Genomic DNA, 113127 nt, shown 5'->3' on the forward strand with positions numbered 1-113127 from the left:
TATATCGCAGCACTCAAGCAGTTCAGCCAGCTTGTCGAGCGCTGCACCGATGGCGCCGGCGTCAACGGCACATCCTATGCCTCGGCTCTCCAGGCCTTCACCAACGCGCAGTCGGCCATGTACTACCAGGAGATCATCGAGTTCGATCAGGCCGCCACGCCGGAGTCGGCGTTAAAGCCCGCCGATTTCGGATTCTTCCGGCTGCCGGTGCCCGCCGGCGCCAAGGGTGACGCCAAGTCGATCGAGGGCGCGCCGGAGGGCTACATGATCAATGCGGCATCGAAGAACATCCCGCTGGCGATCGATTTCATGAAGTTCGTGACTTCGAAGGAAAATGCGCAGGTGCTGTCTGCGCCACCCTATGGCCAGCCGAGCGCCACCATCGGCGGCGCCTCGGAATCGAACATGAGCGCGGCTGTGGTCGATGGCCTCAAGGATATCAACGCCGCCTCATACCTCATGCCCTGGCTGGATACGGCCAACCCACCGCGCGTCGCCGCCGTCTGGCTGTCCAGCCTGCAGGCGCTGGCGGGCGGCTCGATGACGCCCGAGCAAGTGATGGACGAGGTGCGCAAAGCCGCATCCGCGGCCAAATAAAGCAGGCGAGCATGGCAAGGGCCTCGGACACAGTGGACAGCGGCGCCGACATCGGCGTCGCCAGGCCGCAACGGCCAAAGAGCCGGCGGGCCTGCTTCGCCAACCTGTTGTCGTTGCGATGGGCGGCGATCGCGCTCATCCTCATCGGCTGGTTCGTCTATTATCCGATCGTCGACAATTTCATCGTCAGCACCACCGACCAGGACATCTACACCGGCGAGGTCACCAATGTCGGCCTCGCCAACTACGACCGGCTGCTGCATGACCCGGTCGTGCTGCTGGCGCTGTGGAACAACTGCCTCTACGCTCTCATCTCCGTCATCTTCCAGGTCTTCGGCGCGTTCCTGCTGGCGGCCATTATCGAGGACCTGAAAAGCGAAAGCTGGCGCCGGCTGTGGCGCGCCGTCTATTTCGTGCCGTCGGCAATCTCGATCACGGTGACCGGCCTGCTGTTTTATTTCATCTACCAGCCGCAGATCGGCTTGCTGGATGCCGCGCTCAGCCGTGTTGGACTGAGCCAGCTCGTCATGCCTTGGCTCGGCAATGAGCACACCGCCATCTATGCCATCATCGCCATGAGCCAATGGCAGGGTTTTGGCTATTCGACGCTGCTGTTCGCCATTGCCATCCAGAAGATCCCGCGCGACCTCTACGATGCCGCAACGATCGACGGCGCGGGTCCGCTTCGCCGCCTGTGGAGCATCACCTTTCCGCTCACCCGGGAAATGACGGGGTTGATGATCATCGTCACCATCACGGGCGCGTTCCAGGTGTTCAACGAGGTTATGGTGATGACCGCAGGCGGGCCTAACAACAGCAGCCAGGTGCTGGGCACGTGGCTCTACCAGAAGGCCTTCATCGAGGACAATTTCGGCTATGGCGCGGCGATCGCCGCCGTCATCTTCATGTTGACCATGCTCACAGGTGCGGCACAGCTCTGGTACACCAAGCGCCGCCGGGTGCAGCTATGAGTGCGATGGTCGCAGCCGGTCGCAGCCGGAACGTGAATGTGTGGTCGGTCATCGCCAGGACATTGCTCTATTCGTTCCTGGTCTGCCTTGGTGTCGTCGTCATCTATCCGCTGATCTGGATGGCGCTGAGCGGCTTCAAGGACAATGCGCAGATCTTCGGCGATCCCTTCGCCCTGCCCACCCATTGGTCGTGGAACAATTACATGCAGGCATGGAACCAGGGCGTGCGTGGCTACGTGACAGTCTCGGTGCTGGTGACCGTCGCTTCGGCCATATGCACCGTCCTGATCAGCGCCTGGACGGCCTTCGGCCTGACCCGCACCAAGATGTCGGCAAAGCCGCTGGTTATTGCCATCGTTCTGGGCGGCTTGATGCTGAGCCCCACCGTGGCGATCATTCCACTGGTGAAGATGTTGCAGGCGCTCGGTCTCTACAACACCTACTGGGCGCTGATCATTCTCTACACGGCGTTCCGTGTGCCGTTCACCACCTTCCTCATCCGCGCCTACATGCTGGATCTGCCTGAAGACATCGACGAGGCGGCGACGATGGATGGCGCCAGCGAGGGTCAGATCTTCTGGCGCATCACCTTGCCGCTGTGCCGGCCGATCATCATTTCCTGCGTCATCCTGCACGTCCTGTTCGCCTGGAACGAATATCTCTTCGCCATGATCTTCACGAGCGGCTCGGATGTGCAGACGCTGCCGGTCGGACTGACGTCGATCATGGCAACCCACGGGACCAACTATGCCGTGGTGTTCGCGGCCATGACGATCTCGGCGCTGCCTATCGTGATCGTGTTCTTTGGCGCGCAACGCTACTTCATCCGTGGCTTGGCCGAAGGCATCGGCAAATAACAATTCCCGAAAGGAGCCTTCATGCCGCAGCTCGCTGCTCATCAGCTGATCGGAGCCAATTTCAGCTTCCAGCACTTCCCCTTCGATGAGGTCGCCAGGAAGATCCGAGGCTTTGGCCTGCGCGAGATCGAGCTGTGGGGGATTGCCCAGCATCTGGACCTGTTCCACGCCACGGACGCACGTGTCGAATCCGTTCGCCGGGTACTCGCCGACAACGAGCTGTCGGCCTGGTGCTTTACGCCTGAGCAGGTGTTGTATCCAATCAACATTGCCTCCGGCGACGCCGCACTGCGCCAGGACAGCATCGAGCGGTTTTGGCGTGCAGCCGACATCTGCGCGGCGCTTGGCGCCCGCTATCTCTTCCTGACGCCCGGCCGGGGCTACGAGAGCGAACCCCGGCAACCGGCATGGGACCGCGCGGTCGGTTCGATCGGCGAGATCGCCCGGCGCGCCGCCGCAAACGGGGTGCGCTGCCTGCTCGAGCCGTTGCAGCGGTTCGAGAGCAACCTCGTCAATGATGCGGCAGGCCTGCGCCAAATGCTGGATGAGGTGGGCGCCGGCAACGTCGATGTCGTGCTCGACACTGTCGCCATGGCCACGGCCGGCGACACCGTGGCCGGCTATGTCGACCTGTTCGGCTCGCGGCTGGCGCATGTCCATCTGGTCGACGGCACACCAGGCGGGCATCTGGTGTGGGGGGATGGTACGCTGCCGCTCGGCCACTATGTCAGCGAGCTCGCGCGCCTGGGCTATGCCGGAAAGTTCACCTTCGAGCCGTTCGGCAACGGCTCCTACGCGCTCGATCCGGTAAAAGCCTGGACACGCTGCCTTGGCGCCATCGCGCCATACCTCAATTGCGCAACGGTGCCGGCATGACGTCGAAGAAGCTTATCGCGGTCGGGGACAATTGCCTTGATGCCTATTTGACCAACAACTTGATGACGGTGGGCGGCAACGCCTTGAATGTCGCGGCGCAATGGCGGCGCAACGGCTGGTCCGCGCGCTATTTCGGCGCCGTCGGGAACGATCCCGAAGGCGACGTGGTGCTTGCTGAGCTGGCAGGTGCCGGCCTATCCCCCGACGACGTCGAACGGCGTCCCGGCGATACGGCCGTCACCTTGCTGCGCGATGAATCCGGCGACCGGAAGTTTCTGCACGAATCCTTCGGTGTGGGCGAAAACTACATGCCGGCGCCCGCGCATTATGCGGTCATCGCCGCGGCCGACTGGGTGCATCTCGGCACCAACGCCAACAAGCACCTTGTTCAACGATTGGTGGCGGACCATGTGCCGTTCAGCATTGATCTATCGACCGCCCATATGGCGCTGCCGCTCGACGGTGTCTCGCTTGTGTTTGCGTCCGGACCGGACGATGTCGATGTTCCCATCGAGCCATCGCTGGGCGCGCTCAGGGCGGCCGGCGCAAGGCAGGTAGTTTTGACCTGTGGTCGACGCGGCTCCTACTTCAACGATGGCACGAATGTCGTGCATGCGCCGGCGACGCTTGTCGATGTCGTGGATACGTGTGGCGCCGGCGACAGTTTCATTGCCACTTTCCTCGCCGGCTTCCATTTCGGCGGCCTCGGCGCCCTGGAGGCATTGCACAGGGCGTCGATCGCGGCGGCGCAGACCTGCACCCATCTTGGCGGGTTTCCCCAGAGACCGCGTCCGATACCCGATTGGCTGCCAGCCAAATATGCCAGCTTCATTGTCGATGCGCAGGGAGCCCAAGCGTGAGTACAATTCGTTTGCGGCAGCCTGCGGTCGCGCTTGCATCTGACCGGTCGTTTTGGCTGCAGGACATTGCCGCCGCCCCTGCGACCGAGCCATTGCGAGGCGACGAGCGCGCCGACGTGGTGATCGTCGGTGGCGGCTATACCGGTCTGTGGACGGCGCTGCGGATCCTTGAACTGGCGCCGCAAACGCGGGTGGTGATCCTTGAAGCCGATCTGTGCGGATCGGGGGCCTCGGGGCGCAACGGCGGTCAGGTCCATTCATGGTTCGCCGAAATCGACCAGATCAGTGCGGTCGTCGGTCTCGAGGAAGCGCGCCTGCTGTGCGCCGACACGGTGGCATCGATAGCGGAGCTGAAGGCGCTGCAGCAAAACGGCACCATAGACATGGACCTGAGGCTGGACGGATGGCTGTGGACAGCAAGCTCCATTGCGCAGGAAGGCGCCTGGGAGACCGCCGTGGCCTTGACGGCGGCTGTTGGAGAAAACCGTTTCAGCCCGCTGACAGCCGAGAACATTCAACGCCGCACCGGTTCATCGGCCTCCTATGTCGGCGTGGTCGAGACCACTGCCGGCACGGTCCATCCCGCCAAACTTGCCATCGGATTGCGCAAGCTGGCACTGGCTCGCGGCGTCATCATCCATGAGCGCAGCCCGGTCCTCGCCATCGAACCCGGCATGACATGCACGGTGCGCACGGCGCATGGCGCGGTACGGGCTGACAAAATCGTGCTTGCCGCCAACGCCTGGCTTTCGGCGCTGCCGGAACTGCGACGGCATCTTTATGTCGTCGGCAGCGAGGTGATTGCCACTGCCGCCGTCCCCGAACTGCTCGACAGCATCGGCTGGCGCGACGGTGCCTCGATCTGCGATTCCCAGGCCCAGGTGCTCTACTACCAGCGCACCATCGGGGGCAGGGTGGTCTTCGGTCGTGGCAGCGGCAACGTCGCCTTCAGTGGAAATTTCGGCGCCAGCTTCAACCGCAGCCCGGAGCACGGCCGCGACAATATGCGAGAGCTGCATCGGGTCTACCCCTCGCTGCGCGGTGTGGCGATCGAATATGACTGGTCGGGGCCGATCGACTGCGTGCCTGAACACGTTCCTGTCTTCGACCACCTGCGCGATCATCCCAATATCTTCTACGGCATGGGATTTAACGGCACCGGCATCGCGCAGACGCCGATAGCCGGACGCATTCTGGCGAGCCTGGTGCTCGAGCGAAAGGATCGCTGGAGCGAAAGCGGTCTGGTCGGCATCGAGCGGCGCATGTCGCTGCCGCCCGAGCCGTTGCGTTATCTCGGCGCCAGGCTTGTCCGCGCCGCGGTGCGCCGCAAGAACGAGGCCGAGATCCGCAACCGAAACGCCGGCAGGATCACCAGTCTTCTGGCGGCCCTGAAGCCAGGCAGGCGCAAGAAGTAGCCGGGCATCTCGCTCATCGTCACGCTCTTCAAACCATGAGCCGGCACGTGCCGTCCCGATGACGGTGGACGCGGCATTGCGATCAGGGTGCTTGCTGGGTTGATCGACGTACATTCTTAAAGCGGAGTGCGTCGACCTTGTTCTAACGTATTCATGTGGGCCGTACCGCCGCCAGGCCTATGCTTGGCGCACTTGCGGCTTTCCATCCGAGGGCGGGCCAACGGATCCGCGTGCAATGATGGCGGTCGGCAAAACGAGCCTTTCCGCCGGGCGGGAATCTCCCTTCAATCGCCGGATGAGCAATTCCGCGACGCTCTTGCCAAGCGCGTAGACGGGCTGGTCGATAACGGTGATGGGCGGCGTGGTGACGCTCGTCCAGTCCGCATCATGGAAAGTGATGAGCGAAATGTCGTCGGGAACCCGCAGGCCGCGCTCGCGGGTCACCTTGAAGATCTCCAGCGCAATGACGCTGTCGGAGGCGAGGATCGCCGTCGGCCGATCCGCCGCCGACAGCATCTCGCCGGCAACCCTGCGCGTTTCGGTGGGGCTTGTCGCGCCAAGGCGAACATAGCGTTCTGGCCGATCAAGTCCGGCCTCTCGGCACACGGTGAGGAAACCGTCGATGCGCTCACGGACCGACGAGGTGTAGATCTGCCCGAGATCGCGGTACTCGTGCCCTTCGGCGTCGACCGCGGTCACATAGGCGATGTTGCGGTGGCCGGCATCGGCTAGAAAGCGGGTCGCCAGCATGGCGATGCCGCGATCGTCGGTCGTGACCGTATCGACATCCAGATCTGCCAGCGCCCTATCCAGCAGGGCAAGCGGTCGGCCCGAGCGGTGGATATCGCGCAGGTGCGCGATGTCGCGCGATTCCGACGGCGTGACGATCAGCCCGTCGACGCGCTTGCCGATGAGCAGTTTCACGGCCGCCTTTTCCGCCTCGATCTTCTCGCCGGAATTGGCCAGGATGACGTTGAACCCGGCTGCCTTTGCCGCGTCGCTGATGCCGCGTACCGCGAGGCTGAAGAACGGGTTCTCGATGTCGCCGACAACCACGCCGATGATGCCGGAGCGGCCGGTCGTCATGCTGCGGGCGAGCTCGTTCGCACGATAGTCCAAGGCCTTGGCCGCGGCCATGACTTCCGCGCGGATCATGTCGCTGACGACGCCGTATCCGCCGAGCACGCGCGCGGCTGTCGCTTTCGAAACATTGGCCGCGCGGGCGACGTCGCTGACCGTTATCGACGGGGTCTTGGGGGCGGTTCTTTTCATCGGATGACGACTACAAGAGTTGTTGACGGGAGGTCAACGTGGCGATAACGATTAACAAAGAGACCGGTCTCACGCAATATGAGACCGGTCTCTTTAAAAGGAGTGGAGCCGAGAGGCGTGACGGACCGTGATTTCGGCAAGGGCATGGCGGCGCGCCAGATGGCGGCTCGACGGAAATACCAAGAAGAACAGACCTTCAGAGTGGAGAAAGACATGAGCAGGAAAGAAATTCTCAAGTCGTTGATGTGCCCGGTCAGAACCGGCGCAATGGCTCTTATGGCGATGTGCGTCGGCGCCGGGCTGGTTTCAGGAGCGGCCGCCGCGGATGACAATCCCTATGGCCTCATTGATGCGAAGGTCATCAGCGTCGGAACCATGGGCGATGCCAAACCCTACGCTTTCACCCAGGCCGATGGGTCGTTCACCGGCTTCGACATCGAATTGTTCCGCAACGTCGCGAGCCGCCTTGGCTTCAAGCCCGACCAGGTGATCTTCACCGGCCAGGAATTCTCGGCGCTGATGCCTTCGGTTGCAAACGAGCGTTTCGATGTCGCGGTCGCGGCAATCGGCACGACGGAAGCACGCAAGAAGACCGTCGACTTTTCCGACGGGTATATCGCAGGCTATCTGTCCGTGCTTACTGCCGACAAGGCGATCACGTCGGCGGACGGGCTCAAGGGCAAACGTCTCGGCGTCGTGCAAGGCACGCTCCAGGAAATCTACGCGGCGAAGAATTTTGTCGGAACCGATCTCGTCAAATTCCCCGACAACAACTCCGCCGTTTCGGCGCTTAACAACGGAACCGTGGATGCCCACTTCCTCGATTACGAGGCTGCCAAGGACTATGGCGTTCGCTATCCGAACCTGAAGATCGCGGTCAATATTCCTTCCTTCGACGCGCCGGCCGGCTTCGTCCTGCGCAAGGGCAACGACAAGCTCCGCAATGCGCTGAACACCGCCCTTCACGCGGCCATGCAGGACGGCACCTGGAAAACGCTTTATGAAAAGTGGTTCCCCGGCTCGCCGATGCCCGACCAGTATCTTCCCAAGAAGTAGACCGTACCCGGCCGCTGGCTCTCATGCCGGCGGCCGGATTACGCCGCCGTCCTTGATGCGGACGATGTGAATAGCGCAACCGAAAGGGGGGCGAATGAACTGGCTCGAAAACCTGCGGCGCAGTTTCCTCGACTGGCAGGCCATGGCGGACGTGCTGCCCAGCATGATCACCATCGGATTGAAGAACACCTTGATCCTCGCCGCCGCGTCGACGGTGCTGGGTGTCATTCTCGGCATGATCCTGGCGGTCATGGGCATCTCGCAATCGCGCTGGCTGCGCATTCCGGCGCGGGTCTACACGGATATATTCCGTGGGCTGCCGGCGATCGTCACCATCCTGCTGATAGGCCAGGGCTTTGCCCGCATCGGCCGTGAAATCTTCGGCCCTTCGCCCTTTCCGCTCGGCATTCTTGCGCTGAGCCTGATCGCCGGCGCCTATATCGGCGAAATATTCCGCTCGGGCATCCAGAGCGTCGAGCGCGGGCAGATGGAGGCCTGCAGGGCGCTCAGCATGAGCTACGGCCAAGGCATGCGCCTGATCGTGATCCCGCAAGGCATCCGCCGCGTCTTGCCGGCCCTCGTCAACCAGTTCATCGGCAACGTCAAGGATTCAAGCCTTGTCTACTTCCTCGGTCTGCTCGCCTCGGAGCGCGAGATCTTCCGTGTCGGTCAGGACCAGGCAGTGGTCACCGGAAACCTCTCGCCATTGCTTCTGGCCGGCGTGTTCTATCTCGTCATCACCGTGCCGTTGACCCATGTGGTCAACTACATCGACAACTCGCTGCGGGTCGGAAAGCAAAAGGCCGGCCTCGTCATCAGCGGCCTGGCCGAAGTGAGCGAACTGGAGGGCGCCACCGGCAGTGCACCTTCGGAGGCCGGCTCTGATGCCCGCTCAGCGCTGCCCCGCTTCAAGGGCGGCAGTCTCGCCATCACCGATCTCGACATGGCCTATGGCGACCTCGATGTTCTCAAAGGCGTCAGCCTGGCAGTCAAGCCTGGCACGGTCACATGCGTGATCGGCCCATCAGGTTCGGGCAAGTCGACCCTGCTGCGCTGCCTCAACCGCCTGGTCGAGCCCAAGGGCGGTGAGGTGTTGCTCGATGGTGCGAGCATCCTGGCGATGAAGCCTGAAAAACTGCGCCGGCGTGTCGGGATGGTTTTCCAGCAGTTCAATCTGTTTCCCGACCACACCGCGCTCGAAAACGTCATGCTGTCGCTGACCAAGGTAAAGGGGCTCCCTGTACAGGAAGCTGAGCGCATCGCCGAGGCGCGCCTTGCCGACGTCGGGCTTGCGACCCGCAAACACCATCGTCCAGGGAGCCTTTCCGGTGGCCAGCAGCAGCGTGTGGCAATCGCTCGTGCATTGGCGATGGACCCGGAGGTCATCTTGTTCGATGAGGTAACAAGCGCACTCGATCCCGAACTGGTGAAGGGCGTGCTCAACCTCATGGCGGATCTCGGCCGGCGCGGCATGACAATGGTCGTGGTGACACATGAAATGGGCTTCGCCCGCAAGGTCGCCGATCAGGTCGTCTTCATGGATGAAGGCCGCATCATCGAGGCCGGCACGCCTGCAGCGATTTTCGACACGCCGAAAAGCCCACGTCTGAAGCACTTCCTTGCCGAAGTGCTTTGATCACGCATGAGCCCTTCAAGACGGCCGCCCAAACCAACCTCCACCAGTGAAAGATATCTCATGGCTGCATCACATCAGGTTTCCAAGGTCGTTGTCGTCGGCGGCGGCATTTTTGGCGTCTCCTCGGCCGTTCATCTTGCAAGGCTCGGCATCGAGACCGTGCTGGTCAATGATGGACCGCTCGCCAAGGGAGCTTCCGGCCGCTCGCTCGCCTGGATCAATTCGGCGCGCAGGCGCTCGGCTGAATATCATCGCCTGCGCATGATCGGTATCGACCGCTACCGCAGTTTGTCGGCGCGATGCCCGGATGCCGCCTGGCTGCGTTTCGACGGTGGCCTGACGTGGGATGCGGACGATGCCTCAAACGAGATCGCCGATGTCTTCGCTCACGAAAAACGTCTCGGCTATGATGCGCAGCATCTGTCCGCGGACGCCATAAGGTTGGTCACGCCGGGTGTCTGCGCAAGCGCTGTCACGCCTCAAGGCGCGATCTTCAACGCGGGTGAGGGCTGGGTCGACCTGCCGTCGCTGATCGAAATATTGATCGCGGAATTCGTGGAGCGGGGCGGCCAGGTGGTCACCGAGGCCGGAAGCGCTACCGTCACCGTCGCCAACGGCCGCGCCACCGGCGTCACCACCACCAGCGGGGTCAGCTTCGCCGCCAACGCGGTGCTTCTGGCGACCGGTGCGGATGTGCCGCGAATGGTTGCCGTGGCCGGTCAGCGTATTGCCGATGGGACACCAATCGCGCTGCTGGTCAGGACCAAGCCAGTCGACTTGCCGCTACGCGCCGTGCTCAACACGCCGCGTGTCGCCATCCGGCCGACGCCTGATGGCGCCCTCGCGCTCGATTCTGCCTGGTCGGAAGAACAGGTGGTAGTCAATCCGGACGGGACTTATCGCGTAAAAGCATCGACCATCCAGGGGCTTCTCGACGAAGCGTCGAATGTTCTCGACGGTCATCCGAAATTGGAATTGGAGAGCTACGGTGTCGGGCCCAAGCCAATCCCCGGAGACGGCGAGCCGGTCTTCGGCCAGTTGCGGGAGATCGAGGGGTATTACGTCGCCTTCAGCCACAGCGGCGCAACACTTGGCTTGATTGCCGGCGAACTGCTTGCAACCGAGATCGCCACCGGAACAGAGCACCCACTCCTTGCAAGCTTTCGACCGTCTCGATTTTCACTTTAGCCCGCCAATTCGCCTCGGAATGGGATGTAATGTGGCATGCTTGGAGTTTCGCTAGCCGAGACGGCGGCCGCCTGGCCGCTTACGCGCACCGAACCTGACACAGCGAATATGTTCCGGAACATTTTCTCCACGTTGAAGTTGGACAGCGCCAGGACCGTCTTTCGTCCAAGCTCAACCAGCGCTGAGAAATTCCATGACCAACCAACACCCCAAGACTAAACAGCCCACGGACAAGGATCTGCGAGACAACCCGGGAATCGGCACCTCGAAGGGCGCGGTCAAGGGCGGCGATATGCTCGACGAGAACGATGCTCTCGATGGGGACAATACGTTCGAAGGCGATGTCGAGAACGACGTCACGCCTCAGGGCGGCATCAACCCTGACCAGACCGGACGCACGAACAAGTAGGAGGCACCTTGCCATGGCCGGCCGGAAGACCCACGAGCAGCAGCTGCGCATCATCGAAAAGCGCGAGAACACCAGCAATGCCGGCGACGATTTCAATGCCGAGGATGAGCTGAAGAGATCCAAGCAGGAGCGTGAGGCGCGGCAAGACGGCGCCAATCTACGCGACGAGGGCGTGGAATTGACCGACAAGGACGATCGCCAGATGATCCGCGGCGAAAACCAGGAGAGCGAGCACCACAAGCGCAGGCAGGACGACTAAGCCTGCCGTCTTTTTAAAGCTATCGAGGAGCCATGCCAGACTACCGGCACGCCAGGCACCGCATGGTCGAGGCGCACATCGCCCGCCGCGGTGTGCGCGACGAACGAGTCCTTTCGTCACTGAGGCGGAATCCCGCGCGGGAAATTCGTCGACGAGGGGTGCGAGGAGTTCGCCTATGGGGACGGTCCGGGCGGCGTTGCGCTCTGGCTATAGGGACCTGCGAAGACGCGACCTGAACATCGGCCAGCTCTGCCGCGAGCGCTTTTGGCGATCAGGCAGCCTCGGCCACTACGTGCAATCCTCGGCCTCGCAGCAGTTCGATGTCTTCGTCTGTTCGATCGCACCTCGCCTGTTCAGCCGCTGACTGCCGAACAGCGCCTCATCGGGTGGTACTGACACGTTTGCCTTCGGCACCTGACTAGGCGGCCTTGCCTTCGGGCACGGAACATCTCACCGACTTTCTGGTTAGGCAGGCCGGATGAAGGGAGCTTTGCGCATGGCCAATAATTTGGAAGACGGCAAGACCGCTCAAACTTCCGACGAGTTGCATGGCGGCAATCGCGGCGGCAACAAGGACCAGCGTAAGACTGACAAGACCGCGAACAAGAGCAGCCAGGCGGCGGGATCCGCATCGCGGTAGGACCGAGACATGCCGACCGCCGCGGACATCCTCATCGAGACGCTGATCGACTGGAACGTCGATATCATCTTTGGCCTGCCGGGCGACGGCATCAATGGCATCATGGAGGCGCTGCGCAGGCGGCAGGACCGCATCCGCTTCATTCAGGTGCGACACGAGGAATCCGCGGCGTTCATGGCGTGCGCCTACTCAAAATGGACAGGCAAGCTCGGTGTCTGCCTCGCAACTTCCGGCCCTGGCGGCACACACCTCCTGACTGGACTCTACGATGCCAAGCTCGACCAAGCGCCGGTGCTCGCCATTACCGGCATGCAGTTCCACGACCTCATCGAGACCTTCACCCAGCAGGATGTCGACTTGACGCGCGTCTTCAGCGATGTCGCCGTCTTCAACGCGCAGGTCTCCGACGCGGCGCATATGGAAAGCCTGGCCGGTCTCGCCTGCAGGTCGGCGCTGGCACGTCGCGGCGTTGCGCATCTGTCGATCGCCAGCGATGTGCAGGAGCACACGCTCGACCAAGCCAAGCGCTCGAAGCGCAACAAACCGTCGCATACGCCGGATCGTTGGTTCGAAGGAAGCAGGCTTCCCGACGAAGAACAACTTGCGAAAGCCGCCGAGATCCTGAACGGCGCGACGAAGGTCGCGATCCTCGCCGGTCGGGGCGCGCTTGGTGCCAGGCACGAGTTGGAAGAGACGGCGGAGCTGCTTGGTGCCCCCGTCGCAAAGGCCTTGCTCGGTAAGGCTGCCTTGCCCGACGATCACCCGCTGACGACTGGCGGCATCGGAATTCTCGGCACGCTGCCGTCGCAGGAAATCATGGAGGAATGTGACGCGCTGCTCGTCGTCGGCTCGACCTTTCCCTACATCGAATACTACCCGAAGCCGGGACAGGCGCGCGGGGTGCAGATCGAGCGCGACCCGCAGCGCATCGGCCTGCGCTATCCCGTTGAGGCCGGCCTTGCCGGCGATGCCGCCGTGACGCTGCGACTGCTGAACAAGCGCCTGAAGCGCAAGGATGATCGCAGCTTCCTCGAGAAGGCGCAGGCGGGCATGCGACGCTGGCGCGAGATGATGGCGCAGTCGGAGCAAAAGGCCGCCACTTCGCTCAAGCCCCAGGTGGTTACACGCGCATTTGGGAAACGATTGCCCGATGATGCGATCCTGGTTGCCGATTCCGGCCAGAACACCGAGATGGCGGCCCGCCATATCGAGCTGCGTGACGGGCAGGCCTTCGGCGTCTCGGGCGCGCTGGCCTCGATGGCATGCGGACTGCCCTATGCGATCGCCGCGGGCCTGGCCTTTCCCGGCCGGCCGGTCTTCGCGGTCGTCGGCGACGGCGGTCTCGCGATGCAGCTCGGAGAGTTCTCGACGGCAGTTCGGCACCGGATCCCACTCAAGGTGCTCGTGCTCAAGAACGGCATGCTCAATCAGATCGCCTGGGAGCAGATGATGTTTCTCGGCAACCCGCAATTCGCCTGCGAACTCCAGCCCATCGACTTCGCCATGGCCGCCGAAGCCATGGGCGGCATCGGCTACAGCGTCTCTCGCGCCGAGGAGGTGGAATGTGTTCTCGACGCTGCCCTGGCTGCTGAGGGTCCGGTGGTCATCGAGGCCGTGGTCGACCCGTACGAACCGATGATGCCACCGAAGATGCCACCGGATTATGCGAGAAATTTCCGCAAGGCGCTACCGGATACCCCCGGACGCGCGGAAATCGAGGCGAATGTGGCGCAAGAGCCGCTGAGGTCGATGATTACCGCCGGCGAGAAAGACTGACCACACGCAAGAAGGAGCACGAGTTGAACAAGACCGACAGCGGCACCGCAAATCGCGGTTCGCCGGACCTCATGGGCGGCGACCAAGCGTGCAAGGCCGAGGAATGGGGCGGTGGCTCGAAAGCCGCCAAGGGACCGATCACGGAACCGGATCGACACAACCGCAACTCCAACCAAAAAAGGACCTGACATGCAGGATGCCCAGCAGAAATATCCTCAGCCGCCGCTTCCCGAGCAGCAGCAGGACATGCCCGGCTACACCGACGAGATGGATCCACGGCCCGACCACGGGGAGGAGAGCTATCGCGGCAGCGGTAAGCTGACGGACCGCGTCGCGCTGATCACCGGCGCGGACTCGGGCATCGGCCGGGCGGTGGCTATCGCATTTGCACGCGAAGGCGCCGACGTCATCATCTCCTACCTTGAAGAGGACGAAGATGCGCAGGAGACGGCGCGCTTGGTCGAGGAAGCGGGGCGCAAGGCGGTGCTCGCACGCGGCGACATCTCGGACGAAATCTTCGCGCGGTCGCTTGTGCAGCGAGCTATCGATGAATGCGGGCGCCTGGACATCCTCGTCAACAATGCAGCCCACCAAGCGTCGTTCGAGAAGCTTGAGGACATCAGCGCGGAGGAATGGGATCTCACCTTTCGCACCAATGTCTATGCGATGTTCTATCTGTCCCAGGAAGCAGTGAAGCACATGGAACCCGGCTCGACCATCATCAACACATCCTCGATCAACGCGACCAGTCCATCGCCGGCACTGCTTGCCTACGCCACTACCAAAGGAGCGATCGCCAACTTCACCGCCGGACTTGCAGGACTGGTAGCTGAACGCGGCATTCGGGTAAACGCGGTCGCTCCCGGGCCGATTTGGACGCCGCTGATCCCGTCGACGATGCCCTCTGAGAAGGTCAAGGAGTTCGGCAAGAACACGCCGCTCAAGCGTCCCGGGCAACCGGCAGAGCTTGCAGCGACCTATGTGCTGCTTGCCTCGGAAGGATCGAGCTACACCACCGGCGCACTCTACGAGGTCACCGGCGGACGGCCGATGCTTTGAGCGAGCGTACCTGCCAGCTCCACGGCGCCCACTCCCCGTAGCACACCGACATGTGGCGAGGCTCATGCCGATCAGGATCGCGGACAACCGCCACGTCCGCAAACTCGTCGAGGCGCATGCCGAAGCCTCCCACCAGGCCCTGAGCCGGAGGTTGGTAGACGGGAAGCTGACTTCATTCCGGGTTCACCGGAGCGTCAGGTTTCGGGGGGGCAAACGCTGGGTGAATGTCCCTGATAGGCGCATTGCAGCCATGCCGCCGTCGCGTTGTGAGACTGATTTGGCGGCCAGCAAAACAGCAGCCTCTACGACTCGTCCCTCTCATCGCGCAAATTAGACACAACGCGGCGGTTCTGCGACCTGCAGGCGGAGTCGGGGCAGTCGCGGACGAGCCTGTCCTTGCCGTAGCCCTTGGCCCACATGCGGTTGCGGTCTATGCCGCCGGCGGCGAGGTAGTCCATCACCGCATCGGCGCGCTGCTGCGACAGCGCCGTTTCACTTGCGCCGGGATCGTCGGCGAAACCCTGCAGCTTGAGCAGCCAGCGCGGATGCTTTGTCAACCAGGCGATCTGGGTGTCGAGGGTGGCCTTGGCGACAGAATCGAGCGCGGCCGAACCTTTCGTGAAGTAGGTGCGGCGGCCGACATTGAGGATAAAATCCTCCTCGCTGCCCGGCTGCACGTTCTGGAAGCCGGCAATCTCGGCGTTGGTGACGTCGGGCGTCGACGGGGCCAGCGTGTTGCTGGTCGAGCAGGATGTGGCCACAACCAGCAGGCCGGCGGCGAGCAGCCGGCGCGTGTTTTCAATCATGCGGTTCATGATGCGCCAATCATTCGACAGTGGTGGAAGCGGGCGCCTGGTCGGCGATGTGCGGCAGGACCTCCACCGCGGTGCCGATCGGGCACCGCTGGTAGAGGTCGATGATATCTTCGGGGAACATGCGGATGCAGCCGCTGGAAGCGTCGGTGCCGATGCTCCATGGCTCCAGCGTGCCATGCAGGCGGTAGCCGATGTCGGCGCCGTCGCGGTACAGATAGAGCGCTCGCGGCCCGAGCGGATTGTTGGACGCGCCGCCCGCGATCATGGGCGGCAGGTCCGGCTTGCGCTTGCGCATTTCTGGCGGCGGGACCCATTGCGGCCACAGCGCGCGGCGATCGATCGTCGCGCGGCCGTACCATTTGAAGCCTTCCTTGCCGACGCCGACGCCGTAGCGGATGGCAGTCTTGTTTTCCATGATGAGGTAGAGGAAGTGGTGGCGGGTATCGACCACGACGGTGCCGACCGGCTCGCTGCTGAAATACTTGACGATCTGGCGATGCCATCTCTTGTCGATCTTGGCGAAGTTGGTCTTGCGATAGACGAAATCGTTATCGCTGGCGGTACCGGCGAAAAAGGATTTTGCCCCCGCGGCTTGAACAATATTGCTGGTTCCACCGACCGCGACCAGCGCCAGACCGCCGAGCACGACACCCCTGCGTGATAAAACCATCGGCAATCCCCCATGCCTTAAGCATGGCGAACCATAGTTGAGAATGATTTCGGCTCAAAGTGGAAAAATGGTGCAGTGGGTGGGCCGCAAGCGGTCTGTCCGCTTGACGGCAAAATAGCGACTGCCCGCCGGCGAGCTTTTTTGTGCGGACGGGAACATCCTCGCTCCAAGGGTGTTCTGTCACACCCGGCTCGTTCTTCATCGGTCGTGCCGGTGACCAAGATGTCCCCTCATTCATCATGGTCGGCCCGCGCAGCCTTGACCGCACGCGCGGGCCATCCCATCACAAGGCCCGCTGGCTCACGCTGGCGGGTTTTTCCGCGTCCATGCGCCGACACTCATCTTCGCATGCCTGTCACAACGAGCCAGGCGGATTCCAGTATCCGCACGCGGCGAGGAGGACTTGCGACATGCCTCGCTGCGGGATTTTCGCGATGAGTCTACCTGGCTCCCGCTGAACGCCATGGCCTGACCACCGGGCGCGTTGGACGACCTTCAAGTCGAAAAAGCCCGCGGCAATCGCACCTTAGGCGAAGAGGCTTTGCTTTGTTGATGCAGTTGTCATCGCATCAATCGTGGGTAGCAACGCGGTTGTTGCGTGTTGTTGGAGAGATGGGGTTTCCCGAAAAGAATGAACATGCGCAGACAAAAGAAGCGAGCAGGATGGCCGTGAGTACATCTGCCAAATATCTATTACCTCATATGCGCTCGCTCCTCGGAAGGCGATCCCGCCACCCTCTCGACAGTGAAGATGGCGGGATCTCAACCGGCGACAAGGGACTTCGATCGACGGTGGGTTTCCAATTCGGCGTCCGGCTGCGTGTTCCGCCGTTCGGGCTTCTTCCAACCGCAATCAGACGCAAGTCCTATCCCATAAGACTGATGGCCAAATTCGGAACATCCGCTGAAGCATTGCGTTCGGCAGCGTGAAACCCCAAGGCAAAGGATGACTAATCATGTCGAATTGCGAGACTGCAAAATCACATTCGTTAGGAAATCGCGTGGCTGATCTCACAGCCAAGATGCGTGAAGCGCAGATTGACGCGGGTGAAATGATGGCCTTCCACAAGGTTGCAACTATGTTGGAGGACAGCCAAGGACGTATCAATGGCGACGACTTGATCGCCGCATCCTTCGTTCTGCTGGAAGACCGAGCGCCCGAGTGACCTTGCGTTGGTCGGCTTCGATCGTTCCTCGATCAGCAATGCGAAGCCTTTTTTGTCACGGCTGGCGTCTCGCGGGACTGCGGGAATAGCTCAAGCCTAAAGGGTGCTGGCCGGGCGCCTAACAGCCAAGAGACACCGCTTCGGGATCGGCCGCCACGCGCCCGCTTTATCCGAGGGAGGGCATTCCCTTTGAAGACAGCTACGGCGTGTCCTCGCTATCAGTGCCATGCATGCTGGAGCCATGCATGAAGGACTGGATCTCGTTCACATCGATCTTGCCATCACCATTCTCGTCAACGCTACTGAACATCCTGCCCACCGCGCGTTGAACCTCGTCCTCGGACACCGATCCGTCGCCATCGGTGTCCAACAGCCCGAACATCAGTCGCATGCCGGCACCGCGCATCATCTGATGATGCCAGCGTCCAGCCATTCTGTGTCCACGATCGCGGTCACCGTGGTTCTGCCAACGGTCGCCATCTTCATCGTGGCGGTCAGCATCCTCGTTGCGATCGCCTTGATAGTTGCGACTATCTTCCTCGCGGAAACCCTCTTCGGAACCGCGATCCTGCTGCAGTCGGTCACGGACAGCTTGCTCAACCATCTGGCGGATCATTTCGCGTGTTGGTCCATCCGCTTGTCCGGTCGCATCCGGCAACTGTCCGGCGGCCGGCGGTTCGGTTGCCGGAGCGGGTGCAGGTGTCGAGGGTGATGGTGTTCCGCTTGTCTGGGCGAGCGCGGGGGAGGTCAGGGCAATGAAAACGGCGGCCGCGGCCGTCGTGCTGTGTGGAAATCTCATGGCATGCTCCATCAGTGCCTTCGCTTGGAAGGCCAAACTGGAACTCGATCTGATTGTTCCCCGAAGGGGATCAGGTCACGGCGAAGTTACAGGGCATGCCCCCCGTCTGAGGTAGATCAGGGTCTTCGTCAGGGAATAATTTCGGCTCTTCTTCCCTAGGCACAAGAGGAAGCCGGCGCCCATTTTTGCGGGCAATGAACGTTGGACATTCGGCCTCGCCAATTTTCTGCCAGTCGATCATACCGACGCACCAATTCCCTCTGCGTCCTCTCCTTTCGTGGGACGGAAGCCGTTTCGACCGCACGCCGTCAATCGCGAATCCCGCGTCCATATGCTGCGCGGCCATGATGCCTATTTTTTATGTCACGGACCTCTGTCCGTCTGGACACCATGTTAGCCAGCGCTAAATCAGAGCAATGCGACGCCTCCTGCTGGGACTTACAGTTTTTCTCTTTTGGACCACGTTGCTTCAGGCCGAGGCGTGGCAGCCCTTCGGCGTCCGACAGCTTGGCTTTAGTTTCGATATTCCTCCGAATTTCGTCCTGACCCAGAATTCGGAGCAGGGCGCGGCTTTTCAGGGCCCAAGAGACGCGTTTCTGGTCGTTTGGGGCGCGCGACTGGGCAAAGCAAGTTTTCGCGCCGAGATTGAACATCGCATGATCGAGGACGAAAAGGCCGGTTGGCGACTGACCTATCGGCGTCTAGCCCCGAAATGGGCCAGCTACTCCGGGGTCAAGAATGGCGAGATTCGCTACGTCCGTGCAATTATGGTCTGCAACCAGCGTGCCGCGCTTTTCACAATGAATTATCGGAAATCCGAAAAGAAACCGTATGACCCTGTTGTTGTGCGCATGGTCCGGTCCCTGAGAGCGGAAGGATGTTAGCCAGCAAAGAGCGAGGTTGCCGTACTGTGCTTCCCTCGGCTAAGGGCCAGTGGTCAACCCGGCTCCCCAATAGCCTCGCCCAGTCACATGAAAGCAGGCACCGGCAGATATGCGGCCGAACGTTCTCACGCTGGCTCAGCCGCTCAAAGCCCATCACCGAAAAGCTGCTTAGTGCGGTCGCCAGCTAGAGCTACCACTGAGCCATTCCCGCTGCGGCTGGGTAGCGCCTCAGTTCCGTACGCGTTCATACCAAGAACGGGCGGGGCGAACGTCCTGATAGAGCTACGGCTGTAGAAGCGCGCCGCCAAACTGCGCCCACAAGCGCTCGCACTCTCTCGCCCTTAGGCTCGGGGTACCGGGCGCGCCATAGAAGACCATGGCGCCGCGAATGTCGTATCCAAGCACCGAGGCGTTGGCCACGAACTGGATGGCTCTTCCCAAGCTGGTGATGCCGATGTCGACCTCAGCTTTGTTGGTGAGGTCGACCACGCCTACTATTTCCGCATTGGCGCTCCTGCCCGCCAAAACGGCCGTCGACATCGCATCATGCACGGCAAGAAGCACTTCGGTGAGTTGCCCGGTGGAAGGGCTCTACAAACGCTTAAACGTCAGGTTTGTTCCCAACTGGCCTTGGCGGCTTTCCGACGACCAAGAATGCGACTGCGATTACGCTTAATAGAATCACTGCGAACAGGATTGCCATGATTTCCGCGCACTGTATCGGATCACTCCGCGGCGAAGAAAACCCCGCAACATATCTCAGATAGCGGCGGGTGTTCGGCTGTAAGAACCAAACTGGGTCCCGCGGCCTCTCATGTGCGCGTAGTTGACATCGTTTGCTGGACCGAACGGTCAAGCCGAAGAGCCCAGTTCCTCTCAGCATCGAGCAGTTCATTCTGCTCAATCAAGCCATTCATAAACAGCCTGAGTATATGGGCAGCTATGCGCTCTCCGTTCTGCGAAGCAAGAGGTAGGGCGCGCTCTTTGCAGACCGTGTGACAAACCTGGGCGAGCATCTCAATCTCGCTTGGCCCCAAAAACCGACCCGGATACAACATACCGTTTTCCTGTTGGAGAGTTGGAATGGCTATCCATTACGCAGGGTCACCGGCAGCCACAATCAACTATGATAGTGAGATGTCGAGTCCCGGTGGAAAAAACAGTGAGGTCCCAAAAGTGGTCGCGCTTGTCTCCGATTGACAGATGCCTCGACGCTACACCGACCAGCGCTACCGCACCCGCTTCATCGACGCGGCTTTGCAAAGGCCTATGACCAGTTCGCTACCAGCTGCCGGACCGCCCAGGCGAGCATGCCGCCGGCCATTACCGAAAGCGCGATGTCGTGGATGAGGCAGCCTTTTCCGTATACATCCAGTTGTTACGCTGCGCATCTGCTTCGGTTCGAAAACTCGCCGCGAGCCTGGCGTGCTCGCGTGTCCGGGCCGAAAACGCCTTCACAGCCCATATGTTGATAACGACATTGATGAGGCTGCCGCCGACCTCGTTGGCATAGGATGCTTCCCGGCAAGGGCATCGACCAATGCCCCGGGGCCGACCAGCACGAACCTGCGGGGGCTTTCCCGGAACAAAGCGTCGACGATCCGGTTCGGCAGGGAAGCGGCCAAAATTCATGCCATCGGAGATGCCGAGGCAGATGACAGATGAAAGGGAAGCTGAAGATGACGAAGTCTCGCGACCGCACCGTTCCCGGCGACGGCAAGATCGAAACCGGCCCGAACACATCTCCGCAACAGGATCCGGCAGAGGGGTCGCGCGAGACAATCGATCGCGAACTCGAGCGGACAGACGACGATAATAATTCCGACGAAGCGGAACGCTTGCGCCGAGACCTGCGGAAAGGGGTGGCGGAAGAGACCGAGCTTCCCGAACGCGGCTCGGCCTGAGGATCGCCGGAACCTGGCCAAGGTAAGAGACATGGAAGGCTAGACGCCTGGTCGCATCGCTGCTTGCTTCCTGCCTTTAACGCACCGGCCACACAACCATGCGCGGCGGTGATCCAGGGGACGGCGAGAACGGCCACTCGACGGTCCACTCTGTTCCAGCAAAGTCGGCTCGCCGAGAGCAACCACCTCTGGCGTTAGGGCCCGACGAGATGCCACCTGTCCAGGTCGCATGGCGCCAGGGTTCGGAAATCTCTATCAGGCTGCGCCGACCTCCTGGCTGCGCTGCGAGCGGGCGCGGTCGCGGGCTGCGGCAGTGCCTCCGGGAAAGCCGCTTCGATCGCTGTAGTCGCGTGGCTTGGTCCTGCTCCGAGAGTGGCGCGCGGTCACGCTTTTCGCACCGATGATGTCGAGCAATGTGATGCCGGCGACCATGGCAAGCGCAAGGCCTACATTATCGCGCTTTGGGTTGCCATGCCGATATGCTGTCAGCAATGTCGCGATATCCAGGCCGTCGCCGGCCACCCGGCTCCAAAGCCCGGCCTGCTTGTCCACTGAAAGCGAGAGTATGCCGCTGCTTATTTCCCGCGCCCCATAAGCGCGGATCAGATCTTCCTTGCCGCGCATGCCGAGCGCGCCGGCAATCCGTTCGGCGCCAACCAGCTCGGCGACGCCAAGCGCGATGCTGAACCAGCCGAGCTTGCGGGCAAGGCCATCGGAGGCCGCGACCGCACTCTGCCCAGTCTTCAGCACTTTGGGATCGCCAGGCGATCGGGTGATGTTGGTAAGTTTGGCAATCACGTTCATGACGATTTCCCTACGGTTTCAGTACAACCTTGATGCAACTGTCCTGCTTGTCGCGAAACACCTTGTACATCTCGGGTCCCTGCTCGAGCCCCACGGTATGGGTGATGACGAAGGATGGGTCGATCTGGCCATCTTCGATGCGGCGCAACAGATCCTCGGTCCAACGGTTGACATGGGTCTGCCCCATTCGGAAGGTGAGCCCCTTGTTCATTGCCTGTCCCATCGGAATCTTGTCGACCAGCCCGCTGTAGACGCCGGGGATCGAGATCACGCCGGCCGGCCGGCAGACATAGATCATCTCACGCAGAACGTGCGGTCGATCATTTTCCATCAGCATCAACTGCTTTGCGCGATCGTAGACGGTATCGGGCTGGGCCAGCGAGACGTGGCTTTCCATGCCGACGCAATCGATGCACTTCTCCGGGCCCTTTCCGCCGGTGAGTTCCCGCAGTCGTTCGACGACACTTTCCTCGGCGAAATTGATGGCGATGGCGCCGCCGGCCGCGGCCATGGAAAGCCGTTCCGGCAGGCAATCGATCGCCACCACCTGTTTGGCGCCGAGCAGCAGGGCGCTGCGTATGGCCATCTGCCCGACTGGGCCGCAGCCCCACACCGCAACCGTATCGGTGGGCTCAATGTCGCACTGTGCCGCCGCCTGCCATCCGGTAGGAAAAATATCGCCGAGGAAGAGAACCTGCTCGTCGGTAAGGCTGTCAGGCACCTTTACGTGCGTGGCATCGGCGAACGGCACACGCATGTATTCCGCCTGTCCCCCGGGATAGCCGCCGGTCAAATGAGTGTAGCCGAACAGACCCGCGGTGGTGTGCCCGAACACCTTGTCACCGAGATTCTTCTTGCGGTTTGTGCGTTCGCAAACCGAAAAGTTCTGTCGCTTGCACTGGTCGCACTCACCGCAGATTATGGTGAACGGCACGACGATGCGGTCTCCCTCCTTCAGAGCGCCGTTGACGCCCTTGCCGACCTCGACGACCTCTCCCATCATCTCGTGGCCCATGATGTCGCCGGGCAGCATGGCTGGCACATAGTTGTGGTAGAGGTGAAGGTCGGAGCCGCATATGGCACAACTCGTCACCTTGATGATCGCGTCACGTTCATCCTCAATTTCCGGGTCCGAAACCTGATCGCAGCGTATGTCTTCCTTGCCGTGCCAGACCAACGCTCGCATAGCTTGCTCCTATTTTCGCAAGATCTGTGGGTAGGGACCTCGCGCCTGTCCTAAGCGGGCCGATGCCTGGTTGGATCGACTGTGCCGCTGCTTGTCGAACCACAGGGGCGGACCGATGTTCCGGGAGCTCGAGAGAATTTTTGGGCCATTCCAGAGCCGCACCTTGGAAGGATCTGTCGCGGGCACCAGCGGCCTTCCCCGGGGCGCGTCGGGCACGAGCCGCTGGAGCCCGACCCACGAATGGACGTACTCAAGTGTACCAAAAACGTTCCGTCCGCAGGTGTCCTTCGCGGCGGCTGACACGTCATCTGCTCGATTCTGGCGTCCGTAACCGGCATTCTCTTCCTCGCCCGCACAGGGTCGGCCGAAGCAGCGCTGTGACCGGAGCAGGTAGGAGATGCCGCTCACCGGCGGGCGCGCAGCCCGACCGACGCGATCGACATGAGGTGGATGGGCGCCATCGCGACGGCGGCTCTAGCGGAGTATTTCGCAGAAATACAATGATTAGCGGGCAGGGCGGACTGCTAGCCGTGCGCAGCGATGAACATGGCGACGGCCGACCGGCAATAGGATTCGATTTCGTTGTCGTCCGCTGCTCTCGCGTCATCGAAGCGTGCGATAATCAGGAGATCGGATCCTTTGAAAAGCGCGGCAAACAAGCGGGCGGACCGGAGAGGATCGGGCACGTTCAGAACCGCCTTCGCGTGCAACTGACGCAACAGGGCCTCGATTTGGGCGATGACATTGGCGGGGCCGGCTTCGTAATGGAGCTTGCTTAACGACTTTGGATTCGTCTGGTCGGCCATGACCATGGCTTCGACACTGCGGACATCTGATCTCAACAGCGTGCGAAGTAGGGATGATCCCACCGCCATGAGCTGATCCTCGACCGAACCGCCGACGCCTTCAAGAAGGGCCTGTGGTGCAAGCAACTGATGGCAGCCGGACGCGATGGCCGCGCTGAACAGCGCCTCCTTGTTCTCGAAGTGCCGATAGATGCTGAGTTTGGATATCTTCGCCCGCTGGGCGACCTTGTCCAATGTGGTCGCTTGAAAACCCAATTCCACAAAGAGTTCGGACGCAGCGTCGAGTATCGTTTGGCCAAGCGCCTCGTTGGCGGGCCGGCCGCGCCGGCCCTGGCTATTTTCGGTCACGACAATTCCAGTCCTTGACAGTATCCTAATTCTTGGATTACGATACCATGTAGTTTCTGAAATGCGCAAGCCGATGGGTAGGTTTCAACCAGGTCCAACCAGCCCCTCATCCACAACACGGAGCCCATTATGGATGACGTCATCATCATCGGCGGCAGCTTTGCCGGTCTCGCCGGTGCCCTGCAACTCGGCCGTGCTCGCCGCAAGGTCACCGTTCTCGATACCGGCTTGCCACGCAACCGCTTCGCCGGCCACTCGCATGGCCTGCTCGGCCACGATCACAAGCCACCGCTGGAGATCCTGGCCGAGGCGCGGCGGCAGCTGGCGCGCTATCCCACGATCAGGCTGGTCAATGCCCGGGCCGACAGCCTCTCCGGGGCCATCGACGATTTCTCCGTCCTCACTGGCGATGGCGGAAGCCTCGGCGCGCGCCGGCTGATCCTGAGCTATGGCGTCGCCGACCAGATGCCTGATGTTCCGGGCTTTGCCGAAGGTTGGGGCACGTCCATCGTGCCCTGCCCCTATTGCGACGGCTTTGAAGTCGCCGGCCAGCATTGGGGCCTCGTCTGGTCCGGCCCACAGTCGATGAATCAGGTCAGGCTGTTCCACGATTGGACCGACAGGTTGACGGTCTTCGCTGATGGTCACGACATTCCGCCCGATATCCGGGCCGGTCTGGCGCGCCGCAACATACCTGTCGTCGACGGCCGGATCAGCGAGATCGCCCATCACGGGGGGCATAACGCCACCGTCAAGCTCGATACCGGCCCCAAGGTCGCGGTCGACATCCTGTTCGCGCATCCGCGCAACAAGCCGTCCGCAAGCCTGCACGAATCACTGGGCCTCGCCACGGTCGATACGCCCCTCGGCGTAATCCTCAAGGTCGACGAGCGCCGCGAAACCAGCATGCCCGGCATCTACGCCGCGGGCGACCTCGCCAACCCCCTCACGCCGCCATCGGTCACCCTGGCAATATCGCACGGCGCGACGGCTGGGATCTCCGCCCAGCAGTCGATGCTGGTTTGAGAGCGCAGATTCCCTTCTCCGGTTGCCGCAGGCTATCATATTCTGAAGGCGAGGTTACGGAACGCCGGCCCGCTCTCCCCTGAGGGGCATCTTTGGCCGGTTGGCTTTGAGAACTCAACTGGGCTGCCTGCATGACGGCGATCGCCGACATCGGTTATCAAGCTCAATCACGCTGGAAAGCATGAACCACGTCGACGTCGACATCGCCGGCGGGCTTACGGTATGGCGACCGGTGGCGGAAGATTTGCCACCGCTGTCGGCACCTCGATGCTGCGACGCTACTTTGAAGAACGGTCGCGCCCAGCAGCGCTTCTGGCGGAAGTCTCAGGCGGCCACGACGCGGGCCAGCAGTGACGCGGCCTCGGTACCAGCCAAGCCAAGGTCACGGACGCTGCTCATGTGATTGGCCCCACCAAGGGTGGTGCGCGAAACAGTCAGTCCCTGTGTGTCAAGGTGGTCCGTGAAGAGTGCGGCCTGGCTGTGGAACGGCGGCGTTTCATCGGCGCCGACCGAGATATCTACGCCCACGGATGGATCGAAACTGTGGTCGATCGGCGAGAATCGGCCGGCCTCCTCGTCGGTGATCGCGATCTCCGCGGCAAGGAACGACATCTGCAATGGCTTCAGGTCGTAAAGGCCGCCAAGCAGCAGCGCAGCTTTGATGCCGGAAGGCCGCTCGTCACCGTCGAAAAGCATTGTTGCCAGATGCGCACCGGCGGAATGACCGCTAACGGTCAGCAGGCCGGGATTGCCGCCATGGTGTGCGACATTGTCAAATACCCATCGCTTGGCGCGGCGCACCTGGTCGACGATCCTGGCCATCCTGACGGTCGGCATCAGCGCGTAGTCGACAATGACCGCGATCGCACCTGCGTTCGTAACGGTCTCGGCGACGTAGGAATAGTCGCGCTTGGAGAACATGCGCCAATAGCCCCCGTGGATGAACATGTGCACCGGCAGGCGGTCCCGTTTGCCCTCGGGAAAGAACAGATCCATGGTTTCGGTGGCGTCAGCCCCGTAGGCGACATCGGCGACCACGGGAACGTTCGCCCTGGTCTCCTCGCTTCTGCGAACGATCTCGGCGACGATGTCATCGAACTCGACCACATGATCGCGAATGCGAAACGGATCTTTGGCGTGATGTCCGCTCACAGGGTCACGGCGATGTACTTGGCCTCCATGAACTCGGCAACGCCGTGCTTCTGACCGCCTTCGCGGCCCAGCCCGCTCTGCTTGACACCGCCGAAAGGCGCCGCCGGATCCGACATCAGGCCGCGGTTGAGCGCGATCATGCCGGACTCGATCTTCGATGCCACGCGCATCCCCCGGCCCAGGTCGCGCGTATAGATGTAGGCAGCGAGACCGTATTCGGTGTCATTGGCTTTGGAGATGACATCCGCCTCGCTTTCGAAGCGACTGATCGGCGCCACGGGACCGAAGATCTCCTCGTGAGCCATGGCAACGTCGGCCGGCACGTCCTTGAGCACCGTTGGCGGATAGAAAAAGCCTCTGCCTTCAGATACGCCGCCACCACACAGGATTTTGGCGCCGCGGGCAACGGCGTCCTGCACAAGCCGGTCGATCTTGTGCACAGCCTTCCTGGTGATCATCGGCCCGCATTCTGTGTCTGAGTCTGTGCCCGGGCCCACGGTGAGTGCCGCCATGCGTTTGCTCAAGCCTTCCGCGAAAGCATCATGGATGCCGGCCTGGACGTAAAGCCGGTTGGCGGCCGTGCAGGCTTCGCCGGCGTTGCGCATCTTGGCAACCATCGCGCCGTCGAGGGCGGCTTCCAGGTCGGCGTCGTCGAAGACGATGAAGGGTGCGTTGCCGCCAAGCTCCATGGAGCAGGAGATGACGTGTTTCGCGGCTTCGGCCAGCAGCACGCGGCCGACGCCGGTCGAGCCGGTGAAGGACAGCTTTCGCACGCGTGGATCGGCGAGCATGGCCGCCGTCACCGGCCCGGGGGTCGAGGTCGTCAGGACGTTGACGACGCCGGGCGGCACGCCGGCTTCCTCGTAGAGCGCCGCAAGCGCATAGGCCGTCAGCGGTGTCTCGCTGGCGGGCTTCAGGATCACCGTACAGCCGGCCGCCAGCGCCGGAGCGATTTTACGTGTCGCCATGGCGGCTGGGAAATTCCATGGCGTGATGAGCACGCAAATGCCGATGGGCTGGTAGTCGACAATGATCCGGTTCGCGCCCGAGGGTGCAAGGCCGAACTCGCCGCTGATGCGGACCGCCTCCTCGGCGTTCCAGCGGAAAAACTCCGCGGCATAGGCGACTTCACCCCGCGCATCGCGCAGCGCCTTGCCGTTCTCCAGCGAGATCAGCGCAGCCAACGTCTCCATCCGTTCGGTCATCAGTTCGAAGCAGCGCCGCAGGATTTCCGATCGCCTGCGTGGCGGGGTCTCGCGCCAGCCGGCCGCCGCCTTCGCGGCAGCGTCGACGGCGGCGGCGGCATCAGTGAGCGTTGCATCGGGAACCGCAGCGATCACGGCTTCAGTCGAGGGATCGACCACTTCGATCACGCGGCCCTCCGATGAGGGCCGCCAGCGTCCGCCAATGTAGAGACTGCGCGAGACCGTGGCGTAGTCGAACATATCTTGATCCTCGTCGGATATGCCTGCGGCAATGTTCATTGGATGAACTCCTGGTCGATCACATCATGGTGGCGGACATGTCGCCGTCATAGGCAGCCCTGACCAGCCGTCGCATCGCGGCGCGGTCGAACGGACGCGGATTGTTCTTGATCAATCGGTCGATGCCGAGCGCCTGCTCGGCCGTCCAGTCGATCTTGTCTTCGGGAAGACCCAGTTCGGCCAATGTCGGCGTGATGCCGATGGCGCCAAACAGCCGGCTCACCTCCCGGATGGTGGCGTGCGCCAAGGCATCGGCGCCGCCGCCCTGAAGGGAAAGGCCAAGAGCAGTGCCGACTTCCGCAATCTCCGCGGCTGCTGCGGCCAGGTTGTAGGCCATCACATAGGGCAGCATGGTGGCGACCCCCAGACCATGCGGGGTGTGGGTAAGCGCACCGACGGGATACTGCACCGCATGGGCGGCGGCCGTTCCCGCCGTGCCGAAAGCGCAACCGGCGGCCAGCGCTCCCATCATCACGTCGGCGCGCGCATCCTCGTCCGATCCGTCGCGATATGCCTTTTCCAGACTGCGGCCGAGCAGCCTGATGGCCAAAAGCGCGAAATGATCGGTCAGAGCGCTCTTGCCGATGAACACGTGCTGTTGCGGCAAATGAGGGTCGGCGCCGCGTTTGGCCGCTGTGAAGGCCTCGATTGCGTGCGTCAGCGCGTCGGCGCCGGCGATCGCCGTCAAGGATGGTGGACAGGTCACCGTCAGATCCGGATCGCAAAGCGCCACTGCTGCGATGAGATGCGGACTGGCGATACCCACTTTCAGCGTCCGATCCGGGTCGGAGATCACGGCGACGGGGGTCACCTCGGAGCCTGTTCCAGCCGTCGTCGGCACTGCGATCACCGGAAGGGTAGGGCCGGGTACCTTGAACTCGCCATAGTAGTCCTCGAGCTTGCCGCCGTGGCTGAGCAGAAGTGCAGCGCATTTGGCCATATCGAGGCAGCTGCCGCCGCCGATGCCGATCACCATGTCCGGCTTGAAATCTTTCGCTTGCGCAATGCAGGCGGCGACGCTGTCGCGCGGCACATCCGGCAGCGTTCGGTCGAAGACCAACGTCTCGATCGCCGCGTTGTGCAAGCCAGCGCGAATCTCGGCGAACTGCGACGTCGCCGCGAAGCGCTCATCGGTACAGACGAACGCGCGGCGCCCATATTTGGCGGCGATGGCAGGCAGGACATGGCGCTGGCCTTTGCCGAACAGAATCTCGCTCGGCAGGCGCGCCGCTGCAAACAAGCTCATGCACAAGATCCTGCGAAGACGGGTTGGAAGCCGACAGGCTTGGCTTCGTGCCAGAGGCCGACCTCGGCGCTGCAGGTCATGATCATGCGATGCCCTCTAATAAAATCGTATAGGATATAGGATTGAGTTTCGCGGAGCATCGTGTTAGTGGGTGGTTCTGTCAAGAGGCAAACGATGCAGAACACGGACCTGACGGTTGACAATGAAGCCCGTGCCAGGGGTCGTATCCAGCGCGCCAACAGTCTGGCCGGCGACGTTTACGAAGCAATCTTCGCGCAGCTCATGTCCTTGAGGATTGCTCCGGGATCGCGCATCACCGTCGACAATCTCGTCAAGGAATTCAACGTCTCACATACCCCCATTCGTGAAGCGCTTGGCAGGCTGGAGGGGGAAGGGCTGGTTCTGAAAACCCACCTGATCGGCTATCGCGCCGCCCCACAAATCACCCGCCGGCGCTTCGACGAGCTTTACGAGCTGCGTCTATTGCTTGAACCTGCCGCCGCGGCCAAAGCCACCGCAACAATGGACGGCGAGCGCCTTGCCGCGCTGCAGGAGGCGGCCGGCGTCATGGCCCGACGGGTGGGGAAAGACGAACGCCTGCGCTATTCGAACTTCGCCCGTCAGGATGCGATCTTCCACGACAAGATCGTCGAGTTCGCCCAAAACGAACTCATTCGCGAGACACTGAATCACCAGCATACCCACTTCCATATCTTCCGGCTGATGTATCACTCCAGGGTGACCGAAGAGGCGCTCGACGAGCACGAGGCTATTCTCGCTGCCTTTGCCGCGGGCGATCCGGACGCCGCCGAAAAAGCCATGCGTGCGCACATCGAAAATTCGCGGGACAGGCTCCTGCCTGCGTTCGAGTAGCCTGGCGATGCTGCTTGCCCGAGGCACCCTCAAGCGCGGCGCGCCGCTGTTCGCCCAGCCTGCCGCCTACGAATTCTACTCCCCGTTCTGAGCCGATTTCGATACCGGGAAGGAGGCGCGCAGTGCACCTCGCCCCTGAAACAAGCCGAGAGGAAAAGACATGCCAGCCAAAAAAATCCTGATGCTGACCGGTGATTTCACCGAGGAGTATGAAATCTTCGTCTATCAGCAGGCGATGGAAGCGGTGGGACACACCGTTCATGTCGTGTGCCCCGACAAAAGCGCCGGAGACATCATCAAGACGTCGCTGCACGATTTCGAGGGCGATCAGACCTACACCGAAAAGCCCGGCCACAATGCGCTGATCAACAAGACCTTCGCCGACGCCGAGAGGCAGCTGAGCCAGTACGACGCTGTCTATTGCGCCGGCGGTCGTGGCCCCGAATACATCCGCACCGACAAGCGGATACAAGCGATGGTGCGCCATTTCCACGAGGCGAAAAAGCCGATCTTCACGATCTGCCATGGCGTCCAGATTCTGATCGCGGTGGACGGCGTCGTGCGCGGCAAGAAGGTGGCGGCGCTCGCCGCTTGCGAGCCGGAGGTGACGCTTGCCGGCGGCACTTATATCGATTTGTCTCCCACCGACGCCTATGTCGATGGGACCATGGTTTCAGCCAAAGGCTGGACCGCGCTTGCGGCGTTCATCCGTGAATGCCTGAAGGTGCTGGGAACCGAAATCCACCATTCTTGAACCGTTTGTCCCGGCGCATCCCTGAGGGGATGCGCCGGCTCCCTCAACGGCGCGGCGACTTCCGTCATTTCATCAAGTTCAGATCAGGAACCTGCGGCAGGTGTGCTCCAGAACCTTGTGCCATCATCACCTCGGACGCCTTTAAGGCGCTGCCGCATCGCGTGCGTGCACCAGCGCGCCATCCTCGTTGAGCTTTCCCAGCTTGACGGGTGCGAACCCGAGTTGATGGACTCAATGGGAGGTTGACATGAAGTCGGCGCCCGGGAGCTGTCAGGGCTTCACGAACCGAAACGCGAAGCGATCGGTCTCGCCCTTGATCGCGGGATCGAACACCTTGATCGAGTGCGGGTCATCCTTGTTCGCGAGCACGGTGCTTTCCGCGTCCAGTACGAAGCCGGCCGCCTCCACCTCCTCGCGGACGAATGCAGGGTCGATCCGATGCAGCGACCGGGTGTCGCTCGTGCCCGACCCAGTGGCGGCGGCGTGGTCGACGATAACGTAGGACCCACCGGGTTTCAGCCGCTTGTAGACAGCTCGATTGAAGTCGGCCGCCGTCGCACCCTTCTTCTGGATCAAGGCGGTGTGAAGATCGTGGTAGAACAGGTGCAACCACATGACATCGGCTGGCTGCGTAATCTCCGGCATCGCGACGAGATCCGCCGAGGTGGCTTCGACGTTCTCTCGGCTCGGCTCCTTCGCGAGCGTTCGCATGAGGCCAACCGGATCGTTCTTGAAGTGGGCGACTTCGGCCGGCACGAAGCTGTAGACCCGCCCCTCTGATCCGACGATGTCGGAGAAGAGGCGCGTCCAGTCTCCGTCGCCAGGGTAAACGTCGATCACGGTGGAGCCCACCTCGATTCGTGCGAACCGGATTAAATCGGATACCTTGGATTGGTCGTACATCGAAATCTCCTTAGGAGTGGATATTCTTCTCGGTGCTCATAGTGATTTCTCCATTTTGCTCGGATCGGATCGGGCTTGATCCGATCCGAGCTCCGATCGCGTGCGTCGTCTCTTTGCGGGTGGGGACGTCGTGCTCGTCAGTCGAACTTGACTAGGTCCTCAAAGATCAGATGACCCCAGCTGTTTCCGCGCGCCTGGACCAGCAGGCCACCTTCCGACACCCCGTCAAGCTTGATCGGCGCGAAACCGAGATTTTCCGCAAGCTCCCCAATCTGTGTTGCGGCAGCGTCATCGTCGCTTGCCAAGAACACGACCCTCCGGCCACCATGTACGGCCGGATCCTGATCAAGCACCGGGGCGACCAAATGGTTGAAGCCCTTAACCAGTTTTGCGCCAGAGAAGGCCTGCGCGATGAACTTGGAAGAAGGTTGTCCTCCCAGTTCCTCCGGGGGCACGCCATAGGCATTGGTCACATCGATGATCGTCTTCCCCTGCCAGGTGGGGAGCGCCTTCGCGACATTCGGGTGTGCCTCGAAGCGGACAGCCAAAAAGATGATGTCCGCCTTGATGGCTTCCGCCAGTTTTTTGGGGATGATCGTGGGTCCGATCGCGGCCGCATCGGCGGCAAAGCTTTCCGGGTCGCGTGTGGTTGCAACGGAAACTTCGATGCCGTTTCGGGCAAACGCCTTGGCAAGGGCCTGTCCGATATTGCCGAATCCTACGATTGCATAGTTCATAGTACTTCTCCGATCTGGTGCTAATGCCGGGGTCAGACTTGCGCCATGCCTCCGTCGACGGCGAGATCCACGCCGGTGACGAAAGAACTTTCATCGGAGGCGAGGAACGTGACGGCAGCCGCGATTTCCTCTGGTTTGCCCCTGCGACCCATTGGGATCTGTGACACAAACTGGGCGGCCGCTTGCTCGGCTTGCTCAGGGGTAAGGCCAGTCGTTGTCTCCAAGGCCGGCGTTGCGATTGGTCCCGGACTCATTGCATTGACGCGGATTTTGCGGTCTTTGAATTCCAGTGTCCAAGCGCGCGCGAAGTTGCGTACAGCCGCCTTGCTCGCGGCGTAGGTACTAAACCCTGGAAGCCCCAACACGTTCGACACTGAAGAATTCAGGATGATCGAACCGCCGTCTTTGAACAGGGGAAGGGCCTTCTGCACCGTAAAGAACAGACCCTTCACGTTCACATCGAAGGTCTGATCAAAATGTGCCTCGGTAGCGACCGCGAGCGGTGCGATCGTCCCCGCGCCGGCGTTGGCGAAGAGAATGTCGATATGACCATGTTTCTCCTTCACGACGGCATAGAGGCGATCCAGATCTTCCAGGAGCGACACGTCACCCACGACTGTCGTAACATTTTTCATGATGAAGGCTGCGGCCTCCTTCAGCTCCTTCTCTCTTCGCCCGGTAATCACGACGTGCGCTCCTTCTTCTACGAAGCGCTTGGCTGTGGCCAATCCGATCCCGCTGCTTCCGCCCGTGATGACTGCGATCTTGCCTTCGAGTTTTTTCATAATTCTTTGTCTTTCGTTGCGCACGGGCCAGGTACGGACCGCGCTGGGGGTCAGAGTTGAGCCAGGCCGCCGTCGACGGCGACCTCGCTGGCGGTCATGAAGCTGCTGTCCGGCGACGCGAGGAAGGCGGCCGCGGCGCCGATCTCCGCCGGATCGGCCATGCGCTGGAGCGGGGTCATCGCGCCGTAGGCCTTCTGGCCTTCCTCGCCTAACGCCTCCTTCGCGAGTTCGGTCGCCGTCGCTCCGGGCGACAGCACGTTTACGCGGATGCCGGCGCCCTTCAGGTCTTCCGCCCAGGTCCGCGCCAGGTTGCGCACTGCCGCCTTGCTCGCGCTATAGGCAGTGAACCCCGGAGCGCCCGTGGTGCCGGCGCTCGACCCGGTCAGGATGATCGAACCGCCCTGGCTCATCAGCGGCAGCGCCTTCTGGACCGTAAAGATCGTACCCTTCACATTGGTGTCGAAGGTTTCGTCAATGTGCCTGGCGGTGATCTGGCCGAGCGGAAGCGGGCTTCCCGCCCCGGCATTGGCGAAGACGATATCGAGGCTTCCGCGCTCGGCCTTCACCGCAGCGTAGAGTCGGTCGAGGTCGGCCTCATCCGAGACCGAGCCCTTAACGGCGCGGGCACCAGGCCCAAGGTCGGCCACGGCTGCGTCGAGCGCTTCCTGCCGGCGGCCAAAGATGAAGACGAAGGCGCCCTCCTCGATAAAGCGCTTGGCTGCGGCGCGGCCGATGCCCGTAGCGCCGCCGGTTATCACAGCGGTCTTTCCATTCAGTCTGTTCATGCCATGCATCCTTCGTTTCGCCGTCTCGTGTCTTTGGCTGCACGGGAAAGCCCCGCGAGAGCCTCAAGATGGGTTCGCCGAAGTCGGGCGGTGAGTGCACAATCGCGCACATCGCTGGTGCGAAAACGATCCAGCTAGATGATTGAAGGCCACGATGACCGCACGAACTACGGCTGATCGTGTTAGTATGGGCTTTGCAAGCCGCACTGCGCTGCGCGGGAATGCACCATGATCGACTGGGATGACGTTCGCTACTTTCTTGCCGCCGCGCGCGGAGGCTCGGTACGTGCCGCCGCCGCGCGCCTCGGTGTGAACCACTCGACCGTGCTGCGACGCATCGCTCAGCTCGAGGAACGCCTCGGGGCGCAGGTGTTCGAAAAGCTGCCTTCCGGCTACCGCCTGACGGCTGCGGGCGAAGAGGTCCTCGATCTCGCGACCCAGATGGAAGCGTCGTCGCACCAGCTGGAGACTCGCGTCTTCGGTCGTGACCAGAGCGCGCGCGGACTTTTGCGGGTGACGCTTCCACCGTTCCTCGCCACACACCTGCTCATGCCGGATCTCGCCGACTTCGCGCGTCTGCATCGCGACATCGAGATGGAAATCTTGTCGTCCGGTGAGCTGGCAAATCTGACCAACCGAGAGGCCGACGTCGCGATCCGCATTGTCGCCGACCGCAAGACCCTGCCGCTCAATCTTCACGGCCTGAAGGGACCGGAGCTGTTCAGCGGCGTCTACATGTCTCGCGATCGACTAGCCGCGTGGCGTGCGGGCACGCCTGATCCCATCCGGTGGATAGGCATAGACAATCATGGAATTCCGGACTGGGCGCGCGAGGGAGAAGTTCAAGTCACGGGAGTACCGTTCAGGACACCTGACGCCGAGACGCAGATCATCGCGGCGCACCAAGGGATTGGGATAACGAAACTGCCGTGCTTCGTTGGAGATGCCGACCCCCTGCTGGTGAGGGTGCCGGGGATCGACGTGCCCATGCATGGGACACTGTGGCTTCTCACGCAAGGCGAGACACGCAAGACGAAGCGGGTGCGGCTCTTCACGGAGTTCGTATCCCGCAGGCTCGCCGCGTACGCTCCGCTTCTCTCGGGGCTGTCCATATCGCGCGACTGACGCCCGGCAGGTCCGCCGCCAACGCTTCCCGCAATCCGGGTGGAAGCCGAGCTGCGATCGCCTGAAGCGGCGTGTTCAATCCGCGAATCCAGTGGGAGTAGGGAAACGGCGGGAGTAGCGCAGAGGTACCAGCCTAAGTTCGACCTCTTCCCACACCATGATCAGACAACGATGCCACCGTCTTCAGCGCGCCATCGAGCATGTCGCCTTTCTCGTCTTTCAGCGCAGCTTCGCGCAACCGCCTGATCCAGTCGGCAGCGTCATCGCGGCCCTTGACCAGATCGAGCGCCGACAGCACGCGATCGAATTTGGACTGGGCGCGGAGGTGGGTGTCGCTGTAGCCCTTGATCAGCCGGCGGCAGTTCAAGATTTCGACGGCGAGCGCGTAGTCCTGAGGCGCGTGGCTGAGCGCCAGCGCATACCAGCGCTCCAGATGCGCCGTCTCGACCTTGTGGCGCAACAGGCGCCGCCGCCAGCGGCGCAAGCCGCCAATCAACCAGAGGACCGCAAAGCCGGCAAAGCTGTCGGTTCGGATGCGCCGGCCGCGATTAATGCGCCGGTCGAGAAAGCCGGCAAGTTTCGGCCGGTTCTCGATGTAGCTGCCAAACCCCGCCGGCAAGGTGCCGCAGAACTCCTCGATGCGCGGATGGAAATATTCGGTCACTTGCAGGATCGAGCCGTCCTTGACGCCCACCTCCTTGCGCACCCGCCGGTCACGCGTCGAACGTGTCTTGAGATCGGCGACGCGGATCATGTCGTCGTAGCACAGCGCGTTGGCCAGATGCTTGGCGGCAGCGATGGACAATGCATGGGCATGTTCAGCGCTATCCAGCGCGACCGCCTGGTCGAGCCGGTCGAGATACTCGCCGCCATAGGAGATGTCCTGGTAGTCGACAACCTTTCTCAGGCCCCGGAGCGCCATGTCGCGCACCGCCGCGGGCATCAGGTCGATGCGGGCGGCCAGCGCCTGCCAACCCTGCAGCAGGTTCTGCGGACCGCTCACGCGCCCTGCACCCGGAGCGGGGTCGACCGTGGCCGGTTCTGCCGGCTGTGGCGCGGGGGCCGTCGTACCGCGCGCGCGGTCGTAGGCGACGGCGAAGGCAGCGAGGCTGGCTTTCGCGCCCCGGCCGCCGGCGCCGATCGCTTGCTCATAGCTTTCACGCGTGAACGGCAATGCGTCGGAGCCGGCCAGCGCGCCAAGCAGACTGGCCGAGATCATTGAGCCATTGTCGGCGGCGATCTTTTCCATGTCGAAGGCGATGAAGCGTTTCGATGCAGCTTCCGCCGTCGCGCGTACCTTGGAAGACGAGGCCCGGCCGTCACCCGGCTCGATCTTTTCCGACACCGCGGCGATACGGTGCGAGGAGGTGATCAGCGTGGTGCGATCGGGCGTGACGAAGCCCCTGATGATGGCGCGGCCGGCTTCCATCAGCTCGGCGGCGATCAATATGTCGACATCGCCTTGCGAAGGCGAAAGGGCAAAGACCGGCAGCCGGCCGGTGTCGCGGGCCATCTCGACGTAATAGATCGTAGCGCCGGTGCGCTGGGCGACGCCGGCGACCGAGGTCGATTGCGCGACATAGGAATTGCGCTCGGCGACATCGGTGATCCAGTCGGCGAGCACGCCGCCGCCCTGGCCGCCGACCGCGAGCAAAGCGAGTTTGATCACCGGCTCGGTATCGGCGGCATCGGATTTCGGGCGCAAGGGCGAAGCCTGGTCAAGCATCGGCGAACGTCAACCTGCGGCTTTCACGGCGCCGCTGCAGCAGGCCGATCACGGCGCGGCGCGTGCCTTCCAGAAAACGATCCCAGCGGCGGGGATTGTGCACGACATCGGCGCGGTAGAAGGAAGGGCACAGCACCGCTGCATCCGCCACTTCACCGCAATTACCGCAGCCGACGCAGCTCTGGTCGATCGATGCCACCGGATCGTCGCGCAACGGATCGTCGAGCGACTTTACCGACAGCGACGGGCAGCCGGACAGCCGCATACAGGCATGGTCGCCGGTGCAGATATCCTCATCGACGCCGAACTTCGGCTTGACGACGCGAGTCCCACCCTTGATCGCCTTGTCGACCAGCGGCTTTTCGCGGCGCTGGCGATTGAGCATGCATTCAGACGAGGCAACGATGACCTTGGGACCCTTTTCGTCCGTCGTCAGCGCCTCACGTAACGTGTCCTGCATCTTGGTGATGTCATAGGTGCGGTCGACATGGCGCAGCCATTTGACGCCCATGCCCTTCACCGCCTCGGTGATCGGATGTTTTGTCGACTTGGTCTTGTTGCCCGCGCGCGACGACAATATGTCCTGCCCGCCTGTCGCGGCGGAGTAAAAGTTGTCGACGATGACGATGACGCCGTCGTTCTTGTTGAACACCGCGTTGCCGATCGAGGAGGTCAGGCCGTTGTGCCAGAAGCCGCCATCGCCGACGAAGGAGATCGACCTCCGTTTGGCGTCGGGCGAATTGAAGGCCGAAGCCGAGGCCGGCCCGAGCCCGTAGCCCATGGTGGTGGCGCCAAGCTCGAAAGGCGGCATGATCGAGAACAGATGACAGCCGATGTCGGAGGCGATGTGGTGCTTGCCGAGTTCCTGCTCGACCAGCTTTGTCGCGGCAAAGATCGGCCGCTCCGGGCAACCGATGCAGAAGCCCGGCGGACGGCCCGGCACGACATTGATCAGGTCGGCGGTGTCGACGCCGTCGCCGACCTTGTTGGGCGCGCGCACCTCGCCCGGCAAGAGATGCGAGGCCTCGGCGCGCAGGAATGCGCCGATGCCGTCGAGCATGACCTGGCCGGTGTACTCGCCGGCCATCGGCAGATATTCCTTGCCGACCAGCCTGGTGCCGCGCCCAGCCTTGTGCAGCATGGCGGCAAAGGCTTGCTCGATGTAGTTGGGCTGGCCTTCCTCGACGACGAGCAACGCCTGCTTGCCTTCGCAGAAGGTGAGGAACTCGTCGTCGATCAGGGGATAGACGGCGTTGAGCACGTAGAGCGGCACATCCGTCTCGCCATAGGTGTCGGCGAGGCCGAGACGCTGTAGCGCGCGGATGACCGAATTGTACATGCCGCCCTGCATGACGATGCCGACCGAGCCGTCCGAACCGAAGAACTCGTTGATCTTGTTCCTCGCGATGAAATCGACCGCCGCCGGCCAGCGTTTTTGCACCTTCTCCTTCTCGTGCAGGAAGGAGGCGGGTGGCAGCACGATGCGGCCGGTGTCGCGGCGCGGCGCGTCGAGCGCATCGGCCACCGTCATCGGCGGGCGCTTGTTGTCCTTGGCGATGAAATGGCCATGCACATGGCAGCAGCGGATGCGCACCTGCAGCATCACCGGCGTATTGGACGCTTCGGACAGCTCGAAACCATCCTCCACCGCCTTGACGATCGACGGCAGGTTCGGGCGCGGGTCGAGCAGCCAGACCTGGCTTTTCATGGCAAAGGCATGGCTGCGCTCCTGCATGATCGAGGAACCCTCGCCATAATCCTCGCCGACGATGATCAGCGCGCCGCCGGTGACGCCGCCGGAGGCAAGGTTGGCGAGTGCATCGGACGCGACATTGGTGCCGACCGTCGACTTGAAGGTCGCCGCGCCACGGATGGGGTAATGCACCGAGGCAGCGAGCATGGCGGTGGCGGTGGCTTCCGAGGCGCTCGCCTCGAAATGCACGCCGAGTTCGCCCAGAATGTCCTGCGCGTCGGCCAGCACATCCATCAGATGGCTGATCGGCGCGCCCTGGTAGCCGCCGACATAGCCGACGCCGCATTGCAGCAGCGCCTTGGTGATGGCGAGAATGCCCTCGCCGGCAAACTCCTCGCCGGCGCCGAGCCGGAGCTTTTCGACTTCCTTGGCAAAAGACCGTTCGGCCATTTTTCCAACCTTCCGTTGCCGCCGAAACTTGGCAGCGCGTACGTCTAGATTTCGTGCTTGCGAATGTTCTTGAGCATCTTCAAGAGCGTCGTGATCAGTGCTGCATATTCGGCATCGTCAATATCGTCGAACATTGCCTCGAAGGCGTCATGCATAGCCGGCCAGGCGCGGGTGAACTCGGCGCGGCCCTCATCGGTGAGGAAGACATGGCGGATGCGGCTGTCGGTGACGCCTTGCTCGCGTCGCACAAAGCCTTGTCCCTCCAGCGTGTCGAGCGTGCGGCTCAAGGTCGACTGCTCTATGACGGTATAGACCGAGAGGTCGTTGACGGTGACGCCGTCGGTGACCGACAGCACGGCCAGCGTGCGGACCTGCGGAATAGTCAGGCCCTGCTTGCGGAAATCGTCGCGCAAGGTGGCGTTGTAGCGCCCCATGATGCGGTTCATCAGATAGGGCGCGAATTGCTGCAGACCGATCTGGCCGAGGGTCGAGATGCGCTGGCGCTTTTCCAGAACCTTCTGCTCCATCACAGCCTCCCCGCCAGGAGAAAGCCGGAACCGCCACCGAGGCCCGCGCCTGGATGGGTCGAGGCGCCGATATGGTAGAGGTTCTTGATGCCGGTCTGATGGTTGCGGCTGGTCTTGAACGGCCGCCACAGGAACGACTGGTCGATAGTCGACGAGCCGCCATAGGGGTCGCCGCCAACCAGGTTGATGTTCATCGCTTCGAGATCGGCCGGCGAATAGGCGCGGCGCGCAATGACGCTATCCTTGAAGCCATCGATATGGCTGGCCAGGATGGCTTCGGCACGATCCGCATAGGCTTCGCGCAACGCCTCGGTCCATTGTCCGTCGGCGGGCGCCTGCAGCGTGCTGGCAGCATCGCCCTTGATGTGACGTGGCGCTTCGGGCAATTGCAGCCACAGTATTGCTTTGCCAGGCGGGCAGCGCGATGGGTCGAGCGCATGCGGCTGGCCGACACAGATGGTCGGCACGTCCGGCAGCATGCCGCGCGCCGCTTCGTTGCAGGCTTTCGAGACGCCGTCGAGCCCCGGCGTCAGGTGCAGCAGCGCGACTTTGTCGAGGCCTTCGCCGCGCCATGCCGGCGGCTTGTTCAGCGCATAGTGGATCTGGAAATTGCCTTTGCCGTAGCGGTATTTCTGTGTCGCCTCGACATCGGCTTCGGGAGCTTCGCTGCCGACCAGCCGGCCGTAAAGCTGCGTCGGCGTGACCGAACAGATGACGCTCTTGTTGGCAGTGATCGTTTCGCCCGACGCCAGCCGCACGCCGGTCGCGCGGCCACCGCTCTGGACGATCGAGGCGACATCGGCGCCGGTGCGAATGTCGCCGCCGCGTTCCCGTATCAGGGCTTCGAAGGCAGTGAGCAGGGTCTTCGCCCCACCCTTGACGATCGGCGCCCCGGCCGCTTCCAGCGCGAAGGCAATGACCTTGGCGATCTGCCCTGAGAAGGCGTCTTCCGGTCCAAGCCCGGCGTGCAGCACCCAGGGCGCCCACAGCGCGCGGATTGTCTCGGACCGATAGGTGCTTTCCAGCCAGCTGCGCGCCGGCACCAGTGCTTCGCCGAGAAAGGCGGCAAGGCCGCGTGGGCTGCGCCGCCAGGCATCGCCGGCCAGCAGTTTCGCCGTCGGATAGGACCACAGGCTGCCGCCGAGCAGGCCGAACAATAGGCCGGCATTGCGCTCGATGCCGCTGACATCGTCCGCGTGCCGGTCGCCATCGTCGGCGGCAATCGCATTGATTGCCGCGACATTGGCGGCGCGGTTGGTGGTGAGCACTGCATGGCTGCCGTCCGGCCGCAGCACGCCGGTTGGCGTGCCGGTGTGGCAGAACTCCAACCCATGCCGCGCGAGGTCGCCGCCCAATGCCGCAAAGGCCGGCGAGGTGATGAACAGCACGAAGGTGGTTGCCATCACGTCATGGATGAAGCCGGGTGCGGTGATCTCCTCGGTACGCATGCAACCGCCGATGCGGTCGTTGCGTTCGAGGATGAGCACCTTCGCGCCCTTGCCGCCGAGCATCGCCGCGCAGACCAGCGCGTTGATGCCGCTGCCAACGATGATGTGATCCGGCTGGCTCACCGTGGCGTGCTCTCACCTAACCGTTGGATACAAGCGCCAGCGCGCGGATCGGGCTGCCGGTGCCATGTTCGATCTTGAGCGGTGCGGCGATCAGGATGGCGCCCTTCGGAGGCAGCTGGTCGAGGTTGCAGAGGCTGGCGAGGCCATAGCGGTTGGCCTTGTGCATCAGCGTGTGCGCGGGAAATGGCGGCTCCATGCCGCCGGCCTTGCCGGCATCGGTACCGATGGTCTCGGAGCCCCAGCCCTTGATATCCTTGCTGATCAGGAACTGGATGGCTTCGGCCGTCGGACCTGGCGTATGTGGGCCGGTTTCGTTGGCGTTGAGGAATTCGGCTTCCGAGCCATTGCGTTTGTACCAGTCGGTGCGCATGACCACCCACTCCCCGGCGTTGATGGCGCCATGCTTGGCTTCCCACGCCTTGATGTGGTCGACGGTGAGCAGGAAATCGTGATCGGCGGCGGCTTCCTTCGAGCAGTCGATGACATTGACCGGGCCGACGAAGTTCTGCGCCGGAATGGTGTCGGTGGCGCCATCCGGATAATCCTTGCCGCTGATCCAATGCTGCGGCGCATCGAAATGCGTGCCCGAATGCTCCCCAAGCTTCAGCCAGTTCCATGCCCACCACGGGCCGTTCTTGTCATAACGGGAGATGTTATGGATCTCGACCTTTGGCGTGTCGACGGCAAGCTCCGGCGGCAGCTTGATAAGAGGCGTGTCGGGTCCGAGTTGCGCTGAGAGGTCGACCACCTTGATGGCGCCTGAAAGCAGCTGGCCGGCGACTTCGCCGAGGAGTTTTTGGGTGTCCATGGTCTGAAGTTCCCTCTTTCGTGATGATGATCAAGGCTCGTCTCGGCCCTTAATATCCTACTAGACGAAAACATATGCATCTGCAATTATCTTTAAGCATAAAGGAAAATGGGAACGGGGCGTGAGCGAGTTCGACGCCATCTTTGTCGGGGCGGGCCACAACAGTCTGGCATGCGCTGCGCATCTGGCACTCAAAGGCTGGAAAACAGGGATCTTCGAGCGCAGTGCAGCAATCGGCGGCGCCGTCCAGACTCGTGAATTCACCCTTCCAGGCTTCCGCCACGATTTCGGCGCGATGAATCTGAGCCTGTTTGCCGGCTCCGCCTTCCACCGGAAATATGCAAATGAATTGAAAGCGCAGGGTTTGGCGTTCGCGCCGGTCGCCGACTGTTTCGCCAGCGCCTTTCCGGACGGACGCTGGTTTGGCGTCAGCAATGACCTGGAAAAGACTGCCACGCGGATGGCCGCTTTCTCTGCCGCCGATGCCGCGACATGGCGCAAGCTCGTTGCCGCCTTCCCAGGCGAGGCCGAGCATCTGTTCCGGCTGCTGGGCTCGCCGATGAGTGCGCGGGCGCTTGCCGGCACCGCCTGGAACCTGTGGCGCAAGAAGGGCATGTCAGGCGCGCTCGATACCGGTCGGCTTTTGCTGTCATCGCCGCGCGCCTGGCTGGAGGAAAATTTCGAGTCCGCGCATGTGCGGGCAACGCTCGCCACCTGGGGCATGCATCTCGACTTCGCACCCGACATCGCCGGCGGCGCCGTGTTCCCCTACCTGGAATCGATGGCCAACCAGAGCTTTGGCATGGTGCTGGGCAAGGGCGGCGCCGACACCATCATCCGGGCGCTGTCGGGCATGGTGACATCCGCTGGCGGCAAGATCGTCACCGGGGCGGAAGTGGCCGAGATCACCGTTGCCGGGGGCAAGGCATCTGGGGTGCGGCTGGCTTCGGGTGAGACGCATACGGCGACCAAGGCAGTGATTGCCGGTGTGGCGCCACAGGCGCTGACCGGCAAGTTGCTGCCCAACGGTTCCGGCGACGCCGGCTTCGATGTGGCGATGCAGAAATTTCGGCACGCGCCGGGCACGATGATGATCCATCTGGCGCTCGACGACCTGCCGGACTGGCGCGCCGGGGCCGAGCTGCGGCAGTTCGCCTATGTGCATCTGTCGCCCTCGCTCGACGCGATGTCGCGCACCTATCAGCAGGCGATGGCGGGCATGCTGCCGGACGAACCGGTGCTGGTCGTCGGCCAGCCGACAGCGGTCGATCCGTCACGCGCGCCGCAGGGCAAGCATGTGCTGTGGGTGCAGGTGCGCATGCTGCCCGCCGAAATCCTGGGCGATGCGGCCGGCAAGATCGCGCCCGCGCATTGGGATCAGGTCAAGGACGTCTATGCCGAACGCGTGCTCGACACCATCGAGATCTACGCACACGGACTGCACGCGAAAATCCTCGGCCGTGCAGTGTTCTCGCCAATCGACCTCGAGCGTGAGAACCCCAATCTCGTCGGTGGCGACCAGGTCTGCGGCAGCCATCATCTGGCGCAGAACTTCTTGTTTCGCCCGGCGCGCGGCTATGCCGGCTGGAACACGCCGGTCGCCAATCTGCACCTCACGGGCGCCGCGACATGGCCGGGCGCCGGCAGCGGCGCGGCCTCGGGCTACATGCTCGCGCAACAGCTTGGCGGGAGGTAGCTCGGAAGATTTCAGGAGGGCGACGAGAGGCAAGGCGCTGCTGCCCACGAAGCCTGAAGCTATGAACTGGTAGTGCCGCGCAAAGACAACAAACAACAAGGGGAACGACCATGACAATCAACAGACGCGAATTGCTGGGATACAGTGCCGCGGCACTTGGTGCGGCCGCAATCGGCCTGCCGCAGATCGCCAAGGCAGCGGGCGAACTGACCATCGCCTATAACGTCAACCTGCCGTCCTGGGATCCGACCACCGGACCCTCGGCCGTCAACCCGACGATCCAGGGCCTCTACCAGTCGGTGTTCGACCAGTTCATTCCGCAAAAGCCGGACCTGTCCTTTGCGCCTGGCCTGCTCACCGAATGGGGCTGGAACGAGGATCGCACCAAGGTGACGATGACGGTGCGCGAAGGCGTGACCTGGCATGACGGCTCGCCCTTCACGCCCGAGGACGTGGTCTGGTCACTGCAGCGGGCGGGCGACGAAAAGACCGGCAATCCGATCCAGTTCGTCTGGAAGAACGTCAACAATTTCAAGATCGACGGCAACAAGATCACCGGCGACGTCGTGCAGTTCGATCCGGTCTACTTCAAATGGATGTCGTTCCTGACCGGCTACATCCTGCCGAAGGCCTATTACGAGAAGGTCGGCGCCGAAGGGTTCGAGAAGGCGCCGATCGGCACCGGCCCGTACATGGTGGAAAAATTCGAGCGAAATGCTTTCCTCCGACTGAAGGCCAACACGCACTATTGGGGCGACAAGCCGGCCTTCGAGAATGTGACGATCAAGTTCGTCACCGACGCGGCGAGCCGCGTTGCCGAAATCGAATCCGGTTCCTCGCAGGTGACGCTGGAGGTCCCCTATGAAGAGTATGACCGGCTGATCGCCAACGACGGGCTTGCCGGCTCGTGCAAGCCCGTTTCCGACATCGGCATGATCTTCTTCAACGACATCGAAGCGATGCTGGACAAGAACGTCCGCCAGGCCGCCGTCATGGCTGTGGACAAGGACCTTCTGGTCAAGCGGCTGCTGCGCGGCTATGGCCAACCGATCGCTACGCTGGAGACCCCGGAGTACACGGCCTTCGACGCCTCGATCAAGGTCGAGCACAATCCGGAAAAGGCCAAGGAGCTGCTCGCGGCTTCCGGCTATTCGCCGGAAAAACCGGTCAAGTTCACCATCCAGACGACCAAGGGCTTCAAGCCCAAGGATTATGAGATGATCCAGGCGATCGTCGGCATGTGGCGTAAGGTCGGCATCGAGGCGACGATCGAGGTCTACGAGATCGCCAAGCACTATGAACTGCGCGCCGCCGACAAGCTGGCGCCGGCCGCCTTCTACAATTGGGGCAATGCCATCGGCGATCCGACGACGTCGACCGGTTTTGCCATGTATGGGCCGAGCCCGCACTCGGTGTGGGACAGCCAGGACCTGATCGGCATGATCAATCCGCTCTGGGGCGAGAAGGACGAGGCCAAGCGCATCGCCGGCTGGAAGGCTGTCGACAACTATATCGCCGAGCAGGCCTATGTGCTGCCGCTGATTCAGTATGCGCAACCGATCGTGCATGCCAAGGGCGTCAACGTGGTGCAACATGTGTCCGGCGCGCTGCTGCCGGCGCTGATGACCCCGGCCTGATATCGGCTTGTGGGCGCCACCCTTCGCTGAGCGGCCCCCTCATCCGGCCCTTCGGGCCACCTTCTCCCCGCTGGGGAGAAGAGACCAGCTCAGCTGTCCGTGACCTCTTCTCCCCTCGGGGAGAAGGTGGCCGCGAAGCGGACGAATGAGGGGGCTCTTCGTTAGAAACGCACTGGGCCAACACCAGAATGCTCCTGCAACGATTCCTGATCCGTCTGCTGACGATGCTGATTACGCTGTTTGGCGTGGCTGTCGTCGTCTTTGTCGTGATCCGCGTCGCGCCCGGCGACCCGATCGCCATGATGCTGCCCCCCGGTGCGACGGATGCCGACATCGACCGGCTGCGTGCACTCTACGGGCTCGACAAGACCATCGTGCAGCAATTCTTCATCTGGCTGTCCGGTGTTGTCAGGGGCGATTTCGGCACCTCGATTTCGCTCAGGCAAGATGTGCTCAGCCTTGTCTTCAATCGTTTGCCGGCAACGCTGGAACTCGCCATCGTAGCGCTCGTCATGGCGGTTGGGCTCGGCGGCACGACGGCGATCCTCGGAGCCCGCGAGCGCGGCACGGCGGTCGAAGCCGGCATCGATATCGCCAGCGGCGCCGCCCTTTCCATTCCCGATTTCCTGTGGGGCCTCGTGCTGATCCTTTTGTTTGGCGTGCTGGTGCCGATCTTCGATATCTCCGGCCGCGTGTCGCCGCAGCTCGATCTGCCCTTCGTCACCCAGTTCTATTTCTTCGAGAGCTTGCTTCGGCTGCACTTCGACCTGACCTGGGATCTGCTGAAACACATGCTGATGCCGGCAGTAGCCTTGGCATTGCCGCTGGCGGCAATCATCGCGCAGTTGCTGAAACAGTCGCTGAAGGAAGTGCTTGACCTCGACTATGTCGTGCTGGCCCGGGTGAAGGGGTTTTCGGAAACGCAGGTTATCCTGCGCGAGGCGCTGAAGAACGCTGCCTTGCCGACACTGACTCTCGTGGGCGTCCAGTTCACCTTCCTTGTCGGCGGCACGGTCATCGTCGAGCGGCTGTTTTCCTACGAAGGGCTCGGTAACATGGCGATCGATGCCGTCATCAACCGCGACCTGCCGCTGATCCAAGGCATCGTGCTGGTGTTCGCGCTGCTGTTCGTGCTGATCAATCTTGGCGTCGACATGATGTACGCGCTGCTCAATCCGAGGCTGCGCCATGGATGAGGCACGCATCGCCCGGCGCGGACTAGGCCCGAGGCTGTGGCTGGCCGGCGGCTGGCTGCTGCTGGCGCTGCTGGCCGCGATCTTCGCGCCGCTGGTCGCACCGCAGGACCCGCTGGCGCAAGACCTGATGCTGGAACGGCTGCCGCCATTCTGGATGAGTGGTGCGGAATCCGGCTATTGGCTGGGCACCGACAGCCTCGGCCGCGACCTCTTGTCGCGGCTTATCTTCGGCGGCCAAATCGCCTTCATCGTCGCCTTCGCTGCGGCGATTGCCGCCTGCCTTGTCGGCTCGACGCTCGGATTGGTCGCCGGCTATTTCGGCGGCTGGGCCGACCGCATCATTTCACGCATCGTCGATGTCTGGATGGCATTTCCTCCGGTGCTGTTCGCCATCCTGCTGGTCGCGGTGCTCGGCACTGGTCTCAGCTCCGTCATCCTCGCCATCGCCATCATCGACTGGACGCGCTTTTGCCGGGTGATCCGCGCCGAAGCGATGGGCCAGTCGCGCATGGACTATGTCGAGAACGCCCGCATCGCCGGCTATGGCCGCATCGGCATCATGCTGCGCGAGGTGCTGCCCAATGTCGTGCCGTCGATCGTGGCACTGCTGTCGCTGGAGATGGGCATCGCCGTCATCGTCGAGGCCATCCTGTCCTTCGTCAATCTGTCGATCTCGACCGACGATCCGACCTGGGGCGGCATCATCGCCGAGGGCCGGCTGTCGATCCATCAGGCCTGGTGGGTGCTGGTGTTTCCGCTTGTCACGCTGATCCTCACCGTGCTGTCGTTCAGCCAGTTCGGTGAGGCGCTGAAGACACGCTTCGATCCGGTGCTGCGATGAGCGCTTGCCTGGATATTGCCAATCTGAGCGCCGTGCTGCCGAACGGCCAGCGAGTGCTGCGCTCGGTGTCGCTTTCCGTGCAGCGGGGTGAGGTGCGTGCTCTTGTCGGCGAGAGCGGCGCCGGCAAGACGATGATCGGCAAGGCGGTGCTCGGTGTGCTGCCGTCAAGCGTGCGCATCGTCGAAGGCGCCATGCAGCTCGAAGGCGAAGACCTCGGCAGGCTGCAGCCCAAGGCAAGGCGCACGCTGATCGGCGCCCGCACGGCGCTGATCCCGCAAGATCCGTTGACTGCGCTCAACCCGTCGCGCCGCATCGGTCCGCAGATGACTGACCGGCTGGTGCGCATTCTCGGCTGGAACGGTGACAAGGCGGACAAGCGTATCCGGCAATTGTTGGATGAGGTGCAGATCCGCGATCCCGACCGGGTGCTGAAATGCTATCCGCACGAGCTGTCCGGCGGCATGCGCCAGCGCGTGCTGATCGCCGCCGCCTTCGCCGCCGAGCCACGGCTGATCGTGGCCGACGAGCCGACAACCGCGCTCGACGTTACCGTGCAAAAGCAGATCCTGCGACTGATCGCCGAGCTGCAGCGCGAGCATGGCACCGCGATCCTGTTCGTCACCCACGATCTCGGCGTCGTTGCAAAGATCAGCCAGCAAGTGTCTGTGCTCTACGCCGGCAAGGTGGTGGAAGAGGCTGACACAGCCGCTCTCTTCGCCGCGCCTGAGCATCCCTATACGCGGGCATTGATGGCCGCTACGCCGCGCTACACGGATCCCTTTGCCTCGCTGAGGCCGGTGGATGAGACGGTGCTGGCAGGACTCGCTGCGGAGATCGCCGCCTCCGACCAGGCGTGGAGAGGGCCGCATGGTTGAGCCGCTGTTTTCCGTGCGCGGGCTGAAGGTGGCGCTGCCTGACATGACCCGCAAGCCGCTGATCGGGCGCGCGCCGCTGGCCGAGATTTTGAGAGGCCTGGACTTCGATTTGCCGAGAGGTTCGGTGACCGGCATCGTCGGTGAATCCGGGTCCGGAAAATCGACGCTCGGCCGCACGCTTGTCAGACTTCTGGAGCCGAGCGTCGGCAGCATCCATTTCGAGGGCCGCGATATCGCCCATCTGCCGGATGCGGAGCTGCGACCTCTGCGCCGCGACCTGCAGATGATCTTCCAGGACCCGATGTCGTCGCTCAACCCGCGTCGCACCATCGCCGGCATCATTGCCGCGCCGCTCAAGCAGAATGGGCTTGGCGACAGGCTTAGGGAACGCGTCGCCGAGGCATTGCATCGCGTCGGCCTGCCGCAAAGCTTCGCTAGTCGCTATCGTCATGAACTGTCGGGCGGGCAGCGCCAGCGCGTCGGAATTGCGCGCGCGTTGGCGCTTTCGCCGAAATTCGTGCTGGCCGACGAGATCGTCTCCGGCCTCGACGTATCGACGCAGGCGCAGATCCTCACCCTTTTGGAGAGACTGGCCGCGGAGATGGGGCTGACGGTCGCCTTCATCAGCCACGACCTGTCGGTCATCCGGCGGCTGTGCCGACAAGTGATCGTCATGCGCGAGGGCAGGATCGTCGAGGCGAGCGCCACCGATGCGCTGTTCGACAATCCCAGGGAGACCTACACGCGCGACCTGCTTGCCGCCATCCCACTGCCTGAGATCGACGCGGACTGGTTGCGGCCAGCAACGAAAGCGCCGGCATAGGACTGTTCACCCACCACGCCGAACAGCGGGCTTCGGACGTGCATGAGGGCAAAATCAGCCCGCGAACGGAGGGTAATATGAATTACGCAGCCCGCGGCACGATGCTTGCCGCGATCCTGTTCTGCTCGATGGGAACGGCTTCGGCCGATGCGATACCCGGCATGCGCGGCCACGACCACACCGGCATCACGGTGCCCGACATGAAGCAGGCAGTCGACTTCTTCACCGAAGTCGTCGGCTGCAAGAAGGCGATGTCGTTCGGTCCGTTCGCCGATGACAAGGGCACCTTCATGCAGGATCTTCTGGGCGTCGATCCGAAGGCTGTCATCGAGCAGGTCACCATGGTGCGTTGCGGTTATGGATCGAACATCGAGCTGTTCAAGTACACCGCGCCTGACCAGAAGGATTTGACTCCGAAGAACAGCGATATCGGCGGCTTCCACATTGCCATGTATGTCGATGATGTCGCCGCGGCGAAAGCCTATCTCGACGGCAAGGGGGTGAAGACGCGGATGGGTCCGCTGCCGGTCAAGGAAGGTCCGGCGGCCGGCCAGACCATCCTCTATTTCCAGGCGCCATGGGGATTGCAACTGGAGGCGATCAGCTATCCCGATGGGATGGCCTATGAGAAGGGTGCCGAGACTGTGCTGTGGAGCCCGAAGAACCCGGACAAGTGATTTCCAGAGCGCGCTTGCGGGGCCAGCCCGCAGGCGCGCCACCCGTGTCCAGCAATCGTTCCAACATGAAACTTTAAGCTTGAAATATTTCATCTCCGGCGCGATACTTGAGATGCAGCAAGCGAAGAGGAGATCGCACGGATGAAGGTTGCGGTTCTCGGTGGCGGACCAGCCGGCCTCTACTTTGCCATTTCAATGAAGCTGCGGGACGCCGCCCACGAGGTCACGGTGTTCGAGCGCAACCGCGCCGACGATACGTTCGGCTGGGGCGTCGTGCTGTCGGCCGAAACACTCGACAACCTTGCCAAAAACGACCCGGTCAGCGCTGTCTGGATCAAGAAGCATTTCGCCTATTGGGACGACATCGCCGTCATCCATGACGGCGTGCGCACGGTCTCGTCGGGCCACGGTTTCTGTGGCATCGGCCGCAAGCGGCTTCTGATCCTGCTGCAGCGACGCGCGCGCGAACTTGGCGTGAGGCTGATGTTCGAGAGCGATATCGCCGACCCTCAGCCCTATATGGAGACGCATGATCTGGTCGTCGCCGCCGATGGGCTGAACTCAAGGGCGCGCAACACCTTCGTCGAAGTCTTCAAGCCCGACATCGACACCCGCAAATGCAAATTCGTCTGGCTCGGCACCAACCAGAAATTCGACGACGCCTTCACCTTCATCTTCGAGAAGACCGAGCATGGCTGGGTGTGGGCGCACGCCTATCAATTCGACAGCGAGACAGCGACCTTCATTGTCGAGTGCAGCGAACAGACCTGGGCTGCCTTCGGCTTCGGCGCCATGTCGCAGCAGGAATCCATCGCCGTCTGCGAGCGCATTTTTGAGAAACATCTCGGCGGCCACGCTCTGATGACCAATGCCAATCACATCAGAGGTTCGGCCTGGATCAATTTCCCGCGCGTGCTCTGCGAACGCTGGTCCTACAAGAACCTGGCGCTGATGGGCGACGCGGCGGCCTCGGCACATTTCTCGATCGGCTCAGGCACCAAGCTCGCATTGGAAAGCGCGGTGGCGCTGGCCGAATATGTCAAAACCGAACCGGACCTCGACGCCGCCTTCCGCAAGTATGAGGATGCGCGCCGCACCGAGGTGCTGAAGCTGCAGTCGGCGGCGCGCAATTCGCTGGAGTGGTTCGAGGAGGTCGAGCGCTATCTCGGCCTCGATCCGGTACAGTTCAATTATTCGCTGCTGACCCGCTCGCAGCGCATCAGCCACGAGAATTTGCGGCTGCGCGATGCCAAATGGCTTGAAAGCGCCGAGCAATGGTTCCAGCGCCAGGCGGGGGCAGGCGGCAACAGGCAACGCCGGGCACCGATGTTCGCGCCGTTCAAACTGCGCGACATGCAGCTCAACAACCGCATCGTCGTTTCGCCGATGGCGCAGTACAAGGCCGTCGATGGCTGCCCGACCGACTGGCATTTCGCCCACTATGCCGAGCGTGCCAAGGGCGGCGCCGGGCTTGTCTATATCGAGATGACCTGCGTCAGCCCGGAAGGACGCATCACGCCCGGTTGTCCCGGCTTCTATGCGTCCGAACATGAGGTGGCGTGGAAGCGGCTGGTCGATTTCGTCCACACCGAGACCGAGGCTAAAATCTGCGCCCAGATCGGGCATTCCGGGGCCAAGGGCTCGACCCGTGTCGGCTGGGAGGGCACCGACGTGCCGCTCTCCTCGGGCAATTGGCCGGTCATGGCGGCCTCGGCGATTGCATGGTCGCCTGAGAATCAGGTGCCGAAAGCCATGGACCGCGCCGACATGGACGAGGTGCGTGACCAGTTCGTCGCGTCCACCGAGATGGCAGATCGCTGCGGTTTCGACATGCTCGAGATCCATGCCGCGCATGGCTATTTGCTGTCGTCCTTCATCACGCCGGTCACCAACCAGCGCACGGATGAGTATGGCGGTTCGCTGGAAAATCGCATGCGCTATCCCCTGGAAATCTTCCATGCGGTGCGCGCCGCCTGGCCGCCGCGAAAGCCGATTTCGGTGCGCATTTCGGCCAATGATTGGGTCGGCATCGAAGGTGTGACGCCGGCCGATGCGGTGGAGATCGCGCGGATGCTGCACGAAGCCGGCGTCGACATATGCGACGTCTCGGCAGGCCAGACCTCGATTGCCGCCAAGCCTGTCTATGGCCGAATGTTCCAGACGCCGTTCTCGGACCGGATCCGCAACGAGGTCGGCATGGCGACGATGGCGGTCGGCAACATCTACGAGCCGGATCATGTCAATTCGATCCTGATGGCCGGCCGCGCCGACCTGGTGGCCCTGGCACGGCCGCATCTCGCCGATCCCTACTGGACGCTGCATGCGGCCGTGACGCTCGGTGATCGTGGTGTCAAATGGCCGGATCCCTATCTGCCCGGACGCGACCAGATCTACCGGCTGGCCGAGCGCGATGCGGCGGCGGGGCTGAAAGTATGACGACGGCCTTGGCGATTTCAGGCAAACATGCGCTGGTCACTGGCGGCGGCTCCGGCGTCGGCCGGGCCATCGCGCTCGTGCTGGCCGAGGCCGGCATAGAGGTGACCATATGCGGGAGGCGCGACGCCGAGCTTGCCAAGTTGGCCGGCGAGAACGACCGCATCCACGCCATGTCAGCCGATGTCACCGACGAGGCGGCGATGATTTCGCTCTACGCGCAAGCGGAAGCCGTGCGCGGCCCGTTCGACATCGTCGTCGCCAATGCCGGCATGGCCGGCAGCACGCCGGCGCACAGGACCTCGCTTGCCGACTGGCAGCGGACGCTCGACGTCAATCTGACCGGCGCCTTCCTGACGGTGAAGCCGGCGCTGGCCGGCATGGCCGCGCGCAAGGCGGGCCGGATCGTCTTCGTCGCCTCGACCGCAGGGCTGAAAGGCTACGCCTATGTCGCGCCCTACGTGGCGGCCAAGCATGGGGTGGTCGGGCTGATGCGGGCACTGGCGGCCGAGACGGCGAAATCCGGCGTGACCGTCAACGCCGTTTGCCCGGGCTTCGTAGAGACCGACATGCTGGCGGACTCCATTCAGCGCGTCGTCGAAAAGACCGGCCGCTCAGTCGAGCAGGCGCGGGCGAGCCTTGCCTCGACCAACCCGCAAGGCCGTTTCATCCAGCCGCAGGAAGTTGCCGCGACGGTGCTCTGGCTGTGCGGCGATGCGGCTGCGTCGATTACCGGACAAGCAATTTCGATCTCAGGAGGCGAAACATGGTAGCCGGCCCATTGCCCGCGCCGTCGGGACCCGGCAAGGACCGGCTGCGTCTCTGGATCAGGCTGCTGCGCGCCTCGCGCACGATCGAAGCGGAGCTGCGCGAGCGCCTGAAGAAGGAATTCGATACGACGCTGCCGCGTTTCGACGTCATGGCCGCCCTCTACCGCGCGCCGGAAGGCATGCTGATGAGCGATCTGTCGCGCTTCCTGCTGGTATCCAACGGCAATGTCACCGGCATCGTCGACCGGCTGGTTTCGGAAGGGGTGGTCGCGCGCGCGCGCCGCAATGGCGATCGCCGCACATCCATGGTGCGACTGACCGACGAGGGTTCCAAATCTTTTGCCGCAATGGCCGCGGCGCATGAGGGTTGGATCGGAGAATTGCTGGCCAAGGTCAGCGAGGAGGATGCGCGCCGGCTGACCGGCATGCTGACCTCGTTCCGCAGCAACTGGGAGGGACGCGAATGAGTTCGATGGCCGGCCTCAAGCCGAAGCACTTCCTTTGGGAAGTCGAAGGCAGGATCGCCAAGGTGCGGCTCGACCGGCCGGAGCGCAAGAATCCGCTGACCTTCGACAGCTATGCGGAACTGCGCGACACGTTCCGCGATCTCGTCTATGCCGACGACGTCGACGCCGTGGTGTTCCTGCCCAATGGCGGCAATTTCTCCTCGGGCGGCGATGTCCACGACATTATCGGCCCCTTGGTCAAGATGGACATGAAGGAATTGCTCGCCTTCACCCGCATGACCGGCGATTTCGTCAAGGCGATGCTCAATTGCGGCAAGCCGATCATCGCGGCGGTCGACGGGGTCGCGGTCGGCGCCGGCGCCATCATCGCCATGAGCGCCGACATCCGCATCGCCACGCCGGAGGCCAAGACCGCTTTCCTGTTCACCCGCGTCGGGCTTGCCGGCTGCGATATGGGCGCGTGCGCGATCCTGCCGCGCATCATCGGCCAGGGCCGTGCCGCCGAATTGCTCTACACCGGCCGCACGATGACGGCGGCGGAAGGCGAGCGCTGGGGCTTCTACAACAGGCTGGTCGATGCCGCAGTGCTCGAGGCCGACGCGCTCGAGATGGCGGCGCGCATCGTCTCCGGCCCGACCTTCGCGCACGGCATCACCAAGACGCAGCTCAACCAGGAATGGTCGATGGGCCTCGACCAGGCAATCGAAGCGGAAGCGCAGGCGCAGGCGATCTGCATGCAGACGCGTGACTTCGAGCGCGCCTACAAGGCCTTCGTGGCCAAGGAAAAACCGGTGTTCGAGGGGAATTGATGGCAGACAGGAGCTTCCTCAGCTGGCCGTTCTTTGAAGATCGCCACCGCGAACTGGCCGAAAGGCTGGAAGCATGGTGCGTCAGGAACCTGCCCGTCGATCACCATGACGTCGATGCCGCCTGCCGCGAACTGGTGGCGAAACTTGGCCGCGACGGCTGGCTGAAGCCGACGGCGCTCGATACGGACAATCCGGGACCGCTCGATGTCCGCACCTTGTGCATCACCCGCGAGACGCTGGCGCGCCATGACGGGTTGGCCGACTTTGCCTTCGCCATGCAGGGGCTCGGCACCGGCGCGCTCAGCCTGTTCGGCACGCCCGACCAGCAGCAATGGCTGGCAAAGACCAGGGCCGGCAAGACGATTTCCGCCTTCGCGCTTTCGGAGCCACGCTCCGGGTCGGATGTCGCCAACACCGAAATGATGGCGAGCCGCGATGGCGACTTCTATATCCTCAGCGGCGAGAAGACCTGGATTTCCAATGGCGGCATTGCCGATCTCTACGTCGTCTTTGCCCGCACCGCCGAGGCACCGGGTGCCAAGGGACTTTCCGCCTTTCTCGTACCCGCTGATACCAAGGGGCTTGGCATTGCCGAGCGCCTTGAAGTGATCGCGCCGCATCCGCTGGCGCGGCTTTCCTTCGATCAGGTCCGGGTGCCGGCCTCGGCGCTGATCGGCAAACCGGGAGACGGCTTCCGCATCGCCATGTCGGTGCTTGACGTGTTCCGCTCCACGGTCGGCGCGGCGGCACTCGGCTTTGCCCGCCGGGCGCTGGACGAAAGCATCAGCAGGGTGGCCGAGCGCAAACTTTTCGGCGCTCCGATGGCAGAGCTGCAGATGGTGCAAGGCCATATCGCCGACATGGCGCTGGACATCGATGCCGCAGCGCTGCTGGTCTACCGCGCTGCTTGGACCAAGGACATGGGCGCGGCTCGTGTCACCCGCGAGGCGGCGATGGCTAAGCTGTTCGCCACCGACAAGGCGCAAGAGGTGATCGACAAGGCTGTGCAGCTGCATGGGGGGGACGGCGTCCGCAAGGGCCATATCGTCGAGAGCCTCTATCGCGAGATCCGCGCGCTACGCATCTACGAGGGCGCATCCGATGTGCAGAAGGTGGTGATCGCACGGCAGGTGATGGGCGCGGCCTGACGGCGATGTATTTGATTTGAGATTGATCTTTAAGAATACCGGGGAGGCTTGAAAATGCACGAGATCCTGCAGCCGGAGGGCTGGGCGAAACCGGTCGGCTACGCCAACGGCATTGCTGCGCGCGGCAGGCTCGTCTTCGTGGGCGGACAGGTCGGCTGGAACGGGCAGTGCCAGTTCGAGACCGACGATTTCGCCGGCCAGGTGCGGCAGACGCTGCAAAACATCGTCGCCGTGCTGGCGGAAGCCGGCGCGGAGCCACGGCACATCACCGCGATGACTTGGTATTTCACCGACAAGGCCGAATATCTCGGCAATCTCAAGGGTATAGGCGAGGCCTATCGCGAGGTGATCGGCCGGCATTTCCCAGCGATGGCCGCCATGCAGGTGGTGGCGCTGGTGGAAGATCGCGCCAAGATCGAAATTCAGGCAACCGCCGTCATTCCGGATTAACGAATTCGTTATTCCCGGATTGATCAGCAGCGCAGCCCCGCCCGCTTCAGCAGCGGAAATACGTGGTCGCAGAAATAGGGCAGTTCCTGGGTGTAGTTGACGAACGACAGCGCGATGCCCTGGTAGCCATGCCCGGCTATTGCCGCGATCTCGGCGGCAATCGTCTCCGGCGTTCCAACCAGCGGGTAGGTGCCGGCGCCGCCGGCGAAACGCTGCCGGTAGCGGTCATAGGCATGCGGGTCATGCGACTGCGAGAACTCCTTCTTGCCTGCCATATGAGCATCGACCGCATTGTGGTCGACCAGATCGACGGCATAGCGCGTGTAGTAGGCCTGCGCCTCTTCCATGGTTGGACGGCAGACGACATGCGCCACCGTGTAGACGCCGACGTTGCGGCCAACCTTGTCGGCCCGCTCGCTGATGTCGGCGACATGCTTGCCGGCATCGCTCATTTCCGAAAAGGTCGTGAACAGATAATCGCATCGGGCGGCGGCGAAATCCCGGCCCGGGCCACCGAAAGCAGCGTTCATGGTCACCGGGCGTGGAACCTGCAGGCTCGCCGGCCGGCTCACCGCCTCCTTGAGGCGATAGTAGGTGCCTTCATAGTCCAGAGGCTGGTCCGAGGCGTAGAGCTTCTCCAGGATTTCGATCCATTCGGCGGCCTGGTCGTAGCCCTTCTCGACCAAAGGCGTGCCGAACATGCCGAATTCCTTCGGGTTCCAGCCGCAGACGATGTTCAAGCCGGCGCGGCCCTGGCTGATATGGTCGACAGTTGCCAGCGCCTTGGCGGCATAGAGCGGATGCACCAGCGGCACATGCACGGTCATGAACAGGCCGATCTGCTCGGTGGCCACCGCCAGAGCTGCTGCCCAGGTGAAGGTCTCGAACGACCATTCGCGCACCTTGTTGCGGCCGCCAAAGCCACGCCAGCGCGCGATCGGAAGCATAAATTCCAGCCCGGCGCGGTCGGCGATCTGCGCCGCCGTCAGATTGTCCTGCCAGCTTGCCGTCCAGCGTTCCGGCACATCGGTGATGGCCAGACCGCCATCGGCATTGGTCGAAAAGACGCCGAGCTTCAGTTTGTTCGAGCCGTGCAGGGGATGCGTTTTGATCATCATGGGAACTCGTGGCGGGAGACCGACACGCTAGGCCCGCGCAAAAATATTTCAAGCCTGAAATAGCTTCGCCTCGCCGCCGATTGCGGATATGAATTTGGAGGGGAAAAGGGGATGGATATGAGCGCGTTCCGTCAGAAGTGCATCGGCAAGACCAATCTCGTCGGCTCCTTCGCCGCTATTCCCCATCCCGTCGCCGTCGAAGTGATGGCGCTCACCGGCCTCGACTTCGTCTGCATCGACTGGGAACATGCCCAGATCGCGCGCGACACGATCGAAACCATGGTGCGCGCGGCCGACGTGCATCGCGTGCCGGCCATGGTGCGTGTTCCCGGTCATGCGCCGGAAGCTATCCAGGCGGCGCTCGACAGCGGCGCACAAGGCGTGCTCGTGCCGCGCGTCTCGACCGCTGCTCAGGCCGAGGCGGCGGTGAAAGCCTCGCGCTATCCGCCGCTGGGCGAGCGCGGCGTCGGGCCTGGCCGCGCGGCCGGCTATGGCTATCGCATTCCCGAATATCTGGCCGCGGCCAATGACAGGGTGGTCGTCGCGGTCCAGGTCGAGACATCGGAGGGGCTGGCCAACATCGAGGCGATCGCGGCCATAGACGGCATCGATGTGGTCTTCGTCGGCCCCGGCGATCTCTCCGTGTCGATCGATGCGATCGGGCCGAAAGGCGTGGACAAGCTCAATGAGGCGATCACAAGGATCATCCGCGCGACCGTCGCGCATGGCAGGACATCGGGTATATTTTGCGCCAGGCCACAGACGATCAGCCAGTGGGCCGCTATCGGCGCGAGCTTCTTCGTGCTGGCCAGCGATACGATGTTTCTTGGCGCCGGCGCTGCGGCCAACTGCACCGCTGCGCGCGCCGAGCTGCGGTAGACGGGCGGGATCGGGCAAAAACTTTTTAAGCTTAAAACTTTTTCCTTGAAAAGCGCAGCACATTGGATAGCATCCAAACTCGATGGCGACTGTCGTGCCGGTGGGGCTTGCCGGGCAGTCCGTCGCGGTGCTCCGGGTGGGAGGGGTTTCAGTCCTTGTCGTTCATACTGCCCCAGTCATCGTCCAGCGCGCGTTATGCTTTCGACGGCGTACGTGCCCAGATCCGTGACCTGCACACCGAAAACATTGCCAACCTTGCCGTGCGCGCCCGAGAACTGGGCGACGTGATCGCGCTCTGGTACGGCGAAGGCGACATGGTGACGCCCGCTTTCATCCGCGACGCGGCGAAGGCCGCCTTCGATGAAGGCCAGACGTTCTACGTCCCTAACATGCGTGGGCACCCCCTACTGAACGAGGCGCTGTCGGAATACCAAACGCGCATTCACGGCCGGACGATCCCGATTGCGCGCACCACGGTCACGCCTGGCGGCATGCAGGCGCTGTACCTGGCGCTGGAACTGCTGGTCGATACCGGCAGCAACGTCGTCTATGTCGCGCCGCAATGGCCCAACATCCACAACGCCATCCATCTGATCGGCGGCGAGCCAAGGCCGTTTTCGCTCGACTTCAAGGGCGACTGGCATCTCGATCTCGACCGGCTGTTCGCCACTTGCGATGCGCGCACACGCGCGATCTTCCTGTCGACGCCGTCCAACCCGACCGGCTGGACCGCGTCGCGCGAGGAGATGCAGGCGCTGCTCGACTTCAGCCGGCGCACCGGCATCTGGATCATCTCCGACGAGGTCTATGGCCGGCTCTATTTCGACGGCAATGTTGCTCCTTCCATCCTGCAGATCGCCGAGGATGGCGACCGGGTGCTGTCGGTCAACAGTTTTTCGAAGGCGTGGGCGATGACCGGCTGGCGCATCGGCTGGCTGACGCATCCGTCGGGGGTGGCCGACCAGCTTGGCGCCATGACGCAGTACACCAACAGCGGCACCGCCGCGCCTATCCAGGCAGGCGCTGTCGCCGCCATCCGCCAAGGCGAGCCGCTGGTCGAGGAGATCAGGCAGCGGATCAAAACCGGCCTCGACCTTGCCTATGACAGGCTGGCCCAGATTCCCGGCATCATCCTGCCGACGAAACCGCGCGGAGGCATGTATGCCTTCTTTGCCATGGACGGCGAAAGCGACGCCCGGCAGGCCTGCGCCAGGATACTGGAGACGGCGCGCGTCGGGCTGGCTCCCGGCCACCTCTTTGGAAATTCGGCAGCGGCCTTCCTGCGGATGTGCGTGTGCCGTGAACGCGACCAGATAGCGACCGCGCTCGAGCGCATGGTCGCCGCCATGAATTGACGCCCCGCTGGGAGGTGGGACGGCAACAAACCGTGCGGGAGCAAACCCGCCCGATCACAACCAGAGGGAACACAAAATGAGCTTCACTCGTCGCAACCTGCTTCTTCTCGCCGCCACGATCGGCATCGCTGCCGGCCCGGCCACCGCCTTTGCCGCCGATGTGCTCAATGTCGGCGCCTACCCGACCAATCCGCCCTTCGAATACAAGAACGAGAGCGGCACGTTCGAGGGCTTTGAAGTCGACATCGTCAACGAAGCGGCCAAGCGTGCCGGCATGACCACCGACATTGCCGACCTCGGCTTCCAGGCGCTGTTCGCGGCTGTCAGTTCCAACCGCATCGATGTCGCGATCTCCTCGATCACCATCACGCCGGAGCGACTGAAAACGCTGTCCTTCACCCAGCCCTATTATGACTCCGACATGGGCATTGCGACGAAGACCGATAGCGCTGTTAACACCGAGGCCGACCTCAAGGGCAAGATCGTCGGCGTGCTTTCAGGCTCGACCGGCGAGACCTGGGTCAAGGCGCATCAGGAGGCTGACGGCTACAGCGACGTGAAGGGCTATGACACGCAGCAGAACCTGCTGCTCGACCTCAGCGCGGGCCGCGTGGACGCCGCCGTCAGCGATATTCCGGGCATGGAATACTCCTTCACCAAGATGAAGGACCTCAAGGTCAAGCAGCGCATCAAGACCGGCGAACAGTACGGCCTGATGATGAGCAAGGACCATCCGCTGCTCGGCAAGCTGAACGACGCGCTGACCGCGATGAAGAAGGACGGAACGCTGGCCGCGATCCACAAGAAGTGGTTCGGCAGCGACGCGCCAGCCGATTCCTCGACGGTCAAGGAAATGCCGCTGCCCAAGGCCTGACCGGCAATGCACTTAAATCGTGCCGGCTCCCGGGCCGGCACGATTCATTTCACGCTCCGGCGCCTGCTGCCGCACGGATAGCCTCATCGGAGGCAAGGTCGATTGGTTTTAACTTGAGCATCCTTTGCTCTGGGGTTCGGGAACGCTCCCATGTCGCTGATCGACACCTTCTTCAATCCTGACGTGATCATGTCCAGCCTGCCGGCGCTGTTGCGTGGCTTCCTGAACACGCTGCTGCTCGGCATTTTGAGTATCGGCATCGGCATTCCCATCGGCCTGGGGATCAGCCTGTTGCGGCTCTATGCGCCGAAGCCGCTGCGCTGGCTGGCGGTCGGCTACACCGACATCTTCCGCGCCCTGCCGGTGCTGGTGGTGCTGATCCTGATCTATTATGCGCTGCCCTTCCTCGGCATCCGTCTGTCGTCCTGGGCCTCCGCCGTGACGGCGTTCGCCATCATCATGTCGGCCTATTCAGCAGAAGTGTTCCGCTCCGGCATTGAGAGCATTCCGAAAGGCCAATTCGAGGCAGCACAGGCGCTCGGCCTGCCTTTCCTTTTGACCTTGCGCAAGGTGGTGCTGCCGCAGGCGATCCGCGTCGTCATCCCGCCGATGACCAGCAATTGCGTCTCGATGTTCAAGGACACGTCGCTCGCTTCCACCGTTGCGCTGCCTGAACTGTTGAAGGAAGCGACCAACGCGCAGTCGCTCTATGCCAATCCCTCGCCGCTGATCGGCGCCGCTTTGGTCTATCTCATCTTCCTCTGGCCGATGGTCCGCCTCGTCAGCCTGCTCGAAGACCGCTTCAAGACCGAGAAGACGCGCTGACCTCATCAACCGTCCCGCTTCCCAAGCCATTCGCAGGAGATACAGTTGAGCAATTCCCAAGCCGCCGGCGGCTTTCCGGTCGACACCATCCGCGCCATGTTTCCGGCCTTGCAGCGCGCCGGTGATTTCATCTTCATGGACAACGCCGCCGGCGCGCAGATCCCGCAGAGCGTGCTCGACGCGGTGACCAATCACCTGGTCTCGCACAATGTGCAGCGTGGTGGTCGCTATGGGCGCTCGGTCACGGTCGACCAATCGGTTGCGGATGCTCGGACGAGCGTGGCCTTGCTGATCAACGCCTACAGTCCGTCGGAAATCTGCTTCGGCATGAACGCCACCTCGTTCATTCGCCTGGTCAGCCTCGGCATCGGCCAGATGCTGGCCAAGGACACAGAGCGCGACGAGATCGTCATCACCGATATGGACCACGACGCCAACATCGCCACGTGGCTGGCGCTGGAGCCCGCCGGAGCGAAGTTCAAATGGTGGCGCATGCGCGAGGACGGCAACCTGCATGTCGACGACCTCAAGCCGCTGGTTTCCGATCGCACCCGTCTCGTCGCCTGCACGGTGACCGCGCATTCGATCGGTTCGGTCGTCGACGTCGCTTCGGTGGCCGCGATCGCGCATGCGGCCGGCGCCGAAGTGTTCCTTGACTGCGTGCATTACGGACCGCACGGGCTGATCGACGTGCAGGCCTGGGACTGCGACTATCTCGTCTGCTCCGGCTACAAGAATTTCTCGCCGCATATGGGCTTTCTGTGGGGCCGCTTCGAAACGCTGAAGCGGCTGCCGACCTTCCGCGAGGATTTCATCCCCGACGAGCCGCCTTACAAGGTCGAGGCCGGCACCTTCATCTACGAGAACGTCTCAGGCATGGATGCCGCGGTGCAGTACCTGGAACTGATCGGCCGCAATCTGGCGCCCTCCAACAACCGCTCGCGGCGCGACAACATCGTTGCCGGCATGGGCGCTATCCGCGACTACGAAGTGCTCCTGGCGCGTGAGATGCTCGCGGTGCTCAAAGCTTGCGGCGCGACCATTTACGGGGTTTCGGAAGAGACCCGCATCAACGAGCGCGTGCCGACCTTCTGCTTCAACATCGGCAAGCTGTCGCCGCAGCGGATCGTCGAGGAAATGGCTGAGATGCAGATCGGCATCCGCGACGGCCATATGTATGCGCCCCGGTTGATGAAGCGTCTCAACCTGTCGATGGACAGCGGCGCCATCCGCGCCTCGCTGGTCCATTACAACACGGTCGACGAGGTCAGGCGTTTCGGCCAGGCGTTGCGCGCCGTCGTAGCCAAGCTGTCGTAGCTTGTCCGTCAGATGTCTCCGGCGTGGAACATCGGCCCGCCCTTGTGGGCCGGGAAGCCATAGCCGTTGATCATCACCAGATCGATGTCGGAGGCACGCGCCGCGATGCCTTCGGCAAGCAAGGCCTTGCCCTCTTCGGCCATTGCCGCCAGCAAGCGCGTGACGATCTCATCGGGCGAAAAGCGGCGCGGCACGATGTCCTTGGCCGCCCGAACGGCCTCGATCAGCGCGGCCACTTGCGGGTCGCTCCTGCGCTCGCCGTCGGAATAATCGTACCAGCCGCGCCCGGTCTTGCGGCCGAAGCGGCCGGCCTCGCACAGCCGGTCGGCGATCTCGACATAACGTGCTTGCGGATCGCGCATCGCCGCCTGTCGCTTGCGCCGCGCCCAGGCTATCTCCAGCCCAGCCATGTCGTTGACCGCGAAGATCCCCATCGGGAAGCCCCAGGCCTCCAGCGCGGCATCCACCTCATCGGGTGCTGCGCCATCCTCCACCATGAACTCCGCCTCGCGGCGGTAGGCGGAATAGATGCGGTTGCCGATGAAACCCTCGGTAACGCCGCACACGACAGGCAGCTTGCCGAGCTTCCTGACGAAGGCGATCGCCGAGGCGAGCACATCGGGCGCCGTCGCCGCGCAATCCACCACTTCGGTGAGCCGCATGACGTTGGCCGGGGAGAAAAAATGCAGGCCGACGATCCGTTCGGGCCGGGCGGTTGCAGAGGCGATCTCGTCGGGGTTGAGGTAGCTGGTGTTGGTCGCAAGGATGGCGTCCGGGCGGACGATACGTTCGAGCTTCCGGAAGAGTTCGGTTTTTACCGCGAGATCGTCGAACACTGCCTCGATGACCAGATCGGCCTGCACCAGCCTGCCGGCGTCGCTGGCCGCTTCAAACCGGCTCAGCGCCTCCCTGCGCGCATGATCGGTGAGACGGCCGGATTGGACCGACTTGTCGAGAAGCCCGGCGATACGCTCGTATCCTTTTGCCGCGGCGCCGTCGTTCTGCTCGATGCCGATTACGCGATAGCCGGCATTCAAGGCCGAGACCGCGATGCCTGCACCCATCAGGCCGGTTCCGACGATACCGACGGTCTCGACCTTGCGAGGCGTGACACCCTCCAGCCTGTCGACTTTGCTGGCTTGCCTCTCGGCAAAGAAGACGTGGCGCAACGCTGCCGCTTCGCGAGAATCCCGGAGGCGCAGGAAGGTCGCGCGTTCGTCCGCAAGACCGTCCTCAAGTTTGGCCATGGACGCAGCCTGGACCAATCTCACGGCTTCTGCAGGCGCGATCTGTCCACGGCTGCGGGAAAGCACCATTCTTGCGGCTGCCGCTTCGGCTTCGGGTTGCGAGCGTGGGACGGAAAGCGCGCCCGTGCGCCGCAACGGTTGGCCAACGAGACGGCGGGCGACATCGAGCGCGCCTTCGGGAAGATCGTCTGCAATGGCATCGATCAGACCGAGAGTGAGCGCTTCGTCGGCTTTCGCGGGCCGACCCGTGCCGATCAGGTCGATTGCGGCGACCGTGCCGATGAGGCGGGGCAGGCGTTGGGTTCCGCCGGCCCCAGGCACTAACCCGAGCTTGACCTCGGGCAGGCCGAAGCTGGCCGCCTTGCTGGCCACCCGGTAGTGGCAGGCCAGCGCAATCTCGCAGCCGCCGCCGAGCGCCGCGCCGCCAACTGTCGCGACGACCGGTTTCGCGAAGCTCTCGATCGCTTCGATCACTTCAGGCAGTGTGGGCTTGATAGCGGGCTTGCCGAATTCCTTGATATCGGCGCCACCGATGAAGGTGCGCCCAATGGCGGTCAGCACCACGGCAGACACTTCATCCGACGCCGCACGCCCAAGCGCAGCCATCAGTCCGGCCCTGACATGGAAGGACAGCGCGTTGGCCGGCGGATTTTCGATCGTGACGACGAGAACGCCATCGACGATCTTGCCTGTGACACTCTCGGAAAATCGTGCTGTGTTCATGGAGTTTTATCCCGGAACGACGGCAAATCTTCCTCCTCCTTCTGCTCTCCGCCAAATGCCGGTGTCCCGGCTCGGACGGATGAAGAGCCATGGGGTTCTTCAAATAATTTCAATCTTAAAATAATTAGAATTCAAAAAACTTCAAGCCTACCGGAGTCGACTGCAAAAGGCGTCGCTACCACGACGGTGATCGGTCAGACTTGACGGTTGCACTGCGGTGCCGGGTCAAGGCGAGTTTGTGGAAACCTTCGGCAGCAGGGCTTTGAAATAGTCGATCGTCTGTTGCAGCCCGGCTTCCAAAGTCACCGTCGGCTCCCAGCCGACAAGCCTTTTGGCAAGGGTGATATCGGGCTGGCGGTGCCGCGGATCGTCTTGCGGAAGATCGCGGTAAATTATATCCGAACCTGATCCGGTCATCTGCGTCGTCAGTTCGGCCAAGCGCCTGATCGTTACTTCCCTTGGATTGCCGATGTTTACTGGACCGGTCACCTCCGGCCCCGTATCCATGAGGCGCAGCATGCCGCTCACCAGGTCGTCGACGTAGCAAAACGACCTTGTCTGTGAGCCGTCGCCGAAAATGGTTATCGGTTCACCACGAAGCGCCTGCACGATGAAATTTGAGACAACCCTGCCGTCTGCCGGGTGCATGCGCGGCCCGAACGTATTGAAAATCCGCGCGACCTTGACCCACAAGCCATGTTGTCGGTGATAGTCGAAGAACAGCGTTTCGGCGCAGCGTTTGCCTTCATCGTAGCATGAGCGCGGCCCGATCGGGTTTACATTGCCCCAGTAACTCTCGGGCTGCGGATGCACAGACGCGTCACCATAGACCTCACTGGTGGAGGCCTGAAAGACTTTGCATTTCAGCCGCTTTGCCAGTCCAAGAACATTGATGGCGCCGTGCACGGCGGTCTTGATCGTCTGAACCGGGTCGTACTGGTAGTGAACAGGCGAGGCCGGACACGCCAGGTTGTAAATCTCATCGACTTCGACGAAGAGCGGAAAGGTCACGTCATGGCGCATGAATTCGAAGCGGGGATGCTTGGCCAAATGGTCGATATTGCGCTTTGATCCGGTGAAAAGGTTGTCGACACACAAGATTTCGTCGCCTCGTTCCAACAGGCGGTCAATAAGATGCGAGCCGATAAACCCTGCGCCCCCGGTAACGAGAATGCGTCTGCGGCTGTCATAGAGTCTGGCCAATTTCTGCTCCCAGGCAAATGCTGATCGACCAGATATCGGTCGCCACACGCAGGATACGACGTGTCCGCAGCCAATGCACAAGGACCAAACTGAAATTTCGCAGATCCGCTCGGTGCCGATGCGAATTCCGATCCGGGCATTTGGTTTGATCAGAAGGCACGATTGAGGCCGATAGTGGCCTATGGATTGGCAGCAGAGAATATCAGCCCTGTCGTCAGGGCCGCCGCTGCGTAGATGGCCGGCAGAACCTGACGGTTCACCCCAATCCGCAGCAGAGAGTGGCTCGAAACCCGGTCCTGCTGGATTTTATCCACAACATCGATGGCATCGGCGGATGGCAACATGAAAATGGCAACGACCATTTTTCGTGAGACATTCCTCTTCGCGATAGAGCATCGTTGAATTGGCCAACAGCCTGCCATACAAGCACGTCGGCTCAACAGGTGGCTCGAGGAACCCCACGGATGTCCGAACGCATTGCAGTTATCGGCCTGGGTTATGTCGGCCTGCCGGTAGCCATTGCCTTTGGGAAGGTTTTCCCCGGCACCATAGCTTTTGACATCAGCGAGCGTCGGATCGGGGAATTGCGTGGCGGCGTCGATCGTACGGGGGAAGTTGACGCAACGGCGCTCAAGGAGACCTCGATAGGGCTGACCACCGATCGGGAGATGTTGAAAGGCGCTACTTTCTTCATCGTTGCCGTGCCAACCCCTATCGACGCAAATCGCGCTCCCGATCTAGCTTCTTTGAAACTGGCGTCCGAACTCGTCGGCGAGGCGGTGAGCAAAGGCGCCGTCGTCGTTTTTGAGTCGACAGTCTATCCAGGTGTGACCGAAGATTTCTGTGGGCCGATCATCGAGCAGGTTTCCGGCCTGCGACATCCCCGCGACTTTGCCCTCGGCTATTCGCCCGAACGCGCCAACCCCGGCGATCGGGAACACTCGCTGCAAAAGATCGTCAAAGTCGTCTCCGGCGAGAATAACGAGACGCTGGAGCGCGTCGCGAACGTTTATGGCCGTATCATAGATGCCGGCGTCTACCGCGCCCCGTCGATCAAGGTGGCCGAGGCAGCGAAGGTTATCGAGAACACCCAGCGCGATCTGAACATCGCGCTGATGAACGAACTGGCAATGATCTTCGAACGGCTCGATATCCGGACGCAGGATGTTCTTGATGCTGCGTCGACGAAATGGAACTTCCTTCCCTTCAAACCGGGGTTCGTCGGCGGCCACTGCATCAGCGTCGATCCATATTATTTGACCGCCAAGGCCGAGGCCGAAGGTTACCATCCGCAGATCATCCTCGCCGGACGTCGCATCAATGACGGCATGGGGGCCTTCGTCGCCCAGCAGGTTGTCAAACGGCTGATTGGTTCTGACACGCCCGTCAAAGGGGCTTCTGTCGGCATTCTCGGGCTGACATTCAAGGAGGACGTGCCGGATTTGCGCAACAGCCGCGTTTTCGACATGGTCAAGGAACTAAGGCAGTTCGGAATTGTCCCGAAAGTCCATGATCCCCTTGCCGATGTCGAAACCGCTCGGCGTGATCACGGCGAAACAATCCTGCCGCTCGATGAGATAAACGATTTGCAGGCGCTTGTTCTGGCGGTGCCTCACAGGCAATATCTCACCAACGAAAGAGCGCGTCTTTTTCAAATGATCAGGCCGGGGGGGACACTGTTCGATGTCAAGTCGGCCATCAAGCCCAATGAAGTTCCCGAAAACATAAAATACTGGAGCTTGTAAAGCTCGCCTGAAATTAACGCTAGGATATGCAGTGACATCAAGCAGGCCGATACTGATCACCGGCGCAGCCGGGTTCATAGGGTTTCATCTTTGCCTGAGGCTGCTTGCCGAAGGACGCCAGGTTATCGGCCTCGACTCCATGAACGAGTATTATGACGTCAGCCTGAAGCAGGCTCGTCTCGAGCGGCTGAAAGCGTTTTCGAATTTTTGTTTCGAGCATGCCGATCTCACGGAGCGGGACCGTATTTCGGAGCTCTTCCTTTCGGCCGCGCCGGAGGTTGTCGTCAATCTCGCGGCGCAAGCCGGCGTACGCTATTCGATCAGCAATCCGCACGCCTATGTGGAAAGCAACCTCAGCGGCTTTGTCAACATCCTGGAAGGATGCCGGCAGGCCTCCGTCGGCCATCTGGTCTATGCATCGTCGAGTTCGATTTATGGCGGCAGCACCCGCATGCCGTTTTCCGTGCACGATCCGGCGGACCATCCGCTCAGCCTTTACGCCGCAAGCAAGAAGGCGAACGAGCTGATGGCACACACATACAGCCATCTGTTTCGACTGCCGACCACCGGGCTGCGTTTTTTCACCGTCTATGGTCCGTGGGGGCGGCCGGACATGGCGCTGTTCATCTTCGCCAAGGCTATCCTCGCCGGCGAGCCGATCGAGGTCTTCAACTATGGCAACATGCAGCGGGATTTCACCTATATCGACGACATTGTCGAAGGTATTATCCGCGTCATGCAGCAACCCGCGACACCCAATCCTGAGTGGAAAAGTGTCGCGCCAGACCCAGCGACCAGCAACGCCCCGTTCAGGATTCACAACATCGGCGGCAATTCGCCCGTTCAACTGAACCGATTGATCGAGGTGCTCGAAGACGCGCTGGGACGCAAGGCAAACCGCAACCTCAGGCCACTTCAGCCAGGCGACGTTCCGGCAACTTTCGCCAATGTCAGCTCGCTCGAGGAGGCGACCGGCTTCAAGCCCAAAATCCCGATCGAAATAGGGGTTCCGCGCTTTGTCGAATGGTACCGGGAGTTCTACCGATCATGATCGGACGCTTCGCCACCTGGAGGCGGCTGGCTCCTGACCAGCCATCGCTGGCGCCTGCCGCTCGGAAAACTCAATAAGCCGCAGCCGAACTGGGTGTCGCCTGAAGGCGGTGAATATCTTTCCGGGGCGGCGCACCGAACAGGCGACGATATTCTCGGCTGAACTGCGAAGGGCTGTCATAGCCCACCGCGAACCCGGCCGTGCCTGCGTTTGCGCCGCCGGCAAGCATAATCCTTCGCGCCTCCTGCAGGCGCAGCTGCTTCTGGTATTCGAGCGGGGTCATGCGCGTAATCGCCTTGAAATGGGCATGAAGGGACGACGCGCTCATGCCTGATGCCGCCGCAATGTCTTCGATGCGCAGTTGTGCCTGGAAATGATTGCGGATCGTGGCGATGGCGCGGCTGACCTGGCTCAGGTGGCTGTCCACCGACGCCATCTGGCGAAGCGTGTCACCGTGCGGTCCGGTGAGGAGCCGGTAAAGGATTTCGCGTTCGATCAGCGGCGCCAGCACGGTGATGCTCTCGGGGCGATCGAGCAGCCTGACAAGCCGACAGGCGGCATCAATCAGGTCGGGGTCACTTGGATAGGCAGCTAACACCGGCAGATCCCTGCTGGGGGATGCACGTCCTTCTTTCACAAGCAGTTCGGCCAGCGCGGTGGAATCAAAATCTATCTTGCAACAGAGGTAGGGCGCCGCCGGGCTCGCCTCCAACACATGCCCGACCAGCGGCAGGTCGACCGAGACGAGCAGGTAGCTCGATGCGTCATAGACCACGCTCTGGTCGGCCAGCGAGACGCGCTTCGATCCTTGGGCGATTATGCAAAGCGACGCCTCGTAGACCGCAGGCACGGGTGCACTGGGCTGGTTGGCGCGAATGAGCGACAGCCGCGGCACCGCAGTGCCGGCCATGCCAGATTTCGGCGCAAAGCGGGTGATCAGCTCGGCGAGTTCATTGATTTTCCCCATGCCGCATAATCTTCATGGCGCGAAATTTTGCAAGGCATTTCGAGTTCATTTGGAGGATCGTGCAAACTCTTTGGACGATCACGCTACCGCCCTTTGCCGGTTCGCCGCCATCTATCTCCCCGTCACCGCAGCGAAAAAGGAACGATCATGACGGGACTTAAAGACAAGGTTGTACTCATCACCGGCGCCTCCAGCGGCATCGGCGAAGCGACGGTTCGGGAACTTGCCGGTGCCGGCGCCAGACTGTTCATCGGGGCCCGCCGCACCGAGCGGCTCAAGGCGCTGGCCGCAGAACTTGGCAAAGGCGTCGCGTGGCGCGAACTCGACGTGACTGACGCGGCGAATTTCGACGCCTTTGCCGATGCCGCTCATGCCGAATTCGGGCAGATCGATGTGCTGGTCAACAATGCCGGCGTCATGCCGCTGTCGCCGCTTGCCGCGCTGAAGCGCGATGAGTGGTCTCGCATGATCAATGTCAACATCGGCGGCGTGCTGAACGGGATCGCCGCGGTGCTGCCGCGCTTCGTCGCCCAGAAGAATGGGCATATCGTCAATGTCGCCTCGGTCGGTGCGCATATCGTGCTGCCCACCGCGGCGGTCTATTGCGGCACGAAATATGCCGTCTGGGCAATCACCGAGGGGCTGCGGCAGGAGCATGACGACATCCGCGCCACGATCATCTCCCCCGGAGTGACCGCAACCGAACTGGGCGACGATATCAGCGATCCTCAGGTCGCCACGGCTCTGAAAGAATGGCGGCAGAAGTCGCTCACACCGGACGCCATTGCACGGGCGATCCGTTTTGCGCTTGATCAACCCGATGGCGTGGACGTCAACGAAGTGATCGTGCGGCCAACCGCTGCCAATATGTAGAACTTGCTGCCGGATGCCGGCTTTCGGCGAGCTAGGGCGCTCTCCGAGATCCGGCAACGGCACACCCCTTAATGCACCCGCCCTCAGCCTCTGGCGCAACTCCCGCGGGCCACATCGTACCGGCTCTCGAACGCGCGCGAAAAATGCGCACTCGAATTGAACCCGCAAGCAAAGGCGATTTCCGAGATCGTGGGCGACACTCGGGCGGGCGACAACAATTCTTCCTTGCTGCGCTCCAGCCGCCTGTCCCAGACGAAGCGTTCCGGTCTCGCGGCAAGGCCGGTGCGCCGCTGGGAACTTAACCCCCTAATCATCTCCCCCTGCGACGGTAGAGATGTCAGGCTTCGCCGGCCAGGCGCGCTGAAATCAGCCGCGCCGCCTTGATCACCGCTTCGCCCTGGCTGGCCGCCATGCTGTCATCGGCGCGTGACACAGGCGAGGCCACCGCCAGAGTGCCTAAAGGACGGCCATCGGAGCCGAGGATTGCCGCGGCTATGCTGTGGACGCCTTCTTCATAGCCTTGGGAGCTCGAGGAATAGCCGCGCTTGGCGGCAAGCCGGATCGCCTTCATCAGCCTGTCGGGCTGCGTCACCGTGTGTGGCGTGAAGGTCGGCAACGGCTTGTCGACATAGGCCTCGGCCGCTTCCCGAGGCGAAGCGGCGAGAAAGGCGATGCCGGAGGCGGTGCCGTGCAAGGGCAGCACCTGGCCGACATCGACATTGACCCGGTTGGCCTTTGCCGACAGCTCGACATGGACCGTCAGCAGTGCGCCGGCGCTGAATTCCGACAGATGCACCGTCTCGCCGGTTTCCAGCGCCAGCTCGCGAACCACAGGTGCTGCCACGCGCACGAAGGGAAAATGCGCGTCGCGAAACCGGGCCAGCCGCGACAGGCCGGCGCCGAGCCGGTAGCGGCGGCTTGCCGGCTCTTGTTCGATCAGGCGGTGGTCGGCCATCGCCATCAGCAGGCGCCGCGCCGTCGCCTTGTCGAGGCCGGTTTTGCGGGCGAGCTCGGACAGGCCGATCTCCGGTTCGCCGAGCGTGAACTGTTCCAACAGCGATATCGCTTTGCCGACTGTGCTCATCGTGCATCCTCAAGATACTTCGCATGGGAGGGAAGCCAATCCACCTTGCAGTCCGCTCATAGCACATAAAATGGTGGTTCAAATGACGAACCGTTTGGAAGCGACAAAAAACACCAGCAAGTTTCGCGGCGACATCAATCTCGATGCGCCGCGCCGTGCGCGGGGTGATGCTGCGCGGCAACACCTATCAACAGGTGGATCAACTCGGCGGCGCTGCGCCTGGCCGGCGTGTCGACCCAAACGCCTGATCCTGGCCGGCGCGGAAGCTTCAACTCTGCCCCAGCTGCGCGCGGCGCCAGGCGGCGGGCGCCTGGCCAACCCGCTCCCGGAAGAAGCGTGAGAAATAGGCCGGATCGTCGAAGCCGATTTCGTAGGCGATGTCCTCGACGGTGCGCACCGTGAACAGCAGCAAGCGCTTGGCCTCCAGCAACCGTCGCTCGCCCATGAGCCGCTTGACGCCGCTGCCAAGCACCCTATGGGCGGCCTTGTCGAGAAGATGCGGTGTCGTGGCCAGCACCTCGACGTAGCGGTCGACGGGCCAGTTGTCGCGGAAATGCGCATCGACCAGACGGCGCAAGCCGCGCGCCAATGCAGCATCGGAAGAACCGGTGGCATCCATTACCTCGGGACCAAGACGCGCGATGTGGGAGAGCGCGACGGCAATCAGCGCCGGCAGGGTCTTGTCACTCCCGGCCTGCGCCTCGGCATATTCCGTGGCGAGCATCTCCAGCACCGCCGCAAGCCTTTTCCACGCGACGTGCTGAGGAAGGCTATCGGCAAAGACCGGCCGGTCCAATGGCAGCAGGCTGTGAGCGGCTATTGCCGCAAGCGCATCATCGGCGACCGAAACGACGATGGCGTCGGTGCCGGGCCCGATCGAGAAGCCATGCACGATGGTGCTCGGCACGAAGCTGACGGCCGGCGCCGAAAAGTGCCAGGATTGATCCTCGATGCGATAAGTGCCGGAGCCGCTTGTCCAGTAGGTGATCTGGCCCATTTGCGGATGCTTGTGCGCGGCAACCTGGCCGAGATGAATGTTGCTGCGCGCAAGCACCGTCTCGACATGCAGGAAGCCGACATCGAGCGGCCGCACCGGCTCGCCATAGACAAAGAAATCAGGAATGGAATTGAGGCTCATGGCGCCGGAAAAAGTCCAATCGGTTTTGCCGTTACGTCCTAACCGATCCTTGCCAGGAGAGCTAGAGTTGATGCCATAAGTGGAGGAACATCATGCGATCGGAAGACTTTCGTGCCGACAATGGGCGCCCGTTCACCGGGGCCGAGTATCTGGAGAGCTTGCGCGACGGCCGCGAGGTCTACATCAACGGCGAGCGCATTGCCGATGTCACCACCCATCCGGCGATGCGCAATTCGGCGCGGTCGCTGGCGCGCCTCTATGATGCGCTGCACGATCCCAAGCGGCAGGGCACGCTGACCTCGCCTACCGATACCGGTTCGGGCGGCTACACCCACAAATATTTCCGCGTCGCCAAATCCTCCGGCGAACTCGCGGCCCAGCAGACCGCGATCGCCGAGTGGTCACGCATGTCCTATGGCTGGATGGGCCGCACGCCCGATTACAAGGCGGCACTGATGAACACGCTCGGCGCCAATGCCGACTGGTACGGCCCGTTCAAGGACAATGCGCTCGCCTGGCACAAGCGTGCGCAGGAAGCCGTGCTGTTCATGAACCACGCCATCGTCAACCCGCCGATCGACCGCCACAAGCCGGCCGAACAGGTGAAGGATGTCTTCGTCCACATCACCAAGGAGACCGACGCCGGCATCTATGTCTCCGGCGCCAAGGTGGTGGCGACGTCCTCGGCGCTGACCCACTACAATTTCCTGGCGCAGAGTTCGGCGACGGTCACCGAAGATCCGTCGCTGTCGGTCATGTTCATCGTGCCGATGAATGCGCCGGGGGTAAAGATGTTCTGCCGCGTCTCCTATGAGCAGACGGCCAACACGGCGGCGGCTCCGTTCGACTATCCGTTGTCGTCGCGCTTTGACGAGAACGATGCCATCCTGGTGCTCGACAATGTCTTCATCCCCTGGGAGGACGTGCTGGTGCTGCGCGAGGCGCAGAAAATCCTGTCCTTCCATCCGGCTTCGGGCTTCATGCATGGCTATTGCTTCCAGGGCTGCACACGCTTTGCCGTCAAGCTCGACTTCCTCGCCGGCCTGCTGGCAAAGGCGCTGCGCGCCACCGGCGGCGATGCCTTCCGCGGCAACCAGGCGGCGCTGGGCGAGGTGATCGCGCTCAGGCACATGTTCTGGAGTTTCTCCAACGCCATGGCCTACAATCCGATCCCCTGGGCGAATGGCGCTGTCCTGCCCAACCTGGAAGCAGCCCTTGCCTACCGGACTTTCATGTCGGAAGCCTATCCGCGCGTCATCGACACGGTGCGCCGGGTGATCGCTTCTGGGTTGATCTACCTGCCGTCATCAGTGCGCGACTTCAACAATCCCGAGATCGACAAATACCTCGCGCAATATGTGCGCGGTTCCAACGACATGGGCCATGTCGAGCGCATCAAGATCATGAAACTGTTGTGGGACGCGACCGGCACCGAGTTCGGCGGCCGCCACGCGCTCTACGAACTCAACTATGCCGGTGCGCCGGAAGAGGTGCGGCTGCAGGTGCTGAAGGGCGCCGAACGCGGCGGCCGGCTGAAGGCCATGGAAGAACTGGTCGATACCTGCATGGCCGACTATGACGAGAATGGCTGGACGGGAGATACCTGGCTCAATCCGCTCGCTTCATCGGCTGGGTGATGTCAGATGGCCACGCAGATTTCGAAGGCCGATTTCCGCGACGCCATGGCAAGGGTCTGCGCGCCGGTCAACATCGTCACGACAGATGGCCCGGCCGGGCGCGGCGGCTTCACCGCCACCGCCATGTGCAGTGTGTCGGACGAACCTCCGACACTGCTGGTGTGCATGAACGGACGCTCGGCGCAGGCGGCCATGTTCCTCGCCAACCGGCGCTTCTGCGTCAACGTGCTGACGCATGACCATATGCACCTGGCCGGCAAGTTCGCCGGCGCGACCAGGGACATGGAGGCACGCTATTCGGCGGCTCGCTGGCAAACGCTGGCCTCAGGCACGCCGGCGCTGTCCGATGCGATCGTCAATTTCGATTGCGAGATCGAGGATGTGCACATAGTCGGCACGCATAATGTCATGATCGGCCGCGTTATCGACGTCAGGCACGGCAGCGGCGGCTCGGCGCTGCTTTATGTCGACCGCAATTACACGCAGCCGACGCGGCTTGGCAGTTTTGGCGGCTGAGCGGGAGCAGTCAGTTCTCGCCGGCGATCAGGCTCTCCAGCAGATCGAGCAATTGCTCGAGCCTCTCATGTCCGAAGCGCTGTTCGATGTCGCGGTAGATGACGAGGCGTTCCGGCGACAAGGCATCGATAAGGGCGGAGCCCGCCGGGGCGATCGTCAGCACGACACGGCGGCCATCGCCTTCCGCCTTGTTGCGGGTGATGAATTTTCGGCCCTCGAGCGTCTTGATGATGCGTGTCAGGCTGGGCGGCAGCACCGAAGCGCGATCGGCAAGTTCCGTCGCCTCGACAGGGCCGGCCTCGCTCAGAACGCGCAGCACACGCCATTGCTGTTCGGTCACGTCATGCGCCGCCAGCATAGGGCGAAACCGCGCCATCACCACTTCGCGGGCATGGAGCAGCGCCATCGGCAGAGAACGACGGGTGTTTTCAGGCAGCAAGAAGCAGCGTCCCCAATGATGCGGGCGGTCGGCGGGACCGCACGCCAAAACCTGACCTTTCCATCCCGTATCGTCGCCTCAACTTGGATGCAAGGCTTGACTTCAGTGATGCTGCATGTAATTAACGCGTTAACTACAGCAGCGCAACAATCCGGGAGGCGAGACGCGGTGCCTCACTTTTCCATCGAGTATTCGGCCAACCTCGATGCCAAGGTCGACATGAGCGAATTGTGCGCGCTGGTGTTGCGCACCGTGCTCGGCACCGGGCTGTTTGAAACCGGCGCGGTGCGGGTGCGGGCCTTCCGTGCGGAAGCCTATGCCATCGCCGACAGCCTGCCGGAAAACGCTTTCCTCGACATGTCGTTTCGCATTGGAACCGGGCGCAGCGCCGAGGACAAGAAACGAACCGGGGAGGCGGTCTTCGCCGCGGTGAGCGAATACCTTGGCCCCCTGTTCGATACCCCGCATTTCGCTCTTTCCCTGGAGATCAGGGAGATCGACCCGGTACTGAGCTGGAAGAAAAACGCAATCCATCCGCGACTGCGCGGCAAGTGACGGAAGCTGATATGTCCGACCTCGAAGGCAATCTGAAAAAGGCCGAGGCCTATCTGGCCCGTTTCAAGCGCGACGGCGTGCTGAACCAGATCGGCGGCGAAGCGGTGCCGGCGGTGGATGGCTCGACCTTCGAGAGCATGTCGCCGGTCGATCTCAAGCCGCTGGCCAAGGTCGCGCGTGGCAGTGCCGCCGATATCGACCGCGCCGCCAAGGCGGCAAAGGCGGCGTTCCCGGCCTGGGCCGCCATGCCGGGCGACGGGCGCAAGAAGCTGCTGCACAAGATAGCCGATGCGATCGAAGCGCGCGCCGAGGAGATCGCCTTCGTCGAGTGCATGGACACCGGCCAGGCGCTGAAATTCATGGCCAAGGCCGCGCTGCGCGGCGCTGAGAATTTCCGCTTCTTCGCCGACCGCGCGCCGGAAGCGCGCGACGGCGAGACGCTGCGCACGACAGGCCAGGTCAACATCACCACGCGCGTGCCGATCGGCCCGGTCGGCATCATCACGCCGTGGAACACGCCGTTCATGCTGTCGACATGGAAGATCGCGCCGGCGCTGGCGGCAGGCTGCACCGTCGTCCACAAGCCGGCCGAATTTTCGCCGCTGACCGCTCGCATGCTGGTCGAGATCGCCGAGGAGGCCGGCCTGCCGAAAGGCGTGTGGAACCTGGTCAACGGCCTCGGCGAGCACGCCGGCAAGGCGCTGACCGAGCACCCTGACATCAAGGCGATCGGTTTTGTCGGTGAGAGCCGCACCGGCTCGATGATCATGAAACAGGGCGCCGATACGCTGAAGCGCGTGCATTTCGAACTGGGCGGGAAGAACCCGGTGATCGTCTTCGCCGACGCCGATCTCGAACGTGCGGCGGATGCGGCCGTGTTCATGATCTACTCGCTCAACGGCGAGCGCTGCACCTCATCGTCGCGGCTTCTGGTCGAAGCCTCGGTCTACGACACATTCACGGATCTGGTTGCGGAGAAGGCAAAGCGCATCAAGGTTGGCCATCCGCTCGATCCCAAAACGGTGGTTGGTCCGCTGATCCATCCGGTGCACGAGGAAAAGGTGCTTTCCTATATCGAGATCGGCAAATCGGAAGGCGCGGTGGTAGCCGCCGGCGGCGGCAAGTTCGCCGGTCCGGGCGGTGGCTGCTATGTCAGCCCAACGCTGTTTACCGGCGCCACCAACAGGATGCGCATTGCCCAGGAAGAGATTTTCGGGCCGGTGCTGACCGCCATTTCCTTCAAGGACGAGGCCGAAGCGCTGGCGCTGGCCAACGACACCCAATACGGCCTGACCGGCTATCTCTGGACGTCGGATGTTACCCGCGCCTTCCGCTTCACCGATGCGCTGGACGCCGGCATGATCTGGGTCAATTCGGAGAATGTGCGGCATTTGCCGACGCCGTTCGGCGGCGTCAAGAATTCCGGCATCGGCCGCGACGGCGGCGACCATTCCTTCGATTTCTACATGGAGACGAAGAACATCGCCTTCGCCACTTCAGCGCACACGATCCAGAAGCTCGGCGGCTGACCGGAGGACATCGCATGCCACTGCCCAAACCAAACCTCTATCCCGCCTTCAACATCGTGCGCCTCAGCCATGTCGAACTGGCGGTCACCGACCTTGCGAAATCCCGCGCCTTCTATGTCGACACGCTTGGCCTGCAGGTTACCGACGAGACATCGGACGCCATCTATCTAAGGGCCCTGGAAGAGCGCGGACACCACTGCATCGTGCTGAAGAAGGCCGGCAGCGCCGAAGCCCGCGATCTCGGCTTCAAGGTTTTTTCGGATGAGGATCTCGACAAGGCCGAGCATTTCTTCAAGGCAAAAGGCCTGCCGGTCGAGTGGGTCGAGCGACCGTACCAGTCGCGCACCTTCGGCACCCGCGACCCGCACGGCATTCCGCTCGAGTTCTTTGCCCAAATGGAAAGGCTGCCGCCGATTCATCAGAAATATGCGCTCTACAAGGGCGTGAAGCCGCTGCGCATCGACCACTTCAACTGCTTCTCGCCCAATGTCGACCAGTCCGTCGCCTTCTACAACGAGCTTGGCTTCCGCGTCACCGAATACACCGAGGATGCCAGTAGCGGAAAGCTGTGGGCGGCCTGGACGCACCGCAAGGGCGGCGTCCACGACATCGCCTTCACCAACGGTGTGGGTCCGCGCCTGCATCACGTCGCCTTCTGGGTGCCGACACCGCTCAACATCATCGACCTGCTCGATCTGATGGCGACGACGGGTTACCTCGCAAATATCGAGCGCGGCCCCGGCCGGCATGGCATTTCCAACGCCTTCTTCCTCTATGTCAGAGACCCGGACAATCACCGCATCGAGATCTACTGCTCGGACTACCAGACGGTCGATCCGGATCTGGAGCCGATCAAGTGGGACCTCAAGGACCCGCAGCGCCAGACGCTGTGGGGCGCGCCGGCGCCGAAAAGCTGGTTCGAGGAGGGCAGCACCTTTGCCGGCGCGGCCGCACGCCAACCGGATTTGACGGCGTCGCCGATCATCGCACCGTGACCACAGACGCGAACCTGACGGAGACCGGGATGACTGCACCTGGGCGGCTCGCCACCTTCACCGTCGGCGGCAAGACGCGCTATGGCGTGGTCACAGATAAGGGCGTCGTCGACCTGTCGGCGCGGCACAGCCAGTGGCCGACGCTGCGCGAAGTGATCGAGGCCGGCGTGCTACGGCGGCTGGCGGAAGAGGCCGAAGCCTACGCCGTCGATTTTCCAGTCGGCGCCATCGCTTATGAAATCCCTCTGCCGTCGCCGGAAAAGATCATCTGCGTCGGCGTCAACTACCCGGACCGCAACGAAGAGTACAAGGACGGCCAGGCCGCGCCTTCCAACCCGTCGCTGTTCATCCGCTTCCCCCGCTCCTTCGTCGGCCACGACGCGCCGCTGGTGCGGCCGCCGGAATCGCCGCAGCTGGACTATGAGGGCGAGATCGTCATCGTCATCGGCAAGGGTGGACGACGCATCGCCGAGAGGGATGCGCTTGACCATATCGCGGCACTATCCCTGTGCAACGAAGGCACCATTCGCGATTGGGTACGGCACGCCAAGTTCAACGTCACGCAGGGCAAGAATTTCGACCGCACCGGCTCGCTCGGTCCGTGGCTGGTGCCGTTCACCGACGAGGCGCAGATTGCCGACATCGCGCTGACCACCCGCGTCAATGGCGAATTGCGCCAGCAGGACCGCACCAGCCGGATGATCTTCTCGTTCCGCAAGATCATCGCCTATGTCTCCACCTTCACCACGCTGGTGCCAGGCGATATCATCGTCACCGGTACGCCGACCGGCGCCGGCGCCCGCTTCGACCCGCCGATCTGGCTGAAGCCGGGCGACGTGATCGAAGTCGAAGCCGACGGCATCGGCGTGCTCCGCAACGGGGTCGTCGACGAGGCAGCATCGTGACCCCCGAGCAAGTTGAAGATGCCGCGGCAAGGCTGTTCGAAGCCGAGCGTTCGCGCCGCCAGGTCCGTCTGCTCAGCCTCGATTTTCCCGACGCGACGATGGAGGATGCCTATCGCGTCCAGGCAGCGCTGGTGAAACGCAAGACCGATGCCGGGCTGACCCCGAAGGGCTGGAAGATCGGCCTGACATCGAAGGCGATGCAATATGCGCTCGCCATCGACACGCCGGATTCGGGCGTGCTGTTCGACGACATGTTCTTCAACGACGGCGCGACGATACCCGTCGGCCGCTTCATCCAGCCGCGCGTCGAGGCCGAGATAGCCTTCGTCCTGAAGGCGCCGCTGAAGGGTCCAGGCGTGACCATCTTCGACGTGCTCAACGCCACCGATTATATCACGCCGGCGCTCGAAATCCTCGACACGCGCATCGAACGCGTCAATGCCGAGACAAAGAAGGCGCGCACTTTCTTCGATACGATTTCCGACAACGCCGCCAATGCCGGCATTGTCATCGGCGGCCGGCCGCAACGACCCGATGAAGCCGATATGCGCTGGATCGGCGCCATCGTCTCGCGCAATGCGGAGGTCGAGGAGACCGGGCTTGGCGCCGGCGTGCTCAACCATCCCGCGATGGGCATTGCCTGGCTGGCGGACAGGCTCGCCCGCCACGGCATGTCCATCGCGGCCGGCGAGGTGGTGCTGTCCGGATCGTTCGTGCGCCCGGTCGAGGCGCGGCCCGGCGATACGATCGTCGCCGACTTCGGCAATTCGGGAACGGTCAGCATCCATTTCGCCAAGAGCTGATGGCTCTCATCGGCTCGTCAGTTGGGCTGTTCGCCGCGCAAGTAGTCAATCACCACATCGGCTGCGATGGTCGACATGCGCAGGCCGACATCCCTGGTGATGTCGCCTTCGACGCGGCTTTGCACCCAGCCAAGAAACGCGAAGGCACGCAAGGCGGCGAATAGAGGCAATGCGGCGATGTCCTGCGGGGTCAGCGCACGCTCTTGCTGGTAGCCGCCAAGCAAAGCGGTTTCGATCAGCGGGTAGATCGCCTCCTCGCGGTTCTGGTAGAGGGCGACGGCAAGGTCGTACATGTGCCAGCCATGGCCGCAATCGTCGAAGTCGATGATGCGTACGGCACGGTCATGGATGAGCACGTTTTCGCGCACCAGATCGGCGTGGATGATGCCGAAATTGCGCGCGCTGCGCTCATGTTCCGACAGCGCCTTCACTGCCTTCTCGCGCGCCTGCAGGACCAGCGCGCGGCGAGGACCATCGAGAAAGGGCGAGGTCTCGAACCGGCCCCAGACCGGGTTCGCACCGAAGAAGCCGTCGAAGTCCCAGGCATGGCGGGCGAAGCCCGCGGGCGGCGTCCAGTTGGCAGTGACATTGTGCATATGGGCGATGGTCCGCCCGATCGCCGTGAAGATCTGGACCGACTGGTCGGGCGTGTAGACCAGTGGCACGCCGCGTGCGCCCACGGCGCGGCCCTCCAGCCAGCTCAGGCAATCGGCCTGCCGGGGCTGCGCCGAGGTGGCCGTGCTGACAAGCACGAACGGATCGCCGGCCTGTGTTGCGACGCAAGACGGCGTGGCGACGCCGGCGGATTGCAGGAAGCCCATCCATTGCAGTTCCGAACGCAGCGCGGCGTCCGTGTGGTAGCCGAGCCGGTGGATGCGCATGGCTGCCGGCTGGCCATCCGGCAGCCGCACGCGGAAGACGGCGTTCTCGCGGTGCTTCAGAAGTTCCGGCTCAAAATTGCGGACGCCCCAATGTTCGAGCGCACGCCTGGCAAGCTCCGTGACATCGGCGGCCGTTTCGGGCTCGGATTGGGTGGAAACAGAATTCACGCCGGCACTCCGCCGACTTGGCCCAGCACCTCGTCCAGCAGGCCGATCAGGAACTCGGCATTGTCGCGCGAGAACGGCATGGGCGGGCGGATCTTGAGCACATTGCCGTGGATGCCGGTCTTGCCCATCAGCACGCCGCGATGGCGCATGCGATTGGCGACCTGCTCGGCAATGTCGGGCGCCGGTTCGCGCGTGTCGCGGTCGTGGACCAGCTCGGCGCCGAAGAACAGTCCGGCCCCCCTGACCTCGCCGATGCACTCATGCCGATCGGCCAGCGGGCGCAGCAGGCCAAGCGCATAGGCGCCGACGTCTTGCGCGTTGGCGACAAGGTTTTCCTGTTCGATGACGTCGAGGACGGCATTGGCGACTGCGCAGGAGACCGGGTTGCCGCCAAAGGTGTTGAAGTAGCGGAAAGCGTCGCGGAAGGTCGCCAGTATCTCCTTGGTGGTGACCACGGCCGCGATCGGATGGCCATTGCCCATCGGCTTGCCCATGGTGACGATGTCGGGGACGAAGCCGGCGCGCTGATGGCCCCAGAAATGGCTGCCGGTGCGGCCGAAGCCGGGCTGCACTTCGTCGGCGATGACCAGACCACCGGCTTCGCGCACGGCCCCCAAGGCGTCGTCGAAAAATCCGGTGGGCAGAGCCGGGAAACCTTCATTGGCGAGCAGCGGACACAAGATGATGCCAGACAGGCCAATGCCATCCTGTGCCAGCGAGGCGATCGCTTGACGCACGGCGTCGCCAAAGGCCTTGCCATTGGCCATCGCATCGGGATGGCGATAGCTGTCGGGGGCCGGCACCAGCCTGACATGGGGGGCGCGGCCGCGGATCGGAGGCATGCGCGTGCTGAGCTGCGAAACCGCCGCCGTGTTGCCATGATAGGTGGCGTCGGTGGCGATGATGCCCATATTGCCGGAGGCGGCCTGCGCCATGCGCAGCGCTATGTCGTTGGCCTCGCTGCCGGTACAGGTCAGGATTGCGGTGGCGAGGCTTGCATCGAAGGTCGCCGTCAGCCGCTCGACATAGTCGAGAATTGCGGTATGCAGATAGCGTGTGTGGGTGTTGAGCAGGCTTGCCTGACGGCACAAGGCCTCGACCACATGCGGGTGGCAATGGCCGACATGGGCGACGTTGTTGTAGGCATCGAGATACTTGCGGCCGTCGGCATCGTAGAGCCAGACGCCTTCGCCGCGCACCAGGTGCACGGGCTCGTCGTAGAACAATTGCGATTTCGCGCCGAGCAGGCGGGCACGCCGCTTGACGAGCGCTTCCTCGCTCGGGTTCTTCTCAGATTGGGTCATTGCGTACCAAACTCCATTGCGTCAGCGGGTCCATCAGGCCCTCGACAGACCTGCATCGATGGCCTCGCCGATCTTTGCCACGTCGGCGGCGCCGATGATCAGCGGCGGCGACAGGATGATGTTGTTGCCGGACACGCGCAGCATGACGCCGGCGTCATAAGTGGCTTCCGAAACCACGGCCATGGTCTTCTTGTCCACCGGCTTTTTCGTCGTGCGATCGGAGACCAGCTCTAGCGCAGCCATCAGGCCCTTGTACCTGATGTCGCCGACGATCGCGTGCTTGGCTTTTAGCCCCTCCAGCGTCGCCGCCAGCTCGATGCCGCGCGCGGCTGCATTCTCGTCCAGGCGAAGCCGTTTGGTCTCGGCAAGTGCAGCCAGCCCTGNCAGACGTGTGCTCTTCCGATCTTAGCCCGAGGTGATCGCCTTGGCGATGGTCATGAAATCCGGCTTCACGCCGGATAGCCGCGAACCCGACCAGGCGCCGGTGCGACCGAAGCCCGTGACCACCTCGTCGGCGATCAGCAGGATTTCGTGGCGGTCGCATATCTCGCGGACCAGCGGCATGAAGCTGTCATGCGGAACGATGACGCCTCCGGCGCCGAGAACCGGCTCCATGATGAAGGCGGCAATGGTGTCGCCGCCCTGGAAGGCGATCTCGTCCTCCAGCGCTTTGGCGCACAGTTTGGCCAGCCGCGCCGGATCGGTCTCGTCGAACGGATTGCGGAAGGTCCAGGGTGCGGGAATGTGGAAGACGCCGGGCATAAGCGGCTCATAGTTGCGGCGGAAATTGGCGTTGCCGTTGACCGACGCGCCGCCGAAATGTGTGCCGTGATAGCCCTTCTTCAGGGCAAGGAATTTTGTCCGGTCGCCCTGGCCGCGGATCTTCCAGTATTGGCGGGCGAGCCGCAGTGCGGTTTCGACCGAATCCGAGCCGCCCGAGGTGAAGAAGGTCCGCACCATGCCTTCCGGTTCGAACCATTCGCTGAGTTCGTAAGCGAGCTCGATCGACGGGCCGGTCGACGTGCCGCGAAACCCGGAATAGTAGGGCAGGGCGCTGAGCTGGTCGGCGATGGCCTTCTTGATGGGGTCGCAGGAGTAGCCGAGATTGACGTTCCACAGGCCGCCAACCGCATCGAGCACGGTGTTGCCGTCGATGTCTGTGACCATCACGCCTTCGCCTTTCATGATCACCTTTGGCGGGTTGGCCCGCATCTCGGCCGGGTGTGCCATCGGATGCCAGATCGGCTTGGCGTTTTTCTCGGTGAGGAAATTGATGTCGCGCATCGCAAGGCTCCGCAAATGTCTCAGGAGATGAGGTCGAAATGGCCGAGGGCCTCGGCATAGGAAAGTGCCGGCCGCGCGACGTCGAAATGAACCGTGCGCATGCCGGCGGCACGGCCGCCATCGACATTGCGCTGCTGGTCGTCAACGAACACACAGGCGCGGGCAGGCAGGCCAAGCGCCTCGGTCACCAAGGCATAGGCGCGCGGATCGGGCTTGAGGATGCGGGTATAGGTGGCGTCGACGATGGTGTCGAACAGCTTGAGCAGCGGCAGCCGCTGACGGAAGCCGGCGCCATAGAACAGATCTAGCTCGTTGGACAGGATCGCCAGGCGAAATCCCGCCGCATGCACGGTCCGGATGGCGCGGACGGCTTCGGGCCGCACGATCTTTTCCGGCTCGGCTCCGCGTGCGCGCTGGACGAATGTCTCCATCGCCTGCCAGTCCTCGCCGACGAGCCGGCCGACTTCGCTGGTGCGGGTGCGCCAATAATCGCGCTCGCTGATCTCGTCGGCCTGCATTGAGCGCCACAGCGGATCTGAATCCGGGTCGAACGGCCCGTACCATTGCAGCGTTCCCGGCGCGAGGCCGAGCGCCTGTTCGGTCAAGGCATGGGTCTCGAAAAGGGTCCGGGTGACGACGCCGCCGAAATCGAGGACGAGCGCCTGGGCAGGAACAGCGCTCACGCAGCCACTCCCTTGGCCGGCATGCCGCGCGGGATGATGCCTTCCTCGACCCAGCGGTCGAAGATTTCGAGCGCCTTGCCGACGAACTCGTCGCTGTTGATGTGGGCGTCGATCTCGTGGAACTCGACGCCGGCGGGAATGGCCTTGCGCATCTCATCGGTGAACGCCGCGAGGGCTTCGGGTTCGTACAGCGGCTCGCCCTGCGCATCCCATTCCTGGATGCCGCCGGAGGGCAGGATGAAAGCGGAGCGCCCCTTCGACGCACCGAGCTTGGCGGCGATGGTCCTGGCGACTTCACGGCGGTCGGCGGCATCGACGGTGATCGAGCCGATCAACCTGTTATGAGCATGGAATGGCCGTTGCGCGAACTTTGTCGGCAGCGCCTGCCAGGTCGGCAAATCGACCATGTCTACGGCGCCAGGGGCTGCGATCTGCGGAATGCCGCGGGCGCCGGCATTCTCGAGCCGGTCGGCGCCGGAGCTGACGACCGAGCCGGCAAGATGATTGGTGATCTCCTGCAGGCTGAAGTCGAACACCGCGCAGAAATGGTCCTGGCTGGCGATCGATTCGAAGGCCCGGCCGCCCATCCCGGTGGTGTGAAAGACCGCGACATCATAGCCGCGCTGCTCCAACGCCGGCTTCAGCGTCTTCATATAGCGCAGGCAACTGCTGCCCAGAGAAGTCATGCCGATGGTCGGCCCGACCGCCGTGGCGGAAGCACGGGATGCAAGCACGATCCTCGCCGCACCGACGACCGCGCCGCAGGCCTGGGAAAGGACCAGCTTGCAGATGGTGTTGAGGCCGTAGAGCCCGCCTGCCCACAGGATCATCATCAGGTCGGGCGCGACACGCTCGGGCGGAATGAGGTGCGAGTAGGCGATGGTCGAGACGACGAATTTCGGCACGCCGAGCGGCAGGCACAGCGCGACATCGAGCGCCAAATCGGTTCCCATCGAACCACCGATGGCGATGAAGGCGTCGATCTCGCCGCGCTGATGAAGCTGGCGCACCAGCTGAACGGCGCCGACGGCCATCAATGTCATGGCGGTGTTTTCATCGCCGCTCGAGACGATTTCGGCCATCGTCACGCCAGCGGCCCGCGCAACGGCATGCTTGTCGTGATCGGGACTATAGGCGGGGTCGCCCAGCACGCTGACATCCATCATCACGGCGCGGCCACCCGATGCCTCGATGCACGCTTTCATGAACAGCAGTTCGTCGGTCTTGGTGTCGCCCGTGCCGATGACCAGGATGCGGGGCGTTGCCATACTTACAGACATCAGGCCTGCCTCCTCAGGGTTTGCAGGTTTTCGCCATTGAGGCGCATCGAAATCTCCCGTGCCGCGGTCACAACCGCAAGCCCTCGTTCCACGATCGCAGCCGGTGTCGTCCTGGCCTTCGGGGCTGCCACCGCAATTGTCCCCAGCGCAAGTCCGTCGGCGGCGCGGATTGCAGCCGCGACGCCGATCACGCCGTCCTCATGGCCCTGGTCGCAGATCGAATAGCCGCGGTCGCGCGCCTCGCCGATCGACTTTGAAATGGCGGCCGGCTCGACGAGGGTATGATCGGTGAAGGCCTCAAGCGAACCTGTCAGGCATGCTTTCACGGTCGCGTTGTCGGCGAAGGCGAGATAGGCGATGCCGGAGGCGGTGGAATGCAGCGGCAGAAGCTGGCCGACATCGATGTTCACCCGGTTTGCCCAACTTGAATGCTCGACATGGACGGTGATCAGCCTGTCGACGCCGAATTCCGACAGATGCACCGTCTCGGTTGTCGAACCCGCCAAATCCTGCGCCACGGGAATTGCCGTTTGCAGGAACGGGAAGCAGGCTTCGCGGATACGCGCCAGCCGCGACAGGCCGGCGCCGAGGCGATAGTGCCGCGTGCCGGCATCCTGCTCGACGAAGCCATGGCCGCCCAGCGCCANGACGTGTGCTCTTCCGATCTGAAATCGCCTTGCCGACCGTACCCATCCAGCCTCCCGCTCGGATAGAAACTTAATGTGTGAATTAACTTGACAGGCATCCGCATTCTTTGCAAGTCTATATTCAAAATAAGGGTTCAAATAATGAACCGATGGCATTCAGGGAGCAGGCCGAGCGGCCGCGAACCCACGGGTTCGTAAAACTGGAGGGACAAATGTCAGCAGTTTCGGAACAGGCGCCCGCCAACAGGCTGCGCAAGAACAGTCTTGGCGTCGGCGCTATCACCTTCATGGTGATTTCGGCGGCGGCGCCGCTCACCGCGGTCGCCGGCGGCACGCCGCTCGGCATGCTTATGGGCAATGGGGCGGGCTTTGCCGGAACCTATCTTATCGTGACCGTGTTGCTGCTGCTGTTTGCGGTCGGCTACGTCGCCATGTCGCGCCATGTCGGCAATGCCGGCGCCTTCTATGCCTATGCCGCGCGCGGGCTCGGCGGTTTTGCCGGCGGCGCAACCGCAATCATCGCGATCCTGTCCTACAACGCCATGCAGATCGGGGTCATGGGCCTGCTGGGGGCCGCGACCGCCGGCCTGTTCGCCGGCTGGGGCATCGACCTGCCCTGGTGGGTGTGGAGCTTCATCGCCGTTGCCATCGTCGCGGTGTTGGGCTACCGCCAGGTCGACCTCTCGGCCAAGATCCTGACGGTGCTGGTGCTGTGCGAATACATCGTGGTGCTGGTGTTAGACCTCGCCATCCTCAAGACCGGTGGCGACAGCGGCCTCTCGGCGGCGCCGTTCAGCTGGAGCCAGATCGTCAGCGGCTCGCCCGCCATCGCCATCCTGTTCTGTTTCGCCGCCTTCATCGGTTTCGAGGCGACGACGATCTACGCCGAGGAAGCCCGCGACCCCAAGGTGACCATTCCGCGCGCCACCTATTTCTCCGTGCTGCTGATCGGCGTCTTCTACATGGTCACGGCCTGGCTGATGGCGGTCGGCGCCGGCGTCGACAAATTGTTGCCGGCACTGCAGGCGCTTCAGGATCCGACGACTTTCCTGTTCGGCCTGTCCGACCGCTACGCCGGAACCATGCTGTCGCACGCCATGGGCATCCTGTTCGTGTCGAGCCTGTTTGCCGGCGTGCTGGCGTTCCACAACGCGGTTGCCCGCTACATCTACGTCTCGGGCCGCGAGAAGCTGTTGCCTGAAGCGATCGGCGTGACGCATTCAGTGCACCAGAGCCCGCATGTCGCTTCCGTCATCCAGAGCGTGTTGGCAGCGATCGTCATCGGACTGTTCGCGATACTCGGCCTCGATCCGGTTCTGGCGCTGTTTTCCTGGCTGACCAATGTCGCGACGCTGGGAGTCATCGTCATGATGGCGGTGGCCTCGCTCGCCGTGGTGATGTACTTCCGCGCCAACCCGTCGACGCAGGAGAATGCGCTGAAGACCACCATCCTGCCTGGGCTGGCCTTCATCGCTTTCGTCGTCATCATCTACCTGATCGTCATTAATTTCGGTGGCCTGTCGGGCGCCAGCGGCTTCCTCGGCGCGTTGCTGCCGGGGTTGGTGCTGATTGCCGCGGTGGTCGGCCTGCTGCTTGCCGGTGCGTTGAAGAGCCGGGATCCGGTTGCCTTCGAAAATCTCGGCGTGCCGCTGAAGGACTAGGACAAAGGACAAGGGGGTAGCGCGTTCGGCGCCGCCCCTTTCCATCGCAAGGGAGTAACGGCGTTGAGCTTTGCCGAGAGCATCACCGTTGAGGCGCTGGAAGCCGATCCGTATCCGATCTATGCGAAACTGCGGCGCAGCGCGCCTGTCGCTTTCGTGCCGGCGGTCAATCTCTGGTTCGTCACCCGCTGGAAGGACGTCGAGACCGTCGCAAAGTCACCCGACATCTTCTCCGCCGTCGTCGGTACGTCTCCGGTCGAACGCTCGTTCGGCAAGCCGACCATCCTGACCACCGACGGCGAAACGCATAGACAGCTGCGCCAAGGCGTCGATCCGAAATACCGGCCGCGCACCGTCGCCGCCTATGCCGGCGATCTCGTACGGTCGATTGCCGAACCTTTTCTCGACCGGATCGCCGAACAAGGCTCCGCCGAGCTGATGGCGGATTATTTCGAGCCGGTGTCGACGCTCAGCCTGGCGCGCTCGCTTGGCCTTGCCGACATCGACATGCCGACGCTGCGCCGCTGGTTCTATGGCCTTGCGCAGGGCGCCATCAATTTCGAGAACGACCCGAAGCGGCAAGAGATCGCCGACGCGATCAGCGCCGAGGTCGGCGCAGCCATCCGGCCGACTCTGGATAGACTTGCGCGCGCCCCCGACGGCTCGGCGCTGTCGCATATGCTGCATGACGGCATGCCGGAAGGCACGACGCGGCCGATCGATTTCTTGATGCCGAGCATCAAGGTCATTCTGCTTGGCGGCATGCAGGAGCCCGGACATGGTGCCGGTTCGATCCTCGCCGGCCTGCTTGCGCATCCCGAACAATTGCGGCAGGTGCTCGCCGATCCCGAGACCTTTGTGCCCAGGGCTGTCGATGAAGGCTTGCGCTGGGTGGTGCCGATCGGCACCCAGACGCGGCAGACGACGCGGGCGGTCGAGCTTGGCGGCGTAACGATCCCTGCCGGCGCCGCGGTCGCTGCACTTGTCTCCTCGGCAAGCCGCGACGAGAGCCGCTTTGCCGATCCAGACCGCTTCGACATCAACCGCAGGGAAGGCAATCATGCCGCCTTCGGCTTTGGTCATCATTTCTGTTCGGGCCGGTTTTTCGCGCGCGAGCAGATGTGCCTTGCATTAAGGCTGCTGCTCCTGCGCTTCCCCGATCTCAGCCTGGTGCCGGGCAAGGTGCCGGTGTTTCGCGGCTGGGAATTCCGCGCGCCAACCACGCTGTATGTTTCCCTGGGAGTCCGCCACCAATGATCAGCCAGAATGCCATCGACGCGCTGCGCAAGACGGAGATCGGCGAGCGGGGCTTGTTTATCGATGGCGTACAGGCCGCAGCGACGAGCGGCGCGACGCTGGCGGTGATTTCGCCGATCGACGGCCGCGCTTTTGCCAGCATCGCCGACGGCAATGCCGCCGACATCGATCGCGCGGTCCGATCGGCGCGAAAAGCATTCGAGAAGGGTTTATGGTCGCGCGCCGCCCCTGCCTTTCGCAAGAAGGTGCTGACGAAATTTGCCGAACTGATCGAAAAACATGTCGATGAGCTGGCGGTGCTTGGCGTGCGCGACAACGGCACCGAGATCGGCATGGCCTACAAGGCCGAGCCGCTGTCGGCGGCCGGCACCATCCGCTACTACGCCGAGGCGATCGACAAGGTCTATGGCGAGATCGCGCCGACGGCCGACAATGTGCTCGGGCTGATCCACAGGGAGCCACTCGGTGTCGTCGGCGTCATCGTGCCGTGGAACTTCCCGCTGATGATCGGCGCCTGGAAGATTGCGCCCGCACTGGCCACCGGCAACAGCGTCGTCGTCAAGCCGCCGGAGATCGCCTCGCTGACCTTGCTGCGGCTGGCCGAACTCGCAAGCGAGGCTGGACTTCCCGAAGGCGTGTTCAACGTCGTTACCGGGCATGGTGCTGTCGCCGGCGAAGCGCTTGGCCTCCACATGGATGTCGACGCCATCGCCTTTACCGGATCGGGGCCGGTCGGCCGGCGGCTGCTCGAATACTCCGCCCGTTCCAATTTGAAGCGGGTCTTCCTCGAGCTTGGCGGCAAGTCGCCCAACATCGTCTTTGCCGACGCTCCGGACCTGAAGCAGGCGGCGGTCGTCTCGGCCAACGGAATCTTTCGCAATTCAGGCCAGGTCTGCGTTGCCGGCTCGCGTCTGCTCGTCCAGTCGTCGGTCTATGATCGTTTCATGGACGAACTTGTCTCGGCAACCACGCTGCTGAAGGTCGGCGACCCGCTCGATCTCGCCAGCGATGTCGGTGCGGTATCGAGCGCCGAACAGCTGGACAAGAATCTCGGCTTCGTCGCCATGGCGCAAGCCGAAGGCGCCCGTCTCGTCGCCGGCGGCAAACGGATACTGACCGAGACCGGCGGCAGCTACATGGCGCCGACGATCTTCGAGAACGTGACGCAAGAGATGCAGCTGGCGCGCGAAGAGGTGTTCGGACCTGTGCTCGGCGTGATGCGTTTCGAGACCGAGGAGGAGGCGGTGCATCTCGCCAACTCCACCGTCTACGGACTTGCCTCGGCGGTGTGGACCGCCAATCTTTCCACGGCCCATCGCATGGTGCGCGCCATCAACGCCGGTGTCGTCCACGTCAACACCTATGGCGGAGCCGATATCACCGTGCCGCTTGGCGGCGTCAAGCAGTCCGGCTTCGGTCGCGACAAGTCGCTGCATGCGCTGGAAAAATATATCGACCTCAAGACCGCATGGATTGCGCTCTGAGCCTCGCGGAAAGGCCAGCGTATCTGCTCTTTTCGTCAAGCTTGGCCTCAGGAACGCCACGCTGGTGCTGGTTGGCGGCGATCGCGCCACCGCTATCGGCAGTTCCGACTAGCGTGGTGTCGTGGGTCCAGGCCTCGCGCGGAAAGCCGTGTTGCGACCGGCCGGTATCACGGCGTCCTACTCCGTTGTGCTCGCTTTTTTTCTGCGCCGATTGGTGTGCGACTGGGCGACGGCCATTCGTAATTCGGGTGTGATCTCCAAAGGCGCATTCTCTGTCCCATGCGGGTCTTGCAGCCCCTGGACGTGGACGGTCGGGAATGGGAGTTCGATGCCCTGCTCCTTGAAGGCCTGGCGGAGGCGCAAAAAGAACCTGCCTTTCATGCTGAAGGCGCCTCCAGGTCTGGTCGTAACCTTGACCCTCAAGACGATGCCGTACTCGCCGAACTCCTGCACGCCCTGCATCTTGATCGGTTCGATCACCCAGTGTTTGAACTCCGGATCTTCGGCCAGTTCCAGGCCAATTCGCTTGATCAGTTTGCGAGCAAAGTCGATATCGGTGTCATAGCCAACGGTGATGTTGAATTTGTCGGTGACCCAGTCACGGCTCTGGTTCTGCACGGCGCCGAGTTCACCGAAAGGTATCGTGAACAGCGGACCACGATGGTGGCGCAGCTTCACCGAGCGCAGCGAAAAGCTCTCCACCGTACCCCTGTAGCTGCCCGATGAAATGTATTCGCTGACACGGAAAGCATCGTCGAGCAGATAAAACACGCCAGAGATCACGTCCTTGACGATGGTTTGCGCGCCAAAACCCACGGCGACGCCGACGACGCCGGCGCCGGCGATCAGCGGGCCGATCTGGATGCCGATCGAAGCGAGCATCATCAGCACCGCCATCACGATGATCACCGCGAGCAGAATGTTCTGGATGATCGGCAACAGCGTGTGCAGCCGCGCCTGATGCGGATCGAGGGTGAGGATGTCTTCTTCGCTCACCACCGCTTGCGGTATCGCGACGCCCAGCTTTCGTTCGATCAAGGCTTTGATGATCGACCAGCCGAAATCGGCAGCAAGGGCAATGACCACGACGTTGATCAAGCCGCGCAATATGAGCATGGTGGTCGTATCGCTGCCGCGCATGGATTGCATGTCCAGGCCCAGTACGCGTGCGAGAAGGTAAGCCGCCGCGAGGATGAAAATCATCCGGATACCGCGATCGATGACAGCGATCGTCACCGCCGGGATCGTCGGCCGGCCGGCATCTTCCGAACCGGGCCGCAGGACGAAATTAACCCCGCGCTCTGTCAGCACAATTGCCAAAGGCAGGAAGAATGCGGTGAAGGTAAACCAGAAGAATGTGTAGAGGCCGGCAATGCGTTCGAGGAACAGAACGACGAAATAAGCCGTCAACAACCATGTCACTGCCGTGTGACCGCTGTGGCGCGCGCCGTCTCGCTGCGTTCTTGGCCGACGCCAAATGGCCAGCAGGAAGAGCAACAGCAGGATGAAATCGGCGCCCACCGACAGGACCATCATTCCGTCCTGGTCTATGCCGAGACCCGGCAAGAGGACAAACGCGGCGGCGAAGAAGGCGAAAACGCCGACGATCCGGGGCAGCCAATAAGCCCAATGGTCAGCAGCTCCGTTGGTGATCGGCAGGGCACGAACCTCGATGGCGTGCTCGACCTCCATGAAAGAAGGGACGAGCGTGGCCATCACGTATAGGCGCACAGCCCACGTAAAGACCGCAGCCATCAGAAATGTCAGCACAATCTCGCGGATGAGCGCTGGCCAGTCGAACAGCATGAACGCACCGGCGCTGCCCAGCGCGAACGAGCCGATCATCATGCTGGAATAAAGCGTGCGGCCGCCGATCTTCTTGGCCCGCCCGATGGGCGTATCTCTGGGTTGCGCGATGATCCAAAGACGAAATGGACGGGTGAGCTTGTATATTGCCCAGGTGAGCGCCAGGCCGGCAGCGATAAAGATCGCAATCAGCACCAATATGCTGACGGGGCCCTTGCTGGACATATCGTCCATGGTATTGGCCCGGACGCGCGCGAACTGGTCCGGCAGCGAAGGCAAGGTTCGCACGATCTTTTCGATGTGATGCTTGATCCGATCGAGCGTCGAGGATGCCATAGTATTCATCTGGCCCGGTGCGGCCACGGCGTCGGCCGGCGGAGCGCTAGTCTCGGCAGGCGCTTCCGTCGATCCTGCGCCCTGATTTCGTTGCTCGGCCACCCAGGCCTTCACCGACGGATCGTCGAGAAGCTCGAACAGCTGTTTGACCTTGTCGGGCGTGACGGCGGCCGGTGCCTGGGCCTGTGCCGGACCAGCCAGCAGGAGGGCGATGCCAAGGACGAGCGGCCCGGCTATCAGGACGAACATCGCCGTCAGGTTCCCGGGACGCCGTGCTGGGCGCGCCGGCTCCCTGGCCCCCAATCGTCGTTTCATGAGCAGCATCGTGCGGTAACCTTCCGGTCAGATCGGCGAGCAAGGACAGCCATGTCCGTCGTTGCCCCCACCTTTAACAAGCCGATGTTGCGGTGCAAGTCTCATCGCACCTAGACCGTTGGGTAGGGCACCAGGCGACCGGCAAGGCTGTCATCACCAGTGCCAGCGTTGCGCTGCATTCCTTGTCCCGACCACCTAGACCGGGTCATTGTCGGTCGTCGGTTGCTCCGCGGCGGGAGCCTGTTACCATGCCGCATTGCACAATTTTGCGACCTTGCCCACAATGCGCGCATGGTCCGCAGCTCACTCGCCGTCCTGGTCATCGACGAAAACCGTATCCGCGCCGCGATCATCGAGGCAGGTTTGCGCGAGGCCGGCCATGAGCGGGTCACCGTCATCCACGACGTGACCGGCATTGCGCGGCGGATCGCCGAGATCGAGCCGGACGTCATCGTCATCGACCTGGAAAACCCGAACCGCGACATGCTGGAAAACATGTTCCAGCTGTCGCGTGCGGTGAAGCGGCCGATCGCCATGTTCGTCGACCGATCGGACCAGGCATCGATCGAAGCGGCGGTCGATGCCGGCGTTTCGGCCTATGTCGTCGACGGCCTCAGGCAAGAGCGCGTCAAGCCAATTCTGGACATGGCGGTCAGCCGCTTCAACGCTTTCTCGCGCATGGCGCGCGAGCTGGAAGAGGTTCGAGGCGAGCTTGAGAGCCGCAAGGTGATCGACCGTGCCAAGGGCATCCTGATGAAGTCGCGCGGCCTGACCGAAGAGGCCGCCTACACGCTGCTGCGCAAGACGGCGATGAACCAGAACCGCAAGATCGGCGACATTGCCCAGAGCCTGGTGACTGCCGCCGGGCTGCTCGGGCCGTCGGAGGACGAATGAGCATGAGCGCCGAGCACCAGATCACCGCCGGCTTCATGCCGCTCTTCGACAGTGCCGTGCTGGTTGCGGCGGGTGAGCTTGGATTTGCCGCACGCGAGGGCATCGATCTCACACTGCACCGCGAGACCTCCTGGGCCAACATCCGCGACCGCATCGCCATCGGCCATTTCCACCTGGCGCACATGCTGGGGCCGATGCCGCTCGCCTGCAATCTCGGGCTGACGCCGCTTGCTTCCGAGACCATCGTGCCGTTTTCGCTCGGGCTTGGCGGCAATTGCGTCACCATCTCCAACGCAGTCTGGGAAGGCATGGCGGCACACGGCGCCATACCCGATCTCGAGCCCGCGCGCGCGGGCGCAGCCCTTCGTGCCTTCATTCGCGACGGCGCCGGGGCTGGCGGCGATCCGCTGCGCTTTGCCGTGGTGCACCCGCATTCGGGGCATAATTACGAACTGCGCTACTGGCTTGCCGGGTGCGGCATCGATCCGGAGCGCGAGATCGAGATCGTCATCGTGCCGCCGCCCTTCATGGCCGATGCGCTGGCCGCCGGGCGGATCGACGGCTACTGCGTCGGCGAGCCCTGGAACAGCGCCTCGGTCGCTGCCGGCACCGGCCATATCGTAACCGTCAAGGCGCTGCTGTGGCGCAACAGTCCGGAGAAGGTGATCGGCGTGCGCAAGGCCTGGTCGCAGGAGAACCCGGTCGCGCTGGCAGCATTGCTGCGCGCGCTGCATCATTCGGCGCGCTGGTGCCAGGACCGGGGCAACCACGCCGAACTGGCTGGTGTGATGGCTCAAGCTGGCTTCCTCGGCCTGCCACCAGCTGTCCAGATGCCGATCCTGACCGGCCATCTTGAACTGGGCGGCGGCGCCGAACTGGATGTCGACGACTTCTTCCTGCCCTTCGACAAGGCGGCGAACTTTCCGTGGAAGAGCCATGCGCTGTGGTTCTATACGCAGATGGTGCGCTGGGGGCATGTCGAGCACACGCCGGAAAACCTCGCTATCGCCCGTGACTGCTACCGTCCGGACCTCTACCGCTCGGCGCTAAAGCCGCTTGGCGTTGCACTTCCCGGCGCCAATGCGAAGGTCGAGGGCGCGCTTAAGGTCGCCACGGCTGTCGGTGCGACCGGGGCAGGCTTGGTGCTTGGGCCGGACGGCTTCTTCGGCGGTCAGACCTTCGACCCCGACGAGATCGACGGCTATATAGCGCGCCAGAAAGCCGCTCGCGCGGAAGCCTGATCATTCTCGCGCCATTCTTGTGCATTGCACAAAAAATGTGCGTGCGATTGCTGTAATGAACAATCTTTGACCTGCTTGCGATGTCGCCTCGCGTGCCGGCGTCTGGCGCATAATGTTGATTTCATTTAGGTTTTTCGTTTCACTCAGAACTGGCACGGTTCCTGCTTTGAATTAGCCAGGCCCTTCGCGGGTCACGGAACAGGCGTCCAATGGCGGGCGCCACAGGCAAAGCTGCCGCTCAGGTCAACGACGCGATCCCGGATGTACGGACGCGCGAGGCCTGGACGGCGGCTTTTTTGTTTTGGCCACTCGACGAAGCCCTCGCGTTCAACCGGAGATCACGATGAAAGAAAAAATAGGGAAATGGATCGGGACGGGAACATCGCTCAAGGATGTGACGCGCCGCGATTTTCTTGTCAGCAGCGCCATGACGGCCGGCCTGTTCGTGGCGGCCCGCAAGCTCTTCCCCTCGGGCGCCTATGCCGCCACGACCGCTCCGGAGGTCACCGGCGCCAAGCTCGGCTTCATCGCGCTGACCGACGCGGCGCCGCTGATGATCGCCAAGGAGAAGGGGCTGTTCGCCAAGTTCGGCATGCCCGACGTCGAGGTGCTCAAGCAGGCCTCCTGGGGCGCGACGCGCGACAATCTGATGCTCGGCGGCGAAGCCAACGGCATCGACGGCGCTCACATCCTGACGCCGCTGCCCTATCTCATGCACACCGGCAAGGTGACGCAGAACAACCAGCCGATGCCGATGGCTATCGTGGCGCGGCTCAACTACGACTGCCAGGGCATTTCGGTTGCGCAGGAATACGCCGGCACCGGTGTCGGCCTCGACGCCTCCAAGCTGAAGGACGCCTTCGCCGCCAAGAAGGCGGCAGGCAAGGAAATCAAGGCCGCCATGACGTTCCCGGGCGGCACGCATGATTTGTGGCTGCGCTATTGGCTGGCCGCCGGCGGCATCGATCCCGACAAGGACGTCTCGACCATCGTCGTGCCGCCGCCGCAGATGGTCGCCAACATGAAAGTCGGCAACATGGACGTGTTCTGCGTTGGCGAACCGTGGAACGAACAGCTCGTCCACCAGGGCGTTGGTTTCACCGCCGCCACCACCGGCGAACTGTGGAAGGGTCATCCCGAAAAGGCGCTCGGCCTCCGCGCCGAATTCATCGACAAATACCCGAACGCCACCAAGGCGATCGTGATGGCCGTCATGGAGGCCCAGCAATGGTGTGAGGCCACGGAGAACAAGGACGAGATGGCCGCCATCATCGGCAAGCGGCAATGGATGAACGTGCCTGTCGCCGACATTATCGGCCGCCTCAAGGGCGACATCAACTACGGCAATGGCCGCGTGGCCACCGGCACTGACCTCTACATGAAATTCTGGAAGGGTGGCGTCTCCTATCCCTACAAGAGCCACGACAGCTGGTTCCTCGCCGAAAACATCCGTTGGGGAAAATTCGCGCCGACCACCGACATCAAGACGCTGGTCGATCAGGTCAATCGCGAGGATATCTGGCGCGAGGCGGCGAAGGATCTCGGCGTTGCCGCAGCCGATGTTCCGGCCTCGTCGTCGCGCGGCGTCGAGACCTTCTTCGACGGCAAGATTTTCGACCCGGCCAACCCGTCGGCCTATCTCGACAGCCTGAAGATCAAGGCATCGGCTTGACCAGCGCAAACGGCGCGTTCCGCCGTTTGTCGCCCCAGCGCAACGGCGCTTCGCCGTTGTCGCCCGCATCGACCCCGGAGTTATTGTCAGACATGTCCATCCAAGCCATTGAGGAAACCACGGTGAAGGCGTTCCCCGCGAAGCCTGCCGCGGTCATCGCTTTCACCGCCAAAGCGCGGCGCCGCTTCGACCCGATCGCGATCGCCGGCAGGCTGGCCACCGCCCTGGTGCCGCCGGTCATCGTTATCGCCTTCATGCTGGTCGTGTGGCAGATCGCCTGCTCGTCGCCGACCGCCAGCCTACCGCCGCCCAGCCAGGTGTGGAACGAGGCCTATGACCTGATCGCGCATCCGTTCTTCAACAACGGCCCGCAGGATATCGGCCTTGCGTGGCGGGTGCTGATCTCTCTGCAGCGCGTCGCCATCGGCTTCGGCCTGGCGGCGATCGTCGGCGTCGCGCTCGGCGCCCTGGTCGGCCAGTCGATCTGGGCCATGCGTGGCCTCGATCCGGTGTTCCAGATACTGCGCACCGTGCCGCCGCTGGCCTGGTTGCCGCTGTCGCTGGCTGCTTTCCGCGATTCCAGCCCGTCGGCGCTGTTCGTTATCTTCATCACCTCGATCTGGCCGATCATCATCAACACCGCCGTCGGCGTGCGAAACATTCCGGAAGACTACCGCAACGTCTCACGCATCTTGCGGCTCAACCAGTTCGAATTCTTCGTCAAGATCATGGTTCCGGCCGCCGCACCCTACATCTTCACCGGCCTCAGAATCGGCATCGGCCTGTCCTGGCTCGCCATCGTCGCCGCCGAAATGCTGACCGGCGGCGTCGGCATCGGCTTCTTCATCTGGGACGCCTGGAACTCGTCGCGGCTGCCCGACATCATCGTCGCGCTCGCCTATATCGGCGTCACCGGTTTCTGCCTCGACCGCCTGGTCGCTGCGGTCGGCGCTTTCGTCACCCGCGGCACAACGGCAAAGTGAGGAGAGGGCGATGACGGCCTATCTGAAGCTCGACCATATCGACAAATCCTTTGCCCGCGGCGGTCAGGTCAGCGAGGTGCTCAAGGACATCAGGCTGACCATCGACAAGGGCGAATTCGTCTCCATCATCGGCCATTCCGGCTGTGGCAAGTCGACCTTGCTCAATCTGATCGCCGGGCTGACCAAGGTTTCCGCCGGCGCCGTGCTGCTTGAAAACAAGGAGGTCGACAGCCCCGGACCCGAGCGCGCCGTGGTGTTCCAGAACCACAGCCTGCTGCCATGGCTCACCGTCTACGAAAACATCAGCCTGGCGGTGTCGAAAGTCTTTGGTCGTTCCAAGAGCAGGACCGAACGGCATGACTGGATCATGCGCAATCTTGATCTCGTGCAGATGGCCCATGCCAAGGACAAGCGGCCGGCCGAAATATCGGGCGGCATGAAGCAGCGCGTCGGCATTGCCCGGGCGCTTGCCATGGAGCCGAAGATCCTGTTGCTCGACGAGCCGTTCGGTGCACTCGACGCGCTGACGCGCGCCCATCTTCAGGACGCGGTCATGGACATCCATTCCAGGCTCGGCTCGACGACGATCATGATCACCCACGATGTCGACGAGGCGGTATTGTTGTCCGATCGCATCGTCATGATGACCAACGGTCCGGCGGCTACCATCGGCGAGGTGCTTGCGGTGCCGCTGGCACGGCCGCGTCGCCGCGTCGAACTCTCTTCCGACCGCACCTTTTTGCGCTGCCGCGAAGCGGTGCTGAAGTTCCTCTATGAACGTCATCGCTTCGTCGAAGCCGCGGAGTAACGCCATGACCGAAAAGCTCGTCATCATCGGCAACGGCATGGCCCCTGGGCGCATGCTGGAGCATCTGCTCGAACAGGCGCCGGGCCGCTACACCGTGACCATCTTCAACGCCGAGCCGCGGGTGAACTACGACCGCATCATGCTGTCGCCGGTTCTCTCCGGCGAAAAGGCCTATGAGGAAATCATCATCCACGGCGACGGCTGGTACATCGCCAACAACATCACCCTCTACAAGGGTCACAAGATCGTCGCCATCGACCGGGCGGCCAAGACCGTCACCTCCGACCACGGCGTCACCGAGCCTTACGACAAGCTCGTCATCGCCACCGGATCAGTGCCTTTCATCATTCCGGTGCCCGGTCACGATCTGCCGGGCGTGCTGACCTATCGCGACCTCGACGATGTTCAGGCCATGATGCTTGCCGCCCAGTCGCGCGCCAAGGCCGTGGTCATCGGCGGCGGCCTGCTCGGGCTGGAGGCGGCAGCAGGTTTGAACGCCCAAGGCATGGACGTCACCGTGCTGCATGTCATGCCGACATTGATGGAGCGTCAGCTCGATCCAGCCGCCGGCTATCTCCTGCAGCGCGCGGTGGAACAGCGCGGCATCAAGGTCATCACCAAGGCCAACACCCAGGCGATCACCGGCAACGGCAAGGTCGGGCAGGTGGAGCTTGCCGACGGCACCATCATCCCGGCAACGCTGGTGGTGATGGCGGTCGGCATCCGGCCGAATGCGGCGCTGGCCAAGGAGGCCGGCATAGCCGTCAATCGTGGTATTGTCGTCGATGCCGGCATGCGCAGCAACGACCCCGACGTCTACGCGCTCGGCGAATGCGCCGAGGTCAACGGCCAGGTCTACGGGCTGGTCGCGCCGCTCTACGAGATGGCGCGCGTTGCCGCGAACCAGTTGGCCGGCAACGAGGCAGCGGCCTTCGTCCACATGGACACGCCGACCAAGCTCAAGGTCACCGGCATCGACCTGTTCTCGCTTGGCGACTTCGCCGAAGGCGAGGACCGCCAGGAGATCGTGCTGCGCGATGCCGCCGCCGGCGTCTACAAGCGCCTTGTGCTCAAGGACGACCGCATCATCGGCACCGTGCTTTATGGCGAGACGGCGGATGGGGCCTGGTTCAACGATCTCAAGAAGAAGCAGACCGACATATCGGAGATGCGCGACACGCTCATCTTCGGCCAGTCCTACCAGGGGGGTGCCCCGCTGGACCCTATGGCGGCCGTTGCAGCCTTGCCGGATGATGCGGAAATCTGCGGCTGCAACGGCGTTTGCAAGGGAAAGATCACTGGCGCGATCACGGCCAAGGGCCTGGCTTCGCTCGACGACGTGCGCGCCCACACCAAGGCATCGGCTTCCTGCGGTTCGTGCACCGGGCTGGTCGAGAAGCTGATGGTGCTGACCATCGGCGACAAATACAACCCGGCCGCCGTGCAACCCATGTGCGGCTGCACCACGCTCGGCCATGACGAGGTGCGCCGGCTGATCATCGCCAAGAGCCTGAAGACCATTCCCGCCGTCATGCAGGAGCTGGAATGGACGACCTCCTGCGGCTGCGCAAAATGTCGGCCGGCGCTCAACTACTACCTCGTCTGCGACTGGCCGAACGATTACGCCGACGACTATCAGTCGCGCTTCATCAACGAACGCGTCCACGCCAACATCCAGAAGGACGGCACCTATTCGGTGGTGCCGCGCATGTGGGGCGGCGTCACCAACGCCGCCGAACTGCGCGCCATCGCCGACGTCGTCGATAAGTTCGAGATACCGATGGTCAAGGTCACCGGCGGCCAGCGCATCGACATGCTGGGCATCCGCAAGGAGGATCTGCCGGCGGTGTGGGCCGATCTCGGCCAGGCCGGCTTCGTCTCAGGCCATGCTTACGCCAAGGGCCTGCGCACGGTGAAGACCTGTGTCGGCTCCGACTGGTGCCGCTTCGGCACGCAGGATTCGACCGGCCTCGGCATTCGCATCGAGAAATTCATGTGGGGCTCGTGGACCCCGGCCAAGGTCAAAATGGCGGTGTCGGGCTGTCCGCGCAACTGCGCCGAGGCGACCTGCAAGGATGTCGGCGTGATCTGTGTCGACAGTGGCTACGAGATCCATTTCGCCGGCGCCGCCGGCCTCGACATCAAGGGCACCGAAGTGCTTGGCCTGGTCAAGACCGAGGACGAGGCGCTGGAGCATATCGTGGCGCTGACGCAGATGTATCGCGAGCAGGGCCGCTATCTCGAGCGCATCTACAAATGGGCCAAGCGCATCGGCATCCCCGAGATCAAGCGCCAGATCATGGACGACGGTGCAAAGCGCAAGGCCTATTACGAGCGCTTCGTCTTCAGCCAGAAATTCGCCCAGGTCGACCCGTGGTCGGAACGCGTCTCCGGCAAGGACAAGCACGAGTTCCGGCCAATGGCTTCTGTCGGGTTTGCGCAGGCGGCGGAGTGATCAAAATGGACTGGATATCGATCGGCTCACTCTCCGACATCCCGCGGCGTGGCGCGCGCTGCGTCGACACACCCGAGGGTAAGATCGCCGTCTTCCGCACGCAGGACGATCAGGTCTACGCCATCGACGATCATTGCCCGCACAGAGGTGGGCCGCTGAGCCAAGGCATCGTCCACGGCACCGCCGTCACCTGTCCCTTGCACAATTGGGTCATCTCGCTGGAGACGGGCAAGGCGCTCGGCGCCGACGAGGGCGCCGTGCGCACCATTCCTGTGCGGATCGAGGGCGAGCTCCTGTTCATTGCGCTGAAAGCGCTGGCCAGCCGCGCGGCCTGAAGCATGGAACTGGGCGAAGCGCGCGAGGTGAGGACCACCTGCCCCTATTGCGGGGTGGGTTGCGGCGTGCTGGCGAAAGTCGCCGCGAACGGTGAAGTCAGCGTCCGCGGCGACCCCGACCATCCAGCGAACTTCGGCCGGCTCTGCTCCAAGGGCTCGGCCCTGGCCGAAACCATCGACCTCGACGGCAGGCTGCTCTACCCCGAAGTCCACGGTCGCCGTGCCGGCTGGGACGAGGCGCTCGACCGCGTCGCTTCGACCTTTTCGCAAACCATCGCCGAGCACGGTCCTGACTCCGTCGCCTTCTATGTCTCCGGCCAGTTGCTGACCGAAGACTACTATGTCGCCAACAAGCTGATGAAGGGCTTCATCGGCTCGGCCAACATCGACACCAATTCGCGGCTATGCATGGCCTCCTCGGTTGCCGGCCACCGCCGCGCCTTCGGCTCCGACACCGTGCCCGGCACCTACGAGGATCTCGAGCTCGCCGACCTGATCGTGCTGGTCGGCTCCAATCTCGCCTGGTGCCATCCCGTGCTCTTCCAGCGCATCGCGGCGGCCCGGGAAAAACGACCGGAGATGAAGGTCGTGCTGGTCGACCCGCGCCGCACCATGACCGCTGATATCGCCGACATTCACCTGGCGATCGCGCCGGATGGCGACGTTGCTTTGTTCACCGGCCTGCTCGCCTGGCTCGGCCGGCACAACGCACTCGACCGTGGCTATGTGACCGCACACACGACCGGCTTCGGCCAAGCTCTCTTCGCCGCATCGGCGCTCGACCTTGCCGGCATCGCCGCCGCCACCGGCCTGAGCGAGGACGAGCTCACCCGCTTCTACAACCTGTTCGCCGCGACTGCGAAAACCGTCACGGTCTACAGCCAGGGAGTGAACCAGTCGTCTTCGGGCACTGACAAGGTCAACGCCATCATCAACTGCCATCTCGCCACCGGCCGCATCGGCAAACCTGGGGCAGGACCGTTTTCAGTGACCGGCCAGCCCAACGCCATGGGCGGCCGCGAGGTCGGCGGCATGGCCAATATGCTGGCCGCCCATATGGAGATCGAAAACCCCGAGCACCGTGACCGCGTGCAGCGTTTCTGGAATGCGCCGGCCGTCGCCCCAAAGCCCGGTCTGAAGGCGGTCGAGATGTTTCAGGCGATCGCCGCCGGCCGCATCAAGGCATTGTGGATCATGGCCACCAACCCGGTCGATTCGATGCCGGACGCCGATGCCGTCGAGGCAGCGATCAAGGCTTGCCCGTTCGTCGTGGTGTCGGACGTGCTGGCGAGCACGGACACCGTGCGCCACGCCCATGTGCGGCTGCCCGCCGCCGCATGGGGCGAGAAGGACGGCACCGTGACCAATTCAGAGCGCCGCATCTCGCGCCAGCGCAGCTTTCTTGCTGTGCCCGGTGAGGCGCGGCCGGATTGGTTGATCGTCGCCGAGGTGGGCAAGCGGATGGGGTTTGACGAGGCGTTTTCCTATTCGTCGCCAGCGGAAATCTTCGCCGGACACGCCGCGCTGTCCGGGTTCGAGAATGACGGCGCACGGGATTTCGATATTGGTGGTTATGCTGGTGTTGATAAGGAGGCCTATGCAGCGCTTGAGCCTTTCCAATGGCCGGCGCCGAGCCCAGCCATCCCCCTCTGGCCTGCCGGCCATCTCCCCCGCAAGGGGGGAGATCAGCCGTCGCCTCGGCCTTCGCCAATTACCAACGATGCAGAAGATATGCCGGCGTCAAAGCTGCCAATCTCCCCCCTTGCGGGGGAGATGTCCGGCAGGACAGAGGGGGGTGTTCAAGCGGGACTTGACCCTTCCAACACCCGCTTCTTCGCCAACGGCAATTTCTACAATCCCGACCGCAAGGCCCGCTTCATCGCCATTCGTCCCATCGTCGAGACACGCACCAGCCCGGACTATCCGCTGATCCTCAACACCGGCCGCGTTCGCGACCATTGGCACACAATGACCCGCACCGGCAAAAGCCCACGTCTCTCCCAGCACATGGCCGAGCCCTTCGTCGAGATCCACCCGGCGGATGCCACGCATCACGGCATTGGCGACGCCGACATCGTGCGCGTCTCCAGCCCGCGCGGCGATGTGCTGGTGCGCGCGCTGGTGACGGCACGCCAGCGCCAGGGCAGCGTGTTTGCGCCGATGCACTGGACTGACCAGTTTTCGGCAAAAGGCCGGCTCGACACGCTGACCGCGCCTCTGACCGATCCGGTTTCCGGTCAGCCTGCGCTGAAACATGTCGGCGCCCGCATCGAGAAGTTCGCCGCGAGAGCGTTCGGCTTCGCCGTGGTGCGCCGCAAGCCGGTGGCGGTCGCAGCAGATTACTGGGCCGTGGCCAAATGCAAGGGCGGCTGGCGGGTGGAGCTTGCCTTTGCTGACGACGACATCGACTGGGCTGGTTTTGCTGGTTCGCTTTTCGATGTTCCCGTAGCCGATACGCTCGCTTATCACGACCGCGATACCGGCCAGCATCGTATTGCTGCCTTCGACGACCAGCACCTCGCCGGGGCTTTGTTTATCGCGTCGGGACCGGTGGCGGTTTCGCGGGGTTGGGCGGCACAGCAACTCCAGGAGGTTCACACCAGCCAGCGCGAACGCTTCAGGATCGTCGCCGGTCGCGCCGGCGCCGATCGGCCCGATGCGGGCGCGACCGTCTGCTCCTGTTTCAGCGTCGGGGTCAACCAGATCGCGGCGGCAGTGGCAGCCGGGTGCGCGACAGTCGAAGCCATAGGCGGCGCCCTGAAGGCCGGCACCAATTGCGGCTCCTGCCGGTCCGAGATCCGGGCGGTCATCCAGGCAAATCGGGTTCAGGCTGCGGAGTAGATGCGGCTGGATGGGGAGGGGATCTGACTATATCCTCTTGGGCCACCACGTCATCGATTGCGGAAGGTGTGGCGGTCCTTTTCGGGTCGCTGTGAGCGCGCCGGCAGGAGGATCACCTGGCTTGGCTGTCTAATCCAGCCGGTCGCGCAGGATGCTCCAGGGGAGCAGCATATTCGGTGCATAGCGCACGAGGTTGTGCAGCGGGATCGGCGCTGGCGGTGCGAAGGGGAGCGGCAGATATCGGGCGTCCGTTCCGCTCGCCCAGTCCGCCAGCACTTTGCCCATTACCGTGGTCATGGCGATGCCGCGGCCGTTGCAGGCGAAGCCGGCGATCAGGCCCGGGCCGAGGTCGATGAGGCGCGGCAGGAAATCCGGCACCACCGCCGCCACGCCTGTCCAGCAGTAGGCAAGCGGCGGCAGGTCAGGCAAACCGAGATGCCTGGCGAGCCGTCGCCAGATCGTTTGCGGCATGCGCGTCTCAGCGCCGGCTCCGACGACATGCATGCCGCCGCTGATCAGCCGGTTCTGGCCATCGAAGCGGCACGTGAACAGGTTGCGCCTGGTGTCGCCGACGCCCTGGCCGCCGGGCAGCAGGCGCGCGCGTATGGCCCGCGACAGCGGCGCAGTGGCGATCTGGAAGACTTTCAGCGGGATATAGGTCCGCGCCAGTGTCCGGTTCAGTGCCCCGCCATAGGCGTTGGTGGCGATCACCACCTTGCCCGCACGCACGGCGCCGGATGCGGTCGTCAAGGTCCAGCCATCCGCAGCGCGGTCGATCGAAGCGACGCGCGTCTGCTCGAAGATCCGCGCGCCGGCTTTTTCGGCGGCATCGGCCAGGCCGCGCGCATACTCGACCGGATTGAGGACGCCGCCCGAGTTATCCATCCAACCGCCGGCGTAGCCGCCGATACCGGTGAGCGTCGTGACCGCCTTGGCATCGAGCGTTACGGTCGGCCTGCCCCGCGCCGCCCATTGCTCGGCGCGCGATCGCGTCTTTTCCAGCGCGGCGGACGAATGCGCCGGCTGGATCCAACCATTCTGCACAGCGTCGCATTCGATGCCGTGCCTCTTGATCAGGCCGAAGACGAGATCAGCGCTGCCGGCGGCGAAGTCAACCAGGCGCCCGCCGCGCTCGGGTCCGAGTTCGGTGATGATGTCGTCTGGATCCCGCTTGGCGAAGTTCGGAACGACGAAGCCGGCATTCCGGCCGGTCGCACCCCAAGCGATGAATTCGGCTTCGAGGACCGCGACCGAAAGCCCTTTCTCAGAGGCATGCAATGCCGTCGACAGGCCGGAAAAGCCGCCGCCAACGATCGCGAGATCGACGTCGAGTCCGCCTTGCAGCGCGCCCCGGTCGCGGCGGTTGCGGCTGACGGCATGCCAGAGCGAAACGCCATACGCTTGCTGCCGGATCATGGCATTCATGATCCGGCCTCGTTCTCGTTGGCCGCCGCCTTTGTCTGTGTGCCGGGCTTCGGTCGGCGCGGCCGGTCGCCGAACAATCCGTTAGGCCGGATCAGCAGGATGACGCAGAGCATGACGCCGATGGCGACGATCTGCAGTGAGGCCGCGCGTGCCTGCTGCTCGGGCGCAAACAGCACGCTGGTCAGCGTGCCCGACCCCGCCCATATCGCCCAGACCAGGATGCTGCCGGCAACGGCGCCGGCATTGCTGCCCGAGCCGCCGACGATCAGCATCACCCAGACCTGGAAGGTCAGGATCGGCTGATAGTTATCGGGCGCGATGAAGCCGGTGAAATGCGCCTGCAAAGCGCCGGCCAGCGCCATGATGGCGCCGCCGACGGCGAAGGCCTGGACGCGGTAGAAGCGCGCGCTCTTGCCCAGCGAAATCGCCGCTCGCTCGTCCTCGCGCAGCGCCTTGAGCACGCGGCCCCAGGGGCTGCGCGACAGGTGCTCCAGAGCGAGATAGGCGATCAGCGTCACAGCCGAAACGACGGCGAGGTTCGACAGGTTGAACAGCAGCGGCGTTTCGGCAAGGCCGCCGAACGGGCGCGGGATGAAACCGATGCCGAACGGGCCGCCGGTGAGTTTCTGCGCGTTGAGCGCGACCAGCTGCACGACGACGGCGACGCCGAAGGTGGTGATCGCCAGGTAGTCGGATCGCAGACGCAGCGTGGCCATGCCGGTAAGTGCTGCGGCGATACCGCCGACGACCATGGCGCCCGCCCAGCCGACCAGGATCGGCAGACCGAAGCCGCCGAAGCGCGCGGCATCGTCCGGGGTCGTCAGCAGCGCCGATGTATAGGCGCCGATGGCGACGAATCCGGCAAGGCCGACATTGAAAAGGCCAGTCAGCCCCCACTGCAGATTGAGCCCCAGTGTGACCAGCGAAAAGATCAGTGCGGTGGTCAGGAAGAAGGCGCCGTAGCCGAGCAGGTCCATCAGCGTTCCCTCACACCAAACAGGCCGATCGGCCGAACGAACAGCACCGCCATCAGGATGATGAAGGAGATTGCGGCGCGCCATTCGGCGCCGATCAGCTGCACCGCACCGGCTTCGGCAAGACCGATGATCAAGCCGCCGAGCACAGCGCCCGGAATGCTGCCGATGCCGCCGAGGATGGCTGCTGCAAACATCGGCAGCAGCATGTCGAAGCCCATGAACGGGCGGATCTGCACCAGAATGCCGATCATCACGCCGGCCACGCAGGCCAGCGCCCCGCCGATGATCCAGGTGACACGCACAACGGAGGCAACGTCGATACCGACGATGCGGGCCAGCGCTGCATTCTGGCTCAGCGCCTGCATGGAGCGGCCGGTCTGCGTGCGTGTCATCAACAGATGCACGCCGAGCACCAGCACGGCGGTCAGCAGCAGAAGCGCGATCTGATCGGGCGTGATGCGGATGCCGAAGCCGACCGGCATGGCGATCTGGATCGCGCGGCTGAAATAGGTCGGCCGTGAGCTGAAGGTGAATTCGAGCAGGCTGCGCAGCGCCATCGAGGCGCCGAAGCTCGCCATCACCACGATGATGGCTTGCCCCTGCGAGCGAAGCCGCGAAAACAGCACCTTGTCGAGCAACAGCGCCAGCAGGGCAGTGAAAATCATGCCGACAACCAGCGCAACCAGCAGCGACCAGCCGAAGGACAGCGGTCCAATGGGCTCCACCTTGCCGAACATCGCGCCGATGGTGCTGACGACGGCGAGCGTCGCATAGGTGCCCCAGGCCATGAAGTCGCCATGGGCGAAGTTCGAGAAGCGCAGGATCGAATAGGTGAGCGTCACGCCAATGGCGCCGAGGCCGATCATCGAACCGGTCAGCAACCCATCGACGACAAATTGCAGGCTCATGCCGCGCCTCCCTTGCCGGCGTGAGGGCGTTGGCCGAGATAGAGTTCGGCGACGACAGGATCGTTCCACAATTCGGACGCCACACCCTCGTGCCGGTCCTTGCCTTCGACCAGCACATAGGCGCGGTCGCCGATGGCCAGCGCTGCCTTGGCGTTCTGTTCGACCAGCAGGATGGTGACGCCGGACCTGCGGATGCCGGCCAGCATCTCGAACACCATCGATACGAATTTCGGCGAGAGGCCGGCCGATGGCTCGTCGAGCAGCAGCACCTTGGGATGGACGATCAGCGCACGTGCGACGGCGAGCATCTGCCGCTGTCCGCCCGACAGATTGCCGGCGGCGGTGCGGCGCTGGCGGACGAGGTCGGGGAAGGCCGCATACATTTCCTCGATGCGGGCAGGGATTTCGCGTCGCTCGAGGATGCCGCAGGCGACCTTCAGATTGTCCTCGACCGACATCAGCGGGAAGATGTTCTCCGTCTGCGGTACGAAGGCCAGGCCGAGCCGAACCATGGTGTGCGCGGGAGCGGCGGTGATGTCCTTGCCGTCCAGAAATACGGTGCCGCCGGTGATCGGGACAAGGCCGGCGATCGCCTTGATGAAGCTCGACTTGCCGGCGCCGTTGGGACCGAGCACGACGACGATCTCGCCCTTGCCGACGGTGATCGAGGCGCCGCGCACGATCGGCACGCCAAGCTCATAGCCGGCCTCGAGATTGCGGACGTTGAGGACAGTTTCGCTCATGCCGCACCTCCGAGATAGGCCTCGATGACGCGCGGGTCGCGGGCGACCTCTTCCGCAGTGCCTTCGCTGAGCAACTGGCCGCTCGCCATGACCAGCACGCGGTGGCAGAGCCGCGTCACCATGTCGATATTGTGCTCGATCAGCAGAAAGGTGATGCCGCGCGCGTTGATGTCGCGGATGCGGTCGATGATGATCTCGAGCAGCGTTGCGTTGACGCCGGCCGCCGGCTCGTCGAGCAGGATGATCGCCGGATCGGCCATCATGACGCGGGCGAGTTCGAGCAGCTTGCGTTGGCCCCCGGAAAGCACGCGCGCCGGTTCGTGCGCCAGCCGAGCGAGCGAGACGAGCTCCAGCAGCTCGAGTGCCTTTGCCCTGGCTGCTCTTTCCTGTGCCGCCACTCGCCACGGCGTGACGAAGTTGGCGAGCAATTTTTCGCCGGCTTGGCCCTGCGCCGCCAGCATGATGTTTTCGATCAGCGTCAGATTGGGCAGGGGGCGCGGGATCTGGAAGGTGCGGCCAAGACCACGGCCGATACGCAGATGAGCGGCTTCGCCGGAGACGCGCGTGCCATTGAGCAGGATATCGCCGCTGGTTGGCAATATGCTGCCCGCCAACAGATCGAACATCGTCGTCTTGCCGGCGCCATTCGGCCCGATCAGGCCGAGGATTTCGCCCGCTTTGACATCAAACGAGACATCGTTGACGGCGACAAGGCCGCCAAAACGCCTGACGACGTTTCGTGCCGTCAGAACTGGCGCACGGGTCTCCTGCCGTTGGCGCTCCGCTGCATCGCTCATCAAACCCTCTGGCCGAAGACGATCGTTGTCGCCTCCTGATTTTTGATTTGTGATCACACTTGCGTTGATCACGCTATTCGGCTTTAATTTCATTCGCAAGCCGAAAACGGGGCAAATGCCGGTAATGCAGAAGGCTGCCATCGACAAGAACAACGGGACGATCGCAGCCCAGCTTACGCCGGTCGGCCGCGAGACGGTGCAGGATCGCGTCTATTCCGAGTTGCGCCGTGCTCTGATCGGTGGCCTTTTCGAGCCAAACCAGGTGCTGACTATCCGCGGTCTCGCCGATGCGCTGGTCACCTCGACCATGCCGGTACGCGAAGCGCTTGGACGGCTGATCACGGAAAAGGCGCTGGAGGCGCTGCCCAACCGCTCGGTGCGCGTGCCGCCGATCACGCTGGAGCGCATCGACGACCTCCTGCGCGCCCGCTCACTCATCGAAGGCGAAGCGATCGCGCTTGCCGCCACGCGTATGAGCCCGCGCCAGATCGCTTCGATCGAAGCCATGCTGGGCGAGTGGGACGAGATGCGGGCCCTGAAGCACAAGAAGGATATCGACCGCGAAGCGACGCTCAACCAGAGCTTCCATTTTGAGATCTACCGCTGCTGCGGCTCGGCTGTGCTGATCCCGATGATCGAAAGCCTCTGGCTTCAATCGGGACCCTGCATCCGCGTCGCCATCTATGCCTTCTCCGAGGCCGGGGAGGTCGATACCGCGCACTATCACCGCGGCATTGTCGCGGCACTTGCCAAACAGGATGCGCTAGCGGCGCGCGAGGCGCTGGTAGCCGACATCAGCCGCCCCTTCGCCTTCCTGCGCGACAAACTTCAATCGGCGAAGGACTGACATGCCCAAGCCCGCCATCGGCATCACAGAACCACGCTCGAAGCTTTCCGTGACGGCGCTGCTATTGCCCGAAAAGGCGCCGGAGAATGCCGCCTTCCTGCTGGCTTATCTGGCGCAGCCACGCATCATCCCAGGCATCCATGCGATGTGGACAGGACCGGAAATCTCGTGCCCGGTTCCGTCAGCCGATCTCCACGGCCAGGCCTATGCCCAGTCTTTGCCACCGGAGAATGCAACGCTGACGCCGCAGCCCGGCGATATCGTGCTGTCCTATGTGCCGCCACGCGTGTGGGGCGGCAATCCCAATGCCATCTTCGATATCGGCCTGTACTACGGGCAGGGGGCGCGGCTGCTGTTCCCGATCGGCTGGCTGGCCGGCAGCGTGGTCGCGCAAGTGCTTGCCGGAGAGCGCGATCAGTTTGCCGCCGCCTGCGGCGTCATCCGCCGCAACGGCGCCTGTGACATCACCTTCAGCCTGGTGGAGGCCTGAATGGCCGACGACAGTTTCGAACTCTTCGATCTGCGCGTCGAAGCGGTCATCCCCGAGGGCAAGCCGGTCTATTGCGGCGCCAGGGCCGGCGACTATTTCGAACTCAAGGGCGAAATGCTGTCGCTGCCGGCGGGGCAGGGTTTTTCGATTTACTCGATCTCCGCCGTGTTGCCGCTCCTGGCGGCAAAGCAGCGCCCGACGCATGCAAATGACTGGATGACCTCGGATGCCGAGATCGCCTGTCCCGATCCCAATTGCGCCAGCCGGCTGCGGATCGTCAGGCTGGCCAAGCGGCGGTTCAGCCATGCCCAAACCACGGCTGTGCCGCTGCCGAAGGAGACCGACAAAAGATGAGCGCCAGGACCGTCGAACTCAGCCCCGGCTATACGATCTCGCGCGTCATCCGCGGCGGCTGGCAGCTGGCCGGCGGCCATGGCGCTATCGACCGCAGGCAGGCCGTGACCGACCTCATCGCCACCTTCGATGCCGGCATCTGGACCTATGATTGCGCCGACATCTACACCGGCGTCGAGGAACTGATCGGCGCCGCGCGCCTGCGGCTGGCCGGCGAGCGCGGTCTCGATGTTGCGGCCAGGATGAAGGTGCACACCAAGCTGGTGCCGGACCTCGAACGACTGGCAAGCATCAGCCGCGACTACATCAGGGGCATCGTCAATCAGTCGCTTCGCAGGCTGAAGACGGAGCGGATCGATCTTGTGCAGTTTCACTGGTGGGATTATGACCAGCCTCGTTACGTCGAGGCGATGGGTTGGCTCGACGAGCTTCGGCTGGAAGGCAAGGTGCGCAATCTCGGCACCACCAATTTCGATACGCCGAGGCTAGCCGAAATCCTCTCCGCGGGCATCCCGCTGGTCAGCCAGCAACTGCAATATTCAGTGCTCGACCAGCGGCCGGCAAACAGCCTTGCGGACCTTGCCGCTAAGAACGGTGTCCGCTTCCTCTGCTACGGCTCGGTGGCGGGCGGCTTCCTCAGCGACAAATGGCTTGGCGTGGCCGAACCCTCCACGCCGCTCGAAAACCGCTCGCTGGTCAAATACAAGCTGATCATCGACGACTTCGGCGGCTGGGAGCTGTTCCAGTCCCTGCTCAAGGCGCTGAAAGCGGTCGGCGATCGCCACGGCGTCGACATCGCCACCATCGCCTCGGCATGGGTGCTCGAGCAGCCGCAGGTCGCGGCCGTCATTGTGGGTGCGCGCAACCAGGCACATGCGCTGGCCAATACGAAAATCATGGACGTCGCGCTCGACGCCGACGATCGCGCGCGGATTGCTGCCGCCATCGCACAAGGCACCGGCCTCGCGGGCGATGTCTACGCGCTGGAGCGCGACCGTCATGGCCGCCACGGCTCGATCATGCATTACAACCTCAATGCGGGGAAGAAATGAGCGGAGAGCCTTCCCTTTTTTCGCGTGCCAGCGCTGAAATCATCGACCTGCATCGCTTCTTCGTCGACTGGTTTGTCGCCGCGCGAGCCGACGCTGTGGAGTTCGGCCGCTTCGAGGCTGTCATGGGCGAAGGCCTCACCATGGTGGCGCCGAATGGCCAGATCCTCGATCGCGACGCGGTCGTAGATCATGTCCGGACAAGCCGCGCCACTTGCGACGACGGTTTTGCCATATCGATCGAGGACATCAGGCCGGGTTGGCAGGACGCGGACACGATCGTCATCTTCTACATCGAGGCGCAACTGCGCGCCGGCAAACACAGTCGCCGGCAGTCCAGTGCGGTCTTCACCACCAGTTCATCGGCACCAAACGGCGTCGAATGGCGGCATCTGCATGAGACCTGGCTGCAGGCGCCGGAAGGCTGAACAGGCAAAAGTTCAAACAAGAAAAGGGGAACGGCAATGAAGAAGACGATACTTCAAATCACCACAGCACTGGCTCTCGTGACGATGGCCGGCGCCGCACACGCAGCGGACTGCAAGATCACCGTCGGCCTGGTCATGGAGCTCACCGGTCCGGCCGGCGAATACGGCCAGGCCGGCGCGAAGTCCGTCGAAATGGCCTTCCGCGACATCAATGAAGCCGGTGGCGTACGCGGCTGCGATCTCGCAACCGACACGCGCGACAGCCAGAGCCAGGGCAATATCGCGGTCGATGCCGCGACCCAGCTGGTGCAGGTCAAGAAGGTGCCGGTGATCATCGGCGGCATCATCTCCTCGGTGTCGATCCCGATTTTGACCTCGGTCACCGGGCCGGCCAAGATCGTGCAGGTGTCGCCGGCTTCGTCCTCGCCGACGCTGACCGCCCTTGGCCGCGACGGCAAGACCAACGGCATCTTCTTCCGCACCATCACGTCGGATGCGCTGCAAGGCGTGGCCGCCGCCAAATACGCCATCGACAAGGGCTTCAAGAAACTGTCGATCATCCATGTCAACAACGACTTCGGCGTCAACATGGTGGCCGAATTCTCGCGTGCCTACAAAGCGCTCGGCGGCACCATCGTCTCCGACACGCCCTATAATGAAAAGCAGTCGAGCTATGCTTCGGAAGTGACGGCGGCGATGGGAGGCGAGCCGGACGGACTCTACCTCGTCAGCACGCCGGTCGACGGCGCAACGGTCGCCCGCACCTGGATATCGCAGGGCGGCGTGCAGAAATTCCTGCTCAATGACGGCATGAACAGCCCGGACTTCATCGAATCCGTCGGCGCCGATTATCTGAAGGATGCCTATGGTACCTCTTCCGGCACCAGCCCGACGGCATCCACCGACTATTTCCTGAAAAACTACAAGGAGTTTTCGGGCATCGAACCGTCGAACCCGGCAGCCGACCGTTCCTATGATGCCGGCGCCATTGTCGGTCTCGCCATTGCCATTGCCGGTTCCGAGGATCCAGCCAAGATCAAGGATGCCATGTACAAGGCGGTCGATCCTGCCGGCACACCGATCTATGCCGGCAAGGACGAGTTCGCCAAGGCGCTCGGCCTGATCAAGGACGGCAAGCCGATCCGCTATGAAGGCGTCATCGGTCCGGTCAGCTTCGACAAATATGGCGACATCACCGGTCCGTTCCGGCTGTGGAAGATCGTCGACGGCAAGGTGACGACCGACGGTGAAATGACAACCGACGACGTCAACGCGC

Annotated in this window: 108 protein-coding genes and 1 pseudogene (2 of these 109 only partly in view); 68 read left to right on the plus strand and 41 right to left on the minus strand. The window is 63.0% G+C overall.

Annotation, left to right across the window (positions count from 1 at the left end; genetic code table 11):
- The 6 genes in view from X756_RS157620 to X756_RS157595 are tightly spaced (at most 21 nt apart) and all read left to right on the plus strand, a layout consistent with a single transcriptional unit that may run on beyond the window.
- Window positions 1-597, plus strand: the end of a protein-coding gene (locus tag X756_RS157620; RefSeq protein ID WP_023729126.1) for an extracellular solute-binding protein. It extends 726 nt beyond the left edge of the window; 597 of the gene's 1323 nt are visible here — the last part of the coding sequence; the start codon falls outside the window, past its left edge; it ends in the stop codon at window positions 595-597.
- A gap of 11 nt (window positions 598-608) precedes the next feature.
- Complete coding sequence (locus tag X756_RS157615) at window positions 609-1568, plus strand: sugar ABC transporter permease (protein WP_023682778.1); 960 nt, start codon at window positions 609-611, stop codon at window positions 1566-1568.
- On the plus strand, window positions 1565-2425 hold the full coding sequence (locus X756_RS157610; RefSeq protein WP_023714949.1) for a carbohydrate ABC transporter permease: 861 nt from the start codon (window positions 1565-1567) through the stop codon (window positions 2423-2425). Before X756_RS157615 ends, X756_RS157610 begins: the two co-directional genes overlap by 4 nt.
- Window positions 2426-2446: 21 nt before the next feature.
- Window positions 2447-3301, plus strand: coding sequence for a sugar phosphate isomerase/epimerase family protein (locus tag X756_RS157605; protein WP_023729127.1), 855 nt, complete (start codon window positions 2447-2449; stop codon window positions 3299-3301).
- A complete protein-coding gene (locus X756_RS157600) occupies window positions 3298-4161 on the plus strand; it encodes a PfkB family carbohydrate kinase (protein WP_023729128.1) in 864 nt (287 codons plus the stop codon). Before X756_RS157605 ends, X756_RS157600 begins: the two co-directional genes overlap by 4 nt.
- The gene (locus tag X756_RS157595; protein WP_023729129.1) at window positions 4158-5576 is read left to right on the plus strand and encodes an FAD-binding oxidoreductase; all 1419 of its coding nucleotides are present in this window, start codon (window positions 4158-4160) and stop codon (window positions 5574-5576) included. The genes X756_RS157600 and X756_RS157595 overlap by 4 nt, the downstream gene beginning before the upstream one ends.
- A 177-nt stretch (window positions 5577-5753) precedes the next feature.
- On the opposite strand, the gene X756_RS157590 is transcribed toward X756_RS157595, so the two are convergent.
- Window positions 5754-6848, minus strand: a complete 1095-nt coding sequence (locus X756_RS157590) for a LacI family DNA-binding transcriptional regulator (RefSeq protein WP_023729130.1) — start codon at window positions 6846-6848, stop codon at window positions 5754-5756.
- 213 nt (window positions 6849-7061) lie between these two features.
- On the opposite strand from X756_RS157590, the gene X756_RS157585 reads away from it, so the two are divergent.
- The 10 genes from X756_RS157585 to X756_RS157545 all read left to right on the plus strand — a co-directional run bounded on the left by X756_RS157585 (window position 7062) and on the right by X756_RS157545 (window position 14871).
- Window positions 7062-7904, plus strand: coding sequence for an ABC transporter substrate-binding protein (locus X756_RS157585; RefSeq protein WP_023692311.1), 843 nt, complete (start codon window positions 7062-7064; stop codon window positions 7902-7904).
- A gap of 94 nt (window positions 7905-7998) precedes the next feature.
- Window positions 7999-9540 carry an amino acid ABC transporter permease/ATP-binding protein gene (locus X756_RS1000000170345; protein ID WP_023667755.1) on the plus strand — a complete coding sequence of 514 codons (1542 nt, stop codon included), beginning with the start codon at window positions 7999-8001 and terminating at the stop codon, window positions 9538-9540.
- A gap of 60 nt (window positions 9541-9600) precedes the next feature.
- Window positions 9601-10728 (plus strand): FAD-binding oxidoreductase, encoded by a 1128-nt coding sequence (locus X756_RS157575; protein WP_023682771.1) that lies wholly within the window; start codon window positions 9601-9603, stop codon window positions 10726-10728.
- A 193-nt stretch (window positions 10729-10921) separates the two neighbouring features.
- Window positions 10922-11137 carry a hypothetical protein gene (locus X756_RS157570; RefSeq protein WP_023667757.1) on the plus strand — a complete coding sequence of 72 codons (216 nt, stop codon included), beginning with the start codon at window positions 10922-10924 and terminating at the stop codon, window positions 11135-11137.
- Window positions 11138-11150: 13 nt separating this feature from the next.
- The gene (locus tag X756_RS157565) at window positions 11151-11396 is read left to right on the plus strand and encodes a hypothetical protein (protein WP_023682770.1); all 246 of its coding nucleotides are present in this window, start codon (window positions 11151-11153) and stop codon (window positions 11394-11396) included.
- Window positions 11397-11571: 175 nt separating this feature from the next.
- Window positions 11572-11760 (plus strand): hypothetical protein, encoded by a 189-nt coding sequence (locus X756_RS1000000168665; protein WP_023729131.1) that lies wholly within the window; start codon window positions 11572-11574, stop codon window positions 11758-11760.
- Window positions 11761-11892: 132 nt separating this feature from the next.
- Window positions 11893-12036, plus strand: coding sequence for a hypothetical protein (locus tag X756_RS1000000169295; protein ID WP_023692307.1), 144 nt, complete (start codon window positions 11893-11895; stop codon window positions 12034-12036).
- A 9-nt stretch (window positions 12037-12045) separates the two neighbouring features.
- Window positions 12046-13812 (plus strand): thiamine pyrophosphate-dependent enzyme, encoded by a 1767-nt coding sequence (locus tag X756_RS157555; protein ID WP_023729132.1) that lies wholly within the window; start codon window positions 12046-12048, stop codon window positions 13810-13812.
- 23 nt (window positions 13813-13835) lie between these two features.
- A complete protein-coding gene (locus X756_RS1000000169300) occupies window positions 13836-14000 on the plus strand; it encodes a hypothetical protein (protein WP_023710084.1) in 165 nt (54 codons plus the stop codon).
- Window position 14001: 1 nt separating this feature from the next.
- Window positions 14002-14871, plus strand: coding sequence for an SDR family oxidoreductase (locus X756_RS157545; RefSeq protein WP_023707232.1), 870 nt, complete (start codon window positions 14002-14004; stop codon window positions 14869-14871).
- Between the two features lie 302 nt (window positions 14872-15173).
- Here the strand turns inward: X756_RS157545 and X756_RS157540 are convergent, their stop codons facing one another.
- Window positions 15174-15686 carry an OmpA family protein gene (locus tag X756_RS157540; RefSeq protein WP_023667764.1) on the minus strand — a complete coding sequence of 171 codons (513 nt, stop codon included), beginning with the start codon at window positions 15684-15686 and terminating at the stop codon, window positions 15174-15176.
- Between the two features lie 10 nt (window positions 15687-15696).
- Window positions 15697-16356 carry a L,D-transpeptidase gene (locus X756_RS157535; RefSeq protein ID WP_023729133.1) on the minus strand — a complete coding sequence of 220 codons (660 nt, stop codon included), beginning with the start codon at window positions 16354-16356 and terminating at the stop codon, window positions 15697-15699.
- Between the two features lie 1001 nt (window positions 16357-17357).
- On the opposite strand from X756_RS157535, the gene X756_RS157530 reads away from it, so the two are divergent.
- Window positions 17358-17522: a hypothetical protein gene (locus tag X756_RS157530; RefSeq protein ID WP_023667766.1), complete on the plus strand. Its 165-nt coding sequence runs from the start codon at window positions 17358-17360 to the stop codon at window positions 17520-17522.
- A 199-nt stretch (window positions 17523-17721) separates the two neighbouring features.
- Here X756_RS157530 and X756_RS0133840 read toward each other — a convergent pair whose 3' ends face one another.
- Window positions 17722-18321, minus strand: a complete 600-nt coding sequence (locus X756_RS0133840) for an EF-hand domain-containing protein (protein WP_031237941.1) — start codon at window positions 18319-18321, stop codon at window positions 17722-17724.
- A 416-nt stretch (window positions 18322-18737) separates the two neighbouring features.
- Here X756_RS0133840 and X756_RS157525 point away from each other — a divergent pair, with 416 nt between their 5' ends.
- Window positions 18738-19205: a hypothetical protein gene (locus X756_RS157525; RefSeq protein WP_023667769.1), complete on the plus strand. Its 468-nt coding sequence runs from the start codon at window positions 18738-18740 to the stop codon at window positions 19203-19205.
- A 282-nt stretch (window positions 19206-19487) separates the two neighbouring features.
- Here the strand turns inward: X756_RS157525 and X756_RS157520 are convergent, their stop codons facing one another.
- Window positions 19488-19745 carry a hypothetical protein gene (locus X756_RS157520; protein WP_245260390.1) on the minus strand — a complete coding sequence of 86 codons (258 nt, stop codon included), beginning with the start codon at window positions 19743-19745 and terminating at the stop codon, window positions 19488-19490.
- 1139 nt (window positions 19746-20884) lie between these two features.
- On the opposite strand from X756_RS157520, the gene X756_RS157510 reads away from it, so the two are divergent.
- Complete coding sequence (locus tag X756_RS157510; protein ID WP_155922421.1) at window positions 20885-21109, plus strand: hypothetical protein; 225 nt, start codon at window positions 20885-20887, stop codon at window positions 21107-21109.
- A gap of 255 nt (window positions 21110-21364) precedes the next feature.
- Here the strand turns inward: X756_RS157510 and X756_RS157505 are convergent, their stop codons facing one another.
- From X756_RS157505 to X756_RS157495, 3 genes are all read right to left on the minus strand, one after another.
- Window positions 21365-21913, minus strand: coding sequence for a hypothetical protein (locus tag X756_RS157505; protein ID WP_023729135.1), 549 nt, complete (start codon window positions 21911-21913; stop codon window positions 21365-21367).
- Between the two features lie 10 nt (window positions 21914-21923).
- On the minus strand, window positions 21924-23099 hold the full coding sequence (locus tag X756_RS157500) for a zinc-dependent alcohol dehydrogenase (RefSeq protein WP_023682758.1): 1176 nt from the start codon (window positions 23097-23099) through the stop codon (window positions 21924-21926).
- A 524-nt stretch (window positions 23100-23623) separates the two neighbouring features.
- Complete coding sequence (locus X756_RS157495) at window positions 23624-24253, minus strand: TetR/AcrR family transcriptional regulator (RefSeq protein WP_023729136.1); 630 nt, start codon at window positions 24251-24253, stop codon at window positions 23624-23626.
- A 129-nt stretch (window positions 24254-24382) separates the two neighbouring features.
- Here X756_RS157495 and X756_RS157490 point away from each other — a divergent pair, with 129 nt between their 5' ends.
- On the plus strand, window positions 24383-25279 hold the full coding sequence (locus X756_RS157490) for an NAD(P)/FAD-dependent oxidoreductase (protein ID WP_023729137.1): 897 nt from the start codon (window positions 24383-24385) through the stop codon (window positions 25277-25279).
- A 324-nt stretch (window positions 25280-25603) separates the two neighbouring features.
- On the opposite strand, the gene X756_RS157485 is transcribed toward X756_RS157490, so the two are convergent.
- From X756_RS157485 to X756_RS157475, 3 genes are all read right to left on the minus strand, one after another.
- Window positions 25604-26317 carry an alpha/beta hydrolase gene (locus X756_RS157485; RefSeq protein WP_245264459.1) on the minus strand — a complete coding sequence of 238 codons (714 nt, stop codon included), beginning with the start codon at window positions 26315-26317 and terminating at the stop codon, window positions 25604-25606.
- A 110-nt stretch (window positions 26318-26427) separates the two neighbouring features.
- Window positions 26428-27876 carry an NAD-dependent succinate-semialdehyde dehydrogenase gene (locus X756_RS157480; protein WP_245264467.1) on the minus strand — a complete coding sequence of 483 codons (1449 nt, stop codon included), beginning with the start codon at window positions 27874-27876 and terminating at the stop codon, window positions 26428-26430.
- A gap of 58 nt (window positions 27877-27934) precedes the next feature.
- The gene (locus X756_RS157475) at window positions 27935-29161 is read right to left on the minus strand and encodes an iron-containing alcohol dehydrogenase (RefSeq protein ID WP_023729140.1); all 1227 of its coding nucleotides are present in this window, start codon (window positions 29159-29161) and stop codon (window positions 27935-27937) included.
- A 174-nt stretch (window positions 29162-29335) separates the two neighbouring features.
- Here X756_RS157475 and X756_RS157470 point away from each other — a divergent pair, with 174 nt between their 5' ends.
- Window positions 29336-30034 (plus strand): GntR family transcriptional regulator, encoded by a 699-nt coding sequence (locus X756_RS157470; protein WP_023729141.1) that lies wholly within the window; start codon window positions 29336-29338, stop codon window positions 30032-30034.
- A gap of 160 nt (window positions 30035-30194) precedes the next feature.
- Window positions 30195-30788 (plus strand): DJ-1/PfpI family protein, encoded by a 594-nt coding sequence (locus X756_RS157465; protein ID WP_023729142.1) that lies wholly within the window; start codon window positions 30195-30197, stop codon window positions 30786-30788.
- A gap of 270 nt (window positions 30789-31058) precedes the next feature.
- Here X756_RS157465 and X756_RS157460 read toward each other — a convergent pair whose 3' ends face one another.
- From X756_RS157460 to X756_RS157445, 4 genes are all read right to left on the minus strand, one after another.
- Window positions 31059-31691: a class I SAM-dependent methyltransferase gene (locus X756_RS157460; RefSeq protein ID WP_023729143.1), complete on the minus strand. Its 633-nt coding sequence runs from the start codon at window positions 31689-31691 to the stop codon at window positions 31059-31061.
- 137 nt (window positions 31692-31828) lie between these two features.
- Window positions 31829-32428, minus strand: a complete 600-nt coding sequence (locus X756_RS157455) for an NADPH-dependent F420 reductase (protein WP_023729144.1) — start codon at window positions 32426-32428, stop codon at window positions 31829-31831.
- Between the two features lie 32 nt (window positions 32429-32460).
- Window positions 32461-33213 carry a glucose 1-dehydrogenase gene (locus X756_RS157450; RefSeq protein ID WP_023729145.1) on the minus strand — a complete coding sequence of 251 codons (753 nt, stop codon included), beginning with the start codon at window positions 33211-33213 and terminating at the stop codon, window positions 32461-32463.
- A gap of 50 nt (window positions 33214-33263) precedes the next feature.
- Complete coding sequence (locus X756_RS157445; protein WP_023729146.1) at window positions 33264-33998, minus strand: SDR family oxidoreductase; 735 nt, start codon at window positions 33996-33998, stop codon at window positions 33264-33266.
- Between the two features lie 228 nt (window positions 33999-34226).
- Here X756_RS157445 and X756_RS157440 point away from each other — a divergent pair, with 228 nt between their 5' ends.
- Window positions 34227-35123, plus strand: coding sequence for a LysR family transcriptional regulator (locus tag X756_RS157440; RefSeq protein WP_023729147.1), 897 nt, complete (start codon window positions 34227-34229; stop codon window positions 35121-35123).
- Between the two features lie 133 nt (window positions 35124-35256).
- On the opposite strand, the gene X756_RS157435 is transcribed toward X756_RS157440, so the two are convergent.
- From X756_RS157435 to X756_RS157415, 5 genes are read right to left on the minus strand one after another with little or no spacing between them, the layout of a single operon-like run.
- Window positions 35257-36849, minus strand: coding sequence for an indolepyruvate oxidoreductase subunit beta family protein (locus X756_RS157435; RefSeq protein ID WP_023729148.1), 1593 nt, complete (start codon window positions 36847-36849; stop codon window positions 35257-35259).
- On the minus strand, window positions 36842-38992 hold the full coding sequence (locus X756_RS157430; RefSeq protein ID WP_023729149.1) for an indolepyruvate ferredoxin oxidoreductase subunit alpha: 2151 nt from the start codon (window positions 38990-38992) through the stop codon (window positions 36842-36844). The genes X756_RS157435 and X756_RS157430 overlap by 8 nt, the downstream gene beginning before the upstream one ends.
- 44 nt (window positions 38993-39036) lie before the next feature.
- On the minus strand, window positions 39037-39519 hold the full coding sequence (locus tag X756_RS157425; RefSeq protein ID WP_023729150.1) for a MarR family transcriptional regulator: 483 nt from the start codon (window positions 39517-39519) through the stop codon (window positions 39037-39039).
- Complete coding sequence (locus X756_RS157420) at window positions 39519-41090, minus strand: NAD(P)/FAD-dependent oxidoreductase (RefSeq protein WP_023729151.1); 1572 nt, start codon at window positions 41088-41090, stop codon at window positions 39519-39521. The genes X756_RS157425 and X756_RS157420 overlap by 1 nt, the downstream gene beginning before the upstream one ends.
- Before the next feature lie 16 nt (window positions 41091-41106).
- Entirely contained in the window at window positions 41107-41898 is a 792-nt protein-coding gene (locus X756_RS157415) for a cyclase family protein (RefSeq protein ID WP_023729152.1), read from the minus strand.
- Between the two features lie 121 nt (window positions 41899-42019).
- Between X756_RS157415 and X756_RS157410 the strand changes: the two genes are divergently transcribed.
- The 13 genes from X756_RS157410 (at window position 42020) to X756_RS157350 (ending at window position 55720) form a co-directional block, all read left to right on the plus strand.
- Window positions 42020-43594: an NAD(P)/FAD-dependent oxidoreductase gene (locus X756_RS157410; RefSeq protein WP_023729153.1), complete on the plus strand. Its 1575-nt coding sequence runs from the start codon at window positions 42020-42022 to the stop codon at window positions 43592-43594.
- A 110-nt stretch (window positions 43595-43704) separates the two neighbouring features.
- Window positions 43705-45231 carry an ABC transporter substrate-binding protein gene (locus X756_RS157405; protein WP_023729154.1) on the plus strand — a complete coding sequence of 509 codons (1527 nt, stop codon included), beginning with the start codon at window positions 43705-43707 and terminating at the stop codon, window positions 45229-45231.
- Window positions 45232-45419: 188 nt separating this feature from the next.
- Entirely contained in the window at window positions 45420-46427 is a 1008-nt protein-coding gene (locus X756_RS157400; protein WP_023729155.1) for an ABC transporter permease, read from the plus strand.
- Window positions 46420-47268 (plus strand): ABC transporter permease, encoded by an 849-nt coding sequence (locus X756_RS157395; RefSeq protein ID WP_023729156.1) that lies wholly within the window; start codon window positions 46420-46422, stop codon window positions 47266-47268. The genes X756_RS157400 and X756_RS157395 overlap by 8 nt, the downstream gene beginning before the upstream one ends.
- A complete protein-coding gene (locus X756_RS157390; RefSeq protein WP_023729157.1) occupies window positions 47265-48143 on the plus strand; it encodes an ABC transporter ATP-binding protein in 879 nt (292 codons plus the stop codon). Before X756_RS157395 ends, X756_RS157390 begins: the two co-directional genes overlap by 4 nt.
- Window positions 48136-48966 (plus strand): ATP-binding cassette domain-containing protein, encoded by an 831-nt coding sequence (locus tag X756_RS157385; protein ID WP_023729158.1) that lies wholly within the window; start codon window positions 48136-48138, stop codon window positions 48964-48966. Before X756_RS157390 ends, X756_RS157385 begins: the two co-directional genes overlap by 8 nt.
- 77 nt (window positions 48967-49043) lie before the next feature.
- Window positions 49044-49643 (plus strand): VOC family protein, encoded by a 600-nt coding sequence (locus tag X756_RS157380; RefSeq protein WP_023699864.1) that lies wholly within the window; start codon window positions 49044-49046, stop codon window positions 49641-49643.
- Window positions 49644-49784: 141 nt separating this feature from the next.
- Entirely contained in the window at window positions 49785-52079 is a 2295-nt protein-coding gene (locus X756_RS157375) for a bifunctional salicylyl-CoA 5-hydroxylase/oxidoreductase (RefSeq protein ID WP_023729159.1), read from the plus strand.
- Window positions 52076-52849 (plus strand): SDR family NAD(P)-dependent oxidoreductase, encoded by a 774-nt coding sequence (locus tag X756_RS157370; protein WP_023699861.1) that lies wholly within the window; start codon window positions 52076-52078, stop codon window positions 52847-52849. The genes X756_RS157375 and X756_RS157370 overlap by 4 nt, the downstream gene beginning before the upstream one ends.
- Window positions 52843-53313 (plus strand): MarR family transcriptional regulator, encoded by a 471-nt coding sequence (locus tag X756_RS157365; protein WP_023667803.1) that lies wholly within the window; start codon window positions 52843-52845, stop codon window positions 53311-53313. The genes X756_RS157370 and X756_RS157365 overlap by 7 nt, the downstream gene beginning before the upstream one ends.
- Window positions 53310-54122 (plus strand): enoyl-CoA hydratase family protein, encoded by an 813-nt coding sequence (locus tag X756_RS157360; RefSeq protein WP_023729160.1) that lies wholly within the window; start codon window positions 53310-53312, stop codon window positions 54120-54122. Before X756_RS157365 ends, X756_RS157360 begins: the two co-directional genes overlap by 4 nt.
- Complete coding sequence (locus X756_RS157355) at window positions 54122-55270, plus strand: acyl-CoA dehydrogenase family protein (protein WP_023729161.1); 1149 nt, start codon at window positions 54122-54124, stop codon at window positions 55268-55270. Before X756_RS157360 ends, X756_RS157355 begins: the two co-directional genes overlap by 1 nt.
- Window positions 55271-55324: 54 nt before the next feature.
- Entirely contained in the window at window positions 55325-55720 is a 396-nt protein-coding gene (locus X756_RS157350) for a RidA family protein (protein WP_023667806.1), read from the plus strand.
- Window positions 55721-55743: 23 nt separating this feature from the next.
- On the opposite strand, the gene X756_RS157345 is transcribed toward X756_RS157350, so the two are convergent.
- The gene (locus X756_RS157345; RefSeq protein WP_023729162.1) at window positions 55744-56835 is read right to left on the minus strand and encodes an LLM class flavin-dependent oxidoreductase; all 1092 of its coding nucleotides are present in this window, start codon (window positions 56833-56835) and stop codon (window positions 55744-55746) included.
- 120 nt (window positions 56836-56955) lie between these two features.
- On the opposite strand from X756_RS157345, the gene X756_RS157340 reads away from it, so the two are divergent.
- The 5 genes from X756_RS157340 to X756_RS157320 all read left to right on the plus strand — a co-directional run bounded on the left by X756_RS157340 (window position 56956) and on the right by X756_RS157320 (window position 62088).
- Complete coding sequence (locus tag X756_RS157340; protein ID WP_023729163.1) at window positions 56956-57717, plus strand: HpcH/HpaI aldolase/citrate lyase family protein; 762 nt, start codon at window positions 56956-56958, stop codon at window positions 57715-57717.
- Window positions 57718-57872: 155 nt separating this feature from the next.
- A complete protein-coding gene (locus X756_RS157335) occupies window positions 57873-59072 on the plus strand; it encodes a pyridoxal phosphate-dependent aminotransferase (RefSeq protein ID WP_023729164.1) in 1200 nt (399 codons plus the stop codon).
- 76 nt (window positions 59073-59148) lie between these two features.
- Window positions 59149-59946, plus strand: coding sequence for an ABC transporter substrate-binding protein (locus tag X756_RS157330; RefSeq protein WP_023682726.1), 798 nt, complete (start codon window positions 59149-59151; stop codon window positions 59944-59946).
- Between the two features lie 150 nt (window positions 59947-60096).
- Window positions 60097-60771 carry an amino acid ABC transporter permease gene (locus X756_RS157325; protein WP_023667812.1) on the plus strand — a complete coding sequence of 225 codons (675 nt, stop codon included), beginning with the start codon at window positions 60097-60099 and terminating at the stop codon, window positions 60769-60771.
- 45 nt (window positions 60772-60816) lie between these two features.
- Window positions 60817-62088 carry a cysteine desulfurase-like protein gene (locus tag X756_RS157320; RefSeq protein ID WP_023729165.1) on the plus strand — a complete coding sequence of 424 codons (1272 nt, stop codon included), beginning with the start codon at window positions 60817-60819 and terminating at the stop codon, window positions 62086-62088.
- An 8-nt stretch (window positions 62089-62096) separates the two neighbouring features.
- Here X756_RS157320 and X756_RS157315 read toward each other — a convergent pair whose 3' ends face one another.
- From X756_RS157315 to X756_RS1000000169305, 3 genes are all read right to left on the minus strand, one after another.
- The gene (locus X756_RS157315) at window positions 62097-64058 is read right to left on the minus strand and encodes a 3-hydroxyacyl-CoA dehydrogenase NAD-binding domain-containing protein (protein WP_023729166.1); all 1962 of its coding nucleotides are present in this window, start codon (window positions 64056-64058) and stop codon (window positions 62097-62099) included.
- 225 nt (window positions 64059-64283) lie between these two features.
- Window positions 64284-65261, minus strand: coding sequence for a UDP-glucuronic acid decarboxylase family protein (locus X756_RS157310; protein ID WP_023729167.1), 978 nt, complete (start codon window positions 65259-65261; stop codon window positions 64284-64286).
- A gap of 179 nt (window positions 65262-65440) precedes the next feature.
- The gene (locus X756_RS1000000169305; RefSeq protein WP_023667816.1) at window positions 65441-65623 is read right to left on the minus strand and encodes a hypothetical protein; all 183 of its coding nucleotides are present in this window, start codon (window positions 65621-65623) and stop codon (window positions 65441-65443) included.
- A gap of 102 nt (window positions 65624-65725) precedes the next feature.
- Here X756_RS1000000169305 and X756_RS157300 point away from each other — a divergent pair, with 102 nt between their 5' ends.
- Together X756_RS157300 and X756_RS157295 are read left to right on the plus strand one after the other, a co-directional pair.
- Window positions 65726-67006 carry a nucleotide sugar dehydrogenase gene (locus tag X756_RS157300; RefSeq protein ID WP_023729168.1) on the plus strand — a complete coding sequence of 427 codons (1281 nt, stop codon included), beginning with the start codon at window positions 65726-65728 and terminating at the stop codon, window positions 67004-67006.
- Between the two features lie 31 nt (window positions 67007-67037).
- Window positions 67038-68057 carry an NAD-dependent epimerase gene (locus X756_RS157295; RefSeq protein WP_023807560.1) on the plus strand — a complete coding sequence of 340 codons (1020 nt, stop codon included), beginning with the start codon at window positions 67038-67040 and terminating at the stop codon, window positions 68055-68057.
- A 70-nt stretch (window positions 68058-68127) separates the two neighbouring features.
- On the opposite strand, the gene X756_RS157290 is transcribed toward X756_RS157295, so the two are convergent.
- Window positions 68128-69024 (minus strand): AraC family transcriptional regulator, encoded by an 897-nt coding sequence (locus X756_RS157290; RefSeq protein ID WP_023729170.1) that lies wholly within the window; start codon window positions 69022-69024, stop codon window positions 68128-68130.
- A 147-nt stretch (window positions 69025-69171) separates the two neighbouring features.
- Between X756_RS157290 and X756_RS157285 the strand changes: the two genes are divergently transcribed.
- The gene (locus tag X756_RS157285; RefSeq protein ID WP_023729171.1) at window positions 69172-69897 is read left to right on the plus strand and encodes an SDR family oxidoreductase; all 726 of its coding nucleotides are present in this window, start codon (window positions 69172-69174) and stop codon (window positions 69895-69897) included.
- A gap of 83 nt (window positions 69898-69980) precedes the next feature.
- Here X756_RS157285 and X756_RS1000000167215 read toward each other — a convergent pair whose 3' ends face one another.
- From X756_RS1000000167215 to X756_RS157275, 3 genes are all read right to left on the minus strand, one after another.
- A complete protein-coding gene (locus tag X756_RS1000000167215) occupies window positions 69981-70211 on the minus strand; it encodes a helix-turn-helix domain-containing protein (protein ID WP_084569871.1) in 231 nt (76 codons plus the stop codon).
- 23 nt (window positions 70212-70234) lie between these two features.
- On the minus strand, window positions 70235-70981 hold the full coding sequence (locus tag X756_RS157280) for an IclR family transcriptional regulator (protein ID WP_023686930.1): 747 nt from the start codon (window positions 70979-70981) through the stop codon (window positions 70235-70237).
- A 268-nt stretch (window positions 70982-71249) separates the two neighbouring features.
- Entirely contained in the window at window positions 71250-72119 is an 870-nt protein-coding gene (locus X756_RS157275; protein ID WP_023729172.1) for a helix-turn-helix domain-containing protein, read from the minus strand.
- Between the two features lie 92 nt (window positions 72120-72211).
- On the opposite strand from X756_RS157275, the gene X756_RS157270 reads away from it, so the two are divergent.
- A complete protein-coding gene (locus X756_RS157270) occupies window positions 72212-73756 on the plus strand; it encodes a 4-hydroxyphenylacetate 3-hydroxylase N-terminal domain-containing protein (RefSeq protein WP_023704721.1) in 1545 nt (514 codons plus the stop codon).
- A gap of 6 nt (window positions 73757-73762) precedes the next feature.
- The gene (locus tag X756_RS157265) at window positions 73763-74272 is read left to right on the plus strand and encodes a flavin reductase (RefSeq protein ID WP_023729173.1); all 510 of its coding nucleotides are present in this window, start codon (window positions 73763-73765) and stop codon (window positions 74270-74272) included.
- Window positions 74273-74282: 10 nt separating this feature from the next.
- On the opposite strand, the gene hpaR is transcribed toward X756_RS157265, so the two are convergent.
- A complete protein-coding gene (hpaR, locus tag X756_RS157260; protein WP_023695202.1) occupies window positions 74283-74678 on the minus strand; it encodes a homoprotocatechuate degradation operon regulator HpaR in 396 nt (131 codons plus the stop codon).
- A gap of 201 nt (window positions 74679-74879) precedes the next feature.
- On the opposite strand from hpaR, the gene X756_RS157255 reads away from it, so the two are divergent.
- From X756_RS157255 to hpaH, 5 genes are read left to right on the plus strand one after another with little or no spacing between them, the layout of a single operon-like run.
- Complete coding sequence (locus X756_RS157255) at window positions 74880-75266, plus strand: 5-carboxymethyl-2-hydroxymuconate Delta-isomerase (protein WP_023667827.1); 387 nt, start codon at window positions 74880-74882, stop codon at window positions 75264-75266.
- 11 nt (window positions 75267-75277) lie between these two features.
- Complete coding sequence (hpaE, locus tag X756_RS157250; RefSeq protein WP_023729174.1) at window positions 75278-76795, plus strand: 5-carboxymethyl-2-hydroxymuconate semialdehyde dehydrogenase; 1518 nt, start codon at window positions 75278-75280, stop codon at window positions 76793-76795.
- 14 nt (window positions 76796-76809) lie between these two features.
- Window positions 76810-77790 carry a 3,4-dihydroxyphenylacetate 2,3-dioxygenase gene (gene hpaD / locus X756_RS157245; RefSeq protein WP_023729175.1) on the plus strand — a complete coding sequence of 327 codons (981 nt, stop codon included), beginning with the start codon at window positions 76810-76812 and terminating at the stop codon, window positions 77788-77790.
- A 29-nt stretch (window positions 77791-77819) separates the two neighbouring features.
- Complete coding sequence (locus X756_RS157240) at window positions 77820-78695, plus strand: fumarylacetoacetate hydrolase family protein (protein WP_023704726.1); 876 nt, start codon at window positions 77820-77822, stop codon at window positions 78693-78695.
- Window positions 78689-79498, plus strand: coding sequence for a 2-oxo-hept-4-ene-1,7-dioate hydratase (hpaH, locus tag X756_RS0133855; protein ID WP_031237999.1), 810 nt, complete (start codon window positions 78689-78691; stop codon window positions 79496-79498). Before X756_RS157240 ends, hpaH begins: the two co-directional genes overlap by 7 nt.
- Window positions 79499-79515: 17 nt before the next feature.
- Here the strand turns inward: hpaH and X756_RS157235 are convergent, their stop codons facing one another.
- From X756_RS157235 to X756_RS1000000169745, 6 genes and pseudogenes are all read right to left on the minus strand, one after another.
- Window positions 79516-80547, minus strand: coding sequence for a phosphotransferase (locus tag X756_RS157235; RefSeq protein ID WP_023729176.1), 1032 nt, complete (start codon window positions 80545-80547; stop codon window positions 79516-79518).
- Window positions 80544-81851: an aminotransferase class III-fold pyridoxal phosphate-dependent enzyme gene (locus X756_RS157230; protein WP_023729177.1), complete on the minus strand. Its 1308-nt coding sequence runs from the start codon at window positions 81849-81851 to the stop codon at window positions 80544-80546. The genes X756_RS157235 and X756_RS157230 overlap by 4 nt, the downstream gene beginning before the upstream one ends.
- Window positions 81852-81884: 33 nt before the next feature.
- A pseudogene (locus tag X756_RS01000000165315) lies at window positions 81885-83135 on the minus strand (aminotransferase class III-fold pyridoxal phosphate-dependent enzyme).
- A gap of 20 nt (window positions 83136-83155) precedes the next feature.
- Entirely contained in the window at window positions 83156-83818 is a 663-nt protein-coding gene (locus tag X756_RS157225) for an HAD-IA family hydrolase (RefSeq protein ID WP_023729178.1), read from the minus strand.
- Window positions 83815-85098: a Tm-1-like ATP-binding domain-containing protein gene (locus X756_RS157220; RefSeq protein ID WP_023729179.1), complete on the minus strand. Its 1284-nt coding sequence runs from the start codon at window positions 85096-85098 to the stop codon at window positions 83815-83817. Before X756_RS157220 ends, X756_RS157225 begins: the two co-directional genes overlap by 4 nt.
- On the minus strand, window positions 85098-85604 hold the full coding sequence (locus X756_RS1000000169745) for an IclR family transcriptional regulator C-terminal domain-containing protein (RefSeq protein ID WP_245264460.1): 507 nt from the start codon (window positions 85602-85604) through the stop codon (window positions 85098-85100). Before X756_RS1000000169745 ends, X756_RS157220 begins: the two co-directional genes overlap by 1 nt.
- A gap of 353 nt (window positions 85605-85957) precedes the next feature.
- Between X756_RS1000000169745 and X756_RS157210 the strand changes: the two genes are divergently transcribed.
- The 3 genes from X756_RS157210 (at window position 85958) to X756_RS157200 (ending at window position 90147) form a co-directional block, all read left to right on the plus strand.
- On the plus strand, window positions 85958-87406 hold the full coding sequence (locus X756_RS157210) for an APC family permease (protein ID WP_023726270.1): 1449 nt from the start codon (window positions 85958-85960) through the stop codon (window positions 87404-87406).
- Between the two features lie 63 nt (window positions 87407-87469).
- On the plus strand, window positions 87470-88663 hold the full coding sequence (locus X756_RS157205) for a cytochrome P450 (RefSeq protein ID WP_023729181.1): 1194 nt from the start codon (window positions 87470-87472) through the stop codon (window positions 88661-88663).
- A complete protein-coding gene (locus X756_RS157200) occupies window positions 88660-90147 on the plus strand; it encodes an aldehyde dehydrogenase (RefSeq protein WP_023729182.1) in 1488 nt (495 codons plus the stop codon). Before X756_RS157205 ends, X756_RS157200 begins: the two co-directional genes overlap by 4 nt.
- Before the next feature lie 177 nt (window positions 90148-90324).
- Here the strand turns inward: X756_RS157200 and X756_RS157195 are convergent, their stop codons facing one another.
- Window positions 90325-92613 (minus strand): mechanosensitive ion channel family protein, encoded by a 2289-nt coding sequence (locus tag X756_RS157195; protein WP_245264461.1) that lies wholly within the window; start codon window positions 92611-92613, stop codon window positions 90325-90327.
- Window positions 92614-92895: 282 nt separating this feature from the next.
- Between X756_RS157195 and X756_RS157190 the strand changes: the two genes are divergently transcribed.
- The 8 genes from X756_RS157190 (at window position 92896) to X756_RS157155 (ending at window position 103833) form a co-directional block, all read left to right on the plus strand.
- Entirely contained in the window at window positions 92896-93498 is a 603-nt protein-coding gene (locus tag X756_RS157190) for an ANTAR domain-containing response regulator (RefSeq protein WP_023667842.1), read from the plus strand.
- Window positions 93499-93500: 2 nt separating this feature from the next.
- Window positions 93501-94739, plus strand: coding sequence for a CmpA/NrtA family ABC transporter substrate-binding protein (locus X756_RS157185; protein WP_031237953.1), 1239 nt, complete (start codon window positions 93501-93503; stop codon window positions 94737-94739).
- 343 nt (window positions 94740-95082) lie between these two features.
- The gene (locus X756_RS157180; protein ID WP_031237955.1) at window positions 95083-96411 is read left to right on the plus strand and encodes a CmpA/NrtA family ABC transporter substrate-binding protein; all 1329 of its coding nucleotides are present in this window, start codon (window positions 95083-95085) and stop codon (window positions 96409-96411) included.
- Between the two features lie 92 nt (window positions 96412-96503).
- Entirely contained in the window at window positions 96504-97394 is an 891-nt protein-coding gene (gene ntrB / locus X756_RS157175) for a nitrate ABC transporter permease (protein WP_023682697.1), read from the plus strand.
- A gap of 10 nt (window positions 97395-97404) precedes the next feature.
- On the plus strand, window positions 97405-98202 hold the full coding sequence (locus X756_RS157170; protein ID WP_023682696.1) for an ABC transporter ATP-binding protein: 798 nt from the start codon (window positions 97405-97407) through the stop codon (window positions 98200-98202).
- Window positions 98203-98206: 4 nt separating this feature from the next.
- Window positions 98207-100657, plus strand: a complete 2451-nt coding sequence (gene nirB, locus X756_RS157165; protein ID WP_023708118.1) for a nitrite reductase large subunit NirB — start codon at window positions 98207-98209, stop codon at window positions 100655-100657.
- A gap of 5 nt (window positions 100658-100662) precedes the next feature.
- Entirely contained in the window at window positions 100663-100992 is a 330-nt protein-coding gene (nirD, locus tag X756_RS157160) for a nitrite reductase small subunit NirD (protein WP_023686954.1), read from the plus strand.
- Window positions 100993-100995: 3 nt separating this feature from the next.
- Window positions 100996-103833: a nitrate reductase gene (locus X756_RS157155; RefSeq protein ID WP_023729187.1), complete on the plus strand. Its 2838-nt coding sequence runs from the start codon at window positions 100996-100998 to the stop codon at window positions 103831-103833.
- Window positions 103834-103962: 129 nt separating this feature from the next.
- Here X756_RS157155 and X756_RS157150 read toward each other — a convergent pair whose 3' ends face one another.
- The 5 genes from X756_RS157150 to X756_RS157130 are packed head-to-tail and all read right to left on the minus strand — an operon-like array spanning window position 103963 to window position 108683.
- The gene (locus X756_RS157150) at window positions 103963-105258 is read right to left on the minus strand and encodes an FAD-dependent oxidoreductase (protein ID WP_023729188.1); all 1296 of its coding nucleotides are present in this window, start codon (window positions 105256-105258) and stop codon (window positions 103963-103965) included.
- On the minus strand, window positions 105255-106238 hold the full coding sequence (locus X756_RS157145; protein WP_023729189.1) for a branched-chain amino acid ABC transporter permease: 984 nt from the start codon (window positions 106236-106238) through the stop codon (window positions 105255-105257). Before X756_RS157145 ends, X756_RS157150 begins: the two co-directional genes overlap by 4 nt.
- Window positions 106235-107143 carry a branched-chain amino acid ABC transporter permease gene (locus X756_RS157140; RefSeq protein WP_023667853.1) on the minus strand — a complete coding sequence of 303 codons (909 nt, stop codon included), beginning with the start codon at window positions 107141-107143 and terminating at the stop codon, window positions 106235-106237. Before X756_RS157140 ends, X756_RS157145 begins: the two co-directional genes overlap by 4 nt.
- Window positions 107140-107886, minus strand: a complete 747-nt coding sequence (locus tag X756_RS157135; protein ID WP_023729190.1) for an ABC transporter ATP-binding protein — start codon at window positions 107884-107886, stop codon at window positions 107140-107142. The genes X756_RS157140 and X756_RS157135 overlap by 4 nt, the downstream gene beginning before the upstream one ends.
- Entirely contained in the window at window positions 107883-108683 is an 801-nt protein-coding gene (locus X756_RS157130; RefSeq protein ID WP_023682688.1) for an ABC transporter ATP-binding protein, read from the minus strand. The genes X756_RS157135 and X756_RS157130 overlap by 4 nt, the downstream gene beginning before the upstream one ends.
- 124 nt (window positions 108684-108807) lie before the next feature.
- On the opposite strand from X756_RS157130, the gene X756_RS157125 reads away from it, so the two are divergent.
- The 6 genes in view from X756_RS157125 to X756_RS157100 are tightly spaced (at most 36 nt apart) and all read left to right on the plus strand, a layout consistent with a single transcriptional unit that may run on beyond the window.
- Window positions 108808-109530: a GntR family transcriptional regulator gene (locus tag X756_RS157125; RefSeq protein ID WP_023682687.1), complete on the plus strand. Its 723-nt coding sequence runs from the start codon at window positions 108808-108810 to the stop codon at window positions 109528-109530.
- Between the two features lies 1 nt (window position 109531).
- Window positions 109532-110020, plus strand: coding sequence for a DUF3830 family protein (locus tag X756_RS157120; protein ID WP_023667857.1), 489 nt, complete (start codon window positions 109532-109534; stop codon window positions 110018-110020).
- Window positions 110021-110374: a TIGR04076 family protein gene (locus X756_RS157115; RefSeq protein ID WP_023682686.1), complete on the plus strand. Its 354-nt coding sequence runs from the start codon at window positions 110021-110023 to the stop codon at window positions 110372-110374.
- Window positions 110371-111426 carry an aldo/keto reductase gene (locus X756_RS157110; RefSeq protein WP_023682685.1) on the plus strand — a complete coding sequence of 352 codons (1056 nt, stop codon included), beginning with the start codon at window positions 110371-110373 and terminating at the stop codon, window positions 111424-111426. The genes X756_RS157115 and X756_RS157110 overlap by 4 nt, the downstream gene beginning before the upstream one ends.
- Window positions 111423-111851: a hypothetical protein gene (locus X756_RS157105; RefSeq protein WP_023667860.1), complete on the plus strand. Its 429-nt coding sequence runs from the start codon at window positions 111423-111425 to the stop codon at window positions 111849-111851. The genes X756_RS157110 and X756_RS157105 overlap by 4 nt, the downstream gene beginning before the upstream one ends.
- Before the next feature lie 36 nt (window positions 111852-111887).
- A protein-coding gene (locus X756_RS157100; protein ID WP_023692246.1) for an ABC transporter substrate-binding protein crosses the window boundary here: on the plus strand, window positions 111888-113127 show its 5' portion. It continues 20 nt past the right edge of the window; only the first 1240 of its 1260 coding nucleotides appear in the window; its start codon is at window positions 111888-111890; its stop codon lies beyond the right edge, outside the window.

It is taken from the genome of Mesorhizobium sp. LNJC405B00, from assembly GCF_000502615.1.
Classification (GTDB): domain Bacteria; phylum Pseudomonadota; class Alphaproteobacteria; order Rhizobiales; family Rhizobiaceae; genus Mesorhizobium.

What these genes read in the sequence shown, in the direction of transcription:
- X756_RS157240 (WP_023704726.1), top strand. Translation starts at nt 77,820, where the DNA reads ATGACTGCACCTGGGCGGCTCGCCACCTTCACCGTCGGCGGCAAGACG.
- X756_RS157445 (WP_023729146.1), bottom strand. Translation starts at nt 33,998, where the DNA reads ATGAACAGACTGAATGGAAAGACCGCTGTGATAACCGGCGGCGCTACG.
- X756_RS157345 (WP_023729162.1), bottom strand. Translation starts at nt 56,835, where the DNA reads ATGATCAAAACGCATCCCCTGCACGGCTCGAACAAACTGAAGCTCGGC.
- X756_RS157505 (WP_023729135.1), bottom strand. Translation starts at nt 21,913, where the DNA reads ATGAACGTGATTGCCAAACTTACCAACATCACCCGATCGCCTGGCGAT.
- X756_RS157525 (WP_023667769.1), top strand. Translation starts at nt 18,738, where the DNA reads ATGCGACGCCTCCTGCTGGGACTTACAGTTTTTCTCTTTTGGACCACG.
- X756_RS157130 (WP_023682688.1), bottom strand. Translation starts at nt 108,683, where the DNA reads ATGAGCGATGCAGCGGAGCGCCAACGGCAGGAGACCCGTGCGCCAGTT.
- X756_RS157200 (WP_023729182.1), top strand. Translation starts at nt 88,660, where the DNA reads ATGATCAGCCAGAATGCCATCGACGCGCTGCGCAAGACGGAGATCGGC.
- X756_RS1000000169295 (WP_023692307.1), top strand. Translation starts at nt 11,893, where the DNA reads ATGGCCAATAATTTGGAAGACGGCAAGACCGCTCAAACTTCCGACGAG.
- X756_RS157375 (WP_023729159.1), top strand. Translation starts at nt 49,785, where the DNA reads ATGAAGGTTGCGGTTCTCGGTGGCGGACCAGCCGGCCTCTACTTTGCC.
- hpaD (WP_023729175.1), top strand. Translation starts at nt 76,810, where the DNA reads ATGCCACTGCCCAAACCAAACCTCTATCCCGCCTTCAACATCGTGCGC.
- X756_RS157480 (WP_245264467.1), bottom strand. Translation starts at nt 27,876, where the DNA reads ATGTTCGACTACGCCACGGTCTCGCGCAGTCTCTACATTGGCGGACGC.
- X756_RS157425 (WP_023729150.1), bottom strand. Translation starts at nt 39,519, where the DNA reads ATGGAGCAGAAGGTTCTGGAAAAGCGCCAGCGCATCTCGACCCTCGGC.
- X756_RS157460 (WP_023729143.1), bottom strand. Translation starts at nt 31,691, where the DNA reads ATGTACGACCAATCCAAGGTATCCGATTTAATCCGGTTCGCACGAATC.
- X756_RS157290 (WP_023729170.1), bottom strand. Translation starts at nt 69,024, where the DNA reads ATGGGGAAAATCAATGAACTCGCCGAGCTGATCACCCGCTTTGCGCCG.
- X756_RS157105 (WP_023667860.1), top strand. Translation starts at nt 111,423, where the DNA reads ATGAGCGGAGAGCCTTCCCTTTTTTCGCGTGCCAGCGCTGAAATCATC.
- X756_RS157220 (WP_023729179.1), bottom strand. Translation starts at nt 85,098, where the DNA reads ATGTCTGTAAGTATGGCAACGCCCCGCATCCTGGTCATCGGCACGGGC.
- X756_RS157555 (WP_023729132.1), top strand. Translation starts at nt 12,046, where the DNA reads ATGCCGACCGCCGCGGACATCCTCATCGAGACGCTGATCGACTGGAAC.
- X756_RS1000000167215 (WP_084569871.1), bottom strand. Translation starts at nt 70,211, where the DNA reads ATGATTAGGGGGTTAAGTTCCCAGCGGCGCACCGGCCTTGCCGCGAGA.
- X756_RS157115 (WP_023682686.1), top strand. Translation starts at nt 110,021, where the DNA reads ATGGCCGACGACAGTTTCGAACTCTTCGATCTGCGCGTCGAAGCGGTC.
- X756_RS157270 (WP_023704721.1), top strand. Translation starts at nt 72,212, where the DNA reads ATGCGATCGGAAGACTTTCGTGCCGACAATGGGCGCCCGTTCACCGGG.
- X756_RS157585 (WP_023692311.1), top strand. Translation starts at nt 7,062, where the DNA reads ATGAGCAGGAAAGAAATTCTCAAGTCGTTGATGTGCCCGGTCAGAACC.
- X756_RS157610 (WP_023714949.1), top strand. Translation starts at nt 1,565, where the DNA reads ATGAGTGCGATGGTCGCAGCCGGTCGCAGCCGGAACGTGAATGTGTGG.
- X756_RS157615 (WP_023682778.1), top strand. Translation starts at nt 609, where the DNA reads ATGGCAAGGGCCTCGGACACAGTGGACAGCGGCGCCGACATCGGCGTC.
- X756_RS157365 (WP_023667803.1), top strand. Translation starts at nt 52,843, where the DNA reads ATGGTAGCCGGCCCATTGCCCGCGCCGTCGGGACCCGGCAAGGACCGG.
- X756_RS1000000170345 (WP_023667755.1), top strand. Translation starts at nt 7,999, where the DNA reads ATGAACTGGCTCGAAAACCTGCGGCGCAGTTTCCTCGACTGGCAGGCC.
- X756_RS157125 (WP_023682687.1), top strand. Translation starts at nt 108,808, where the DNA reads ATGCAGAAGGCTGCCATCGACAAGAACAACGGGACGATCGCAGCCCAG.
- X756_RS157230 (WP_023729177.1), bottom strand. Translation starts at nt 81,851, where the DNA reads ATGACCCAATCTGAGAAGAACCCGAGCGAGGAAGCGCTCGTCAAGCGG.
- X756_RS1000000169305 (WP_023667816.1), bottom strand. Translation starts at nt 65,623, where the DNA reads ATGGTCGTTGCCATTTTCATGTTGCCATCCGCCGATGCCATCGATGTT.
- X756_RS157195 (WP_245264461.1), bottom strand. Translation starts at nt 92,613, where the DNA reads ATGCTGCTCATGAAACGACGATTGGGGGCCAGGGAGCCGGCGCGCCCA.
- X756_RS157355 (WP_023729161.1), top strand. Translation starts at nt 54,122, where the DNA reads ATGGCAGACAGGAGCTTCCTCAGCTGGCCGTTCTTTGAAGATCGCCAC.
- X756_RS157185 (WP_031237953.1), top strand. Translation starts at nt 93,501, where the DNA reads ATGAGCGCCGAGCACCAGATCACCGCCGGCTTCATGCCGCTCTTCGAC.
- X756_RS157275 (WP_023729172.1), bottom strand. Translation starts at nt 72,119, where the DNA reads ATGAGCCTCAATTCCATTCCTGATTTCTTTGTCTATGGCGAGCCGGTG.
- X756_RS157325 (WP_023667812.1), top strand. Translation starts at nt 60,097, where the DNA reads ATGTCGCTGATCGACACCTTCTTCAATCCTGACGTGATCATGTCCAGC.
- X756_RS157500 (WP_023682758.1), bottom strand. Translation starts at nt 23,099, where the DNA reads ATGCGAGCGTTGGTCTGGCACGGCAAGGAAGACATACGCTGCGATCAG.
- X756_RS157510 (WP_155922421.1), top strand. Translation starts at nt 20,885, where the DNA reads ATGACGAAGTCTCGCGACCGCACCGTTCCCGGCGACGGCAAGATCGAA.
- X756_RS157600 (WP_023729128.1), top strand. Translation starts at nt 3,298, where the DNA reads ATGACGTCGAAGAAGCTTATCGCGGTCGGGGACAATTGCCTTGATGCC.
- X756_RS157450 (WP_023729145.1), bottom strand. Translation starts at nt 33,213, where the DNA reads ATGAAAAAACTCGAAGGCAAGATCGCAGTCATCACGGGCGGAAGCAGC.
- ntrB (WP_023682697.1), top strand. Translation starts at nt 96,504, where the DNA reads ATGTCCATCCAAGCCATTGAGGAAACCACGGTGAAGGCGTTCCCCGCG.
- X756_RS157435 (WP_023729148.1), bottom strand. Translation starts at nt 36,849, where the DNA reads ATGCTTGACCAGGCTTCGCCCTTGCGCCCGAAATCCGATGCCGCCGAT.
- X756_RS157180 (WP_031237955.1), top strand. Translation starts at nt 95,083, where the DNA reads ATGAAAGAAAAAATAGGGAAATGGATCGGGACGGGAACATCGCTCAAG.
- X756_RS157545 (WP_023707232.1), top strand. Translation starts at nt 14,002, where the DNA reads ATGCAGGATGCCCAGCAGAAATATCCTCAGCCGCCGCTTCCCGAGCAG.
- X756_RS157455 (WP_023729144.1), bottom strand. Translation starts at nt 32,428, where the DNA reads ATGAACTATGCAATCGTAGGATTCGGCAATATCGGACAGGCCCTTGCC.
- X756_RS157190 (WP_023667842.1), top strand. Translation starts at nt 92,896, where the DNA reads ATGGTCCGCAGCTCACTCGCCGTCCTGGTCATCGACGAAAACCGTATC.
- X756_RS157465 (WP_023729142.1), top strand. Translation starts at nt 30,195, where the DNA reads ATGCCAGCCAAAAAAATCCTGATGCTGACCGGTGATTTCACCGAGGAG.
- X756_RS157520 (WP_245260390.1), bottom strand. Translation starts at nt 19,745, where the DNA reads ATGTCGACGGCCGTTTTGGCGGGCAGGAGCGCCAATGCGGAAATAGTA.
- X756_RS157415 (WP_023729152.1), bottom strand. Translation starts at nt 41,898, where the DNA reads ATGGACACCCAAAAACTCCTCGGCGAAGTCGCCGGCCAGCTGCTTTCA.
- X756_RS157440 (WP_023729147.1), top strand. Translation starts at nt 34,227, where the DNA reads ATGATCGACTGGGATGACGTTCGCTACTTTCTTGCCGCCGCGCGCGGA.
- X756_RS157385 (WP_023729158.1), top strand. Translation starts at nt 48,136, where the DNA reads ATGGTTGAGCCGCTGTTTTCCGTGCGCGGGCTGAAGGTGGCGCTGCCT.
- X756_RS157370 (WP_023699861.1), top strand. Translation starts at nt 52,076, where the DNA reads ATGACGACGGCCTTGGCGATTTCAGGCAAACATGCGCTGGTCACTGGC.
- X756_RS157570 (WP_023667757.1), top strand. Translation starts at nt 10,922, where the DNA reads ATGACCAACCAACACCCCAAGACTAAACAGCCCACGGACAAGGATCTG.
- X756_RS157395 (WP_023729156.1), top strand. Translation starts at nt 46,420, where the DNA reads ATGGATGAGGCACGCATCGCCCGGCGCGGACTAGGCCCGAGGCTGTGG.
- X756_RS157400 (WP_023729155.1), top strand. Translation starts at nt 45,420, where the DNA reads ATGCTCCTGCAACGATTCCTGATCCGTCTGCTGACGATGCTGATTACG.
- X756_RS157475 (WP_023729140.1), bottom strand. Translation starts at nt 29,161, where the DNA reads ATGAGCTTGTTTGCAGCGGCGCGCCTGCCGAGCGAGATTCTGTTCGGC.
- X756_RS157135 (WP_023729190.1), bottom strand. Translation starts at nt 107,886, where the DNA reads ATGAGCGAAACTGTCCTCAACGTCCGCAATCTCGAGGCCGGCTATGAG.
- X756_RS157565 (WP_023682770.1), top strand. Translation starts at nt 11,151, where the DNA reads ATGGCCGGCCGGAAGACCCACGAGCAGCAGCTGCGCATCATCGAAAAG.
- X756_RS157280 (WP_023686930.1), bottom strand. Translation starts at nt 70,981, where the DNA reads ATGAGCACAGTCGGCAAAGCGATATCGCTGTTGGAACAGTTCACGCTC.
- X756_RS157590 (WP_023729130.1), bottom strand. Translation starts at nt 6,848, where the DNA reads ATGAAAAGAACCGCCCCCAAGACCCCGTCGATAACGGTCAGCGACGTC.
- hpaR (WP_023695202.1), bottom strand. Translation starts at nt 74,678, where the DNA reads ATGGCGCTGCTCCATGCCCGCGAAGTGGTGATGGCGCGGTTTCGCCCT.
- X756_RS157340 (WP_023729163.1), top strand. Translation starts at nt 56,956, where the DNA reads ATGAGCGCGTTCCGTCAGAAGTGCATCGGCAAGACCAATCTCGTCGGC.
- X756_RS0133840 (WP_031237941.1), bottom strand. Translation starts at nt 18,321, where the DNA reads ATGAGATTTCCACACAGCACGACGGCCGCGGCCGCCGTTTTCATTGCC.
- X756_RS157210 (WP_023726270.1), top strand. Translation starts at nt 85,958, where the DNA reads ATGTCAGCAGTTTCGGAACAGGCGCCCGCCAACAGGCTGCGCAAGAAC.
- X756_RS157350 (WP_023667806.1), top strand. Translation starts at nt 55,325, where the DNA reads ATGCACGAGATCCTGCAGCCGGAGGGCTGGGCGAAACCGGTCGGCTAC.
- X756_RS157285 (WP_023729171.1), top strand. Translation starts at nt 69,172, where the DNA reads ATGACGGGACTTAAAGACAAGGTTGTACTCATCACCGGCGCCTCCAGC.
- hpaE (WP_023729174.1), top strand. Translation starts at nt 75,278, where the DNA reads ATGTCCGACCTCGAAGGCAATCTGAAAAAGGCCGAGGCCTATCTGGCC.
- X756_RS157300 (WP_023729168.1), top strand. Translation starts at nt 65,726, where the DNA reads ATGTCCGAACGCATTGCAGTTATCGGCCTGGGTTATGTCGGCCTGCCG.
- X756_RS157110 (WP_023682685.1), top strand. Translation starts at nt 110,371, where the DNA reads ATGAGCGCCAGGACCGTCGAACTCAGCCCCGGCTATACGATCTCGCGC.
- X756_RS157150 (WP_023729188.1), bottom strand. Translation starts at nt 105,258, where the DNA reads ATGAATGCCATGATCCGGCAGCAAGCGTATGGCGTTTCGCTCTGGCAT.
- X756_RS157390 (WP_023729157.1), top strand. Translation starts at nt 47,265, where the DNA reads ATGAGCGCTTGCCTGGATATTGCCAATCTGAGCGCCGTGCTGCCGAAC.
- X756_RS157380 (WP_023699864.1), top strand. Translation starts at nt 49,044, where the DNA reads ATGAATTACGCAGCCCGCGGCACGATGCTTGCCGCGATCCTGTTCTGC.
- X756_RS157170 (WP_023682696.1), top strand. Translation starts at nt 97,405, where the DNA reads ATGACGGCCTATCTGAAGCTCGACCATATCGACAAATCCTTTGCCCGC.
- X756_RS157140 (WP_023667853.1), bottom strand. Translation starts at nt 107,143, where the DNA reads ATGAGCCTGCAATTTGTCGTCGATGGGTTGCTGACCGGTTCGATGATC.
- X756_RS157360 (WP_023729160.1), top strand. Translation starts at nt 53,310, where the DNA reads ATGAGTTCGATGGCCGGCCTCAAGCCGAAGCACTTCCTTTGGGAAGTC.
- nirB (WP_023708118.1), top strand. Translation starts at nt 98,207, where the DNA reads ATGACCGAAAAGCTCGTCATCATCGGCAACGGCATGGCCCCTGGGCGC.
- X756_RS157315 (WP_023729166.1), bottom strand. Translation starts at nt 64,058, where the DNA reads ATGAACACAGCACGATTTTCCGAGAGTGTCACAGGCAAGATCGTCGAT.
- X756_RS157155 (WP_023729187.1), top strand. Translation starts at nt 100,996, where the DNA reads ATGGAACTGGGCGAAGCGCGCGAGGTGAGGACCACCTGCCCCTATTGC.
- X756_RS157575 (WP_023682771.1), top strand. Translation starts at nt 9,601, where the DNA reads ATGGCTGCATCACATCAGGTTTCCAAGGTCGTTGTCGTCGGCGGCGGC.
- X756_RS157430 (WP_023729149.1), bottom strand. Translation starts at nt 38,992, where the DNA reads ATGGCCGAACGGTCTTTTGCCAAGGAAGTCGAAAAGCTCCGGCTCGGC.
- X756_RS157490 (WP_023729137.1), top strand. Translation starts at nt 24,383, where the DNA reads ATGGATGACGTCATCATCATCGGCGGCAGCTTTGCCGGTCTCGCCGGT.
- X756_RS157330 (WP_023682726.1), top strand. Translation starts at nt 59,149, where the DNA reads ATGAGCTTCACTCGTCGCAACCTGCTTCTTCTCGCCGCCACGATCGGC.
- X756_RS157605 (WP_023729127.1), top strand. Translation starts at nt 2,447, where the DNA reads ATGCCGCAGCTCGCTGCTCATCAGCTGATCGGAGCCAATTTCAGCTTC.
- nirD (WP_023686954.1), top strand. Translation starts at nt 100,663, where the DNA reads ATGGACTGGATATCGATCGGCTCACTCTCCGACATCCCGCGGCGTGGC.
- X756_RS157540 (WP_023667764.1), bottom strand. Translation starts at nt 15,686, where the DNA reads ATGAACCGCATGATTGAAAACACGCGCCGGCTGCTCGCCGCCGGCCTG.
- X756_RS157405 (WP_023729154.1), top strand. Translation starts at nt 43,705, where the DNA reads ATGACAATCAACAGACGCGAATTGCTGGGATACAGTGCCGCGGCACTT.
- X756_RS157120 (WP_023667857.1), top strand. Translation starts at nt 109,532, where the DNA reads ATGCCCAAGCCCGCCATCGGCATCACAGAACCACGCTCGAAGCTTTCC.
- X756_RS1000000168665 (WP_023729131.1), top strand. Translation starts at nt 11,572, where the DNA reads ATGGGGACGGTCCGGGCGGCGTTGCGCTCTGGCTATAGGGACCTGCGA.
- X756_RS157470 (WP_023729141.1), top strand. Translation starts at nt 29,336, where the DNA reads ATGCAGAACACGGACCTGACGGTTGACAATGAAGCCCGTGCCAGGGGT.
- X756_RS157265 (WP_023729173.1), top strand. Translation starts at nt 73,763, where the DNA reads ATGGCCACGCAGATTTCGAAGGCCGATTTCCGCGACGCCATGGCAAGG.
- X756_RS157535 (WP_023729133.1), bottom strand. Translation starts at nt 16,356, where the DNA reads ATGGTTTTATCACGCAGGGGTGTCGTGCTCGGCGGTCTGGCGCTGGTC.